At 46.3% G+C, this 115,343-nt stretch carries 95 protein-coding genes, 1 pseudogene, 1 riboswitch and 1 other annotated feature (2 of these 98 cut by a window edge); of the genes and pseudogenes, 77 read left to right on the top strand and 19 right to left on the bottom strand.

The window, feature by feature from the left end; genetic code table 11:
* The 6 genes from ileS to MCG98_RS02935 form a co-directional block, all read left to right on the top strand.
* Positions 1 to 1,994: the 3' portion of an isoleucine--tRNA ligase gene (gene ileS / locus MCG98_RS02960; protein WP_240300364.1), read on the top strand. 1,162 nt of this gene lie to the left of the window's left edge; 1,994 of the gene's 3,156 nt are visible here — the last part of the coding sequence; the start codon falls outside the window, past its left edge; its stop codon occupies positions 1,992 to 1,994.
* Between the two features lie 37 nt (positions 1,995 to 2,031).
* Positions 2,032 to 4,488: a glycogen/starch/alpha-glucan phosphorylase gene (locus tag MCG98_RS02955; RefSeq protein WP_240300363.1), complete on the top strand. Its 2,457-nt coding sequence runs from the start codon at positions 2,032 to 2,034 to the stop codon at positions 4,486 to 4,488.
* 184 nt (positions 4,489 to 4,672) lie between these two features.
* On the top strand, positions 4,673 to 7,090 hold the full coding sequence (locus MCG98_RS02950) for an ATP-binding protein (RefSeq protein ID WP_240300362.1): 2,418 nt from the start codon (positions 4,673 to 4,675) through the stop codon (positions 7,088 to 7,090).
* A gap of 65 nt (positions 7,091 to 7,155) precedes the next feature.
* A complete protein-coding gene (rsmA, locus tag MCG98_RS02945; protein ID WP_240300361.1) occupies positions 7,156 to 8,040 on the top strand; it encodes a 16S rRNA (adenine(1518)-N(6)/adenine(1519)-N(6))-dimethyltransferase RsmA in 885 nt (294 codons plus the stop codon).
* Between the two features lie 335 nt (positions 8,041 to 8,375).
* Positions 8,376 to 9,305 (top strand): DUF1002 domain-containing protein, encoded by a 930-nt coding sequence (locus MCG98_RS02940; RefSeq protein ID WP_240300360.1) that lies wholly within the window; start codon positions 8,376 to 8,378, stop codon positions 9,303 to 9,305.
* 344 nt (positions 9,306 to 9,649) lie between these two features.
* Positions 9,650 to 9,796, top strand: a complete 147-nt coding sequence (locus tag MCG98_RS02935) for a hypothetical protein (RefSeq protein ID WP_240300359.1) — start codon at positions 9,650 to 9,652, stop codon at positions 9,794 to 9,796.
* 71 nt (positions 9,797 to 9,867) lie between these two features.
* Here MCG98_RS02935 and MCG98_RS02930 read toward each other — a convergent pair whose 3' ends face one another.
* Positions 9,868 to 10,536 carry a hemolysin III family protein gene (locus MCG98_RS02930; protein ID WP_240300358.1) on the bottom strand — a complete coding sequence of 223 codons (669 nt, stop codon included), beginning with the start codon at positions 10,534 to 10,536 and terminating at the stop codon, positions 9,868 to 9,870.
* 240 nt (positions 10,537 to 10,776) lie between these two features.
* Positions 10,777 to 11,697 (bottom strand): S1 RNA-binding domain-containing protein, encoded by a 921-nt coding sequence (locus MCG98_RS02925; protein ID WP_240300357.1) that lies wholly within the window; start codon positions 11,695 to 11,697, stop codon positions 10,777 to 10,779.
* A gap of 206 nt (positions 11,698 to 11,903) precedes the next feature.
* On the opposite strand from MCG98_RS02925, the gene MCG98_RS02920 reads away from it, so the two are divergent.
* From MCG98_RS02920 to gdhA, 3 genes are all read left to right on the top strand, one after another.
* Entirely contained in the window at positions 11,904 to 13,562 is a 1,659-nt protein-coding gene (locus tag MCG98_RS02920; RefSeq protein WP_345891706.1) for a putative manganese-dependent inorganic diphosphatase, read from the top strand.
* A gap of 37 nt (positions 13,563 to 13,599) precedes the next feature.
* Entirely contained in the window at positions 13,600 to 14,163 is a 564-nt protein-coding gene (locus tag MCG98_RS02915) for a flavin reductase family protein (protein ID WP_240300355.1), read from the top strand.
* Between the two features lie 231 nt (positions 14,164 to 14,394).
* Positions 14,395 to 15,729 (top strand): NADP-specific glutamate dehydrogenase, encoded by a 1,335-nt coding sequence (gene gdhA, locus MCG98_RS02910; protein ID WP_240300354.1) that lies wholly within the window; start codon positions 14,395 to 14,397, stop codon positions 15,727 to 15,729.
* A gap of 98 nt (positions 15,730 to 15,827) precedes the next feature.
* Here gdhA and MCG98_RS02905 read toward each other — a convergent pair whose 3' ends face one another.
* Positions 15,828 to 16,772: a carbohydrate kinase gene (locus MCG98_RS02905; RefSeq protein ID WP_240300353.1), complete on the bottom strand. Its 945-nt coding sequence runs from the start codon at positions 16,770 to 16,772 to the stop codon at positions 15,828 to 15,830.
* A 12-nt stretch (positions 16,773 to 16,784) separates the two neighbouring features.
* On the bottom strand, positions 16,785 to 17,927 hold the full coding sequence (locus MCG98_RS02900) for an ROK family transcriptional regulator (protein WP_240300352.1): 1,143 nt from the start codon (positions 17,925 to 17,927) through the stop codon (positions 16,785 to 16,787).
* A gap of 287 nt (positions 17,928 to 18,214) precedes the next feature.
* On the opposite strand from MCG98_RS02900, the gene MCG98_RS02895 reads away from it, so the two are divergent.
* The 15 genes from MCG98_RS02895 (at position 18,215) to MCG98_RS02825 (ending at position 34,716) form a co-directional block, all read left to right on the top strand.
* A complete protein-coding gene (locus tag MCG98_RS02895; protein ID WP_240300351.1) occupies positions 18,215 to 19,486 on the top strand; it encodes a uroporphyrinogen decarboxylase family protein in 1,272 nt (423 codons plus the stop codon).
* Positions 19,487 to 19,504: 18 nt separating this feature from the next.
* Positions 19,505 to 20,518, top strand: a complete 1,014-nt coding sequence (locus MCG98_RS02890; protein ID WP_240300350.1) for a zinc-dependent alcohol dehydrogenase family protein — start codon at positions 19,505 to 19,507, stop codon at positions 20,516 to 20,518.
* A 117-nt stretch (positions 20,519 to 20,635) separates the two neighbouring features.
* Positions 20,636 to 21,754 carry a uroporphyrinogen decarboxylase family protein gene (locus tag MCG98_RS02885; protein ID WP_240300349.1) on the top strand — a complete coding sequence of 373 codons (1,119 nt, stop codon included), beginning with the start codon at positions 20,636 to 20,638 and terminating at the stop codon, positions 21,752 to 21,754.
* 91 nt (positions 21,755 to 21,845) lie between these two features.
* The gene (locus MCG98_RS02880) at positions 21,846 to 22,868 is read left to right on the top strand and encodes a sugar ABC transporter substrate-binding protein (protein ID WP_240300348.1); all 1,023 of its coding nucleotides are present in this window, start codon (positions 21,846 to 21,848) and stop codon (positions 22,866 to 22,868) included.
* Between the two features lie 122 nt (positions 22,869 to 22,990).
* Positions 22,991 to 24,484 (top strand): sugar ABC transporter ATP-binding protein, encoded by a 1,494-nt coding sequence (locus MCG98_RS02875; protein WP_240300347.1) that lies wholly within the window; start codon positions 22,991 to 22,993, stop codon positions 24,482 to 24,484.
* A gap of 17 nt (positions 24,485 to 24,501) precedes the next feature.
* On the top strand, positions 24,502 to 25,464 hold the full coding sequence (locus MCG98_RS02870) for an ABC transporter permease (RefSeq protein ID WP_240300346.1): 963 nt from the start codon (positions 24,502 to 24,504) through the stop codon (positions 25,462 to 25,464).
* Between the two features lie 39 nt (positions 25,465 to 25,503).
* Positions 25,504 to 26,331, top strand: a complete 828-nt coding sequence (locus tag MCG98_RS02865; RefSeq protein WP_240300345.1) for an alpha/beta hydrolase-fold protein — start codon at positions 25,504 to 25,506, stop codon at positions 26,329 to 26,331.
* A gap of 181 nt (positions 26,332 to 26,512) precedes the next feature.
* Positions 26,513 to 27,622, top strand: coding sequence for an ROK family transcriptional regulator (locus MCG98_RS02860; protein ID WP_240300344.1), 1,110 nt, complete (start codon positions 26,513 to 26,515; stop codon positions 27,620 to 27,622).
* Positions 27,623 to 27,742: 120 nt separating this feature from the next.
* On the top strand, positions 27,743 to 28,777 hold the full coding sequence (locus MCG98_RS02855) for an alcohol dehydrogenase catalytic domain-containing protein (protein ID WP_240303370.1): 1,035 nt from the start codon (positions 27,743 to 27,745) through the stop codon (positions 28,775 to 28,777).
* Positions 28,778 to 29,029: 252 nt separating this feature from the next.
* On the top strand, positions 29,030 to 30,025 hold the full coding sequence (locus tag MCG98_RS02850; protein WP_240300343.1) for a LacI family DNA-binding transcriptional regulator: 996 nt from the start codon (positions 29,030 to 29,032) through the stop codon (positions 30,023 to 30,025).
* Entirely contained in the window at positions 30,022 to 30,912 is an 891-nt protein-coding gene (gene rbsK / locus MCG98_RS02845) for a ribokinase (protein ID WP_240300342.1), read from the top strand. Before MCG98_RS02850 ends, rbsK begins: the two co-directional genes overlap by 4 nt.
* 3 nt (positions 30,913 to 30,915) lie before the next feature.
* Positions 30,916 to 31,323 carry a D-ribose pyranase gene (gene rbsD, locus MCG98_RS02840; RefSeq protein ID WP_240300341.1) on the top strand — a complete coding sequence of 136 codons (408 nt, stop codon included), beginning with the start codon at positions 30,916 to 30,918 and terminating at the stop codon, positions 31,321 to 31,323.
* Positions 31,324 to 31,346: 23 nt separating this feature from the next.
* Positions 31,347 to 32,834: a sugar ABC transporter ATP-binding protein gene (locus MCG98_RS02835; RefSeq protein ID WP_240300340.1), complete on the top strand. Its 1,488-nt coding sequence runs from the start codon at positions 31,347 to 31,349 to the stop codon at positions 32,832 to 32,834.
* On the top strand, positions 32,831 to 33,772 hold the full coding sequence (gene rbsC, locus MCG98_RS02830; RefSeq protein WP_240300339.1) for a ribose ABC transporter permease: 942 nt from the start codon (positions 32,831 to 32,833) through the stop codon (positions 33,770 to 33,772). Before MCG98_RS02835 ends, rbsC begins: the two co-directional genes overlap by 4 nt.
* Before the next feature lie 20 nt (positions 33,773 to 33,792).
* Entirely contained in the window at positions 33,793 to 34,716 is a 924-nt protein-coding gene (locus MCG98_RS02825; protein ID WP_240300338.1) for a substrate-binding domain-containing protein, read from the top strand.
* A gap of 77 nt (positions 34,717 to 34,793) precedes the next feature.
* On the opposite strand, the gene MCG98_RS02820 is transcribed toward MCG98_RS02825, so the two are convergent.
* The gene (locus MCG98_RS02820) at positions 34,794 to 35,855 is read right to left on the bottom strand and encodes a sugar ABC transporter substrate-binding protein (RefSeq protein ID WP_240300337.1); all 1,062 of its coding nucleotides are present in this window, start codon (positions 35,853 to 35,855) and stop codon (positions 34,794 to 34,796) included.
* A 221-nt stretch (positions 35,856 to 36,076) separates the two neighbouring features.
* Positions 36,077 to 37,380: pseudogene (locus tag MCG98_RS02815) on the bottom strand (MATE family efflux transporter).
* A gap of 350 nt (positions 37,381 to 37,730) precedes the next feature.
* Here MCG98_RS02815 and MCG98_RS02810 point away from each other — a divergent pair.
* Positions 37,731 to 39,764 carry a right-handed parallel beta-helix repeat-containing protein gene (locus MCG98_RS02810; protein ID WP_240288962.1) on the top strand — a complete coding sequence of 678 codons (2,034 nt, stop codon included), beginning with the start codon at positions 37,731 to 37,733 and terminating at the stop codon, positions 39,762 to 39,764.
* Here the strand turns inward: MCG98_RS02810 and MCG98_RS02805 are convergent.
* Complete coding sequence (locus tag MCG98_RS02805; RefSeq protein WP_240288961.1) at positions 39,739 to 40,590, bottom strand: AraC family transcriptional regulator; 852 nt, start codon at positions 40,588 to 40,590, stop codon at positions 39,739 to 39,741. The genes MCG98_RS02810 and MCG98_RS02805 overlap by 26 nt on opposite strands.
* 242 nt (positions 40,591 to 40,832) lie before the next feature.
* Here MCG98_RS02805 and MCG98_RS02800 point away from each other — a divergent pair, with 242 nt between their 5' ends.
* The 5 genes from MCG98_RS02800 (at position 40,833) to MCG98_RS02780 (ending at position 46,783) form a co-directional block, all read left to right on the top strand.
* Positions 40,833 to 41,888, top strand: coding sequence for a sugar ABC transporter substrate-binding protein (locus tag MCG98_RS02800; protein ID WP_240300336.1), 1,056 nt, complete (start codon positions 40,833 to 40,835; stop codon positions 41,886 to 41,888).
* Between the two features lie 40 nt (positions 41,889 to 41,928).
* Positions 41,929 to 43,191 carry a uroporphyrinogen decarboxylase family protein gene (locus MCG98_RS02795; RefSeq protein WP_240288959.1) on the top strand — a complete coding sequence of 421 codons (1,263 nt, stop codon included), beginning with the start codon at positions 41,929 to 41,931 and terminating at the stop codon, positions 43,189 to 43,191.
* A 107-nt stretch (positions 43,192 to 43,298) separates the two neighbouring features.
* Positions 43,299 to 44,258, top strand: a complete 960-nt coding sequence (locus MCG98_RS02790; protein ID WP_240288958.1) for an ABC transporter permease — start codon at positions 43,299 to 43,301, stop codon at positions 44,256 to 44,258.
* On the top strand, positions 44,259 to 45,233 hold the full coding sequence (locus tag MCG98_RS02785) for an ABC transporter permease (RefSeq protein WP_240288957.1): 975 nt from the start codon (positions 44,259 to 44,261) through the stop codon (positions 45,231 to 45,233).
* Between the two features lie 35 nt (positions 45,234 to 45,268).
* Entirely contained in the window at positions 45,269 to 46,783 is a 1,515-nt protein-coding gene (locus MCG98_RS02780) for a sugar ABC transporter ATP-binding protein (RefSeq protein WP_240288956.1), read from the top strand.
* 62 nt (positions 46,784 to 46,845) lie between these two features.
* Here the strand turns inward: MCG98_RS02780 and MCG98_RS02775 are convergent, their stop codons facing one another.
* Positions 46,846 to 47,475 carry a VanZ family protein gene (locus tag MCG98_RS02775; protein ID WP_240288955.1) on the bottom strand — a complete coding sequence of 210 codons (630 nt, stop codon included), beginning with the start codon at positions 47,473 to 47,475 and terminating at the stop codon, positions 46,846 to 46,848.
* 194 nt (positions 47,476 to 47,669) lie between these two features.
* Between MCG98_RS02775 and MCG98_RS02770 the strand changes: the two genes are divergently transcribed.
* On the top strand, positions 47,670 to 48,179 hold the full coding sequence (locus tag MCG98_RS02770) for a shikimate kinase (protein WP_240288954.1): 510 nt from the start codon (positions 47,670 to 47,672) through the stop codon (positions 48,177 to 48,179).
* A 125-nt stretch (positions 48,180 to 48,304) separates the two neighbouring features.
* A complete protein-coding gene (locus MCG98_RS02765) occupies positions 48,305 to 49,597 on the top strand; it encodes a UDP-N-acetylglucosamine 1-carboxyvinyltransferase (protein ID WP_240288953.1) in 1,293 nt (430 codons plus the stop codon).
* Between the two features lie 327 nt (positions 49,598 to 49,924).
* Here MCG98_RS02765 and MCG98_RS02760 read toward each other — a convergent pair whose 3' ends face one another.
* Together MCG98_RS02760 and MCG98_RS02755 are read right to left on the bottom strand one after the other, a co-directional pair.
* The gene (locus MCG98_RS02760) at positions 49,925 to 52,516 is read right to left on the bottom strand and encodes a YfhO family protein (RefSeq protein ID WP_240288952.1); all 2,592 of its coding nucleotides are present in this window, start codon (positions 52,514 to 52,516) and stop codon (positions 49,925 to 49,927) included.
* Positions 52,503 to 53,480: a glycosyltransferase family 2 protein gene (locus tag MCG98_RS02755; protein WP_240288951.1), complete on the bottom strand. Its 978-nt coding sequence runs from the start codon at positions 53,478 to 53,480 to the stop codon at positions 52,503 to 52,505. Before MCG98_RS02755 ends, MCG98_RS02760 begins: the two co-directional genes overlap by 14 nt.
* 148 nt (positions 53,481 to 53,628) lie before the next feature.
* Between MCG98_RS02755 and MCG98_RS02750 the strand changes: the two genes are divergently transcribed.
* Entirely contained in the window at positions 53,629 to 54,660 is a 1,032-nt protein-coding gene (locus tag MCG98_RS02750) for a type II CAAX endopeptidase family protein (RefSeq protein ID WP_240300335.1), read from the top strand.
* 43 nt (positions 54,661 to 54,703) lie between these two features.
* Here the strand turns inward: MCG98_RS02750 and MCG98_RS02745 are convergent, their stop codons facing one another.
* Entirely contained in the window at positions 54,704 to 55,576 is an 873-nt protein-coding gene (locus MCG98_RS02745) for an AraC family transcriptional regulator (protein WP_240300334.1), read from the bottom strand.
* Positions 55,577 to 55,887: 311 nt separating this feature from the next.
* Positions 55,888 to 55,987, top strand: a riboswitch (SAM riboswitch).
* A 193-nt stretch (positions 55,988 to 56,180) separates the two neighbouring features.
* On the opposite strand from MCG98_RS02745, the gene metK reads away from it, so the two are divergent.
* From metK to rsmI, 9 genes are all read left to right on the top strand, one after another.
* Positions 56,181 to 57,368 carry a methionine adenosyltransferase gene (gene metK, locus MCG98_RS02740; protein ID WP_240300333.1) on the top strand — a complete coding sequence of 396 codons (1,188 nt, stop codon included), beginning with the start codon at positions 56,181 to 56,183 and terminating at the stop codon, positions 57,366 to 57,368.
* A 184-nt stretch (positions 57,369 to 57,552) separates the two neighbouring features.
* A complete protein-coding gene (locus tag MCG98_RS02735) occupies positions 57,553 to 57,972 on the top strand; it encodes a hypothetical protein (RefSeq protein WP_240300332.1) in 420 nt (139 codons plus the stop codon).
* A gap of 21 nt (positions 57,973 to 57,993) precedes the next feature.
* A complete protein-coding gene (locus MCG98_RS02730) occupies positions 57,994 to 59,484 on the top strand; it encodes a HAMP domain-containing sensor histidine kinase (RefSeq protein WP_240300331.1) in 1,491 nt (496 codons plus the stop codon).
* Complete coding sequence (locus tag MCG98_RS02725; RefSeq protein WP_028529604.1) at positions 59,477 to 60,166, top strand: response regulator transcription factor; 690 nt, start codon at positions 59,477 to 59,479, stop codon at positions 60,164 to 60,166. The genes MCG98_RS02730 and MCG98_RS02725 overlap by 8 nt, the downstream gene beginning before the upstream one ends.
* A gap of 21 nt (positions 60,167 to 60,187) precedes the next feature.
* Complete coding sequence (locus MCG98_RS02720) at positions 60,188 to 60,784, top strand: guanylate kinase (protein WP_240300330.1); 597 nt, start codon at positions 60,188 to 60,190, stop codon at positions 60,782 to 60,784.
* A 14-nt stretch (positions 60,785 to 60,798) separates the two neighbouring features.
* Positions 60,799 to 61,788: a DNA polymerase III subunit delta' gene (holB, locus tag MCG98_RS02715; protein WP_240300329.1), complete on the top strand. Its 990-nt coding sequence runs from the start codon at positions 60,799 to 60,801 to the stop codon at positions 61,786 to 61,788.
* Positions 61,789 to 61,791: 3 nt separating this feature from the next.
* Positions 61,792 to 62,673, top strand: a complete 882-nt coding sequence (locus MCG98_RS02710) for a stage 0 sporulation family protein (protein WP_240300328.1) — start codon at positions 61,792 to 61,794, stop codon at positions 62,671 to 62,673.
* Positions 62,674 to 62,690: 17 nt separating this feature from the next.
* Complete coding sequence (locus MCG98_RS02705) at positions 62,691 to 63,428, top strand: tRNA1(Val) (adenine(37)-N6)-methyltransferase (RefSeq protein WP_240300327.1); 738 nt, start codon at positions 62,691 to 62,693, stop codon at positions 63,426 to 63,428.
* Positions 63,429 to 63,453: 25 nt separating this feature from the next.
* Positions 63,454 to 64,302, top strand: a complete 849-nt coding sequence (rsmI, locus tag MCG98_RS02700) for a 16S rRNA (cytidine(1402)-2'-O)-methyltransferase (protein ID WP_240300326.1) — start codon at positions 63,454 to 63,456, stop codon at positions 64,300 to 64,302.
* A gap of 19 nt (positions 64,303 to 64,321) precedes the next feature.
* Here the strand turns inward: rsmI and MCG98_RS02695 are convergent, their stop codons facing one another.
* From MCG98_RS02695 to MCG98_RS02680, 4 genes are read right to left on the bottom strand one after another with little or no spacing between them, the layout of a single operon-like run.
* Positions 64,322 to 65,020: an amino acid ABC transporter permease gene (locus MCG98_RS02695; RefSeq protein ID WP_345891613.1), complete on the bottom strand. Its 699-nt coding sequence runs from the start codon at positions 65,018 to 65,020 to the stop codon at positions 64,322 to 64,324.
* Positions 65,021 to 65,692 carry an amino acid ABC transporter permease gene (locus tag MCG98_RS02690; protein ID WP_240300325.1) on the bottom strand — a complete coding sequence of 224 codons (672 nt, stop codon included), beginning with the start codon at positions 65,690 to 65,692 and terminating at the stop codon, positions 65,021 to 65,023.
* Positions 65,692 to 66,465, bottom strand: coding sequence for a transporter substrate-binding domain-containing protein (locus MCG98_RS02685; protein ID WP_240300324.1), 774 nt, complete (start codon positions 66,463 to 66,465; stop codon positions 65,692 to 65,694). Before MCG98_RS02685 ends, MCG98_RS02690 begins: the two co-directional genes overlap by 1 nt.
* Before the next feature lie 10 nt (positions 66,466 to 66,475).
* Complete coding sequence (locus MCG98_RS02680; RefSeq protein WP_240288991.1) at positions 66,476 to 67,201, bottom strand: amino acid ABC transporter ATP-binding protein; 726 nt, start codon at positions 67,199 to 67,201, stop codon at positions 66,476 to 66,478.
* Between the two features lie 131 nt (positions 67,202 to 67,332).
* Here MCG98_RS02680 and ytaF point away from each other — a divergent pair, with 131 nt between their 5' ends.
* A complete protein-coding gene (ytaF, locus tag MCG98_RS02675; protein WP_240288992.1) occupies positions 67,333 to 67,977 on the top strand; it encodes a sporulation membrane protein YtaF in 645 nt (214 codons plus the stop codon).
* On the opposite strand, the gene MCG98_RS02670 is transcribed toward ytaF, so the two are convergent.
* Positions 67,915 to 70,584, bottom strand: a complete 2,670-nt coding sequence (locus tag MCG98_RS02670) for a cation-translocating P-type ATPase (RefSeq protein ID WP_240288993.1) — start codon at positions 70,582 to 70,584, stop codon at positions 67,915 to 67,917. The two genes, ytaF and MCG98_RS02670, sit on opposite strands and share 63 nt — an antisense overlap.
* 123 nt (positions 70,585 to 70,707) lie before the next feature.
* Here MCG98_RS02670 and MCG98_RS02665 point away from each other — a divergent pair, with 123 nt between their 5' ends.
* The 5 genes from MCG98_RS02665 to rplL all read left to right on the top strand — a co-directional run bounded on the left by MCG98_RS02665 (position 70,708) and on the right by rplL (position 74,363).
* Positions 70,708 to 71,325, top strand: a complete 618-nt coding sequence (locus tag MCG98_RS02665; RefSeq protein WP_240288994.1) for a nucleoside recognition domain-containing protein — start codon at positions 70,708 to 70,710, stop codon at positions 71,323 to 71,325.
* A 188-nt stretch (positions 71,326 to 71,513) separates the two neighbouring features.
* Complete coding sequence (locus MCG98_RS02660; RefSeq protein ID WP_240288995.1) at positions 71,514 to 72,392, top strand: HipA domain-containing protein; 879 nt, start codon at positions 71,514 to 71,516, stop codon at positions 72,390 to 72,392.
* Between the two features lies 1 nt (position 72,393).
* The gene (locus MCG98_RS02655) at positions 72,394 to 73,086 is read left to right on the top strand and encodes an HIRAN domain-containing protein (protein ID WP_240288996.1); all 693 of its coding nucleotides are present in this window, start codon (positions 72,394 to 72,396) and stop codon (positions 73,084 to 73,086) included.
* Between the two features lie 148 nt (positions 73,087 to 73,234).
* Positions 73,235 to 73,368: a sequence feature (ribosomal protein L10 leader region), on the top strand.
* A gap of 41 nt (positions 73,369 to 73,409) precedes the next feature.
* Positions 73,410 to 73,913: a 50S ribosomal protein L10 gene (rplJ, locus tag MCG98_RS02650; RefSeq protein ID WP_240288997.1), complete on the top strand. Its 504-nt coding sequence runs from the start codon at positions 73,410 to 73,412 to the stop codon at positions 73,911 to 73,913.
* 72 nt (positions 73,914 to 73,985) lie between these two features.
* Positions 73,986 to 74,363: a 50S ribosomal protein L7/L12 gene (gene rplL / locus MCG98_RS02645; protein ID WP_240288998.1), complete on the top strand. Its 378-nt coding sequence runs from the start codon at positions 73,986 to 73,988 to the stop codon at positions 74,361 to 74,363.
* Between the two features lie 94 nt (positions 74,364 to 74,457).
* Here rplL and MCG98_RS02640 read toward each other — a convergent pair whose 3' ends face one another.
* Entirely contained in the window at positions 74,458 to 74,883 is a 426-nt protein-coding gene (locus tag MCG98_RS02640; protein WP_240300323.1) for a hypothetical protein, read from the bottom strand.
* A gap of 329 nt (positions 74,884 to 75,212) precedes the next feature.
* On the opposite strand from MCG98_RS02640, the gene MCG98_RS02635 reads away from it, so the two are divergent.
* The 7 genes from MCG98_RS02635 (at position 75,213) to tuf (ending at position 88,766) form a co-directional block, all read left to right on the top strand.
* A complete protein-coding gene (locus MCG98_RS02635) occupies positions 75,213 to 79,049 on the top strand; it encodes a DNA-directed RNA polymerase subunit beta (RefSeq protein WP_240300322.1) in 3,837 nt (1,278 codons plus the stop codon).
* 12 nt (positions 79,050 to 79,061) lie between these two features.
* Positions 79,062 to 82,763 (top strand): DNA-directed RNA polymerase subunit beta', encoded by a 3,702-nt coding sequence (gene rpoC / locus MCG98_RS02630; protein ID WP_240300321.1) that lies wholly within the window; start codon positions 79,062 to 79,064, stop codon positions 82,761 to 82,763.
* Positions 82,764 to 82,869: 106 nt separating this feature from the next.
* Positions 82,870 to 84,006, top strand: a complete 1,137-nt coding sequence (locus tag MCG98_RS02625) for an N-acetylmuramoyl-L-alanine amidase (protein WP_240300320.1) — start codon at positions 82,870 to 82,872, stop codon at positions 84,004 to 84,006.
* Between the two features lie 213 nt (positions 84,007 to 84,219).
* A complete protein-coding gene (gene rpsL / locus MCG98_RS02620; protein ID WP_028529586.1) occupies positions 84,220 to 84,633 on the top strand; it encodes a 30S ribosomal protein S12 in 414 nt (137 codons plus the stop codon).
* A gap of 222 nt (positions 84,634 to 84,855) precedes the next feature.
* A complete protein-coding gene (rpsG, locus tag MCG98_RS02615; RefSeq protein WP_240300319.1) occupies positions 84,856 to 85,326 on the top strand; it encodes a 30S ribosomal protein S7 in 471 nt (156 codons plus the stop codon).
* A gap of 11 nt (positions 85,327 to 85,337) precedes the next feature.
* Positions 85,338 to 87,455: an elongation factor G gene (fusA, locus tag MCG98_RS02610; RefSeq protein ID WP_240300318.1), complete on the top strand. Its 2,118-nt coding sequence runs from the start codon at positions 85,338 to 85,340 to the stop codon at positions 87,453 to 87,455.
* A 117-nt stretch (positions 87,456 to 87,572) separates the two neighbouring features.
* Positions 87,573 to 88,766 (top strand): elongation factor Tu, encoded by a 1,194-nt coding sequence (tuf, locus tag MCG98_RS02605; protein ID WP_240300317.1) that lies wholly within the window; start codon positions 87,573 to 87,575, stop codon positions 88,764 to 88,766.
* A gap of 186 nt (positions 88,767 to 88,952) precedes the next feature.
* Here tuf and MCG98_RS02600 read toward each other — a convergent pair whose 3' ends face one another.
* Together MCG98_RS02600 and MCG98_RS02595 are read right to left on the bottom strand one after the other, a co-directional pair.
* Entirely contained in the window at positions 88,953 to 90,002 is a 1,050-nt protein-coding gene (locus MCG98_RS02600; protein WP_240300316.1) for a Gfo/Idh/MocA family oxidoreductase, read from the bottom strand.
* Between the two features lie 5 nt (positions 90,003 to 90,007).
* Positions 90,008 to 91,429 carry an aldehyde dehydrogenase family protein gene (locus MCG98_RS02595; protein ID WP_240300315.1) on the bottom strand — a complete coding sequence of 474 codons (1,422 nt, stop codon included), beginning with the start codon at positions 91,427 to 91,429 and terminating at the stop codon, positions 90,008 to 90,010.
* Positions 91,430 to 91,874: 445 nt separating this feature from the next.
* On the opposite strand from MCG98_RS02595, the gene MCG98_RS02590 reads away from it, so the two are divergent.
* The 22 genes from MCG98_RS02590 to MCG98_RS02485 form a co-directional block, all read left to right on the top strand.
* Entirely contained in the window at positions 91,875 to 92,831 is a 957-nt protein-coding gene (locus MCG98_RS02590; protein ID WP_240300314.1) for a glycyl-radical enzyme activating protein, read from the top strand.
* Positions 92,803 to 93,720 carry an AraC family transcriptional regulator gene (locus MCG98_RS02585; protein WP_240300313.1) on the top strand — a complete coding sequence of 306 codons (918 nt, stop codon included), beginning with the start codon at positions 92,803 to 92,805 and terminating at the stop codon, positions 93,718 to 93,720. The genes MCG98_RS02590 and MCG98_RS02585 overlap by 29 nt, the downstream gene beginning before the upstream one ends.
* A gap of 77 nt (positions 93,721 to 93,797) precedes the next feature.
* Entirely contained in the window at positions 93,798 to 94,850 is a 1,053-nt protein-coding gene (locus MCG98_RS02580; protein ID WP_240300312.1) for a substrate-binding domain-containing protein, read from the top strand.
* A 44-nt stretch (positions 94,851 to 94,894) separates the two neighbouring features.
* Positions 94,895 to 96,427, top strand: a complete 1,533-nt coding sequence (locus MCG98_RS02575) for a sugar ABC transporter ATP-binding protein (RefSeq protein WP_240300311.1) — start codon at positions 94,895 to 94,897, stop codon at positions 96,425 to 96,427.
* A complete protein-coding gene (locus MCG98_RS02570; RefSeq protein WP_240300310.1) occupies positions 96,414 to 97,580 on the top strand; it encodes a sugar ABC transporter permease in 1,167 nt (388 codons plus the stop codon). The genes MCG98_RS02575 and MCG98_RS02570 overlap by 14 nt, the downstream gene beginning before the upstream one ends.
* 25 nt (positions 97,581 to 97,605) lie before the next feature.
* A complete protein-coding gene (locus MCG98_RS02565) occupies positions 97,606 to 99,897 on the top strand; it encodes a pyruvate formate lyase family protein (protein WP_240300309.1) in 2,292 nt (763 codons plus the stop codon).
* Between the two features lie 17 nt (positions 99,898 to 99,914).
* A complete protein-coding gene (locus MCG98_RS02560) occupies positions 99,915 to 100,937 on the top strand; it encodes an alcohol dehydrogenase catalytic domain-containing protein (protein WP_240300308.1) in 1,023 nt (340 codons plus the stop codon).
* 36 nt (positions 100,938 to 100,973) lie between these two features.
* Positions 100,974 to 101,879: a sugar phosphate isomerase/epimerase family protein gene (locus MCG98_RS02555; protein WP_240300307.1), complete on the top strand. Its 906-nt coding sequence runs from the start codon at positions 100,974 to 100,976 to the stop codon at positions 101,877 to 101,879.
* Between the two features lie 28 nt (positions 101,880 to 101,907).
* On the top strand, positions 101,908 to 102,747 hold the full coding sequence (locus MCG98_RS02550; protein ID WP_240300306.1) for a transketolase: 840 nt from the start codon (positions 101,908 to 101,910) through the stop codon (positions 102,745 to 102,747).
* The gene (locus MCG98_RS02545; RefSeq protein ID WP_240300305.1) at positions 102,747 to 103,694 is read left to right on the top strand and encodes a transketolase family protein; all 948 of its coding nucleotides are present in this window, start codon (positions 102,747 to 102,749) and stop codon (positions 103,692 to 103,694) included. The genes MCG98_RS02550 and MCG98_RS02545 overlap by 1 nt, the downstream gene beginning before the upstream one ends.
* A gap of 13 nt (positions 103,695 to 103,707) precedes the next feature.
* Positions 103,708 to 104,484: a glucose 1-dehydrogenase gene (locus MCG98_RS02540; protein ID WP_240300304.1), complete on the top strand. Its 777-nt coding sequence runs from the start codon at positions 103,708 to 103,710 to the stop codon at positions 104,482 to 104,484.
* A gap of 222 nt (positions 104,485 to 104,706) precedes the next feature.
* Positions 104,707 to 105,756: a LacI family DNA-binding transcriptional regulator gene (locus MCG98_RS02535; RefSeq protein ID WP_240300303.1), complete on the top strand. Its 1,050-nt coding sequence runs from the start codon at positions 104,707 to 104,709 to the stop codon at positions 105,754 to 105,756.
* Positions 105,757 to 105,951: 195 nt separating this feature from the next.
* Positions 105,952 to 106,992 (top strand): sugar ABC transporter substrate-binding protein, encoded by a 1,041-nt coding sequence (locus MCG98_RS02530; protein ID WP_240300302.1) that lies wholly within the window; start codon positions 105,952 to 105,954, stop codon positions 106,990 to 106,992.
* A gap of 22 nt (positions 106,993 to 107,014) precedes the next feature.
* The gene (locus MCG98_RS02525) at positions 107,015 to 108,052 is read left to right on the top strand and encodes an alcohol dehydrogenase catalytic domain-containing protein (RefSeq protein ID WP_240300301.1); all 1,038 of its coding nucleotides are present in this window, start codon (positions 107,015 to 107,017) and stop codon (positions 108,050 to 108,052) included.
* A gap of 39 nt (positions 108,053 to 108,091) precedes the next feature.
* Positions 108,092 to 109,237, top strand: coding sequence for a Gfo/Idh/MocA family oxidoreductase (locus MCG98_RS02520; RefSeq protein WP_240300300.1), 1,146 nt, complete (start codon positions 108,092 to 108,094; stop codon positions 109,235 to 109,237).
* Between the two features lie 100 nt (positions 109,238 to 109,337).
* Entirely contained in the window at positions 109,338 to 110,840 is a 1,503-nt protein-coding gene (locus tag MCG98_RS02515; protein ID WP_240300299.1) for a sugar ABC transporter ATP-binding protein, read from the top strand.
* Positions 110,837 to 111,829 (top strand): ABC transporter permease, encoded by a 993-nt coding sequence (locus MCG98_RS02510; protein ID WP_240300298.1) that lies wholly within the window; start codon positions 110,837 to 110,839, stop codon positions 111,827 to 111,829. Before MCG98_RS02515 ends, MCG98_RS02510 begins: the two co-directional genes overlap by 4 nt.
* A gap of 76 nt (positions 111,830 to 111,905) precedes the next feature.
* Positions 111,906 to 112,415, top strand: coding sequence for an ATP-binding cassette domain-containing protein (locus MCG98_RS02505; protein ID WP_345891612.1), 510 nt, complete (start codon positions 111,906 to 111,908; stop codon positions 112,413 to 112,415).
* A gap of 9 nt (positions 112,416 to 112,424) precedes the next feature.
* Complete coding sequence (locus MCG98_RS02500) at positions 112,425 to 112,877, top strand: hypothetical protein (protein WP_240300297.1); 453 nt, start codon at positions 112,425 to 112,427, stop codon at positions 112,875 to 112,877.
* A gap of 46 nt (positions 112,878 to 112,923) precedes the next feature.
* The gene (locus tag MCG98_RS02495; RefSeq protein ID WP_240300296.1) at positions 112,924 to 114,030 is read left to right on the top strand and encodes a DUF2974 domain-containing protein; all 1,107 of its coding nucleotides are present in this window, start codon (positions 112,924 to 112,926) and stop codon (positions 114,028 to 114,030) included.
* 114 nt (positions 114,031 to 114,144) lie between these two features.
* On the top strand, positions 114,145 to 114,594 hold the full coding sequence (locus MCG98_RS02490) for a MarR family transcriptional regulator (RefSeq protein WP_240300295.1): 450 nt from the start codon (positions 114,145 to 114,147) through the stop codon (positions 114,592 to 114,594).
* A 5-nt stretch (positions 114,595 to 114,599) separates the two neighbouring features.
* Positions 114,600 to 115,343 carry the 5' portion of a sulfite exporter TauE/SafE family protein gene (locus tag MCG98_RS02485; protein WP_240300294.1) on the top strand. The gene runs 21 nt beyond the window's last position, so 744 of the gene's 765 nt are visible here — the first part of the coding sequence; its start codon is at positions 114,600 to 114,602; its stop codon lies off the right edge, out of view.

The following is a 115,343-nucleotide window of genomic DNA, read 5'->3' as shown; positions in this document are numbered from 1 at the left end:
TTGCTGCACCGGTGTTTGAGCACAGTTATCCACACTGCTGGCGGTGTGATACGCCGTTGATCTACTATGCCCGGGAATCCTGGTTTATCAGGATGGCAGCTGTCAAAGACGACCTGATCCGCAACAACAACACCATTAACTGGATACCGGAAAGCATCGGAAAAGGACGTTTTGGCGACTGGCTGGAAAATGTCCAGGACTGGGGCATCAGCCGTAACCGCTATTGGGGAACGCCACTGAACATCTGGGAATGTGAATGCGGTCATATGCATTCGATCGGCAGTATCAAAGAGCTGAAAGAAATGTCTGATAACTGTCCGGATGATATCGAGCTGCACCGTCCGTATATTGACAGTGTCACCGTCACATGCCCGGAATGCGGTAAACAGATGCACCGGGTACCGGAGGTGATCGACTGCTGGTTTGACTCCGGTTCCATGCCGTTTGCACAGCACCACTATCCGTTTGAGAATAAGGAAATATTTGAAGCGCAGTATCCTGCACAGTTTATCTCGGAGGCTGTTGACCAGACCAGGGGATGGTTCTATTCTCTGCTGGCGATTTCAACGCTGATCTTTAACAGGGCGCCGTATGAAAATGTAATCGTACTGGGCCATGTACAGGACGAAAACGGTCAGAAGATGAGCAAATCCAAAGGAAATGCAGTCGATCCGTTTGACGCGTTGAATCAGTACGGAGCCGATGCGATTCGCTGGTATTTCTATGTCAACAGCGCACCGTGGCTTCCGAATCGTTTTCACGGAAAAGCGGTTACAGAAGGACAGCGTAAATTCCTTGGAACACTGTGGAACACGTATGCATTCTTTGTTCTGTACGGGGAGATCGACCAGTTTGATGCCACGAAATATACGCTGGAGTATGATAAATTATCTGTAATGGATAAATGGCTGCTCTCCAAACTGAATACACTGATAAAGACTGTAGATGAGAATCTGGAAAATTATAAAATTCCGGAAACTGCAAGGGCGCTGCAGGATTTTGTGGACGACATGAGTAACTGGTATGTCAGAAGAAGCCGCGAACGTTTCTGGGCAAAGGGAATGGAGCAGGATAAGATCAATGCCTATATGACGCTGTACACAGCTCTTGTGACAGTATCAAAAGTAGCGGCACCCATGATTCCGTTCATGACAGAGGACATTTACCAGAATCTTGTCCGCAGCATTGATGATAATGCACCGGAAAGTGTACATCTTTGTGATTTCCCGAAAGCAAACGAGGCATGGATCGATACCAGGCTGGAAGAAGATATGGAAGATCTTCTGAAAATCGTTGTTCTGGGAAGAGCATGCAGAAATGCGGCTAATGTGAAGAACCGTCAGCCGATCGGCAATATGTATGTAAAAGCACCGTTTACCCTCTCTGATTTCTATAAGCAGATCATTGAGGAAGAACTGAATGTCAAGAATATGTCTTTTACAGATGAGCTGGATAACTTTATAACTTACACCTTTAAACCGCAGCTTAAGACGGTGGGTCCAAAATATGGAAAACTCCTGGGCGGCATCAAATCAGCACTTTCAGAGATCGACGGCAGCCAGGCTATGACACAGCTGAAAGAGTGCGGAGAGCTTAAACTTGACATAAATGGTGAGGAAGTTATATTATTAGAGCAGGATTTGCTCATTGATACGGCCCGGATGGAGGGGTATGTATCCGAATCTGACAATGAAGTCACCGTGGTTCTGGACACGAATCTGACACCGGAACTGGTGGAGGAAGGCTTTGTGCGGGAACTGATCAGCAAGATTCAGACGATGCGTAAAGAGGCCGGATTTGAGGTGACGGATAAGATTAAAGTATATGAAGCAGACAATCAGATAATAGAAGGCATCATGAGGGTACACGAATCTGAAATAAAATCAGAAGTACTTGCCCTTGAAATTGTCTATAACAATACAGAGGGATATACAAAAGAATGGAATATCAATTCCGAAAAAGTTACGCTGTCGGTAGAGAAGATAGAGGGATAAGTACGTAACTCCATATTGGTAAAAGAAGGAGGATGTTATGCAAAACAAGCGATTTGACAAAGTTCAATTCAAAAAAGAGGTTAAGGACAACGTAAAGGTTCTGTACAGAAAAACGATTGATGAGGCTACACCTCAGCAGGTATTCCAGGCAGTGGCATATGCTGTGAAAGATGTAATAATTGACAACTGGCTGAACACACAGGAGACATTTAAGAAAGAAGATCCTAAGACTGTTTATTACATGTCCATGGAGTTTCTGATGGGTAGAGCGCTTGGAAATAACCTGATCAATTTAACCGCTTATCAGGAAGTAAAAGAGGCACTGGAGGAGCTGGGATTTGACCTTAATGTGATTGAAGACCAGGAACCGGATGCAGCTCTTGGAAACGGAGGTCTTGGACGTCTTGCTGCTTGTTTTCTGGATTCTCTTGCAACACTGGGTTACAGTGCATATGGCTGCGGAATCCGTTACCGTTACGGTATGTTCAAACAGGAGATCCGTGACGGCTACCAGATAGAGGTGCCGGATAACTGGCTGAAGGACGGCAATCCATTTGAACTGCGCAGACCGGAATACGCAAAAGAGGTAAAATTCGGCGGGTACGTCAAAGTAGAGCATGATCCTGCGACGGGAAGGAATAACTTTATCCAGGAAGGATATCAGTCCGTTATGGCGATCCCGTATGATATGCCGATCGTCGGTTATGGGAACGGTGTCGTAAATACACTTCGTATCTGGGATGCCGAGGCGATTGACACTTTCCAGTTGGATTCCTTCGACAAAGGTGATTACAAGAAAGCGGTTGAACAGGAGAACCTGGCGAAGAACATCGTTGAGGTACTCTACCCGAATGATAATCACTATGCGGGTAAAGAACTGCGTCTGAAACAGCAGTATTTCTTCATCTCTGCAAGCATTCAGGCTGCGGTTGCAAAATACAAAAAAGCGCACAGCGATATTCACAGACTGTATGAAAAAGTGACATTCCAGATGAATGACACACATCCGACAGTCGCAGTGGCAGAGCTTATGCGTATCCTGATGGATGAGGAAGGGCTTACCTGGGAAGAAGCCTGGGAAGTCACAACGAAGACATGTGCTTATACGAATCATACCATCATGGCAGAAGCGCTCGAGAAGTGGCCAATCGAGCTGTTTTCAAGATTGCTGCCGAGAATTTATCAGATCATTGAGGAGATCAACAGAAGATTCCTGATCGAGATCAATGATAAGTATCCTGGAAACCAGGAGAAAGTAAAGAAGATGGCGATCATCTATGACGGGCAGATCAAGATGGCCCATATGGCAATCGTAGGCGGATATTCCGTCAATGGTGTTGCAAGACTCCATACGGAGATCCTGGAAAAACAGGAGCTGAAAGACTTCTATGAGATGATGCCGGAGAAATTTAATAACAAGACGAACGGTATCACCCAGAGAAGATTCCTGCTCCATGGGAACCCGCTGCTCGCAGACTGGGTAACCGCCCATATCGGAAAAGAGTGGATCACTGATCTTTCTCAGATTAAAAAGCTGGAACTCTATGTGGATGATAAGAAGGCTCAGGCAGAGTTCATGAATATCAAGTATCAGAACAAAGTCCGCCTTGCAAAATACATCCTGGAGCATAATAATATCGAAGTTGATCCCCGCTCTATCTTTGATGTACAGGTCAAACGTCTGCACGAGTATAAACGTCAGCTGATGAATATCCTGCATGTGATGTATCTGTATAATAAGATCAAAGAGCATCCGGATATGGAATTCTATCCGAGAACCTTTATCTTCGGTGCAAAAGCGGCAGCAGGATATAAGAGAGCTAAACTGACGATCAAGCTGATCAACTCTGTTGCCGATGTTATCAACAACGATGCATCCATCGGAGGTAAGCTGAAAGTTGTATTTATCGAAGACTACCGTGTGAGCAATGCGGAGTGGATCTTTGCAGCGGCAGATGTATCGGAACAGATCTCAACCGCCAGCAAAGAGGCGTCAGGCACCGGCAACATGAAATTTATGCTGAATGGGGCTCCCACACTGGGAACCATGGACGGTGCAAATGTAGAGATTGTAGAGGAAGTCGGAGAAGAGAATGCATTTATCTTCGGATTGTCTGCGGATGAAGTCATTAACTTCGAGAAAAACGGCGGCTATGATCCGAACTATTATTTCAATACAGATCAGGAGATTCGTCAGGTGCTGATGTCCCTGATCAACGGTACATTCTCAAGCGATACAGAGATGTTCCGGGATATCTATGATTCTCTGCTGAACACAAACAGCAGTGACCGCGCGGATACATACTTTATCCTTGCGGATTTCAAGAGCTATGCGCTGGCACAGGAGAAAGTTGAAGCTGCATACAGAGATGAGGAAAAATGGGCTCGGATGGCAATGCTGAATGTGGCAAGATCCGGCAAGTTTACATCTGACAGAACGATCCAGCAGTATGTGGATGAGATCTGGCATTTGGATCAGGTGAAAGTAAAATAGAATTTTAAGCAGAAGAGTGCCGACATTTGTCGGCGCTCTTTGTCTGTTAAATACGCGGAAGGACTGAGAGGTGAAACCCAACGTTTTACTTTGACATCGCATATGCGGTATGATAAACTTAAAAGGATTAGGCAGGGATAATACCGAGTCCTTATGCGCGGACTTGAAAACAGAGGTGAATACGTTGGACAAGACGGAATATCAAATAAAATTGGACCAGATCAATGAACTGGTTGATAAACAGGATTTTGAGGGGGCACTTGAGATTGTAGACACGATCGACTGGCGCAGAGTAAAAAGCGTCAGAACACTTTGCATGGTGGCTGATATCTATGAAGTGAATGACAGGCTGGATGACGGCAAGAGGATATTACTCCTGGCATATAAGAGGTCATCCATTGGAAAGATCATCCTGTATCGTCTGGTGGAGGTATGTCTGAAGCTGGGAGAGACGGATGAAGCAGTCGATTATTATACGGAATATGAGCAAAATGCACCGGGTGACAGTTCAAAATATATTCTGAAATATAAGATATATAAAGCCAAAAGAGCACCCATTGAAGATCTCATAGCGATTCTGGAAGAATATAAGAGCAAAGAATACACAGAACGCTGGGCATATGAGCTGGCTCGTCTTTACCAGAAGGCCGGAATGAAAGAAAAATGCGTTCAGGAATGCGATGATCTGATCCTCTGGTTCAGCGAGGGAAAATATGTCGTAAAAGCCATGGAACTTAAGATGGACTATGAGTCACTGACTCCATCACAGCAGGCGAAATATGACAGCAGAGATCTTGAAGAAGATAAGGAACCGGAAACGCCTAAACCGGTAAGATCAATAAAAAAGAAACCATCAGAAAAAACGGTGAATCCAGAAATACAACCGGATTTTTCAGAGCCGGAAGGTCTGGCAGAAGCTGAAGCGGCGATTGCGTCGCAGCCTCAGGAGGAATCTGCAGATGAATCCGTGACTTATGCCCAGCCGGGTCCGATAGAACCCGAAAAGCTGCAGGAAAAACTGGCATCCAGTCTGAGAGACGTGTTGTCGGGTATACATAAAACAAAAGAACTGCTGATGCCCAGATATGATGACGAGGAAGAAGAGGAACAGCTTGGGGCGCAGTCCAGTATCGATTATCAGTCAGTGAAAGAGCTGGAACCGGAAAGCTTCGGAAATACGACGGTACTGCCGGCAGAGAAACTTCAGAAAATACGTACTCAGGAACCGGAGAATCCACAGCCTGCAGCTGTATCAGAGGAAGAACCCGCCGAAAAGGACGATGTTCTCCGTCAGCTGCTGGAGGAGACAGCCAGCCAGATGGCACAGCAGATTACTACCGGAGAATTCCAGAAAGAGGAAGAAGCTGCTGCCGTTCAGGAAACTGCAGAGGAGAAGACAGAAGAAGCTGCAGCAGAAGAGGAGTCCTCAGAGGAAGAGGCAGCCGCTCCCGAAGCGGAAATCTTGACGGACACCTTGCAGGAAAAAGAAGAGGCCTCAGAGAATGAACCTCAGGAGCCGGTGAGTGATGATTTGATTCGCGATCTTATGGCAGAGGGATTTGAAGAGGAGGACGAAGAAGAAACCGCGGAGGAAGCTGCGGAAACTGAAGATATCAGACTGGAAGAGAGTATTATTGCTCAGGTGTTTGCGGAAAGTGAAGAACCGCAGGGTGCTGAACAGACGGGAGATACACAGGAGTTTAGTCTGGAGGATGAGTATGCAAAGCAGATGATTTTGCAGAAAGAGCCTTCAAATGAATCTGAACACGGGAAATCGATCGAAGAACGGATTCTGGAAGAAGAGACTCCGGAGGAGAGAAGAACACGTATTCTGAATGATACACGCCCTGACAAACTTTCAGATGAACAGAAGAAACTGTTCTCATATTTTGCAAAAGTTCCGGGCATGGATGATCAGATTCTGAATGCGATGACAGGCGTTTATAATAATGCGGGTGATAAGACGTCAAAGCGGGGCAATATTGCAGTTATGGGAAGGCCGGGAAGCGGAAAGACCAGGCTGACAGACAGTCTGGTGCTTGCAATATGTAAGGACCTGGGGCTGGAAGCTGTGAAGATGGCACGCATTGACGGGGAATCCTTTAATGAAAAAGATCCGGTTCAGGTGGTAGGTAAATTGGCTGGTGGATTTTTGCTGATAGAGCATGCCGGAGGAATGTCGGAAGATACGATCAATCAGTTGTCAAGGGCACTTTCGTTTCGGACAGACAGTCTGGTGCTTATCATTGAAGACGAAAAAACGAGCATGCGCAGCCTGTTGAATCAGCATCCTGAATTTGCGGAGAAGTTTGACGCAGTCATATCCATACCGGTATTTACCAACGATGAGCTTGTAACCTTTGCAAGAACTTATGCCAGAGAGCAGGGATATAAGATCGATGAACTGGGTGTACTGGCACTGTATACCAGAATCGGAGAAAAGCAGACAGAGGAAGAGCCAATGACCGTGGCAAGTGTTAAAGAAATGATCGATTACGCCATTTCAAAAGCTCACAGAGGTAAAATAGGCAGAAAAGTTTCCAGCAGAAGACTGGATCCGGAAGGACGTATTATTCTTTTCGAAAAAGATTTTGATTTTTAATATGATGAAGTGGGAGGCTGTTGTAAAGGTTTTGCAGCAGCTTCCGTTTTTTTTAAAGGAGATTTATGAGTGAACAGAAAACCCCACGTCTGGGAAATCCAAAGGAAACCATTGCGGTACTGCAGAAATATAATTTTACTTTTCAGAAAAAGTTTGGACAGAACTTTTTGATTGATACACATGTTCTGGACAAGATCATCGCTGCTGCGGGAATTACAAAAGAAGACTTTGTGATAGAGGTCGGACCGGGAATCGGTACGATGACACAGTATCTGGCGTGTGCAGCCAGAGAAGTCTGTGCAGTAGAGATTGATAAGGCATTGATTCCGATTCTTGAGGATACTTTGAAGGGTTATGACAATGTAAGTATCATAAATGAAGATATTTTGAAAGTAGATATCAGGAAACTGGCTGAGGAAAAGAATCAGGGAAGACCGGTCAAGGTCGTGGCAAATCTCCCCTATTATATTACGACACCTATCATTATGGGATTGTTTGAGAACCATGTGCCGCTGGCATCTGTCACTGTCATGGTTCAGAAAGAGGTAGCGCTTAGAATGCAGGCAGCTCCGGGAACGAAGGACTACGGTGCACTTTCGCTTGCAGTTCAGTATTACGCAGAACCGTACCTTGTTGCAAATGTGCCCCCTAATTGTTTTATGCCAAGACCCAATGTAGGAAGTGCGGTGATCCGTTTAAAAAGATATGATAGTCCACCTGTCTCTGTTAATGATGAGAGGCTGATGTTCAGGATCATCAGAGCTTCCTTTAACCAGAGAAGAAAAACGCTTGTCAATGGTCTGAAAAATTCAGGAGAATTTGAATATCCGAAAGAAGCCATAGAACAGGCGATAGTGGAATGTGGACTTTCGCGCAATATCAGGGGCGAAGCATTGACACTGGATGAATTTGCCCGGTTAAGCAATGTTCTGGAAAGTATCTCGAAATAAAAAACGTATACAGTATAAAAGCCGTTTCCTGTGGGGAAACGGCTTTTTTTAAAGGAAGGAGAGTCGATTTTCATCGACATATGAAAAAGAAAATCAATAAAATAATATAAGAGTTTGTTTATTATTTTATAGTCCCAGTATACCCGTTAAATGTGTTGAAAGCATGTTGTAGATGTAAAAAAACCATGAATAAATAAATAAAGATTTATGAATATGTTTATGGTTTTTTAAGACACCTGAATCAGTGTCCGTGTTATAATGAGCGCATAAGAAACGAACTCTCAGGAGGTCGGTTTGAAGATGAAATTGGCGAACAGCGAGGAGGTTATTACCTTATGAAAATCAACAGAAAAACCGCCGGTATCATGGCGGTGATAAGTCTGGCATGTGCGGTGCTGGGACCGGTGAACGTCCAGGCAGACAGTAAGGCGGACCTGAACAAACCCTATATTGCATTGGGAGCTGATCTGAACCAGCAGGAGCGGGCGACAGTCCTGGAACTTCTGGATGTTACGGAGGATGAATTAAAAGATTATACGGTTGCAACCGTTACAAATGGAATGGAGCATGAATATCTGGATGCTTATTTATCTGCCAGCGTCATCGGAAGCAGGGCACTTTCTTCTGTAAAAGTCATCGGTAAAAAAGATGGGTACGGGATCAAAGTACAGACAAAAAATATTTCTTACTGCACAACGGGAATGTATCAGAATGCACTTGTAACAGCGGGTATGAAGAATGCAGATGTTACAGTAGCCGGACCGTTTAATATATCGGGAACGGCGGCTCTTGTAGGGGCAATGGAAGCCTATGAGAATATGACGGGGGATGTTATCCAGCCTGATAATGTTGAAGCCGCTACGAATGAACTCGTTGTCACCAGTGAACTGGGCGAAGTGATCGGGGATCAGGATAAGGCAGAAGAACTGATCGGTGCAGTGAAGGATATTATTGTGGCAGAAGAGATTCAGGATCCGGAACTGATTGAGGAGAAAGTGTCAGAGACGGCTGATAAACTGGAAGTATCACTGTCTGAGGAGGATAAGCAGCAGATCGTGGAACTGATGCAGAAGATCGCAGATCTGGACCTGGACATTGATTCCCTGAAGCAGCAGGCAAAGGAACTTTATGATAAACTTGGCAGCCTGGGCGTGGACCTGAATATCAGTAAGACTGACGTAGATGGATTCTTTGCTAAGATGGGCACATCAGCAAAAGAGCTTTGGGACAGCATAAAAGATTTTTTCGCCGGATTGTTTAATTAAGACAGTATTTTACGGTATGTTACAGCATAATACACAGTACGAGTTATAATCTCGTGGTATTAATATACAAAAACCAAAGAAAAACAAGAAGAAAATTGTGTACTTTAACAACATATTTACCGTTTGTTCATAATATGTTCATAATTGATTGCTATTATAATTATAGTCCAACAAGGACGATGGTTTGTATATTGTAATGATTCATTACACATATAAAATTTTTTCATAATAATTGCCCCGGCATTGGTGTCGGGGCACTCCTCATTTTGTGGGGATTTTTTTATGAACTACTCAGGTGGGAATAATTTATCCCATGCTGCTCATACTATTCACGAGGTGATGATATGGACAAGGACAGGCAGGAAGAGTTCAGCCGCAGGAAGAGCAACGAAAAATTTAACAGTATAACACAGAAGGTGAAACCGGAAAATCAGAACCAGACGCATAACGTCAGGTCAGAAGCGGTAGAACCAAAGAACAGACAAGTATAAGCAGCCCTGGGGGCTGCTTTTATTTAGGCACCCCCGGGAACTGAAAAGACAGTATTTTTATACGGCTTACTTCAGACAGGCATAGGAGCTACAAAGAAGTACATCAGAATAAAATGACAGATACTGCCGCCCATCACAAACAGATGGAAGATCTCATGTGAGCCGAAGTTCTTGTGTTTAGAGTTAAAAAGCGGCACTTTCAGCGCATAGATGATACCACCTATGGTGTAAATGATACCGCCCGCCAACAGCCATCCGAAGGCCGGTCTGGAAAGAGTCTGCAGGATCTGTGAAAAAGCAAGGACGCACAGCCATCCCATTCCGATGTAAATGATGGAAGAAAACCACTTAGGGCAATTGATCCAGAGACCCTTGATCAGAATGCCAATGAATGCCACAGTCCAAACAAGGGCGCAGAGGAGCGTTCCTGTTTTTCCGTGGAGTACGATCAGACAGATGGGAGTATAGCTTCCGGCAATTAATATGAAGATCATCATATGATCCATTTTTTTCAGGCGTTTATTAACTTGTTCATTGACATTGAGCGTATGATATATGGTGCTTGCAGCGTACAGCAATACCATACTGAGTATGAAGATTGCAAGCGCAATCATATGAAGTATATCAGGCACTCTTGCAGCCTTTATCAACAGTGGTGCGGCACCGAGCAGCGCCAGAATCATTCCGATAAAATGTGTGACAGCGCTACCGGGATCTTTTGGTTTCCATCTTTCTTTCATAATAATCGCCTCCAACAAATGTAGTAATAAAAACTATGTGTTAATATATTATATACTACAACAAAGGTTTTTAAAAATCAAGGTTATATTAATAAAAAATTGGTAAATGAAAAGTATGTTATTATTACATCCGACGGAAAAAAAAATAAACTGCCGTAAACTGAAAAAATCAGGTTTACGGCAGTCTTTTCTACTTTGTGTATGATGATACTGCATTTTCTGGATATAATAAAAACAATATCAGTCTAACTTAATATTTGAAAACAGGGACCCCAGGCTTGTGGTAGCAGATTCAGACTCCGGAAGCTCATATGATTCTTCAACGATATCTGTTGCTGTGGCATCGTTTAAAGCTTTCATGCTGAGGCTGATCTTACCGTCTTTGACAGCTGTAATTTTTACTTTCACAACGTCGCCCACATTTAACACGGCATCAGGGGATTTGATTCTTTTTTCACTGATCTGTGATATGTGGACGAGGCCGGAGAGTCCGTTGCCGAGATTGACAAAAGCACCATAAGGTTTGATCGTCTCAACAGTACCCTCTGTGACAAGACCAATTTCCACATTGGAGATTTTTCTTCTGCGCTCTTCCCCCGCTTTCTCGCGAAGCAGTTCTTTGGCGGAGAGGATCAGTTTCCTGTTGTTTTCATCTACTTCAAAAACCTGTACCTGGAGTGGCTGATTCAGATATGGCGTGGTGTCTTCGATATATTCCAGAGACAGCTTGGAGATGGGAATAAATCCGCGGATACCTTCCACATATGCGACCACACCGCTTTTTACGATACCTTTTACGATGACATCCAGAACGGTTTTGTCCTCTTTCATCTGTTTGAGTTTCTGCCATGCCAGAACATCATTCGCTTCTACTTTTGAAAGGAGGATACTTCCATGACCATTGTCCGTTTTAATAACGGTTGCAGTGACAGTGTCTCCCACCTGAACTTCATCTTTGACCATGAAGCCTGGTTCACGGCTGAAATCTTCCGTGCGGATAATGCCTTCTGTGTAGGACTGCAGATCCAGAGTGACTTCTTCTTCTGAGACTGCAATGACGGTGCCTGTAAGAATATCGCCTTCTTCGACTTTCTTAAAAGAAGCGTCAAGCTCATTCTCGAAATCGGCCATGGTGGGGGTGTTGTTGTTTTCTTTGTCCATATAAATCCTCCTTTGTGTACGTCTGCTGTTTACTGTATACATTGAATCAGGCAGGAAAAGCCGTGTTCGCCGCATATACGTACATTATAACACGATTTAAGGGATTCGCAAGTTTTGACAAAAATGAAGGAGAATATTTGTTCCGTGTGTATAGATTTGACCATAGAATTATGGTACTATGATGATAAGAATGAAGGGAGTGAGAGATTGCATTGGAGAAGAAACAGGAGATATACATTTTAGGACATAAAAATCCGGATACAGACTCAATTTGTTCAGCGATTGCATATGCTGATATGAAGAACCGTACAGAAGACGGTACATTTATACCAATGAGAGCGGGAGTCATCAACGAGGAAACGGAATATGTGCTGACGAGATTTCAGGTACCTGCACCGGCATATCTGGCGGATGTTGGGACTCAGGTACGGGATATGGATATTCACAAGACGCAGGGAACCAGAAGCAACGTATCTGTAAAAAATGCATTTAATCTGATGAAAGACAATGGGGCCGTGACACTTCCGATAACAGATGATGAGGGTTATCTGGAAGGGCTGATCACGATCGGAGATATTGCAAGATCCTACATGGATGCCTATGATAATACCGTTATAGCTGCTGCCAGAACCCAGTATAGAAATATTGCAGAGACATTAAATGGAGAGATTCTGGTAGGTGATGCAGATGCCTATTTCGATAAAGGAAAAGCCGTGATCGGTGCATCAAATCCCGACAAGATGGAAGAGTTTATCAATGATGGGGACCTCGTAATTCTTGGAAACCGTTCGGAGGACCATCTCTGTGCGGTGGAGCAGAACGCAAGCTGTATCATTATCGCTCTTGGAGCTAAAGTTTCCGCAGTGATCCAGAAGTTTGCACGGGAGAATAACTGTGTGATCATTACAACACCTTACGATACACTTACAATAGCGAAGCTGATCAACCAGAGTATACCGGTACGGCATCTGATGAAGACAAAGAACCTCATTACATTTCGGACAGATGATTTCACAGATGATATCCGGGATATCATGGGAAAGAACAGACACAGAGATTTCCCCGTACTTGACAGGCAGGGGAAATACGTGGGTACAGTTTCCAGACGAAATCTTTTGAATATTAATAAAAAGCAGGTTATTTTAGTGGACCACAATGAGAAATCACAGGCGGTCGATAATATTCAGGAAGCGGAAATCATTGAGATCATAGATCATCACCGCATCGGTTCACTTCAGACGATACAGCCTGTTGTATTCCGCAATCAGCCGGTCGGATGTACGGCGACGATCATTTATCAGCTCTATGATGAAAAGAATCTGGAAATCTTACCGGATATTGCAGGTTTGCTGTGTGCTGCAATCATTTCAGATACATTGATGTTCCGCTCGCCGACTTGTACGGCATTTGATAAGATGGCGGCAAAAGAACTGGCAAGTATAGCCGGAATCCAGATTGAAGAATTTGCCGCTGAGATGTTCAAGGCAGGCAGCAATCTGGAGAACAAGTCTCCTGAAGAAATTTTCTATCAGGACTTTAAGAAGTTTATCGTGGATGATGCTACTTTTGGGGTTGGACAGATTAATTCTATGTCAGCTGAGGAGCTGCAGCATATCAAGGACAGGCTGCAGCCGAATATTGAGCGTGAGTGCGGACGTAACGGACTGCAGATGGTATTTTTTATGCTGACAAATATCATGGATGAGTCTACAGAGCTGCTGCTAAACGGTGAGGGAGCGGCGCATCTGGTAACTCAGGCGTTTGAGGACGCTGAGATTACAGAGGGGTTTTGCAAACTTCCGGGTGTTGTATCCAGGAAAAAGCAACTGATCCCGGCATTTATGAGAGCCCTTCAGGAGTCATAGACGGAGGGCAGTACGGATTTTGGAATCGGAGGTTTAAATGGGAAAACAGGAATGGAAGCCCGGAAATATGCTCTATCCGCTTCCGGCTGTCATGGTGAGTGTGACAGACGGAAAGGGCAGAGACAATATTATAACCGTGGCATGGACGGGGACTGTGTGCACAAATCCGCCAATGGTATCAATATCAGTGAGACCCGAACGTTTTTCTTACCATATGATCAGAGAGACGGGAGAGTTTGTGATTAATCTCACGACAGAGGACCTTGTATACGCAACAGATTACTGCGGTGTGCGTTCAGGGAAAGATGAAGATAAATTTGAAAAAATGAAACTGCACAAGGAGAAAGCATCCAAAGTCAGTGCGCCTATGATACAGGAATCTCCGGTCAATCTGGAATGCAGGGTGAAAAAAGTGGAGGAACTTGGCTCGCACCATATGTTTCTGGCTGAGGTGGTTGCAGTTCATGCCGATGAAGCCTATATAAATAGTAAGAATAAATTTCAGCTTTTCAAAGCGAAGCCTATGGTATATTCGCATGGCTCTTACTATGGTCTCGGAAAGATGCTGGGAACATTCGGGTACAGCGTGAAGAAAAAATGAAAATATGAAGGATTGGAGTCTGAAAACTTCATTTCAGGCAGGAAACACCCCGTTTTTTAAAGCAAAATGAAATTTTTTGATGAAACGCCGTCTATTTTTTTAATTTTTTCTTGTTTTGACGGGAATGCCATGGTATAATCCCATTGAGCAAAGGGAAACTCACAGGAGTGCGCTTTTGCGCACTTTTTTGTGTGGTACGAAAAATAGAAGGAAAATACAGGAGGTATACACATGTCGTATGTTGATGAAGTCTACGCATCGGTCGTAGCAAAAAACCCAAGTGAACCGGAATTCCATCAGGCAGTAAAAGAAGTATTGGATTCACTGCGTCCGGTTATCGATGCAAATGAAGATCTTTACAGAAGAGAAGCTCTGCTGGAGAGACTGGTCGAGCCGGAACGCCAGATTAAATTCAGAGTTCCGTGGGTTGATGATAAAGGTCAGGTTCAGGTTAACGTAGGTTACCGTGTACAGTTCAACAGTGCAATCGGACCGTACAAGGGAGGTCTTCGTCTTCATCCGTCTGTTAATATCGGTATCATTAAATTCCTTGGTTTTGAACAGATTTTTAAGAACTCACTGACAAGTCTGCCGATCGGCGGTGGTAAAGGCGGATCGGATTTTGATCCCAAGGGAAAATCTGACCGCGAAGTTATGGCATTCTGCCAGAGCTTTATGACAGAGCTCTCCAAATATATCGGACCGAACACAGATGTTCCGGCTGGTGACATCGGAACAGGTGCCAGAGAGATTGGATATATGTACGGACAGTATAAAAAAATCCGTACGGCGAATGACGGAATCCTGACCGGAAAAGGTCTTTCCTATGGAGGGTCTCTGGCAAGGACAGAGGCTACAGGATATGGTCTTCTGTATCTGACAGAAGAGCTGCTGAAGATCAACGGTATCGATATTGCAGGCAAGACATGCGTGGTATCCGGTTCCGGTAACGTTGCCACCTATGCAATCGAGAAAGCACATCAGCTGGGCGCTAAATGTGTAACATGTTCTGACTCTACAGGATGGGTATACGATCCGGAGGGTATCGATGTGGCTGCGCTCAAAGAGATCAAAGAAGTAAAACGTGCAAGGCTGACAGAGTACAAAAAATACCGTCCGAACTCCGAATATCATGAAGGAAGAGGCGTATGGTCTGTTAAGGCTGACATTGCACTCCCATGTGCAACGCAGAATGAACTGCTGCTGGATGATGCAAAACAGCTCGTAGCAAACGGTTGTCTGGCAGTATGTGAAGGTGCTAATATGCCTACAACCCTGGAAGCTACAGAGTACCTGCAGAACAATAAGGTAATCTTCGCTCCTGGCAAAGCGGCAAATGCGGGCGGTGTAGCAACTTCTGCGCTGGAAATGTCACAGAACAGCGAACGTCTGAGCTGGAGTTTCGAGGAAGTAGATGCAAAACTGAAACAGATCATGGTAAACATCACACACAACATGGATGATGCTGCAAAGCGTTACGGTTTTGAAGGCAACTATGTAGTGGGTGCAAATATTGCAGGGTTTGAGAAGGTTGCAGATGCTATGCTGGCACAGGGTATCGTTTAAAATTAAACAGAATTTTTCAGATAAAATGGCACTGGGCGGTTATCTCTCAGTGCCATTTTGGCGACGCTAAATTTAATTTTTGTATATAAAGTTTGGCTCTAAAGTTCGGCCAGTACCTCATCCAGACTGGGCATAGCCGGAATGGCGCCTCTTTTTTCCACACATAAGCCAGCCACTGTGTTTGCAAATTTCAGGAATTCCAGACCCTGGTCTTCTGTTAAATCATCAGGATGGATGCCGGTGGAGGCAAATCTGGACAGGATACCTCCCCAGAAAGAGTCTCCGGCCCCGGTGGTGTCTGCTACTTTCCTGTGTGATCCCTTTGCATGTACGACAAAATCCTTTGTACGCATCAGTGCACCGTCTTTCCCCAGGGTGACAACAGCACAGGAAACCCCCTGTTCGATCAGCCGTCCGGCTGCGTTTTCTGGATCTTGGACGCCTGTCAGGAGCGCTGTTTCCTCATCAGAAATCTTCATGATGTCTACCGAAGAAATGGGTCTTCGCATCTGCTCCATTGCAGCTTCGGGACTTTTCCACAGAAGGGCACGGTAATTGGGATCATAGGATATCAGTGCCGTGCACTCTTTCGCTTTTTCAATCGCATACATCGTTGCGCTTCTGCTCGGTTCGTCGGTGAGAGACAGAGAGCCACAGTGGAAGATTCTGGTCTGTTTCAAAAGATCTTCCGATACTTCTTCCTTATGAAGCTTAGTGTCGGCTCCGGGTTTTCTTGCGAAAGAAAAACTGCGCTCACCGTTTTCTAAAGCCACGAAGGCTAACGTGGTGAAGTAATCCGGATCAAAAATCAGGCCGGAGGTATCGATCCCGCATTCCTCCAGGGTATCTTTTAATAAATGGCCGTGCATATCCTCCCCCACTTTTCCAATGAACGCGGTTTTCTGACCCAGGCGCGACAAAGCTGCCAGCACATTTGCCGGAGCACCGCCCGGATTCTGCTCAAACAGAGCGCGCCCGTCCTGGCTGGTACCGTACGGTGTGAAGTCAATCAACAATTCTCCCAGGGCAATTACATCAAACATATCGTTATCCTCCTATTGAAAAACATTTCCGTTGTCTAAAAAATCTATAATCTGGTATAAAGAAGCTCCGACAACAGCAGCATACTGATCGCTTGCACCCATGCGGAGCCGCGGTTCGTAAAACGGGAAAGAGGAGAGCTCTTTCATGTACTGTTTTAACAGAGCCAGATCGTCCTGAATGAGATAAGGGCGCAGCGCACCGCTGAAAATAAGGTCGCAGTCAATCAGCATCAGGGTATTGTTCAGCGTCATAGCCAGATAATGAAGATACTGATGCCAGATATGGAGACAGTTACCGTCACCGCTTCGAAGTTTTGGGAAGAAGGTTTCCAGAGTTTCTTCTGCGTTTTCTTCCAGTGCATCTACGGAGCAGTAAGCTTCCACACACCCGGACCTTCCGCAATAACATGCTCTGCCATTTGGGACCAGCGTCATATGTTCCAGAGTTCCGCTCAGACTTCCGATTCCCTGGTGAATCTTGCCGTTTATGACCAGAGCAGCTCCAAAATTGTGGTTTAGCCAGAGAAACAGAGAATCGTTTAAGTCTGAGCTAAGCCAGATTTCCGCAAAACCAGCGGCTTCTGAATCGTGGATGAAGATACAGGGCCACTTTATAAAGCGTGCAAATTCTTCCAGGTAGAGTCCGGTGCAGTTCATCAGCTCACCGAAGAGAATGGTAGAACGGTCTGGTGAGATAAGCCCCTGAATGGCGATACCAACACCTAAAATATTCTCTTTATCATAAGGCAGGGAGGCAATAAAACTGTTGATCCAGTTGCCCAGCGCACAGTAGTAGAGCTCATTATTTTGAAAAGGCAGTGTTAAAGTATCCTGCTTTAGAGGTGTACCATAGAGATCGACTGCTATGATGTAGGCTTTCTTTTTCAGGACTTCTACACCCACGGATATGCGGGCAGTTTCATTACAACGTATGATCTGCGCTTTTCGGCCGCCTGAAGCGGAGGATTCGTAAAAACCATCTTTTCGGATTAAGTTCAATGATTCCAGCTCTTTCAGGTTTTGTGTGATGGTGGGCATGCTCAGCTGAAGGGTTTTTGCCAGCTGCTGCTTTGAAGTCTGCCGTGCATGATAGATCGCAGTGAAGACATTGTTACGGTTTGTCCGTTTGATCTCATTGTTGGTTATTTTGTTCATATTTAAATTCCTTTGTTTATAATCTGAATAAAACAATTATACAAAATGGGTTTATGAAATATGTTGTTCCATATATTTAATGATAAAACAAATTATCAAAAGAAACTATTGGTAAAAATAAACAAAAAAATCGGATTATTTTTTATGAAACAGTGCTAATTGACAATGTATAGTATTGGGGGTATGATAGGCTCATAAGTTTAGAAAAGGCGTTTTGCATAACCTGTTTTACTAACTGGAATTATTTGGATAATAAAAAATTATATTCAGGAAAGGAAATATGAAAAATGACATCTAGAGAACGAGTGAGAAAGGCGTTAAATCATGAAGTGTCAGACCGTGTTCCGATCGATCTGGGGTCCACACCGGTGACGACCATACATGCACTGGCGTTGAAAAATCTGCGAAAGCAGCTGGGGCTGGAAGACCATATTATAACATTGACGGATCCGTTGCTGCAGTGCGGCGCTGTAGAGCAGGATGTTATAGATGCACTGCAGATTGACTGTGTAGGAGTCTGGGGGATTACAAATACGGCAGGTGTGCCGAATAAGGATTTTAAAAGATGGACGCTTCCGGATGGAACGCAGGTTCTCGTGAGCGGAGAGTTTGCATACACGGTAGGAGATGACGGCGCACTCTATGCATATGCGGGCGGAGATATGAACTATCCTCCGAGTGCAAAGATGCCTGGGGGCGGGTTTTATTTTGATCCCATTGTACGCCAGGAGGACCTGGATACAAAGACCGAGTGGAATGCCAGAAAAGACTATGAGGGTATGTATCGCCTGTTCACTGATGAGGAACTGAAAGCCTGTGAGGATCAGTCTGAAGATCTGTTCAATAATACGCAGTGTTCCCTGGTTGGACGCTATGACTGGGGTGGTCTGGGGGACGCGTTCCATGTACCGGGCCCGTGGCAGAAGGAAACTCCGGGTGTGCGCAATATGCCGGACTGGCTGATGACCATGTGCGAAGAGCCGGATTATATGAAAGATCTGTTTGATATGCAGTCAGAAATCGCAATTGAGAATCTGAAGCTTTACAAAGAAGCGGTTGGCGACCGTATCGATGTGATCGAACTTTCCGCAACAGATTTTGCACATCAGACCAGTCTGATGGTGTCCAAAGAAATCTTTCAGGAAATTTTTAAGCCGTATTATAAACGGATGAATGACTGGATACATGCAAATACCAACTGGAAAATATTCATTCATTCCTGCGGTGCGATCACGTCCATTCTGCCGGACTTTATAGAAGCCGGATTTGATATCCTCAATCCGATCCAGGTATCTGCCAGGGGTATGGATGCGGAGACGCTAAAGAGTACATTTGGAAAAGATATCGTATTCTGGGGTGGCGGCTGTAATCCGCAGAAGACGATGCCCACGGCTAAGCCGGAGGAAGTGTATGACCAGACCCGTGCGGCAGCAAAAATCCTGTCCAGAGGCGGCGGTTTCATCGGCGGAAATATCCACAATGTTCAGCCGGATGTTCCGGCAGAAAACCTGCTGGCTGAACTGCAGGCATTGAAAGATACGGTACCGCAGGAAGAATAAGGGGAGAAGGGATTAGAGATGAGAGCAGCAGTTTTTTATGGTAACAAAGAAATACGCGTGGAGGATCGGTCGGTACGCCCGATTAAACCGGATGAGATACTGATCGATGTGAAGGCCGCGGGTATCTGTGGAACCGATATTCATTTGTACAATGGATTCGGGGGAGCCACTGACTGTGAGCCGCCGATTGTTCTGGGCCATGAATTAGCAGGAGTAGTTGTCCGGACAGGCAGCGCAGTGAAGAATTTCAAGGCGGGTGACCGGGTATGCGTAGACCCAAACGTAATGTGCGGCGGTTGTGAAATGTGTCGAAAAGGGGATGTTCAGTTCTGCGACAGCATGTACGCGACAGGGGTAAACTTTGATGGCGGTTTTGAGGAACAGTGTATTGTGTTGGAGAAACAGGCGTTTTTGCTGGCTGACAGTGTTTCCTTTGAAGCGGGTGCGATGTGCGAGCCTCTCGCCTGTGCGCTTCACGGCTTCGATATATCAAATGTAAAGCTGGGCAGCCAGGTACTCATCATCGGAGGCGGTACGATCGGAATGATCATGCTGCAGCTGTGTAAAAACGCAGGGGCAGCAAAAATCGCCGTATCAGAACCGGATGTAGTAAAACATAATCTGGCACTGGAACTGGGGGCTGACTGTGTCATCGATCCGGTCCATCAGGATGTGGAACGGGAATTAAAGGACGCAGGTGTCACTCATCTGGATGTGGTGATTGAATGCGTAGGAAGACCTGCTACCATGGAAGATGCAGTGCGGTATGCGGGAAGAGGTGCCACAGTTATGCTATTTGGTCTGGGAACGTCTGAAGATGTGATGAAACTGGCACCTTTTGAACTGTTTCGAAAGGAGCTGACGATCAGGACTTCTTATGTCAATCCGCTGACTCAGGGACGTTCTGTTGCATTGCTGAATGCAGGCATGATCAATCTGGACAAACTTGTGGCGGAGATCATCCCGCTGGAGAAGCTGGGAACAGCCCTGCAGGCGCCCAGTCAGGCAGGAAAAGTAATTGTAAGGCCGTAATACTGGTTACGCATCATGTGTCTCTCTCTGAATAATATAAAATCTTTTATAAAACGATTGATAAAATGAAATAAAAATGTTATAATTCAATAAACAAATGAATTGGAGGGACATTGCATGACACCACGTGAACGAGTATTGGCTACCATAAACCATAAGACCCCTGACAGGATCGTAACGGAACTGGGTTCAACGAACTGTACATCCATTGCGCGGAAAACGTATGATAAAGTCAAAAAAATACTGGGGGTTCATACGGAAGACAGATTAATGATGGAAGATTTTCAGATTAGTTTGGTAGATGAACCTGTTCTTGAATTTCTTGAGACGGATACAAGAGGAGTGCCCGCGCATCCATGTTTTCCAAAACAGGTGATAAACAAAAGAGAGTTTATTGATCATTTCGGAATACATTTTAAAATGCCCGATAATGAATTGTATTACGATATGGTATATCATCCGCTGCAGGATATGACTGAGCTGGCAGAGATTAAAGAGTATGAATGGCCTGACCCGGTGGTCCCGGCTGCAGTCAAAGGCTGCAGGGAGCGGGCACGGAAGTTAAAAGAAGAAAACCGTTATGCTATTGTGGGTGACATTGTGGATTCCGGCATTTTTGAACCGGCACATTATATTCGCGGATTTCAAAACTTTCTGACAGATCTGCTTGCAGATGAGGATATTATACACTATCTGATGGAACACATGCTTCGGTTTCAATGTGCGAGACAGGAACAGTATTTACAGGAAGTGGGTGAATATCTGGATATTATTTTTGTCGGAGATGACCTGGCAGCGGCAAGGTCTCCGCTTATGTCTCCGGCCGTGTATCGGGAAATGATCAAACCATATCAGAAGAGGTATTTTGATTTTATCAAGAGCCGTACGAACGCAAAACTGATGTATCATTCCTGCGGCAGCGTTGTTCCGCTGATTCCGGATCTGATTGAAATAGGGGTGGACATACTAAATCCTGTTCAGGTAAATGCAGCAGGTATGGATCCGAGACAGCTTAAGAAGGAATATGGTGACCAACTCTGTTTCTGTGGAGCGGTTGACACAAGCCAGGTTATGCCAAATGGTACGATCGATGATGTACGCGATGAGGTGGCAAGAAGAATCGATGAGCTGGGGCCGGAAGGCTATATCTTAACTGCAGTCCATGATATACAGGCTGATGTTCCGGCTCAGAATGTACTGGCAATGTATAAAGCAGCTAAAGAGAAGCAGATATAACATCGTAACAGAAATCAGCAAAAGAGCTGGTTTTAGTTAAGGGAGAATTAGAAGGATTCTTCCTCAAAATATAATGTATGGAGGGAAATACATGAAAAACAAAAGAATCAAAAAACTAATGGCTCTGGTAATCGCTTCCACGATCGGATTGGCAGCATTGGCGGGGTGCGGATCATCCGCAGACAGCAAGCCCGAAGAAGAAAAATCAACGTCTTCTGAAGAAAAGGCACCATCTTCGGATGTAAAAGTAAAAATCGGTGTCTCCATGAGTACAACACAGAATCTTTTCTATTCAAAGATGGCCCAGATCATCGAGGATTACTGTGATGAAAAAGGTGTAGAGTGTATGGTGACCGACGAAAATAACGACGTCAACAAGCAGATTTCTTCTTTTGAAAACTTTATTTCATCCGGATGTACAGCTATTATGGCGGTCGCTTTTGACCCCGACGGCATCTCGGATATGGCAAAGAAAGCCACAGAAAAAGGAATCTATGTCATGACTTATGATGGCATTGTTGACGGTGCAGAAGGGTCACTGAACCTGGATAATTATGTATATGGATATCAAACAGGAAAGATGGCTGCGGACTGGATCAATTCAAACCCGGATTTAAAAGCACAGGAAGTGATAGAGGTTGGTGTGTTTGATTATCCGGATATCCCGCTCATTATCGACAGAGCAAAAGGTATCGTTGATGCACTCACTGAACTTGCACCTAATGCTAAAGTAGTTGCACAGCAGAAAGCCGGCGTGGGCGATGAAGGCAATATTCAGGCGGAAAACTTCCTCGCTGCACATCCGGATATCCAGGTTATCTGCGGTATCAATGATACAGGTGTTCTCGGGGCTTATGAAGTATTTAAGGCACAGGGAAAGGAGGGCGATAATTACGGATTCTTTGGCGCAGACGGCGACCCGCAGGCACTGCAGCTGATCAGCGATGGTACCATGTACAGGGGAACCGTAATGTCAGGAGCTTATGATGCTCTGCCCGGGGCAATTGATATCCTGATAGCTGCCAGCCAGGGTGAAGAAGTGGATGGAACGATTATTTATGAAACAACACCGGTAACGATTGACAATGTAGGTGATTATCTGGACGAAGAATAATTAACCCCACCCGCTGAATAAAACATGTGATTAATAGTGGTAAAGGGGTGTCTTTGGAGGAAACCGTAAAAGATGCCCCTTTTGTAAAAGCTGCATTATTAATGTGAAGAGAGAGTGATAATATGGAAAAAGAACTTGTATTATCTGTACATAATATAAAGAAACGGTATGGCGGCATTCAGGCGCTTGATAATGTGTCGATAGATTTTGAGAGGGGAGAGACCCACGCATTGATGGGAGAGAATGGTGCAGGCAAATCTACATTGATCAAGATGATATCTGGTGCAGAGGTGCCGGATTCAGGTGAACTTGTCTTCTGGGGGAAGAGCTATGCGAGGATGACACCTCAGCTTTCCAGGAGTGTGGGTGTGTCTACCATATATCAGGAGTTTAACCTGTTTCCATCGCTGACTGTTGCGGAGAATATTTATATGGGTGATGAACTTCAGTCAGATCAGAAAAGCAGATTTTATGATAAGAAGAAATATATAGCAAAAGCAAAAAAAGTTTTGGACAGCATGAAAGTAAATATCAGTCCGACAGACATCATCGGAAATATGACGACCGCTCAGATGCAGCTGGTAGAAATTGCAAAGGCGGTTGCAAAAGATGCAAAGATACTCATTATGGATGAACCTACAGCTCCGTTATCTACCAATGAGACAGAAGATCTTTTTGAACTGATCGGGAGACTGAAGGAACAGGGAGTTACGATTATTTACATATCGCATCGGCTGGAAGAGATATACAGGATCGCAGACCGCCTGACGGTTATGCGGGATGGAAAATACATATTAACATCTGCGACACAGGACATTACACGGCAGGAATTAATCTATCAGATGGCAAACCGCAAGGTGGAAGAGATCGAGTTTCATCCTACCTGGGAAAAAGGCGATGTTGTACTGGAAGCCAGGAATATCGGAGGAAACGGGCTTAAAGATATTTCGTTTACCCTGCGTGCAGGTGAAATACTGGGGCTTGGCGGCCTGCTGGGATCCGGAAGGACTGAATTGGCACGGCTTTTGTTTGGTGCGGAGAGAATCGACAGTGGGGAGTTAATCCTGAACGGGGAGAAGATCACGGTCAAATCACCAAAACAGGCATTGGAGAAAGGAATTGCCTATGTACCGGAGGACAGAAAGAACCATGGGGCAATTCTGTCTTTGCCGATCAGCTGGAATATAACCATGCCCATTTTAAAGAGGATCTCTAAAAATATTTTTATACAAAAAGACAGGGAAAAAGAAATCGTTGAAAAACAGAGAGTGGCTTTCCGTATCAAGGTGGGAAGTGTCAAAGACAATGTCTCAAGCCTTAGCGGCGGCAATCAGCAGAAGGTAGTTTTAGCAAAATGGATTGCCAGCAATCCCAGGGTCCTGATACTGGATGAGCCGACCAGAGGCGTAGATGTAGGAGCCAAGCAGGAGATTTATAATCTGATCGCGGAATTTGCAAAACAGGGAATGGCAATATTGCTGATCTCCTCAGATATGGTTGAATTGCTGAATATTTCTGACAGACTCGTTGTTCTAAACGAAAAAAGAATCGCGGGTCTCCTTGAGAAAAATGAGTTCTCACAGGATCACGTTTTGGCAATGGCATCAGGAATATGATAGGAGGTAACTTAACTATGAAACATAAATTATCCAGTGGCTTTAAACAGTACATGATTTTTCTTATTTTTATTGCATTAATTATTGTTTTCTCAATTATTTCTCCTGCTTTTTTTGCAGTGGGAAATGCGATGAACATTATCCGCCAGATTTCCATGATGGGGATTGTTACCGTCGGTTTTACCTTCGTCCTGATCGGCGGGGGGCTTGACCTGTCAGTCGGATCACAGATAGCGATCATGAATATTATTATTTGTTATCTGATCCTCAATGCGGGAGTAAATCCGATCCTTGCGCTGATTATCGGTATTGCGTTTACTACTCTGATCGGAACTTTTAACGGTTTTGTGATCAGCAGAACAGGGATACCGCCCCTCATTGCCACACTGGCAATGCAGACGGCTCTTCGCGGAGCAGCTTTTGTTATTTCCAACGGATATCCGATGTATGGTATCCCGGACTATTTAAAAACAATAGGACAGGGAAATCTGTTTGGGTTCTTTCCGATTCCCGGCCTGATCATGATCGCGGTTATTGTGTTTGGCATTGTGTTATTGAACAAGACTTATATCGGACGGCATTTCTATGCACTCGGAAGTAACGAAGAAGCTTTAAGGCTGACGGGAGTCAATACTCATTTTACGCGTATCTTAACGTATGCATTGCTTGGATTTCTGACAGGTATAGCAGGAATCGTTATGCTCTGCCGGACTGGTTCAGGACAGCCTAACATTGCAAACAGTTTTGAGATGGATGTTCTTACAGCGGCTGTATTGGGCGGAGTCAGTGTAAATGGGGGAAAAGGAAGTATTGCGGGAGCAATTATAGGTGCTGCCATCATAGGTGTCTTAAATAATGGGATGTCAATTATGGGTGCAAATGATTACTGGCAGCAGATTATCAAAGGCATCGTACTCCTGGCGGTTGTAGTCTTTGACAGCTTTGGGCGGTCAGGCAAAAAGGCACCAAAGGCGGCGTAATGAACCGTACAGCAGAGGTTCTCAGGGAGGATTTACAAAATGGCGCTTTTCCAGGGGAATATATTTCCGAAAACATTAGGGTTTGAGACACAGGTCTATGTCAGCCTGCCATATGATGGTCACCGTTACCAGAAGGATGGTCCTTCGAGAACATTGATATTACTACATGGCATTTCAGATAATGCGTCCGGCTGGATCAGGCACGGACTGGCAGACGAACTGGCAGCACAATATAATATTGCAGTCATTGTACCGGAGGGGCACAAAAGTTTTTGGCTGGATATGAAACATGGAGGACATTACACAGAATACCTGACCGGTGAACTTCCGGAGCTGATGGAAAAAATGTTTCATATACCCGCCGACTCTGACCATCTGATGATCGCAGGGCTGTCAATGGGCGGTTTCGGCGCTCTTCATGCGGCTTTGTCCGAGCCCGGTGTGTTTGCAGCGGTTGGCTCTTTCAGCGGGGTTACAGATATCAGTGCTTTTTTCCATCAGGCAGAAATTTTGGGCAAAACCAGTGACTGTGGCGCAAACTTTATAAATGAAATTGTAGCTGTGGTGGGTGAGGGAGGAATACCCCGGGAAAAAGATCAGCTTTGCTATCTGGCTAAAAATCTTAGCACAGCTGAGGCTCCGGATATTTATCTGGCATGTGGGACAGAAGATCTCCTGGTGTATCGACAGAATACAGCGTTTTATGATTTGCTGTGCAAGTGTCATCTGGATGTGGTATATGAGACATGGGAAGGCATTCATGACTGGGTCTTCTGGCGCAGTGCATTAAACAGGTTTTTAGAGCACGTTGCAGGCAAACCGGAAGATGACGATGTATTTGGCGGAATCATCCCGTATAAAAAGTAGTTTGATTGACGGAAAACCGTGTTTGTGCTAAGCTAAAATTAAAAATTTTTGATACTGAGGTCAAATGGTTGTGTGTGCCATGCCTGTATGGCAATACATGATTTTGGACCCGAAAAACACGAAGTGCAGAGCAATTCGTGGTATCAGGAGATAAATCAGGGGATAAAACAGGGAATAAAACATGGCAAAACAATTTCGTGAGGATACTACCAAGGCTATAAAAAGTACCATTATTGAATATATATCAGACAGAGGAGAAGTTACCCGAAATGATATTATTCAGGAATGCGGTTTCAGTCTGCCAACCGTACTGCAAAAAATCAAAGAATTAAAAGAAAGTGGTTTGATTGCCGAAATCGGGCAGTCAGAGTCGAGCGGAGGGCGTAAAGCGAAGATTATTTCCATCGTAAGGGATTCCAGGCTGGCGATTGGTCTTAACATAACGAATCATCATCTGGAAATGGTTCTGGTAGGATTAGATGGAGTTCTTCTTAACAAAGAGCGTATAAGGTTTAACTTTGAGCCGACGTATACATATTATAGACTGTTTGGCAAGAAGGTCGAAGAGTTTGTTTCAAGGAATGTAATCGACAGGGAAAAAATACTTGGAATCGGGATTTCTCTGCCAGGGGTGTTGGATAACGGCAATCGGATCATTCGAAAATCCCATGCGTTCCAACTGGAAAATTACAGTCTGATGGACCTGGAAAATGCACTGCCTTATCCGGTAATCTTTGAAAACGATGGAAATGCAGCGGCCTTATCTGAAAAACGTTTTAGAACCGGTACAGCCTTTTATTTATCATTGAATGCTACTGTCGGAGGTGCTTTCAGTGTAAATGGCAAACCATACGGCGGTATCAATAACAAGAGTTCAGAGATTGGTCATATGATTTTTATTCCGGATGGCAAGACCTGCTATTGTGGAAAAAAAGGGTGTGTTGACAGCTACTGCTCTGCCAAGGTATTGGGAGATGGAAACCTTCAGGAATTCTTTTCGCTGCTTGAGAGCGGGAATGAAGAGAATCAACGGATATGGGATCATTACCTGAAAAATCTTTCCATTGTCATCTCTAATATACGAATGCTGAATGACTGCGAAATCATTGTGGGCGGTCATGTAGGAGGATATATGGAAAAATACCTTTCCAGTCTGCGGCAGCTTACGATGCAGTATGATTATTTAGATCAGGATGCCCTGTTTATCCACTGCGGCAAGTATCGCTGGGAGGCATCGGCTTACGGTGTGGCATTTAAACTGATTCACCAGTTTTTCTCAACTGTCGTGTAGCTGTATGTGAGCGCTCTCTGTTCCTGGAAGGGAATGGGGGACAGAAGGCTGAAAGAAAACTTTCACCTATCCCTGATCAGAGCCGCAGCAAGTGCGGCATGGGAGGTTAATATGAATACTATCATTCAGCAGGTAATGACTGCTCCAAAGACAATAGAATACAAAAGAGTGCCGGTTCCTGAACCCGGAGAGGATCAGATTCTGGTAAAAGTTATGAAGCTGGGTGTATGCGGGAGTGACATTCATGTTTATCATGGCACCCACCCTTTCACCAGCTATCCTGTGACCCAGGGACATGAAATGTCTGCGAAGGTTGTAAAATGTGGTTCGGGGGTTACTGGTTTTACGGAAGGACAGAAGGTGACAATTGAACCTCAGGTATACTGCGGGAAGTGCTACCCCTGTCTGCACGGAAAGTATAATTTATGTGAAGACCTGAAGGTCATGGGTTTTCAGACGACAGGTGTGGCAAGTGAATATTTTGCCGTGGATGCATCAAAGGTAACACCGCTTCCGGATCATATGACTTTTAATGAAGGCGCCATGATTGAACCGCTGGCTGTAACGGTACATGCGGCAAAACGGTTTGGCGATTTAAATGGTAAAGACGTGGCGATCTTAGGTGCGGGGACAATAGGAAATCTTTTAGCACAGACGGTGAAGGCACTTGGTGCATCCAGGGTGCTGATCACGGATGTTTCAGATCATCGTCTCGAACTGGCGAAAATGGCCGGCGCCACGTTTGCCGTAAATACACAGCACAAAGACTTTGGAGAAGCCATGTCGGAATGCTTTGGGCCTGATAAGGCAGATGTGATCTATGACTGCGCAGGAAATGACATTACCATGGGACAGGCCATCAAGTACGCCAGAAAAGGAAGTGTGATTATCCTGGTGGCTGTATTTGGGAAGATGGCAAATGTGGATCTGGCGGTACTGAACGATCATGAACTGGATTTAAATACAACGATGATGTACAGGCATGATGATTATGCAGATGCGATTCGTCTGGTTAGCGAGGGGAAGATCAAACTGAAGCTATTGATGAGTCAGCATTTTCCGTTTGACCGGTATCTGGATGCTTATGAGTATATAGACAGAAATCGTGAGACATCAATGAAGGTCCTTATTGATATCGATCCATCCGAGGAGTAACAAATTAGAAGAATATGTATTGAAGGTAAGGCCCCCCAGAGACCAGGTTAAGAATGTCTCTGGCGGGTCTTTTTTTAACGGTGTAAAGTAGTTTTGTGGATAATAGACAAAGGAAGGGCGGAAAAAAATAGCAATTCGCTGGAAATTTGTTCACAAGCACGAAAACGCTGATTTTTATTGACATGTTTTTGTAAAATGATTATAATAAAACCAACTTGAAACGGGTTTCAAAAAAAGAAATGAGGTGAAACAATGATAAGTATCAGAGATGTTGCTAAGATGGCGGGGGTTTCTCCTTCAACAGTATCAAGAGTAATGAATGGGACGGCTAATGTTGACGACGAGAAGAAGCAGAGAGTTTTGAAGGTGATAAAAGAAACCGGTTTCAGACCGAACGAGACAGCAAGGACCTTATACAAAAAATCAGCCAGAATTATCGGTGTAATACTCCCGAACATCCAGAATCCATTTTTTAATGAGATGGCACGTGCCATTGAGGAGGAAAGCTATCACAGAGGGTACCGCCTGATGCTCTGTAATTCTAATAATGACCTGGAAAAAGAGAAAACAAATATCGATCTGCTGAGCAGAATGAATGCGGATGGGATCATACTGCTGACGAATCAGGACGGCATCAAGGAAAGCGTGGAACAGTGCCGGGTTCCTGTTGTCATACTCGACCGTGAGGTAAAGGCGAAGAACCAGATCGCGTATATCCAGTCAGATCATTACCAGGGCGGACGTCTCGCCATGGAGCATCTGGTGAAATGTGGCTGCCGTCATATCGTCAATATGAGAGGCGATCAGGCGCTGTCCAGTGCAAGGAAACGTTTTGAAGGCTACCTGGCCATGTGCAGCAGGTATGATGTTGTTCCACGTTTTGTGGACTGTAAGTACAGTTTCCAGGAGGGTATTAATATGACTGAGGAGCTGCTAAAGAGATATCCCGAAGTGGACGGTATTATTGCCGGAAATGATATGGTCGCAATTTCCGTCTACAAGGTTTTGAGAAAAAAGGGTTATCGGGTGCCGGATGATATACAGATTATCGGATACGATAATATTAACCTGAGCGAGCTTATGACGCCGGAGCTTACGACAATCGCGCAGCCGATCTCCAGGATGGGTGAAACTTCGGCGAGGGTATTGATTGATCATATTGAAGGAAAAAAGACGGATATCAGATACCATTTTGAAGTGGAATTGATTGAGCGGGAAACAACGTTGAGAAAGAGAGAAGAAATATGAAAAAAATAGGAGTAGTAGGAAGCATCAACATGGATATGACAGTCAAAGCTGAGAGAATTCCTTTGAAAGGTGAGACACTGAAAGGGGAAGATCTGCAGTACATCCCGGGAGGAAAGGGTGCGAATCAGGCGGTAGCCATGGCCAGATTAGGTGCAGATGTTGAAATGTTCGGTTGTGTGGGCGACGATGCTGCAGGGGAAAACCTTGTCAAAAATCTTGAAAATATGGGCGTCAACACACAGCATATTAAAACCGTGAAAGGGATTCCCACAGGACTTGCGGTCATTACGGTTGGTGAGAATGACAATACGATTATTGTTGTAGCGGGAACAAATGACTGTGTGGACATTGACTATATAAATGAGATAAAAGACTCTCTTCTGGAATGTGAGATTGTACTTCTTCAGCACGAGATACCACAGAATACGGTCGAGTATGTTGCTGAACTTTGTGCGGCAAACAAAGTAAAGGTTGTACTGAACCCGGCACCTGCCAGACCTGTACGGCAGGATATTCTGGAAAAGGTGACTTATCTTACACCTAACGAACATGAGGCTGTGATCCTGTTTGGGGAGGACCGCTCATTTGAGGAGCTTTTAAAGACCTATCCGGAGAAGCTTGTGATCACACAGGGATCCCGCGGAGTGGGAGCCTGTCTGAAAAGCGGGGAGACGATCCTGGTGCCTGCGAGAAAATCAAAAGTTGTAGATACCACAGGGGCGGGAGACACACTGAACGGAGCTTTTACCGTTGCCATAACAGAGGGCAGGAATATGGAAGAGTCATTGCGGTTTGCAAATGCTGCTGCCGGCCTTTCCACTGAAAAATTCGGCGCACAGGGAGGAATGCCGACGTACGAAGAAGTCATCAGAGAATTGGGAGAATAGAGAATGAAGAAAAATGGAATTTTAAACAGTGATATCTCAAGGGTCCTTTCTTACATGGGACACACGGATACCCTGGCAGTGGGAGACTGCGGACTTCCGATACCGGATGAGACAGAAAGGATAGACCTGGCTGTGAAGTTCGGTGTACCGGGGTTCCTGGAAGTATTAAATGAAGTAACGGGTGACATGAAAATTGAAAAAATAATTCTGGCGGAAGAAATAAAAGAACACAGCCCGAACATGTGGAAGGATATACTGAACCTGGTAAAAAGCATGGGAAATTCATGTGAGATAGAGTATGTCAGCCATCAGGAGCTGAAGGAACAGACAAAAATGTGCAGGGCAGTCATCCGCACAGGTGAGACCACGGCTTATGCCAACATCATCCTGCAGTCCGGCTGTTTGTTCTGAGAAAAGAAAGGGAGGCGTAGGACATGCAGATTGAGATGAAAGGAATAGATAAATCTTTCGGAAGCAATCAGGTTCTGAAAGATGCCGGTTTTATTCTGGGCGATGGTGAAGTTCATGCACTGATGGGCGAGAACGGTGCCGGAAAATCAACGCTTATGAAGATCCTAACAGGTGTCTATACAAAGGATGCAGGTACTGTACTGGTAGATGGCAGGGAAGTACATTACAAAAGCCCTCAGGAAGCTGAGAAGGCAGGCATCGTATTTATCCATCAGGAATTAAATGTATTGTTTGACCTGACGGTGGAAGAAAATCTTTTTATGGGAAAAGAGATAAAGACGAGATTCGGACTCTGCGATCAGAAGGCAATGCGCAAAAAAGCAGCCGAGGCCCTGGACCGGCTCGGAGTTCATATATCGCCGTCGGAGGTGATGTCCAATCTGTCCGTGGGGCAACAGCAGATGATAGAAATCTGTAAGGCGCTTATGGTAGACGCCAAAGTCATCATCATGGATGAACCGACAGCGGCGCTTACTCAGAGCGAGACACTGGTGCTGTTTGAAGTGATTCATTCCCTGCGCGAATCGGGAGTATCTATCGTGTATATTTCGCACCGAATGGAGGAAATCTTTGAGCTGTGTGACAGGATCAGTGTGCTGAGAGACGGGACGTACGTGGGGACCAAAAATATACCCGAGACAAATATGAATGAGATCGTAAAAATGATGATCGGACGTGAGATTGGTGAACGGTATCCTGCCAGGCACAGTAAAATTGGTAAGACCGTGCTGAAAGTAAAGGGCCTGACGAAACAGGGAGTATTTCAGGATGTAAATTTTGAAGTGCGTTCAGGTGAGGTCCTGGGGGTATCCGGATTGATGGGTGCCGGAAGGACAGAGATCATGCAGGCTATCTTTGGGAACCTTTCCTATGAACATGGAACCGTTGAGATCCAGGGAAGGGAAGTGCATATTAAATCTCCGATTCAGGCAATGAAGTGCGGAATCGGGTTTATCACAGAGGACAGGAAGGTAGAAGGCCTGATGCTGGAAGAGAGCATACAGAAAAATATAGCGCTTGCCAATCTGTCCAGTGTTTCAAATCACAGGGTAATGCATAAAAAGAAAGAACAGGATCTGGTTGCCAAAGGTATCCGGGAACTTCACATTAAGTGCTTCGGGCCGGACCATGAGTGCAACAACCTGAGTGGAGGAAATCAGCAGAAAGTAGTATTTGCCAAGTGGATCTATACGAATCCCGGCATACTGATTCTGGATGAACCCACCAGAGGCGTGGATATCGGCGCTAAGAAAGAAATCTATACAATTATCAATGAGCTTGCCGCAAAAGGCGTAGCGATTATTATGGTATCCTCTGAGCTTCCGGAGGTTCTCGGAATGAGCGACCGGATCATGGTCGTGAGGGAGGGGGAGGTTCGCGGAATCATCAGCAGGAAAGAGGCGAGCCAGGAGAATATTATGACGTTGGCGACGGGAGGTACAATATCATGAAGTCCAATCAAAAAGGTATTTTTAATCATGCACAGGATCTGGGTGCATTGATCGCACTGATTATCCTGGTTATAGGAATCAGCGTAGTCAGCCCCGAATTCCGCACATGGAGCAACTTTTTGTCACTGCTGAGACAGTCGTCCATAAACGGACTGATCGCCTTCGGTATGACATGTGTGATCCTCACGGATGCAATCGATCTGTCCGTGGGATCTGTACTGGCGCTTAGCACCGCACTCTGTGCGGGAATGATCGCAGCAGGTGTGCCTGCCGGAGCGGCCATGATCGGAGCGCTGGTCATCGGTACAGGGCTCGGTATCGTAAGCGGGATTCTGGTGACAAAAGGAAGACTGCAGCCGTTTATCGCGACGTTGATCACAATGACAGTCTATCGGGGACTGACTATGATCTTCACAAACGGAAAACCAATCTCAAACCTCGGAGACAGCTTTGTGCTGAAACTGATCGGAAAAGGAAATTTTTACCGCATACCAATACCTGTGATACTGCTGGTACTTATTTTTATTGCATTTTTCTTCCTGCTGAATAAAACCACCTTCGGGCGCGCCGTGTATGCTACGGGTAGCAACTGGAAGTGTGCGAAGCTGGCAGGTATCAATATTCACAGGACCAAGATCATCGCATATGCGATCTCCGGCTTCATGGCGGCGCTGTCAGGACTGATCCTTCTGTCAAGACTGGGGTCTGCACAGCCGACACTGGGTGACGGTTATGAGCTGGATGCCATCGCTGCGGTAGCGCTCGGCGGAACAAGTATGAGCGGCGGACGCGGAAAAATCTACGGTACCTTTATCGGTGTACTGATCATCGCGGTGCTGAACAATGGTCTGAACATTCTGGGGGTATCTTCTTACTATCAGGATGTCATCAAAGGCCTGGTCATCCTGGTTGCGGTATTGTCTGACCGAAAACGTTGAGAAGAAAAAGGAGAAGAGTCATGAAAATAAAGAAAATAGCAGGGCTTGTCGCAGGAGTCTGCATGCTGCTCGGAGTGGCGGGCTGTAATGCCATCACAATTGACGGAGAGGGCGACGCGGCGCAGAGTGGCGGCGGAAGCGGTGCAGTTGGATTTTCGGTATCAACACTTAACAATCCGTTTTTTGTTTCACTGGCAGACGGCGCAAAGGCGAAAGCGGAGGATGCAGGTGTGAAACTGGTCGTGGTAGATGCGAGTGATGATGCGGCAAAACAGACGAGCGATATCGAAGATCTGATTTCCAGAAACGTTAGTGTACTGATCGTGAATCCGGTAGACTCCGACGCGGTGGCTCCGGCGGTACAGAATGCCGTATCAAAAGGTATCAAAGTCATCTCTGTGGACCGCGTGGTGAACGGAGTGGAGGTGGACTGCCAGATTGCTTCCGACAACGTGGCCGGTGCGAGGATGGCGACAGAATATCTGATCGAGCAGATAGGAGAAGGTTCTAAGGCTGCAGAGATCGAGGGTGTTCCGGGTGCATCCGCAACGATCGACAGAGGTGCGGGTTTCCATGAGGCGGCGGATACGGCACTTGAAGTTGTCACGAGCCAGTCGGCAAACTTTAACCGCGCTGAGGGTCTGACAGTTATGGAGAACATCCTCCAGTCTGATTCTGCCATCAGGGGTGTATTCGCACACAATGACGAGATGGCACTTGGTGCAGTGGAGGCGATCGCAGCGTCCGGAAAAGATATCAGGGTGGTCGGATTTGACGCCACAGATGATGCGGTAGCGGCTGTGAAAGCAGGGAAAATGGCTGCGACTGTGGCACAGAAGCCGGAACTGATGGGTGAGACGGCTGTTGAGACGGCGATGAAGCTCATTGCGGGGGATGAAGTTGAGAAGTCACTCCCGGTAGAAGTTGAACTGATAACGAAATAAATCTTTAATAGGGCAGACACGCAGCGCTGTTTCAAACAAGATGTTTTTGCAGCGCTGCGCGTCTGAAATTGCTGTTTTTATTCCGGAATATACTCGTTTAACAAATCATCACAGTTGTCTGCGGTCATATGGAATAACTCAATGTTTGTTCTATCTTCAATGTCTTCGCCAAGATAAACTTTCTGAGCGATTTCACCGCATAGAGTTCCAATCATCGGCCAGTAACAAAAAACGCCATAGCTTTCGTTTCCGGATTTGATCTGATTGGCATCATCACGGCTGCCTACGACACCACAGGTAATGATATCTGTCATTCCTGCTGCTTTCAGAGCTTCACATACTCCAAGGATAGAGAAATTGTCCGGAGCAACAATACAGTCGATATCATCACCGTATTTCTGAATCCAGTCTTCAGTAACCCGCATGGATTCCTCTGTTGAAAAGTCTCCGCTTTGGCTGGACAGCAGATTCAGGTCCCCGCGCTCTGCGATGGCATCCATAAAGCCCTGTTTACGCATAACGGCAGCTTCACGTCCCGGCGTTCCTTCTACATAGCATATATTTGCGTTTTCAGGCAGGTTTTCAACACACCATTCTCCCTGGAATTTACCAAGTTCCGTCTCATCAAATCCGACAAATTTCCAGTCACCGCCGGAAGCCTCTGTACCGACCATAAATACGGGAATCCCCTCTTTGTTACATGCCTCAACGGAAGTGGTGTTGCCTTCTGTATCAACTCCGATGATAAACATCATATCAAGACCCTTGGTCAAAAGTGTTTCCACGTTGGTGGTCTGTTTTTCGATGTTGAGAGCGGAATCCGCTGTTAAAGCTTCCACCTTATCAGCTCCGACTGCTTTGGCGAACTCGTCACTTTCCACGTATGCCTTGAAGTTCATCATTGCGGGATAACAGTTCGTGTCGCCATTATCGATGTTTACGAAACCAACGCGGAATACGTTATCAGAAGACGTTTCTTCTCCGGCATTGTCAGATCCGGTATCTGCAGCCGCATCTTCCCCGGCAGCTGCCTGATCTTGGGTTTTCTTATCAGAATCACCGCAGCCGGCAAGACATCCGGTCATCATTAATGCTGCCATTGCAAACGCCAGTACTTTTGTTACCATTTTTTTTCTCATTGTAACTACCCCTTTTTCCTTTTATAAAGTGTGCCGGCAAATCTCTTTGATAGATTTATTCTAGCATCTATTAATGTAGACAGCATTTGCTTATCTTGTCTAAAAATAGTATAATCTTAACTTTTAGAATGAAAATTTTGTAAAAAATTAACAGTATCCGTATAACTTATCTAAGTTAACAGATACTGTTGATTTTCTTCTTTATGGAAATGCCCGCCGGGTTAAGCCGCCTCAGTATTTTCGGACGCTGACAGGACTGTCAATTCTTTTAATTCTCTGCGCATAAAGTATATGACCAGTACGGCGGCCATAAAATCTGCGATCGGTGCCGAGAACATCACCCCGTCGATACCCATGACCATTGGCAGGATCACGATCAGCGGCAGCAAAAAGATAATCTGCCGCGTCAGTGACAGAAAGATACCCTTTCCCGCCTTTCCGATCGATGTAAAGAAATTGGCGGAAACCGGCTGCAGGCCGTTGATAAATGTAAAGAACAGAAAAATTCGGAAGTATTCTTCAGCAAAATGAAAATATTCTTCCGTACCGGAACCAAACAGGCCGATGATCTGCCGCGGAAACAACTGAAAACATAAGAAAGCGATACAGGAGGCGATCGTCGCAGCGGCAGCAGCCTTCATGTAGGCTTCCCGGACACGGCGGTATTTTTTGCGCCGTAATTGAAACTGACAATGGGCTGCAGCCCCTGAGAAATGCCAATGCATAATGAGAAAAAAATCATGTTGACTTTGGTAATGATCCCGGCGCAGGCAAGAGGAATTTCACTGCCGTAGTTTGACTGGGCACCGTAATGCCGCAGAATATTGTTCATCGCAATCTGTACAACCATCATGGCGACCTGGTTAAAACAGGGTGCCATGCCAAGTGTCACGATGTCCCGGCAATGTTTAAGAGATGGGAGCAGTGACTTCAGCGTGAGCTGTACCGTCTTAAAACGGGTCAGATAGACAATGACCATAATTCCGGAGATGATCTGACCGATGATCGTTGCAAGGGCGGCACCAGCCATCCCCATGTTAAATCCGAAGATAAACAATGGATCCAGAACCGTATTGATGACAGCACCAGTCAGGGTGCAGACCATGGAAAATCTGGGGCTTCCATCTGCACGTATCAGATTGGATCCTCCCGTCGTCAGAATCAGGAACGGAAAACCCAGAGAAGTAATGCTGGTATAAGTGACAGAGTAATCCATGATATCTGATGTCGCACCGAACAGAAACATTAATGGCTGTAAGAAAATACGGACTACAATGCAGAGCAGAAGTCCTAAAGAAAACAGCATACAGACCGAATTACCGGCATAACGCCGGGCTTCATCCGGTTCATTACGACCAAGTGATAAGTTGAAGTTTGCTGCTCCGCCGATACCGCACATTAAAGACAGGGCAGTACAGACGATAGTCAGTGGAAAGGCTATATTGGTGGCAGCGTTCCCCAGCGTTCCCACACTGTGGCCGATGAAAAGCTGGTCGACAATATTGTACAGTGCACTGACGAGCATGGCGATGATACTGGGAACGGCAAAACGGGTAAGCAGTTTGTTGATCGGTTCCACGCCGAGCGGATTGGAGCCAGTCCGGGTTGTTGGCATTGATTTAACACCTCTTCCTTCGTAATAGTTGTATTAACAGTGTACTACCTTTTAGGCATGGGAGTCAATGTGTGAAAAAGGTATCACCTCACAAAAGTGTGATTCCGGCAAAGGTAATCCGCAAGATTATGCCGGAAGAATAAACGGACCAAAAGACAAAATATTTAATGAAAGACTGCGAATGAATCAATGGTTTCCGGACGATCTGAAGGTTACAATGATACTGATAAAAATCAGAAGAGACATTGGGAGGAATGACCATGATTTATTACGTATCTGCTGATGCATCCGGTAACGGCTGCGGAACAAAGCAAAAGCCTTTTCAGAAGATCGGCGAGGCTGCGGCGATCGCCTGTGCAGGTGATGAGATTATCGTTGCCCCTGGTATTTACCGGGAGGCAGTAAATCCTGCAAATGGGGGTACAGATGAACAGCACCGCATTGTATATAGATCACAGCAGCCTCTGGGGGCCGTGATCACGGGGGCTGAACGTGTTGACAACTGGGTGCCACATGAGGGAAATGTGTGGAAAGCGCGGATCTCGAACGGCATCTTTGGAGGATATAATCCATACACGACACGGATATCCGGTGACTGGTATTATGCACTGGAACCGGTCCACACAGGAGAGGTCTATCTGAATGGAAAATCCATGTATGAAGTTATGAAGATCGAAGGGGTGCTTAACCCTGTCGTATATGAGTCTTCATGGGATCCGGCGTTCACCGTTTATACCTGGTATACTGAGCAGGATGGTGATTATACGGTAATCTATGCGAATTTCCAGGGGGTGGATCCAAATTTGGAAAATGTTGAGATCAACGTGCGCCGCAATTGTTTTTATCCGGACAGGACAGGAGTAAACTATATCACGTTATCCGGGTTTGCCGTAAAACAGGCGGCGACAACATGGGCACCTCCGACAGCCTGGCAGGAAGGGATGGTCGGACCCCACTGGTCCAAAGGATGGATTATTGAGGACTGTGAAATATCACATTCCCGGTGTTCCGGTATTTCTCTTGGCAAATATCTGCAGCCGGAAAATGACAATAAGTGGTCCAGATTCTGCCTGAAAGACGGGGCGCAGACGGAGCGCGAGATCATCTGTCAGGCGCAGGCGGAAGGCTGGTCAAAGGAAACAGTCGGGTCACATATTATCCGGCGCTGTGATATCCACGACTGCGGCCAGACAGGGATTGTGGGGCATCTGGGCGGTGTATTCTCTATTATAGAAGATAATCATATCCACCATATTAATAACAAGCAGGACCTGGCGGGCGCAGAGATCGGAGGCATCAAAATGCATGCGGCGATCGACGTGATCTTCCGGAGAAATCATATCCACCATTGTACCCGCGGGATCTGGCTGGACTGGCAGGTGCAGGGTACCCGGGTGACACAAAATCTGTTTCATGATAATGTCCCGCCCAGGGGGACCAGGATTGCCGATGGCCTTGCGCTTGCGGAGGATCTGTTTGTGGAAGTGTCTCACGGCCCCACGCTGATCGATCATAATCTGCTGCTATCTGACTGCTCATGCCGCATCAGTGCACAGGGAATAGCACTGGTACATAATCTGATCGGCGGATCTTTTACCTGGGTTGGGGAAGGGACGGATAATGGAAGCCGGACGCTTCCGTCTCCTCGTTATACGCCGTATCATATGCCGCACCGCACGGAGGTGGCCGGCTTTATGACGATACTCCACGGAGATGTGAGAATTTATAATAATATATTTGTACAACAGGGTATCCGTGAAGACCTGGCTGCATTTGCCGAAGAAAGACATGACAGCGGGATCACGAAATGTCATTTTATCTGCGGGACAAAGCCGTATGACGGGTATCCGACGGGGGAGGAATACTTCAGCAGATTTACTCCTGAGACGACCTGCGACGGTAATAATAAAGATTTATATTATCAGCATCTCCCGGTTTACACAGGCGGAAATGTTTACTTCAACGGTGCACAGCCCTGTGACACGGAGGAAAACTACCATACAGACACAGAGCACAGCATTGAGATGGCATTGACTGAGAACAACGGAAACTATACGCTTGAGACAAACCTCTATGACTATCTGCCTCAGCTGGAGATACCGTTTATCAGTACGGAAACGCTGGGTGAGGCATTCGAGCCGGAACAGAAATTTGAGAATCCGGATGGGACGCCCATCATTTTCCGGCAGGATTACTTTGGGAAGTTCCGGGGCGTCACGCCAATTCCAGGTCCCTTCTCAGACGGCAGTGACATCAAAAAACTTTATGTTAACGTGAATTCAGCCGCTTTCTGAGCTGGTGAGGAGTGATTCCGTACTTATGGCGGAATGCGGCGATATAAGAGGAGGCATCCGCAAATCCAACGTAAGAAGCGATCTCGTCCATTGAACAGGTCGTACTGGTCAGGTATTTGCGGGAGGCGTGCAGCCGGGTATTCTTGATATACTGATATGGAGAATACCCGGTTTCTTTTTTGAACAGCGTACAAAACCGGGAAACACTTAAGCCTGTTCTTTTTGCGAGTTTCTCGAGTGAAAGTACTTTGTGATAGTTCCGGTTGATATACAGTGCGAGCTCTCCCATGTTATCCGCATTGCCGCTTGTGGAGTTTACCAGCATCAGACCGAGCAGCTCATACAGTTTAGCAGACATGATGATCTCCGGGTTTTGTTTGTTGAATTCGAAAGTGCTTAACATATCCTGAAGCTTCCAGAGGAATACCGGATTGTTTTTCAGGTTGAATACATGCTGATTGCGGTTCGCCATGATCATATGTTCAAAAAAAGGATGAAAATTCTTTCCGTTAAAATGAATCCAGTAAGATTCGAGTGAACCGAGGGCCCCATAGATATGGGGCTTTTGTGTTTCAATCAGAAAAGCCTCACCGGGTTCCACTTCATATGTCTGCTTATCCGTAGACACTACTGCCTTTCCGCTCTGCACGTACATGAGCAGATAGTGGCAGTAATTTGTCCGTATTACCGAATAATCCTGTGAACAGTACGCATGTCCAATATATTCAATGTACAAAAACAGTTCCCGGGCAGTGTTGGTGGGATTGTATGAATATTCAAGCGACGTCGGCATAACACCGGGCACATTTCTGATGTTTCGAATCATGGGCAATTCTCCTTTTGGTTAAAATCACAATAGTATGGGTGCACCCTTACAGTTGAGTATATTCTAAGAATAGTAAGAATTCAATATTTTTCTGAAAGTATTTCTGATGTATTTCTATCAGTAAAAGGCTACAATGTGAACAAAGAAAAGAAGTGAAAAAAATTGAGGGGGGATTAGAAAAAAATAAGAAAAGCATGTTTTGGAAAGTAAAGGAAAATCATCAGAAAAGACGGAGGAAAAAAATGAGGAAAAAATTATTGGCAATACTTTGTACAGCAGTTATTACAGCTATGGTGATTACCGGATGCGGCGGAGGTTCCAGCGACAAACAGGCAGCAGCTCCGGCAGGAGATACGGCAGCTTCCAAAGAAGAATCACAGGACGGCAGTACCGGTGAACAGCAGCCGGAATCAAACGGATCTTATAAGATAGGCATGGTAGTAAATTATGCAGGACAGGACCCATACCAGACATCTTATTATGACACTATGGTAGCATACGCCAAGGAAAAAGGTGTGGATCTTCAGATTCTCGATCCTAAAGGAGATGCAACTACACAGGCCAACCAGGTGCAGGATCTGATCAACATGAAATGTGACAGTATTATCATCTGGCCGGTCAACAGTGAAGCAGCCGTGGCATCAGCAAGGGCTGCCAACAAAGCAGGTATCCCATGCATGTCAGCGAATACAAGAATTGCAGAATCGGGGGACGAATTTATTAAATGCCATGTTGGCCCTTCCTGTATTGAGGAAAGTAAGCAGACTGCACAGGAAATGGTAAAACAGATTGGTGAAGATGCCAAAATTGTGGAGATAGCAGGGCCTGCAGGGTACTCTGCCGCACTGGAACGTTCTCAGGGGCTGGAAGAGGGCATAGAAGGAACAAACATTCAGATCCTGGACAGCCAGACGGGGGAAGGAAACCGTGAAAAGTGCCAGCAGATTGCAGAAAATTACCTGATTAAATATGGAAAAGGTGAGCTCGATGCCATCTATGTATATGATGATAATGGAGCTTACGGTGCATGGAACGCTGTTGAGGCAGCCGGAAGACAGGATGATGTGAAAGTATATGCAGGAGCCTCCGGAAGCTTTGGAACCCTTGATTATGTAAAAGACGGAAAGATTGCGGCTACCGTTATGCAGTCCCCGTATTTTGATGCAGAGACCGCACTGGATATGGCGATCAGGCTGGCAGACGGTGAGGAACCGGAGAACTTTGATAACAGCATTGAGACACCGTTGGCGACGGCAGATACAGCAGATTCCCTGAAGGGAACAATGGAAGCGTGGTAAAGCTTGCATTCACTATAAAATTTAGCGGAGGATTTAAAATATGATGACACACAGAGAACGGGTACAGACAACTTTAAATCACAGACAGCCGGATAAAGTGGCGGTTGATTTTGGCGGAATCAATGATTCCACAATGCATGTAAGCTGTATTGAAGGACTGAGAGAGTATTATGGACTGGAAAAACGTCCGGTTACCGTTGTGGATGTTTACATTATGGCGGGTATGATTGAAGAGGACCTGGCAGATGTCATGGGGGTTGATACCGCATCTGCATTTCCCAAAGGGACGATGTTTGGATTTCCAAGGGATAAAGTAAAAGAGTGGATTAACCCCGATGGGCAGACGATCCTGGTGCCGGAAGGGTTCAATCCACAGCCGGATGGTAAAGGCGGATATTATATTCATCCTCAGGGCGACTTGAGTATTCCGGCTTCCGGACATATGCCTGCAAAATCAGTCTACTTTGATGCTATTATCCGTCAGGAACCATTTGACGATGATGACCTGGATCCGCAGGACAATCTGGAGGAATGGACATTACTGGATGATGACAACCTGCAGTATATCAAAGAGCAGGCAGAAGCCGGCTGCCGTCAAAACCGATCAGTAATTCTGGCAGCACCGGGTATGGGACTCGGTGATGCGGCAGATATTCCGGGCGTAGGGCTGAAACACCCAAAAGGAATTCGTAATTATACAGACTGGTACATGTCCCCGCTTTTAAGAGAGGACTTTGTAAAAGAGCTGTTTGACAGGCAGATGGATATTGCGATTGAGAACCTGCGCCGGGTGAATGAAGTATGCGGAGATATGATAGATGTGGCATTTACCTGCGCTGCAGATCTTTCCCATCAGCACAGTCTGTTCGTATCCCCGGATGTATTCCGTGAAGTTTATATGCCGTATTATAAAAAGGCGAATAACTGGATACACGAAAATACGAACTGGAAGATCTTAAAACATAATTGTGGTGCTGTACGGCCGCTGATACCGCTGCTTATCGAGGCTGGATTTGACGCTTTGAATCCAGTGCAGACCTCAGCGGACGGAATGGACCCGCAGGAGCTGAAAAATGAGTTCGGCAAAGATATCACGTTCTGGGGAGGTGGTGTGGATACACAGAAAGTACTGCCTTTTGGCACACCGGAAGAGGTTCGCGAACAGGTGCTCAGAAGATGCGAGATTTTTGCAAAAGACGGTGGATTTGTGTTTAATGCTGTACATATCATTCAGGCAAATACGCCGGTGGAAAATATTGTGGCGATGTTAGACGCAGTGAAAGAATTTAACGGAGAGAAATAATTTTATTTTGTTCCAGTGCAGAGAGACCGATTTGAGAGGGCGTCTGGCCCTTGTGTAAACGATCGGTCTTTCTGCTATAAAAAACTATTAGAGGGAGGTTATGTGTAATGGAGTCTCAAAGCAACAAGAATTTTTTGACCACTCTGAAAAAGCAGGGTATAGTGTTTGCGATGATACTGGTCTATGTGGTATTTGCGGTAATATCCAAACAGTTTCGTACGCCAGACAACTTTGTTCTGATTTTCAGGCAGGTGGCCACCATCGCCGTAATGGGTGCAGGTATGACATTCGTCATCATCGGAGGGAACTTCGACCTGTCCGTCGGCTCCCTGCTGTCACTGTGCAGCGTCATCTGTATTGACCTGCATGACAAGATCGGGCCGGTCCCGGCGATCCTTGTGACGCTGGTAGTCGGTATGGCATCCGGTGTGATCAGCGGATATCTGTGCGGGTATCTCAGGCTGAATTCCATGATCGTTACCCTGGGTATGATGAACGTACTGCAGGCGCTGGCGATGATGTATACGAACGGCCAGTTTGTGCAGATGGCAGACAGCAACGCGTGGTTTACGAAGATCGGAAAGGGAAGTATCGGCCCGGTCCCGATTTCCACCATCATCATGGCGCTGTTTATCATCATCATGGGAATCGTGCTGACCAAGACCGTATACGGGCATCATGTGATGTCGGTGGGAGGAAATGATGAAGCGTGCCGTTACAGTGGAATCAACGATAAGCTGGTGATCCTGAAGACGTTTGTACTGTCGGGCCTTGCGACGGCAGTGGGTGCGATCATGCTGTGTTCGCGGGGTGCGGCGGCGCAGGCTACGATCGGTGAAACTTATGAATTTGATGTTATCTCAGGAGTCATCCTTGGAGGTGCATCCTTAAGCGGAGGAAGCGGAAGTGTCTATAAGACTTTCGTGGGAGTGATGATCCTTGGTATCCTGAAAAACGGATTCGTGATCGTGGGTCTGCCTTATTACCTGCAGTGGGTGGCACAGTGTGTAGTAATTCTGATAGCGGTATATATGGATATCATGACAAAAAGAAAGAAGGGTGTGTAAATGAGCTGGGGAAACATTAAAAAATTTCTGTCTAAGAACACGATCATACCAATCTGGATTGTATTTTTCGTATTTGCAGTCATCTTCGTGCCTGGATTCCTGAACGTGAACAACCTGTTCAACGTCTTTAACCAGAACGCCATGAAGGGTATTATGGCGATAGGTATGACATTTGTAATCATCAACAGCTACTTTGATATGTCAACGTGTACGTTGGTAGCATTGGCAGCATCCCTTGCCTGCGGCCTGGAAGGGAGCATCGGAATGATCCCCGGAATCATCGTGGCATTGCTGGTAGGGTGCCTGGTAGGTGCCATCAACGGATTCCTGGTAGCATATGCAAGAATCAACGCATTCGTCGTTACCCTGGCGATGATGCTTGGGTGCCGGGGATTCGGATACATATACCATGCGGAGCAGTCCCTGATCCCGAACCATACGGATGCAGGGTGGGCATTCATTGATTTCGGAGCGGGAAAGATCGGGCCGTTATCGTATATCAGCATTATCTTCATCGTACTGCTGCTTCTGGCGCACTATGTGCTGAAATATACGACACATGGGCGAAATACCTATGCGATAGGAGGAAACGAGAACTCTGCGTTTAATGCAGGAATCAATTATAAACGGACAACGTTTATCAACTTTGTGATCTGCGGTTTTACAGGAGCACTGGGAGGAATCCTGTATGCAGCGTTTGCAGGATCCTCGACCCCGACGCTGGGATGGCCGGATATGCACATGCTGGTAATTGCGGGCGTTGTACTGGGCGGATGTAAGCTGACAGGGGGAGTAGGAAACATCTGGTATACCTTAGGAGGTATCATGCTGCTGGGAGTGATCAACAATATGATGAACCTTCTGAACGTACAGACATACGTGAACCGTCTGGTGACGGGCCTGATCATGATCGGGGTCCTGTACCTGGATAAGGTCATGATGCATAAGAAAACCAAAAAAGCGAACCTTGAGTAACGTTAAATTTGAATGTAAAACCGGAGGAAATGTAAATGAGCAATGAATATGTTCTTGAAATGAAAGATATCAGTAAAACTTTTCCCGGTGTTAAGGCATTGGATCATGCTCATTTGAATCTGAAATACGGCGAGGTACTGGCACTGTGCGGAGAGAACGGTGCGGGAAAGTCAACACTGATGAAAGTGCTTTCCGGAGTATACCACGCTGATGAGGGTTCGGGTGAGATCATTTACCAGGGGAAACCTGTTCGCTACAATAGTCCTATTGAGGCGAAGAATGATGGTGTTGTCTTAATTTTCCAGGAATTATCCTTAGTAATGGATTTAACCGTAGCAGAGAACCTGTATCTGGGCAGCCTGCCGAAAAAAGGCGGCAGGATTGACTGGAAGAAGATGAATGCGGATGCACAGAAGGTTCTGGATGAACTGGAGTGCCCGGCAAAACCGACGGACACGATCTCAGCACTGCCGATCGCACAGCAGCAGATGGTGGAGATCGCCCGTGGAATCGCCCTGGGTGCAAAGATCCTCGTGCTGGATGAGCCGACGTCTTCCCTGACAGAAAAAGAAAAGAATTCTCTGTTTAAGATTGTCAACAAACTGAAAACCCAGGGTGTTGGTATGGTATATATCAGCCACAAGATGGATGAGATTTTCGAGATCAGCGACCGCGTGCTGGTGATGAGGGATGGAAAACCGACCGGTGAATTTGTGACCAAAGACATCGAGCTGGACGACATCGTAAACAGTATGATCGGCCGTTCCCTTGACAATTACTACTATAAATGTAAGTGGAACCCGAAGGAAGAAGTGCTGCGGGTAGAAAACCTGTCCCTGAAGGGATATTTTAAGGATATTTCCTTTAACGTTCATGCCGGGGAGGTTGTGGGATTCTACGGCCTGGTAGGAGCGGGGCGTACAGAGATCATGGAGACGATCTTCGGTATCCGCAAGGCGGATTCGGGAAAGATCTACCTGGAAGGCAAGGAGCAGAAGATCCGGTCCAGTGTGGATGCGGTAAAGGCAAAGATCGGGTTTGTTACGGAGAACCGTAAGGAACAGGGCCTGGTGCTGGAGCAGTCGTGCCGTGACAACATGGCGCTGGCGAAACTGCCGATGATCTCAAAAGCCGGTTTTGTGGATATGAAGGCGTCGTATGAGATTTATAAGGAATACCATGATAAACTGCAGATCAGTTCTCCGAGTCCTGAGCAGCCGGTTGGAAATCTTTCCGGTGGTAATCAGCAGAAAGTTGTCCTTGGAAAATGGATGACAATCGGACCGAAACTGTTGATTCTGGATGAGCCGACGCGTGGTATTGATGTAGGGTCGAAATCAGAGATATACAGACTGATCGCAGAGCTGGCGGAGAAAGAAGGGCTGGCGGTCATCATCATTTCCTCGGAGATGCCGGAGGTCATGGGAATCAGCAACCGGGTACTGACAATCGCACAGGGTAATCTGACAGGAGAACTCGTGGGTGATGAGATCACAGAGGAAACACTGATGAGAGCAATTCTTATCACGGATTCCACGCAACAGGCATAGGGCAGCTGAGAGAGGGTCTGAATTACAGCCGGTAATCCGGATCCTCTGCATCTGTACTGCCTTTATGCCCATAACAGATTATATACAAAACCATACTGAAGCGGAATAATAAAATAATTCAGCAGAAGACATCCTGCGATGCAGACCAGCCACCCGTGTTTTTCCCAAAATCGGCAGTTTCCACTGCAAAAATGTGACAGGAAGACAGGAAAAATTTTCTGAAGCATCCCCCAGATCAGATATCCAGCCGCTGCACCGAGTGTATTCATCATAAGATCGTCAATATCGACAGCGCGGAAAGTAAAAAGCTGAAGCAGCTCAATAGCCAGAGACAGACTGAGACCGGTCAGCAGCGTCCGTAAAAGGGATTTGAATTTCTGCCATAAAAGCGGCAAAAAGAAACCCACGGGCAGAAAAAGAAGCACATTCATGCCATACTGGAACATACCTTCCGGAAAATCAACAAAGGGCACCAGATTGATTCCTGCATCTCCCCACCGCATGTCATAGAAGCTGGGGAGTCCCGTGATATCGAAAATAAGAATCAGGATGGCAGAAAATAAAGTGACAGTTAAAATATGGACACCTTTTACGGTACACTTAAAAATGCGCATAACAAAATAACATAACATACCTGTTAAGATAATAACAGGTGTCGTACATGATAATTCCATCAGCAGATACGAAAGCATTGTCTGACCTCCTGCGGGTTAAGAATACGTTTATTCTACCGCTGATATCTTAATTTTATATTTGTATTTTCTTAAATCTTAATAAAAATCCCCGGTTCTTTGTTACGAATGTCCAGAACGTACATTCATGTTGAAAGAATTTTTCAATTATGCTAAACTATAGACGTATTTAGCATGCAAAAGGCTAGGGGAACATGAAAAAAGAAAAGAACAATCTTGTATTAATCGGAATGCCGGGTGTTGGAAAAAGCACAATAGGCGTGATTCTGGCAAAGGAAATCGGATATCAGTTTCTGGATGCTGATCTTTTGATCCAGCAGCAGGAAAACCGTCTGCTGAAGGAAATCATCGCAGAAGAAGGGACAGACGGGTTCATTTTGATTGAAAACAGAGTCAATGCGTCCATTGATGCGTATCGCACCGTAATTGCTACAGGAGGGAGTGTAGTATACGGAAAAGAGGCGATGGAACACCTCCGGGAAATCGGAACAATTATTTATTTACGGCTTTCCTATGCATCTTTGAAGAGGCGTCTGCATAACCTAAGAGGTAGAGGGGTAGTGCAGAAAGAAGGACAAACTCTTTGGGATATTTATGAGGAGCGCACGGTGTTGTATGAGCAATATGCAGATTTGATTGTTGATGAAGAAAATAAAGGAATTGAGGAGACGCTGCAGGTGATTCTCGATACATTAATTTTATAAAAATTTTAATTTTTTTTTACAAAACAATTGAATTATTATAACATATGCGGTATGCTAATTAATACATTGATTGGTTGTATGGGCAGTCTCAGGGCTGCAGATACAAGAAAAATCCGAGGTGGAATATGGAACAATATATAATAAGAGGTGGCAATCCGCTGGTTGGAGAGGTAGAAATCGGTGGAGCAAAAAATGCAGCGCTCGCTATTTTGGCTGCGGCAATTATGACGGATGAAACAGTGCGTATCGATAATCTTCCGGATGTCAGAGACATTAATGTTTTGCTGGAAGCGATTGAAAGAATCGGGGCAACAGTTGAACGTGTTGACCGCCATACGGTGACCATCAACGGAGCTACAATTGGCGATATCAGTGTTGATTACGAATATATTAAAAAAATTCGTGCGTCCTACTATCTGTTAGGCGCACTGCTTGGCAAATACAAGAAAGCGGAAGTACCGCTTCCCGGCGGCTGCAATATCGGAAGCCGTCCGATTGACCAGCACTTAAAAGGGTTCCGTGCGCTCGGCGCATCTGTTGATATCCTGCACGGTGCGATCGTGGCGAGAGCCAATGAATTAAACGGAAATCATATCTTCCTGGATATGGTATCGGTAGGCGCAACGATAAATATCATGATGGCTGCTTCCATGGCAAAAGGAAGGACCATAATCGAAAACGCCGCCAGAGAACCGCATGTTGTTGACGTTGCCAATTTCCTGAACAGTATGGGAGCTAATATTAAAGGTGCGGGTACGGATGTCATTCGTATCAAAGGTGTGGACAAACTGCACGCCAGCGATTATTCTATTGTCCCGGATATGATCGAAGCGGGAACCTATATGATGGCAGCGGCGGCTACCAAGGGAGATATTCTGCTTAAAAATGTGATACCGAAGCATCTTGAGGCGACGACAGCGAAGCTGGAGGAGATCGGATGTGAGGTGGAAGAGTTTGACGATACCATTCGTGTGATCGCTTCCCGGCGTCTCAGAAGAACGCATGTGAAAACACTGCCTTATCCTGGATTTCCGACGGATATGCAGCCGCAGATGGCGGTTGTACTTGCGCTCGCAGACGGGACAAGTATTGTAACCGAAAGTATTTTCGAGAACCGATTTAAATATGCTGATGAGCTTGCGCGTATGGGAGCAGATGTCAAAGTGGAAGGAAATACTGCGATTATAGACGGTGTGGACCGCCTTACGGGTGCCAGAGTAAGTGCACCGGATCTTCGTGCGGGAGCAGCACTTGTAATAGCCGGACTGGCGGCTGACGGCATCACAACGGTAGATGATATCATGTATATTCAGCGCGGCTATGAGGATTTTGAAGGAAAACTCAGAGGGCTTGGCGCAGATATTGACCGTGTGTTCAGCGAAAAGGAAATTCAGAAATTCAAACTTCGGATCGGATAAAAAAGAAATAAAAGTACCGGATACATAAGGCCTGCGGCTGCAGGTTTTATGTATCCGGTTTTTTATTAGATTAGTATTGTCCGGCTTTAAATTCCGATGTATCCGAAAGTGCAGTGAGCTTATAATCCCTTACGCCGTAACCGGTTAGCTTTTTAAAAAGGCGCCCCATCCAGTACAGTGCTCTGCACTCGGGATGGATCCGCAGAGACTGAAAGATGAATACGGTAAAGATATTACTTTCTGGGGCGGCGGTTATATATTTAATTCTATTCATATCGTTCAATGCGGTACACCGGTGGAAAATATTGTTGCAATGATTGATGCAGTTCATGAATTTAACGGTGACCGGCGCTGACGCACACAGAAGATGCAGAGCAGAATTCCTGTGAAAGTGCAGAACCAGCCGGCTGTTTTTCCCGGGGCGCGGTAACGGATCTCAATCTGATGTTCACCCTGCGCAAGCGGGAATCCCAGGAATGCAGTGTTGACTTTCTGCGGCTGGACGGTCTGTCCGTCAACAGTGATTTTAAAATTACGGTCATATGGGACAGAGCTGATAAACCAGCCGCTTTGTTCTGCAGTGACAGTACCCGTCATCACATCACCTCCGCTTTGGGCTTCGTCGATTTGAAATGGCTGGCTGTAAAGGCTGTTGTCGTTCAGGACATCTGAGCTGACAGAGCAGGCGTGCATATCAGTGATCCGGTAATCTCCCTTTTTGAATGTGACAGGAAGGGAGGTTTTGCCGTTTCCAATCCCGAGTACATAGGTAAAAGTGGTATTACTGTTATAATAATCGTGATTTACACTTGTAAGCTTGTTGTTGACTGTGCCGATTTTGATGGAGATATCCTTTTCGGGATTCAGGTTTTCTATCTGAAACTGCAGAAACAGCAGATCCCCCGATTTTGTTCCATCCGGAAGCTGGACATCGATCCTGGCTTTCTTAGCGGCGTGAATCTCGTACCCTGAGTCGGTGGCCTGAATATCCAGGACGGAGTCCTTCTGTTTCGGAAGAACGAACTGTGTGGCGCTGACATCAATTTTTTTCTGAGCGGACTTTCCTGACGCCGGGATATTGGAATCCGGGACAACAGATGCCTGAGAAAATATGAGCTGACTGTGAGGAAAGCTTAAATTTTCGTAATCCTGGTCTGAGATCAGACGGTCAGTGACATAACCGATGGGAGCTGTATTTCTATTTTCCCAGACAGATATGCCGTTTTCAGTGCTCCGTTTTTGATAATCGAACTGTGCATCCTCACTCAGGATATATTTTACTCCCATCAGCCGTCGAAACAGGGGATTCTGGGATACGCCCTGCATGAGATAGTTGCGATAAGGCTGTTCCAGATCAAATGTTTCCTCACGGAATGTTCTGTAATACGGGTTGCAGGCTGAAGAATACAGAGAGGAGATCTTCTGACCGTCAGCATGCACCCTGTTAAAGTTTGCAGAATTTTCTGTGTGCGTTCCGCTCTGTTCCAGACGAAATCCGGACAGATCATCGCCGATGGAGGAAATCGTATCAGAAATATCGGAACTGGTAAGTTCCTCATAAAATTCACGTGATACGGCCATATCTGCGGCACCGTGATAGATCATGCAGTAACTGAACAGAAAGCCGCATGACAGGAGTACCGGAAGAGGTGCGGTCAGTTTATTCAGATAGAGACAGGGACAAATCGCTGCAAGCAGAACGGCTGCGTCGATAAGGATAAACTTCCAGTAATTCTGGTATTGCTCCTGATGTCTGCTGATAAACAATAAAAAAATGACGAACAGATATGGCAGCAGGTACAGCATTTTTGCCCGGAAAGAGCCGTTGGCTTTGACCTGATATACCTTCTTCATATAATATGCAATAACATAGCATAGAAGCGGGAGAAAGGGAATAAACACCTTATCCTTTTCATACAGTCCGCCGTTCAGCAGATATCCTGCGGCAGGGATTATGAAAAGGGCGATCAGTCCCCAGATTAAAATCCGCTCGCCTGCCCTCTTCCAGAACGCTCCTGTTATCAGAACTGTCACGACAAGTGAAGTCAGCCCCAGTCCATAGGGGCTGTACAGAAGGCGCATGATTTTCAGTTCCGGTATCAGCAGCTGTGCGGCGGAGACGGTCTGCGAAGACGGTCTGCTGCTCCCGAAAATCGCGGCTGCTGAAGGTATCAGCAAAATGCCGGCCATGCATACTGCGGCTATCAGGGGGCACAGAAGCCTGGTAATACTCTGTATCCACAGGGAAGCAGTGAGCGGTGCTTTGTTTTCCTGAAGAAAGCGGTGCAGTCCATATAAAAATAGAGCACCCATACCGCCTATTGAAAAGTAGAAGCTCGTCATGATCATCAGAAATACAGCCACGATCAGCAATCCGGACCTGCGCCGGTCGACCAAGCGGTCTGTTCCCAGAAAACCAAGACACAGAAATGGCATGTAATTTATGAACATCCACTGATTATAAGAGTGATAAATCATGGGAGCTGCCAGCAGGAACAACAGTGAGCAGCTAAAGCTGATCCAGACCGAAAAACCCCGTTTTACCAGCCAGGTATAAAACAGGTAAACAGAAGCTGCAAGCCCGAGAACACTGACGGCCATGATGTAATCTGCCATCTTCACGAATGGAAGCATATACGACATCAGGATCAGCGGGCTGAACAAACCGTAATAAGAAAAATTATAGATGTTCTGCCCTCCGCCGATGTCCGGAGCAAAATTTGGAAAAAGCTGCCCTGTCTTATAGAACAGCTGCCGGAAATAATCCGGCAGTACGCTGTGCTGGCTGATCCAGTCTACTTTGGAACCGAAAATGCCGTTACTCAGCACGCAGGCACAGCCAAGAATCAGGACGGATGCTAGCAGAACACCGCACATAATGTGCTTGTTTCTGCTAAAAGTATCGTCATGCTGCTTCATAAGGGTTCCCTCCGGCGTTCTGGCATTCAACTGCTTTTTCGCTGGATTCCTTTAAAATAAAAATTGGCCTGTGTTTACATTCCAAATATGTTTTGGCGAGGTATTGTCCCACAATACCTGTACAAAACAGCTGAATCCCGCTGACAAAAAATATCAGGCAGGCAAGTGACGGCCAACCGCCGACCGGGTCGCCGAACAATAGTGTTTTTATTATGATAATGATGATCATCAGGAATGCAAGGCCGCAGAACGCAACACCGGCAAACGATGCCAGCGACAGCGGTGCAACAGAAAAACCGGTGATTCCCTCCAGTGAATAACAGAACAGTTTTTTTAAAGACCACTTGGTCTCGCCTGCTGCCCGTTCGATATTCGGATACTCCAGCCATTTGGTGCGAAACCCAACCCACTCAAAGATTCCCTTGGAAAAACGGTTATATTCGCTCATTGAGACAACGGCTTTTGCCATACCGGACTTCATCAAACGGTAGTCTCTGGCGCCGTTTACGATTTCAGTCCTGGAAATACGGTTGATGAACCGGTAGAATTCCCTGGATAAAAACGAACGGACCACGGGCTCTCCGTCGCGGTTGGAACGCTTCGTAGCGACACTGTCGTAGTCTTCGGTTTTCAAAATCTGATACATTTTCGGCAGCAGCGACGGGGGATCCTGAAGATCTGCGTCCATAACTGCAACATAATCTCCTGAAACATTGGAAAGACCAGCATAGATAGCGGCCTCTTTTCCAAAATTTCTGGAAAATGAAAAGTATTTGCAGCGCTTGTCCTTTTGATTCAGTTCTTTTAAAACCGGAAGAGTACGGTCGCTGGAACCGTCATCGATAAACAGCAGCTCAAAACTGCATGAGTCCATCTGACCCATTACTTTCTCCATTGCCTCGAAATATGCCGGGAGTACCTCCTCCTCATTAAAACATGGTATGACAATTGATATCTTATCCATATACTCACCTCTCTAACGGCAGTATACAGGAAGAATCTTAAGATTTTCTTTTCTTTCCTTAAATAAATGATAAAAATTTACCGGGTATATCGTTCTGCACACGAATGATATGTTATAATAAAACATAATCTGCTTTGATGGGAGGAATATGATGCAGGAGGATTTGGGATTGCGGGAAATGCCGGTTGTGACGAGACAGGACAGGAAATACTTTTCTAAGATTGGAATAGCATTTTTTATAGGGACATTACTGATTGTTGCAATACAGGGAGTGTCTGTCGTGCTGATCAGCTGGTGGAAACCAGAATGGCTGGGGAACAATACGGGTTCCCTGCTGGTGAGTTCGCTGCCGATGTATCTGGTTGCGATGCCTCTGATGATTTTAATCATAACCCGTGTGAAGCCACAAAAAGTGATAACTCAGCGGCAGATGTCGGCGGGGCAGATGACAGTGGCTTTTATCATGTCTTATGCGATTCTATATGTGAGTAATCTGGCGGGGACATTCATAACTGCGATCATCGGTTTTTTAAAAGGGTCCGGGGTGAGCAATGTTATGGCGGATGCCGTGGTCGGTACAAACCGCTGGGTTATTTTTGTGCTAATGGTACTCTGTGCACCTGTTTACGAAGAATTTATATTCCGTAAGCTTTTGATTGACCGGACAGCAGTATACGGGGAAGGCGTGGCTGTTTTGATCTCGGGATTGATGTTCGGACTGTTTCACGGTAATCTGAATCAGTTTGCCTACGCATTCCTGCTGGGAATCTTCTTTGCTTTCATCTATGTAAAAACCGGGAGAATCCGGTATACGGTCATACTGCATATGCTGATTAATTTCCTGGGAAGCGTGGTCGCAACCTGGGTGATGGAAGCCTTTGATGTTGGCGAGATGGAAAAGGCAGTGGAGTTATATCAGAACAGCCCGGCAGAGGGAATGGCCGCAATGCAGTCTGTATTGCCGGGAATTGCCCTGGCAGGGGGATATGTGCTGTTGATATTTGGGATTGTGATAGCCGGAATTGTACTGTTGATCGTTTTTCGCAGAAAATTCAGACTTATGCCCGGAGAAGTGACGATACCGAAAGGAAAACGATTTAAAACGATTGTGGTAAATTTGGGAATGCTGTTGTTCTGTGGCTTCTGGCTGGTGCAGATGATCCTGCAGCTTGTGATGTGAGGATGGGGCGGCAATAATACCGCCCCTGTAAATCAGCCTTTCGCTATTTCCTTTTAACAGGTATCCAGATTTCGCTGTAATAGTTCTCATCCTGTGTACCGTCTGCAAAATCTGTGCAGTCGCTGTACATTTCAATATTATACCCTGCAGCGATTTCATAATCTTTGCAGTTTGGCAGCCATTCTGAAAAGATTTTTTTATTTACATCCTGCAGGGAAACGGGCATTGGTCCTTTACAGGCAAAGACGGCCCATGTGTGCCTGGGAATGATCTTTGTGGCAAGACCCTCAGGTGTCTCTGCCGACGGATCATAGTTATCTGCGATCAGGTATTCGAATTCATTGCCTTCCATGCTTTCGTCAATACTCACCCCATACATACCGCAGATGCCATAATTCCCGCCTATAGTGTCCGCGTCGGCTTGATAGTGCTTAGTCCAAAATTTCGGTATCTCTTCAGCCGCACTGTCGTACTTGAATATTCCCGATACCCCCACAACAGTAAAAGAGTCTTTTTCAACAATCTTGTAATCCATAATATAACCGCCTTCCAGTGAAAATTTAATTTTTAGAGGGGCGAACATTTTAATCATTGCCCCGTCTCTTCGCACAGCAGTAGGTGTAACGCCATGGAAACGTGAGAACGCTTTCGTGAAACTGTCCGGGGAATCGTAACCATATTTAAGCGCAATGTCTATGATTTTTGCATCAGTGGAGACAAGCTCACTGCCGGCAAGGGTAAGCCTGCGCCGTCTGATGTATTCTCCAACCGTAAAATCACAAAGTATGGCAAAACCTTTCTGAAAATAAAACGGTGATACCAATGTCTGCTTCGCGATCTCATCAATGGTAAGTTCAGCAGTGATATTTTTCTCGATATAGCTGACAGCTTTGCCGATGTCCTCTACCCAGCCCATAACTGTTACCTCCCTGTCTGTGATTTCATCTTACAATGTTTATCTTAACTTCACCCGACTTTTTGTGTTATCTTTTGTCCGGGAACAGATTAACGGACCGGGGGCACTGTCTCTGTCCTTTAGCATCTGACAGCTGGGATCATTGCCCTTTCGGTTCTTTAAGTAAGTATAGGATTGTCCATGTGTAAAATCAAGTTTCAGGAGCAAGAAGGTAAAAAATACGTAAATGGGATATTTTGTATGGGCAGAGTACTTGACGCCTTATAAAAAAAGCGTTATAGTACGTAGGTATAAATAAAATATTTGCTTTTCTCTTATTCAGAGTGATGGAGATACAAAGGATCTGTGAAGTCACGGCAACCCCCGCAGTGGAAGGTGCCAACCTGAGCGAGTAATTTCGAACAATAAGGGGATTTGATGAAAATGATTAAGTCCGCCTGAATTAGGTGGACTTTCTTTATGATACAGGCAACTGTGTTTCCTGTATCATAAAAAACGCTCCGCAGGATACACACTTCGCGCCAAGGCAATGTGATTGCTGAAACAACCGCGTTCCGGCATGGGAGCTTTAGCAGAAAAGCAAAACGACAAAGGAGAATGAAGCATGGAAAAATTGTTATTTACATCCGAGTCTGTAACGGAAGGACATCCGGATAAAATGTGTGACCAGATATCAGATGCCATTCTGGACGAACTGTTAAAACAGGATCCGATGAGCCGCGTGGCATGCGAGACATGTACGACTACAGGTATGGTTCTGGTAATGGGTGAGATTACGACGTCTGCGTATGTTGATATTCAGAAAATTGTTCGTGATACAGTCAGAGAGATCGGTTATACACGAGGAAAATTTGGGTTTGATGCCGATACCTGTGGTGTGATCACCGCGATCGATGAGCAGTCGACGGATATTGCCATGGGTGTGGATAAAGCACTGGAGGCAAAAGAAAATACGATGTCTGATGCCGAGATTGAAGCAATCGGAGCCGGAGATCAGGGAATGATGTTTGGCTACGCGACAAATGAGACGGAAGAGTACATGCCGTATCCGATCGCACTCGCCCATAAACTGGCGCTGCAGCTCTCGAAAGTTCGTAAGGACGGAACACTTTCTTATCTGAGACCTGACGGAAAAACACAGGTCAGTGTTGAGTATGATGAAGCCGGAAAGCCAGTCCGTCTGGATGCAGTTGTGTGTTCCACACAGCATGATCCGGATGTGGCTCAGGAGCAGATCCATGAAGATATTAAAAAGTATGTGTTTAATCCGATCATTCCCGCCGATATGGTAGATGAAGATACGAAGTATTTCATCAATCCGACAGGAAGATTTGTAATTGGGGGTCCGCATGGGGACAGCGGACTGACAGGACGTAAGATCATCGTGGATACGTACGGCGGATATGCGCGTCACGGCGGCGGTGCTTTTTCCGGAAAGGACTGTACGAAGGTAGACCGTTCCGCAGCGTACGCAGCAAGATATGTTGCCAAGAACATTGTGGCTGCCGGACTGGCGGATAAATGTGAGATACAGCTCTCCTATGCGATCGGTGTAGCTCATCCTACGTCTGTCATGGTGGACACAGACGGGACAGGCAAAATCTCTGACGGTAAACTGGTGGAGATCATCCGTGAGAACTTTGACCTGAGGCCTGCCGGCATCATTAAAATGCTGGATCTTCGCCGCCCGATCTATAAGCAGACAGCCGCATACGGACATTTCGGGCGCAATGACCTGGATCTTCCGTGGGAGAGACTGGATAAAGTGGACGAGCTGAAAAAATACCTGTAAAATATTCGATAACTGAGATTTAAGCCGCCGCTGCCATGCGGCGGCTGTTTTCATAAAATGTTTAGAAAGGTTTTCTTTTGTTAAACCACAACTGTGTGCTATAATGAACGCATAGCGACGAACGCGCAGACTGACAGGAGAAGACCGTCTGCTTGCAGACGAGTCAGCTCATGGCAGGGTGCATGTGAGTGCAACGAACACCGAGGGAGCGAAAGCTGCCGAGGTTGCGTTCGGAGCGGAAAGGTTGCGCAGACTGACAGGAGAAGACCGTCTGCTTGCAGACGAGTCAGCTCATGGCAGGGTGCATGTGAGTGCAACGAACACCGAGGGAGCGAAAGCTGCCGAGGTTGCGTTCGGAGCGGAAAGGTTGCGCAGACTGACAGGAGAAGACCGTCTGCTTGCAGACGAGTCGGCTCATGGCAGGGTGCATGTGAGTGCAACGAACACCGAGGGAGCGAAAGCTGCCGAGGTTGCGTTCGGAGCGGAAAGGTTGCGCAGACTGACAGGAGGAGACCGTCTGCTTGCAGACGAGTCAGCTCATGGCAGGGTGCATGTGAGTGCAACGAACACCGAGGGAGCGAAAGCTGCCGAGGTTGCGTGCTGACTGTTGGAAAGAGAGAAACAAATGAAACTCAAGACAAGAATTATCATAACCTTTTTTGTTATAGTTCTGGTCCCGCTGACGCTGACCGGAATTTCTTTTTATGGTTTCGCACAGTATCAGATAAAGACGATTCAGGAAGAATATGGAATAGACGTTTCCTATGAGAATCTGTCAAACAGTACCATGATGCTCAGCAAGATCACCCAGGATACGTTTGCGATGGTTCAGGAAAAGACACAGAAGGATCCAGGGGTCTTTGAACAGAGTAATTATCTGAACACGCTGAATTCCCGGCTCGGAAATATGTATTCCTTTCTCCTGGTCAGAAAAGATGATGCCGTTTATTACTGCGGTACAGATGATGATACAGAGGAATTGTTTGAACTGCTTCCGGAGTACGGTGATGCCAGAGCCGGCTCTGACAGCGGTGTTTATATAGGCGGCAATGTGCAGGCGCTGGTTAAGCAGGCAGACTTTTTATTTGCAGACAGGTCTAAGGGAAGTGCATTTATCGTCACGAAGGCAGATTCGTTTATGCCGCAGATGAAGGTTTTGCTCGTCGAGATGGCTGTGGTTATCATGATCGTACTGATCATCACCAGCCTTTGCCTGAGTCTCTGGATATACAGGGGAGTCATTGGCCCCTTAAATCAGCTGAAAAAGGCTGCTGTCAATATCAAAGAAGGAAACCTTGATTTTACCGTTGAGGGAAACGGCGTGGATGAGATCAATGCATTGTGTGAAGATTTTGAAGAGATGCGAAAACGCCTGAAAGATTCGGCAGAGGAAAAGGTTGTATTTGATCAGGAAAATAAAGAACTTATCAGTAATATTTCACATGATCTGAAGACTCCTATTACGGCCATTAAGGGTTATGTGGAGGGCATCATGGATGGTGTTGCAGACACACCTGAAAAAATGGATAAATATATCCGAACCATTTATACGAAGGCAAACGAGATGGACCGCCTGATCAATGAACTGACATTTTACTCGAAAATTGATACGAACAGGATTCCCTATACGTTCAGTAAGATCAACATCAGAGACTACTTCGATGACTGCATTGAGGATATCAGCCTGGAACTGGAATCAGAAAATGTTGAACTGGAATATCAGAATTGTCTGGAACGGGAAGTCGCTGTCATAGCAGATGCTGAACAGATTAAACGCGTGATCAACAATATTATAAGCAATTCACTGAAGTATATGAACAAGGAATACAAAAAAATTTCCTTCCGCCTCAGAGATGTGGGAGACTTTGTGCAGTTCGAGATTGAGGACAACGGAAGGGGAATTTCAACAAAAGATCTGACGAATATTTTTGACAGATTTTACCGGACGGATGCGTCGCGCAATTCGTCCAAAGGAGGAAGCGGAATCGGACTTTCTATTGTGAGAAAGATTCTGGAGGATCACGGGGGCAAAGTGTGGGCAACCAGCCAGCTTGGCACAGGAACAACAATGTATTTTGTACTTAGAAAATTTCAGGAGGTACCGGCAGATGAGTAAAATATTGATTGTGGAAGATGAAGAGGCGATTGCAGATCTGGAGAAAGATTATCTGGAACTCAGCGGATTTGAGGTGGAGATTGAGCACCAGGGAGATATCGGGCTGAAACGTGCGCTGGAGGAGGACTTCGATCTGTTTATCCTGGATCTGATGCTTCCGGAGGTAGACGGCTTTGAGATCTGCCGGAGAATACGGGATAAAAAGAATACGCCTATCATTATGGTATCGGCGAAGAAAGACGATATTGATAAGATACGGGGACTTGGACTCGGAGCCGATGATTATATGACGAAGCCCTTCAGCCCGAGTGAGCTTGTTGCACGTGTCAAGGCACATCTGGCCCGCTATGAGCGTCTGATCGGGAGCGGGGTTCCGGAGAATGATATCATCGAGATCAGAGGAATCAAGATTGACAAGACAGCCCGAAGGGTCTGGGTGAACGGGGAAGAGAAAAATTTTACCACGAAAGAGTTTGACCTGCTGACTTTTCTTGCACAGAATCCAAACCATGTATTTACGAAGGATGAGCTGTTCAGTAAAATCTGGGACATGGAATCTATCGGCGATATTGCCACGGTTACCGTGCATATTAAGAAAATCAGGGAAAAAATAGAATTCAATACCGCTAAGCCTCAGTATATTGAGACCATCTGGGGTGTGGGGTACAGATTTAAAGTGTAAAGACCGATAACGAGGGGGAATATGGGAAAGATATTTTATATCATGGGAAAAAGCGCTTCGGGAAAGGACAGTATCTATGAATATCTGCTTGCCAGGGGAGATCTTGGCCTGAAGCGTATCATCCTGTATACAACGCGGCCCATACGGGATGGAGAGGAGCCGGGCAGGGAATACTACTTTGTAGATGACGGACAATATCAGCAGATTGAACGGGAAGGCAGGATCATCGAATCCCGTTCTTATTATACTGTGCATGGGGTCTGGACATATTTTACTGTGGACGACGGACAGATCGACTTGTCGAGACATCATTATCTTGGAATCGGAACGCTTGAATCATATGAAAGAATAAAGCATTATTACGGGGCGGAGAAAATCTGTCCGATTTATGTGGAAGTGGAGGACGGCGAACGCCTGCAGCGTGCGCTGATTCGGGAACGGAAGCAGAAAGAACCGAAATATGCGGAGATGTGCAGGCGTTTTGTAGCTGACTGCGAAGATTTCAGTGAGGAAAAAATAAAGGCGGCTGGAATTGGCAGAAGGTTTATCAATGATGATCGACAGACATGTCTTGCAGAGATTGAAAAGTACTTGAAAGATATGTTATACTGTTCGTGATAGGAGGTGGAGAAATGTCTGGATTTGACAGTGTGATTGGGCACAAGGATATTATTGCGCATCTGCAGAATGCGATCGAATCCGATAAAGTTTCTCACGCGTATATATTCGAGGGAGAAACGGGATCCGGTAAAAAACTTCTGGCGACGATGTTTGCCATGACACTGCAGTGTGAGGAGAGAGGGGCAGACCCCTGTCTGAAATGCGCCTCCTGCAAAAAAGCGTTGAGTAAGAATCATCCTGATATCATAAACATAACACATGAAAAACCGAACTCTATAGGTATAGAAGAGATTCGCGAACAGCTGACCTCCGATGTGGACATTCGTCCGTACAGCAGCCCTTATAAAATATATATTATCAATGATGCACAGCTTCTGACGCTTCAGGCGCAGAATGCACTGCTGAAGACGATTGAGGAGCCGCCGGCATATGCGGTTATCCTGCTTCTGACGAATAATATTGAGGCGCTGCTCCCGACGATTTCGTCGAGATGTGTGACATTAACGCTGAAGGCAGTTGGTGACGATATGGTCAAGGAATACCTTATGGAGAGACTGCATATTCCTGATTATCAGGCGGAAGTCGATGCATCTCTGGCACAGGGGAATATCGGGAAAGCCGAAAAAATAGCCACAAGCGAGGAGTTTTCAGAGCTCGCAGATACTGCGCTTAAGATTTTGTGCCATTCCGGCGAGACAGAATTATATGAAATGGTGGATGCAGTAAAAGAACTGACACAGGACAGGCAGAATATCAATGATTACCTTGACCTGTTTCTAATGTGGTTCCGGGATGTACTTTTATTCAAGGCGACCAGGGAGGTAGACAGCCTGGTGTTTAAACATGAAATCAATTATATCAAGGAACGGGCAAGAAAAAGTTCTTATGAGGGATTGGAAACGATTATCGAGGCCATTGAAAAGGCAAAGGTAAGACTGCGTGCCAACGTAAATTTTGATCTCACTATGGAGCTGCTGTTCCTGACGATCAGGGAGAACTAGAATATGACAAAAATAATCGGAGTCCGGTTTCGCAACGTGGGCAAGGTATATTACTTTAATCCGAAAAATCTTGATATAAAAAACGGAGATTACGTAATCGTTGAGACAGCAAGAGGAGTGGAATACGGCCACGTTGTGCTGGGACCGAAGGAAGTGGAGTCATCACAGGTTGTACAGCCGCTTAAGGATGTGATTCGGATCGCTACGCCTAAGGACAGTGAGAAAGAAGAAAACAACCGCAGGAAAGAAAAGGAAGCTTTTGAAATCTGTCAGAAAAAGATTAAAAAGCATGATCTGGATATGAAACTGATCGATGCTGAATATACATTTGACAATAATAAAGTACTGTTCTATTTTACTGCTGATGGCAGAATTGATTTCCGGGAACTTGTAAAGGATCTGGCATCGGTATTTAAGACAAGGATCGAACTTCGGCAGATTGGTGTCAGAGATGAGACGAAGATTCTGGGTGGAATCGGTATCTGCGGCAGACCGCTTTGCTGCCATACGTATCTGTCAGAATTTGCACCCGTTTCGATCAAGATGGCCAAGGAGCAGAATCTTTCACTGAATCCCACTAAAATATCGGGTGTATGCGGAAGACTGATGTGCTGCCTGAAAAATGAGCAGGAGACGTATGAATATCTGAACAAAAAGCTTCCGAATAACGGAGATCAGGTGCTCACACCGGAGGGGCTGCGGGGCGAAGTTCAGAGTGTAAGTGTCTTAAGACAGCTTGTCAAGGTGCTGGTGGATGACGGAGAAGAAAAAGAGATCCGTGAATATGAAGTTAAAGAGCTGAAATTCAGGCCGAAACAGAATAAAAAAGACAAGGTAAAGCTTTCTGCTGATGAACTGAAGGCACTTGCGGAGCTGGAAAAGTAAAAGGAGACCGTACGGAGATGGAAGTTCTAATGGCAGAAGAAGAACGTCTGGATGACCTTCAAAATGGATATAAGCTGATACAGGATGTTAATGATTTTTGCTTTGGGATTGATGCGGTGCTTCTGGCGTGGTATGCCAGGATAAAACCTGGAGAAAAGGTGCTGGACATGGGATGCGGTAATGGGATTGTTCCCATTTTGCTGCGTGCCAGGCATGACAAGATCCATATCACCGGGCTGGAGATACAGGAAAAAAGCGCGGCGTTGGCGAAACGGAGTGTAGCGTATAATCATCTGGAAAAGGATATCAGTATCGTTACGGGAGATATAAAAGAGGCCGCTGCCATATTTGGTAAGGCCTCTTTTGATGTCGTTACAGTGAATCCGCCCTATATGACGGGTGGACATGGGCTGAAAAATGAGCATCTTCCCAAGATGATCGCGCGTCACGAGGTACTCTGTTCGCTGGAAGACATCATATCCCAGGCAGCTTCACTGCTGAAAGAGAGAGGCAGGTTTTTTATGGTACACCGCCCATTTCGGCTGGCAGAGATTATGACGGGACTGGTGCGATGCGGTTTGGAGCCAAAACGAATGCAGCTGGTTCATCCATATATGGATAAGGAACCCAATATGGTGCTGATCGAGGCGCTGCGCGGAGGGAATCCCAGGATTACCGTAGAAAAACCGCTGGTTGTGTACCGCGAACCGGGACTTTATACGGATGATATCCTGAGGATCTATGACCGGGTCTGAAGACGGATTAAGAGGAGATCAAGATATGGAAGGCAGGCTTTATCTTTGCGCAACACCAATCGGCAATCTGGAGGACATTACGCTGCGTGTTCTGCGGACTTTGAAAGAAGCAGACCTGATTGCCGCGGAGGATACGAGAAACAGTATCAAACTTTTGAATCACTTTGATATCAAAACTCCGATGACAAGTTATCATGAGTACAATAAGATTGAAAAGGGGAAGCAGCTGGTTGAGAAAATGCTGTCTGGCTCACAGATCGCACTGATCACAGATGCGGGGACACCGGCAATCTCCGACCCCGGTGAAGAACTGGTGGATATGTGTTATGAGAACGGTATTTCTGTGACCTCCCTGCCGGGACCGGCGGCCTGTATCACAGCCCTGACACTCTCCGGACTTTCCACCAGAAGATTTGCATTTGAAGCATTTCTGCCCGCGGATAAAAAAATGCGGCGGATTGTAATGGAGGAGATGAAAGAAGAAACGCGCACGATTATTATGTATGAGGCGCCGCATCGTATGGTAAAAACACTGGAGGAGCTTGAGGAGGTACTTGGAAACAGGAGGATGGCTCTTGTCAGGGAGCTGACCAAACGCCACGAGACGGCATTTCGGACAACGATACCGGAAGCACTGAAGCGCTGCCGGGAAGAAGGTGTCAGAGGGGAATGTGTGCTTGTGATCGAAGGCAAGAGCAGAGCTCTGATCGAGGAGGAGACGAGAGAATCCTGGCTTATGATGCCGCTTGAAGACCATATGGAATATTATGAGAGCCGGGGGATGGACAGAAAGAATGCCATGAAACAGGTGGCGAAGGACCGCGGCGTTGGAAAAAGAGAGATTTATCAACAGCTTTTGGATGAAAAAGAGTAAGAAACCGTCTGGAACCGGGTCAGTACCGGATCTCCAGACGGTTTTTTTTCTGGCTGCGGACAATATATGAGAGGGCAAAATTAATGATGAAGTATACCAGAGCGACGAATCCAAAGATTACAAAAACCCGTAATGTCTGATCGACAGAACTGTCTGCCTGAGCTGACATGATCCATTTGCTGTTGTTGAAAAATTCCTGGATAGCCACCTGTGCCAGAAAAGAAGTGTCTTTGATGACCGTGATCACCTGGGACAGCATGGCCGGGATGATGGCACGGTAACACTGCGGAAGGACGATCAGCCTTAAAGTCTGAGGGAAGTTAAATCCCTGAGAATATCCCCCCTCAAACTGACCGGAGGGAATGGCATTCAGACCGCCACGGATGATTTCTGCCATACCGGCTGTTGTAAACAGGGTAAATGACAGGATTCCGGAGTACACAGGAGCATCAAATGGCGCCGGTATACGTATCAGGAAACGGATCGCGAATACCCAGAGCAGATGAGGGGTATTTCGGAAAATCTCAATGTAAACAGAAGATACCGCGCGAGACAGACGGTTACCGTAAGTCCGCAGCAGGGCAAATACTGTTCCCAGGATCATACTTAAGAATACAGATATAACGGCAACAAACAGCGTGGTGAAAAGTCCCTGCAGCAGGTACAGAACGTTTCCGTGTGTAAAGACAGACTCCATTACATGTAAAAGCGAAGACATTTAACGTACCTCCTTAAATCGCTGTTCCATATAGATGGACAGACGGGTGAGCGGAAAACAGATGATAAAATACAGTATTCCGGCGGTCACATATGCAGGACCATAGCAGAGGGTGGATGCGGCGAAGGAATCAGCCTGGTACATCAGGTCCCCACCTGCTATCACGGCCAGGATCGAAGTGTTTTTAATCAGGTTGGATGAGACATTTGCAAGAGGAGGAAGCATTACCTTAAGTGCCTGCGGAAAAATGATGAACAGCATCATTTCCAGGTGTCCGAATCCCTGGGAGACGGCGGCCTCTGCCTGTCCTGCGGGCACCGCTGTGATACCGGTCCTGACGACTTCGGACATGTAAGCGCCATGATAAAAACCAAGTCCCAGAATTCCGATTAATGTGACTGGCATGACGGTGCCAAGGTATGGAAGTGCGTTGTACAGGAAAAATATTTGCACGAGCAGCGGAGTGTTCTGAAAAAACTCCACATAAATGCGTGCCAAAGCGCGCAGAATCTTCAGACGGCTCACTGAGAGGATACCGAACAGGATGCCAAGTGTCAGTGACAGCAGAAGTCCGAAAAAAACGATAAAAAGAGTCATGCCAAACCCTTCAGCAAAATTTCCCAGATTATCAGCCAGCACCCCCCATTTTTCTGCTGAAAATATACCGCGCATTAAGTAATCCCCCATTTCTCCATAAGTTTTTTAATATCACCGTTGTTTTTCATCTCGGTGAGGGCAGCATCCGCCTTTTCCGCCAGATCACTGTTGTATTTGGCAATGGCAATACCATATTCCTGAGATTCAAATTCATCGGGAAGAATGAGCGCGGATTCGTCCAGGTAGCCGTTCAGTATTGCGCCATCCACAGCAAAACAATCCACACGCCCCGAATCAAGAGCTACTTTAATTTCAGGATATCCACCGTATTCGCTGAAAGACAGAGTCATACCCTGTTCGTCGGCGGCAGTTTCTAATGCCTGGCGGGAGGTGGAGGATTGTGATACACCGATGGTACAGCCGTCCAGATCTGCAAAAGAACGAATGCCGGAGGCTTTCCGGACCATCAGTTTTATGTGGTCCGTATAATAGCTTTGCGTAAAGTTGAAAAATTTACTGCGGGCATCTGTGATTGTGAAAGTAGCTGCAACCATGTCCAGTTCCCCGGTGTCGAGGAGTGGGCCTCTGGTTTTTGCTGTTACGGGCTGCAGGCGTATCTCCACGTCGTCCCCGTATATGATGCGGGCTGCAGCAGATGCAACATCAATTTCAAATCCGGATATCACCCCTGTTGTAGTATCCAGAAGACCGAAACCCGGAACATCGTTTTTGCATCCGATAGTTATGGTAGGGCGATTTTCTGTTTTTTTTATACTGCAGCCTGCCAGAAACAGTATACCTGTTAAAATAACTGTCAACAGTACGGCGGTATGTTTAAGTCTTTTCATACGCAATTCCTCATCTGATAATTTTACTTAAAAATTCTCTTGTGCGCTCATTTTGGGGATGGTCAAAAAAGTGATCGGGGGCGCCCTCCTCGACAATCACCCCGTTCTCAAGAAAAATTACCCGGTCTGCAACCTGACGGGCAAATCCCATCTCATGTGTTACGATTACCATCGTAAAATTATTTTCTTTTGACAGACTGACCATGACGTCCAGTACTTCCTGAACCATTTCAGGGTCCAGCGCAGAAGTGGGCTCATCAAATAAAATGATTTTATTCTGGGTGGCAAGTGCGCGTGCGATTGCGATCCGCTGCTGCTGGCCTCCGGACAGGCTGGGTGGATATGCAGCAGCCTTTTCGGCGAGTCCAACCCTGTCCAGATAATGCATTGCGGCTTCCGCTGCCTCCTTTTTTTTGCGGTGCTTTAGTTTCACAGGGGCTAATGTCAGGTTCTCTAAGACGGTCAGATGCGGATACAGGTTAAACTGCTGGAAAACCATGGAAGAATGTTCCCGGTTGACGGCTGTCCGGTTCTTTTTGGTAAGAACTTCTCCGTCGATCAGAATGCGGCCTGATGTCGGTTCCTCCAGACAGTTCATGCAGCGGATCAAAGTACTTTTACCTGAACCGGAAGGACCGATAATGACCAGTTTTTCGCCTTCTTTAATGTGAAGGTTAATGTCCTTTAGTATCTGGGCGTCGCCAAAATTTTTATATATATTTTCCAGCTGTATCAATGGTGTTCCCTCCTGAGTCTGCATAAATTCCTTATTAGGATAGGATGGTCATTTGGACGGCTGGTTATACGTGTCTGGCACTTTTTCATAATTTACATATGATATTAAGAATAGTACTTTGGATGTGTAATATGAATTTCTTTCTTTCTGGCTTTTTGGAGGCGCTGGTTCTTGTCACCGCACTTTCTGTCGATGCCTTTGTGGCCAGCTTTGCATATGGGACTAACCGTGTGAAGATACCTGTATCTTCCATGGCGGTCATGGATCTGATCTCTGCAAGTATTCTGCTGATATTTCTGCTGATCGGCAGTCTTCTGGTTCCGCTGATCCCATCCGGTTTTGTCCGGATTTTCTGTTTTGCAGTGCTGTTCGGGCTCGGCATGATAAAGATATTCGACAGTTATATCAAAACCCTGATTCGAAAAAACGGGGAACATGCCCCCGAGATTTCGTTTTCATTTCTGGAATTTTGTTTTATTCTGAAGATTTACGCTGATCCTGATAAGGCGGACGCTGATAAAAGCGGCGTTCTGTCGGTAAAGGAGGCGGTATCGCTGGGGACTGCATTGTCTCTGGACAGCGCAGCAGCCGGATTCGGAGCAGGTGTCATGACTCCGAATCCAGTCCTGACGTCCGTTATGTCACTTGTAATAGGAGCCGCGGCGATCCTGGGAGGCAGCCTGCTGGGAAACCGGCTGGCTGAAAAATTGTCTTTAAACCTTTCCTGGATCAGTGGATTTCTGCTTATGGTCCTGGCGTTTATGAAATTTTTGTAAGAGTGTTCCCGGATCAAACAGTAAAAATTCGTGTGCTAACATTGGGGTGGCTGAGAGCAGGATCAGCCCGATCCACTCGCCCAGGCTTAAACGTACCGTTTCGAACATGGAAGTCAGGACAGGAAACTCTGTCACTGCGACCTGCAGGAATATTCCGAGGAGCAGGGCAAGTATCATCAGCGGGTTTGAAAAAGGATTTGTTCGAAACAGTGATTTTTCCACACTGCGCATGCCGATGGCGTGAAACAGTTCTGAGATTCCCAGAACCGTAAAGGCATAAGTCTGAGCCCGCATCAGTACCTGCGGGTCACTCAGCATTATACGCAGATTCTCCAGTGTGACGGGTGTATTGCTTTGACCCAGGCAGCTGAAGGGAACGCTGAAATACGCGGTTAAACTGACTGTCGCGATCAGGCACCCATAGAACAGAGTGCAGAAAAGCCCGCCTCCGGCAAACAGACTTTCTTTGGCGCTTCGAGGAGGTTTTTCCATCAGGATCCGGCGGTCATTTTCATCTACACCAAGCGCAAGCGCCGGCAGTGAGTCGGTGATCAGATTGACCCACAGGATATGACTGGCTTTCAGCGGCGAAGCGAGCCCTGCAATCACAGCCAGAAACATGGTGATGATCTCACCAAAGTTGGAGGAGAGGAGAAAGAGGACGGATTTTTTTATGTTCTCATAGATTCCCCGCCCTTCCTCGATCGCCCGCTCTATTGTGGCAAAGTTATCATCGGTGAGAATAATGTCCGCTGCGTTTTTGGCGACATCGGTTCCGTTCTTGCCCATGGCAATACCGATATCTGCTGCCCGGAGCGCGGGTGCGTCATTGACGCCGTCCCCCGTCATGGCGGTGATGCAGCCCTTACTGCGCAGAGCTTTTACGATACGCACTTTGTGTGCCGGAGAAACTCTGGCAAATACACTGTAATTTTCGATATTTTGTGCGAGTGCCGAATCCGTCAGATTCTCGAGCTCCTGGCCACTTATGCACTCTGTCCTGGAATCTGCGATTGAAAGCTGTTTCGCAATGGAAAAGGCAGTGTCGGCGTGATCCCCTGTTATCATGACAGTCCGGACTCCGGCCTCCCGGAAACGCCTGACTGCCTCAGGAACCTCCGGTCGTGGAGGATCTGACATGCCGACCAGTCCCACGAACGTCAGGTTTTCCTCACGCGGGGAGGATACATCCTCCGCCATCGCCAGGGCGAGAACCCGGAGTGCATCCCGGCTCATTTCCTGCAGTACTGTGCGGATGGCATCTCTGTCACGTGTCTGCATGGGCTCTGGTCCGGTGGCAGTCAGAATACGGTCACAGTGTGCCAGCAGTTCTTCGCAGGACCCCTTGGTATATGAAATTTTCCGGCTGCCCTTCCAATGAACCGTAGTCATCATGCGGCGGCCCGAGTCGAAAGGGATTTCATCGATCCGGCGCCGCTGTTCTTCCAGAGATTCTTTTCTGAAACCTGCCTTCATGCCAAGATCAAGAAGTGCGGTTTCCGTGGGATCGCCGATGGGCCGGCCATTGGAATACATGGCGTCGTTGCACAGAACAAAGCCCTCAAAAAAAGCATGATGCCGGTCAGGATCCATGCTTTCGGGCACATACATGGTACCGCGGGTATAGCATTGTACGACAGTCATCTGGTTCTGGGTCAATGTTCCTGTTTTGTCGGAGCATACGACGTTGACTGAGCCGAGTGTTTCAACTGCCGGAAGCCTGCGGATAATGGTGTTGATTCTGACCATCCTGGAAACACTCAGGGCAAGAACGATGGTGACAACTGCAGGCAGTCCTTCCGGGACGGCGGCGACTGCCAGTGAGATGGCGGTAATCAGCATTTCAAGTATATCTCTTTTCTGCAGAATAGCGATAATAAAAAGCGAGATACACAGGAACACGGCACAGATACTTAAGGCTTTGCCCAGGCTTTCCAGGCGTTTCTGAAGCGGGGTCATTTCTCTGGCCGGTTCCGCGATCATTTTGGCAATGCTGCCGATTTTGGTCTGCATTCCGGTAGCTGCAGTGACACCCTCGCCCCGGCCATAGACCACGCTTGTTGACATATAAACCATATCGGGGACTTCTTTTTCTACCGGGACAGATTCTCCTGTCAGCGCCGACTCTTCAAGCTTAATACTCGAGGCGGAGATCAGTTCAATATCAGCCGGAACCTGGCATCCCGCTTCCAGGCTGACAATATCGCCCACAACAAGGCTGGCAGCCGGTATTTTTCTGTAGATGCCGTCACGTTTTACAATGGCTTCCGGGCTGGTCAGTTTTTTCAGGGCTTCCAGAGATTTCTGTGCCTTGCCTTCCTGTATCATGCCTACCAGTCCGTTTAGCAGGATAACAGCCAGTATGATAAGAGTGTCACCATATTCAGCCAGCATAACGGAGATGATCGCGGCGGCAAACAGGATAAAAATCAGTGGATCGTTCAGCTGCCCGGCGAATCTGGCTGCGGCTGAAGGAGGTTTGGGATGGTAAAGTACATTTTCTCCCTGCTCCCGTTTCCGCCGCCCGGCTTCTTCTTCTGTGAGCCCGCTTTCTGGATCAGTCTGATATTTCCGGCGGATTTCCTGCAAATGATTCTGATAAGACATGGCCCTTCCTTTCGTTTTCTATCCGTTAAATTGTTTCATTATATGTGGAAAAGCTTCAGGAGATACTGATTTTTAAAAGAAAAGCATATAGTGGTAGAAATAGAACGAAATGGCAGATAAGATATGTTAAATGTATTATGGGCGGGAATGATAATTCTGGGAATTGCCTACGGTGCGGCTACCGGCCGTTTTCCGGAAGTTTCGGAGGCTGCGCTTTCTTCGGCAAAGGAGGCGGTGACCCTTGCGATCACCATGCTTGGAATTATGGGATTGTGGTCAGGCATCATGGAGATTGCCACGGGTGCGGGAATCCTGGAACGCATGACGAAGAAAATGGGTCCGATACTGTCTTTTTTGTTTCCGGAGATACCAAAAGACCATCCGGCGCGGGATCATATTTCTACTAATATGATTGCCAACTTTCTGGGGCTGGGCTGGGCTGCCACGCCTGCCGGGCTGAAGGCTATGGAAGAGCTGGCGAATCTTGATGAGGACAGAAGAGGAGGGAAGATATCGGGACCAGTACAGTCAAAGGGGATAGCGAGTAATGAAATGTGTACGTTTTTAATCATCAATATTTCTTCTCTGCAGCTGATCCCGGTGAACATCATCGCATACAGGAGCCAGTATGGAAGCGTGAATCCCACGGCGATCGTTGGCCCCGCAATTGTGGCGACACTGATCAGCACGGTGGTGGGAGTTGTATTCTGTAAGATTATGGATAGGGGACGGAGAACATAAAGTTCTCCATTTTCCTATTATATAAAAAATTTCGCTAACGTAAAAGTAGATGCTGCGATACAACGCTGCAGGATCGGATCTTCAAAAAATCTTAAATCGAATAAAAATGGTATTGTAATACCAGAAAATACGTGCTACCATATAAGAACAAATGTTCTTGATTGGTCAAGGTAAAGGAGGAGTTGCTAATGAAAGATTTTTCTTTTTGGAAAGAATATGAAGGGGCTTCAGAGGGGAGTGGCAGAAGTGAAAAATTATGGTTAATGAATCCTGATACAAACCAGATAGGGCTATTTAAATACAAGAAAGATATAACAACGACAGATCATATCTCGGAGTGTGTTGCATATGAATTGGCACAATTAATAGGGATTCCCTGCGCCAAATTTGAGGTTGGTACCTATAAAGGCAGAGAAGGTTCCATGAGTTATAATATTATTGACCATGAAGGGATGGTACTTATTGAAGGTATTTACTGTATTAGTTTAGAATATAACAATTTTGACGCGGACACGTTATCAGATATGAAGACGGGGGATAAGTATTCAATAGAAATGATACAACGGGTGTTACAACCATTAAAACTTTTTGACGATTTCTTGCCTGTTCTCGTTTTTGATTTTCTGATCGGCAATACAGATCGCCATCAAAGCAATTGGGCATTAATAATGGAAAATAAAGTACTTAGGTTAAGCCCATTATATGATAATAGTTCATCTCTTTGTGCATATGTTAAGGATTCAAAAATAGATCAGTACTTAGGAAATGACCAACTTTTGTGGAAGTCTCTTGTGGATACAAAGTCAAGGTCTTTAATACGTATTGGGAATAAGGAGAAGAAACAACCGACTCAGTTAGATGTACTAAAGTTTCTGCGAGAAAAATATTACAAAGAAACAATTGATATTGTAGAAAAGATTGAGACGTGTGTGACAGAAGAAGCTATCTGTGCTATATTAGACAAATACAAGGAAATACTCCCAAAGAAAAAAAGAGATCTAATATTAAGATTTTTATTATCAAAAGTACAATTAATGACTGGAATTTATGGAAAAAGGGAGGGGTAATATGTCAGTTAAAGGCGGAAAAGATTATCTGTACTTGATTTGGAAATCAGAGAAGTCCAGAAAACAGTACATTGTTGGACAGTTAACTAAAAATAGTCAATATGAATTTCGATATTGCGAGGAAGTGGGATCTGCAATCGCTGATGGGTTTATTCCCTTGCTTTGTTTTCCTGATTTAAATAAGGTTTATAAAGATGATAAACTTTTCTCGATTTTTGTAAGTCGGTTGCCCGACAAAAGAAGAAAGAATATTCGTGATATTTTGAACAAATACGGACTCGAAGAATATGATGAGTATTTATTGTTAAAGAGAAGTGGTGCAAGGCTTCCGATTGACAGTCTTGAATTTATTGACCCGATTTTAGACATGGAAAATGATTTGACACGGATTTTTTACATGGCGGGTGTCAGGCATTATCTGGATTGTGATGGGAAGGATTGCTCCGGAGCCGTGGAGATTACCAGAGGAGATGAAGTTTATCTAAAAAGAGAACCAGATAATCAATATGATCAGAATGCAGTACAGTTGTTAGATTTCACAGGAAAAGTATTGGGGTACGTTCCGAGATATTACAGTGCTGGGGTAGCAGAACTGTTGGCAAAAAGCAAAAAAATTATATGCCATATTTATAATGTGGATAAAAGAAAAAATTGTAATGAGTGTGTTAAGGTTATAATGGAAATTAAACATTAAAATTTCCATTATATTTAAAATGTTTAATCTTACCTTGATACCAGCCAATCTACTGAAGCCGTAGCAGGTAGCAGCCCCAGCAGGAGCGAAAGTTATGGAGGCGTAAAATTTTGTAAATAATCTTGACAATCTGTCTTACGGATGCTATAGTATTTCAAGTATCACGCCGAAGACAGCGGGTGCCTCATGGCATAAAGAGACATTCACCCGCCGAGGAGAGATCATTCTTACCTTAAGAATCTTTCACCCTCACTGTCGAAGTGAGGGTCTTTTTATATCTTGAAGCGTGTACAACAAAATAATATAAGGAGGTGCACCGTTTTATGGCAAAAGTAGAACTGAAACAACCGATCGTAGAAGAAATTGCAAATAGCATTAAAGACGCTCAGGCAGTCGTACTGGTGAATTACAGCGGACTTACTGTTGAGCAGGATACAATTCTTCGTAAGGAATTAAGGGAAGCCGGTATTCAGTACAAAGTGTACAAGAATACAATGATGAACTTTGCATTCAAGGGAACAGCCTGTGAAAGTCTTTCAGAACATCTGCATGGAACTAACGCAATCGCGATTTCCAGTGAAGATGCGACAGCTCCGGCAAGAATCCTGGCTAAATACGCAAAAATGTACCCGGCTCTGGAAATGGTTGCAGGCGTAATCGAAGGAAATTACAATGATCAGGCTGGCATGCAGGCTCTTGCAAGCGTTCCTTCAAGAGAAGAACTGCTTGGAAAACTGCTTGGAAGCATTCAGTCTCCAATCACAAACTTCGCTCGTGTGCTTAATCAGATTGCTGAAGCAGGACAACCTGCAGCTGCAGAAGAGTAGAAGTGTATATTCCGGTTAAAGTACCGGGGAGAAATAATCAAACAAAAATAAAATTATATGGAGGAAAATAAAATGGCAAAATTAACAACAGCTGAATTTATTGAAGCTATTAAAGAGTTAACTGTATTAGAGTTAAACGATCTGGTAAAAGCATGTGAAGAAGAATTTGGTGTATCTGCAGCAGCAGGTGTAGTAGTGGCAGCAGCAGGTGCAGGTGATGCAGCAGCAGTTGAAGAAAAAGATGAGTTTGATGTAGAACTTGCAGAAGTAGGACCAAACAAAGTTAAAGTTATCAAAGTAGTTCGTGAAGCTACAGGACTTGGTCTGAAAGAAGCGAAAGAGATCGTTGACGGAGCTCCGAAAGTGATCAAAGAAGCAGCAGCAAAAGCTGAGGCTGAAGAACTCAAAGCAAAACTGGAAGCTGAAGGTGCTAAAGTTAACCTGAAATAATTCCGGTCATACAGCGAAAGCAAAAGAGCAGGTAGTCCTTATGGATACCTGCTCTTGTTAGTTCGGCTTTTGCACACCCAAAACGCGTTTTCAGTTAAAGTGAATCAATGACATAGCTGGATTCCAGTGTGGAGTCGCCGATAGGGACCCAGGCAGAGGAAAGTTCCAGGATAAATGATTCGGAGGGTGTCTGTTCAGGATGTTCCAGGAATTGGATGATCAACTTACAGATTGTCTTTTCGTTGGTGTCACAGAGACATGTCAGCAGTTTTTTCTGCCGTTTTATCATGTAAGAGGCAGTGACGGCTTTTTCATTGATCATGAATTCCACAAGGTCTTTGAACTCATTATAGTGTTCCTGGTCAAGTGCGGCCATGAATGCGTACTTGCATACACCCTTGTTAAAAAAAGGCCGGTCTTTCAGCATGTGAAAAGCCTCCTCAAAACGGGAAAAGTGCTGCGGCGATAAAAAGACGTGGGCTGCAATCAATGCAGGGATACATTTTTCTCTCCATGTCATAATAATCCCTCCTCGGAATATGATTGTCTCCGAACGCCACCTCGTAAAGCAAAAGCTTCCTCGGTGTTCGTTGCACTCACATGCATTTTGCTGTGAGCTGATGCGTCTGCGGAGCAGCCGATCATCTCTCATCAAACTGCGCGTTCGTAGCTTATGCGTTCATTGTAGCACAGTTGGGCGAAAATCACAATTTGAAATGTAATTTATTGTTGACATTGTATGTTAAATATGATACAGTAAAAAATGCACTATTATGGCAAGATATGCCTACTTCTGGGTGAGAGGCATGTGCGGTAATAAATTTTATATACACAAGGGGTGAAACGTCAATGGAGAAAAACAGAATACGTCCAATTACGACCGGAAAAAGTATGCGGATGAGTTACCAGAGACAAAAGGAAGTTCTGGAAATGCCCAACCTGATCGAGGTTCAGAAAGATTCATATAATTGGTTCCTGAATGAAGGGTTAAAGGAAGTTTTTAATGATATCTCTCCGATTACCGATTACAGCGACAAGTTGAGCCTGGAGTTTGTTGATTTTACATTGTGCGAAGATGATGTGAAATATTCCATCGAAGAATGCAAAGAAAGAGATGCTACGTACGCCGCACCTTTAAAAGTAAAAGTTCGCTTATATAATAAAGAAAATGACGAGATTAATGAACACGAGATATTCATGGGCGATCTGCCTTTGATGACGCAGACAGGTACTTTTGTTATCAATGGTGCAGAACGTGTTATCGTCAGCCAGTTAGTACGTTCCCCTGGTATATACTATGCCATCGCACATGACAAAGTTGGTAAGACCTTATATTCATCTACTGTTATTCCGAACAGGGGTGCGTGGCTTGAGTATGAGACGGATTCCAACGATATTTTCTATGTACGTGTAGACAGGACCAGAAAGGTTCCGATTACAGTACTGATTCGTGCACTGGGAGTGAGCACCAATGCCGAGATTATAGAATTATTTGGTGAGGAACCGAAGATTCTGGCAAGCTTTACAAAGGACACCTCCGAAAATTATCAGGAGGGCCTGCTTGAGTTATACAAAAAGATCCGACCGGGCGAACCGCTCGCTGTAGAGAGCGCAGAGAGCCTGATCATGAGTATGTTCTTCGATCCCAGAAGATATGATCTGGCGAAAGTTGGACGATATAAATTTAATAAAAAACTGATGCTCAAAAATCGTATTACCGGTCATATTCTTGCTGAGGATGTCATTGATACGATGACCGGCGAGATTATCGCGGAAAAGGGCACAGAAGTGACAAGAGAAATGGCGGATTCCATCCAGAATGCAGCCGTTCCTTTTGTGTGGATTCAGACAGAAGAGCGTAATGTCAAAGTGCTGTCCAGCATGATGGTTGATATTACGAATTTTGTCGATGTCGATCCTAAGGAAGTAGGGGTTACCGAACTCGTGTATTATCCGGTGCTGTCCCGCATCCTGGAAGAAAACGACAGTCTTGACGATATAAAAGAAGCCATTAAGAGAGAGATTCATGATCTTATTCCGAAGCATATCACCAAGGAAGATATTCTGGCTTCTATCAATTATAATATTCATCTGGAATACGGTCTGGGAAATGATGATGATATCGACCACCTCGGAAACAGAAGAATCCGTGCAGTCGGTGAACTGCTTCAAAACCAGTACAGGATCGGTCTGTCCAGGCTGGAAAGAGTCGTCCGTGAAAGAATGACAACACAGGACATTGAGGGGATTTCCCCGCAGTCCCTGATCAATATTAAACCGGTCACTGCGGCAGTGAAGGAGTTCTTCGGCTCTTCACAGCTGTCACAGTTTATGGATCAGAATAATCCTCTGGGTGAGCTGACTCATAAACGGCGTCTGTCCGCACTGGGTCCTGGCGGTCTGTCACGAGACAGGGCAGGTTTTGAGGTTCGAGATGTGCACTACTCTCATTATGGAAGAATGTGTCCGATTGAGACGCCTGAAGGTCCGAACATCGGTCTGATCAACTCACTGGCATCCTATGCCCGCATCAATGAGTACGGTTTTGTAGAGGCGCCATACAGAAAGATCGATAAAACCGATCCGAAGAATCCGCGCGTCACAGATGAAGTAATCTACATGACAGCGGACGAGGAAGACGATTATCATGTTGCACAGGCGAATGAGCCGCTGGATGAGAATGGATACTTTATCCACAAAAACGTATCCGGCCGTTACAGAGAAGAGACGCAGGAGTATGAAAAACAGATGTTTGATTACATGGACGTATCTCCTAAGATGGTATTCTCCGTGGCAACTGCACTGATTCCGTTTCTTCAGAATGATGATGCCAATCGTGCGCTGATGGGATCCAACATGCAGCGTCAGGCAGTTCCGCTGATGATCACGGAGGCGCCTGTAGTTGGAACTGGTATGGAGACAAAGACGGCGGTTGACTCCGGTGTCTGCATGACGGCCAAAAGAGCAGGAACGATCCTGCGCTCAACGTCCAAAGAGATCGTGATTCGTTACGATGATGATGCCAGCACAGAGACGTACCATCTGACAAAATTCTTACGAAGCAATCAGAGCAACTGTTATAATCAGAAACCGATCGTGTTTAAAGGGGAACATGTAGAGGCAGGCCAGGTTGTCGCAGACGGTCCGTCCACCTCTCAGGGAGAGCTTGCACTCGGCAAGAACCCGCTGATCGGTTTTATGACATGGGAAGGTTATAACTACGAGGATGCTGTACTGCTCAGCGAACGGCTCGTACAGGAAGATGTCTACACGTCTATTCATATAGAAGAATACGAAGCAGAGTCCAGAGACACGAAGCTTGGACCGGAAGAGATCACGAGAGACGTTCCGGGTGTCGGTGACGATGCGCTGAAAGATCTGGACGAACGCGGAATTATCCGTATAGGTGCGGAGGTCCGTGCAGGTGATATCCTTGTTGGAAAGGTGACTCCGAAAGGGGAAACTGAACTGACAGCTGAGGAACGTCTGCTGCGCGCAATTTTTGGTGAGAAAGCGCGCGAGGTGCGTGATACCTCCCTGAAGGTTCCGCACGGAGAATACGGTATCGTTGTGGATGCCAAAGTGTTTACAAGAGAAAACGGGGATGAGCTCTCTCCTGGTGTTAATCAGGCTGTCCGCATTTATATTGCGCAGAAGAGAAAGATTTCCGTCGGTGATAAAATGGCCGGCCGACACGGTAACAAGGGTGTTGTTTCCCGTGTGCTTCCGGTAGAAGATATGCCGTTTCTGCCAAACGGACGCCCTCTGGATATCGTACTGAATCCGCTGGGTGTACCATCACGTATGAATATCGGGCAGGTACTGGAGATTCACCTGAGCCTTGCAGCTAAGGCCCTGGGATTCAACATTGCGACTCCGGTATTTGACGGAGCAAACGAAGACGACATCATGGATACGCTCGATCTGGCGAACGATTATGTTAACTTAAGCTGGGATGAGTTCTCAGATAAGCACAAAGACGAGCTGCTTCCGGAGGTTTATGAGTATCTGAATGAGAACCAAGCCCACAGAGAGCTGTGGAAAGGAGTTCCGATTTCCAGAGATGGAAAAGTCAGACTTCGTGATGGAAGAACCGGAGAATATTTTGACAGTCCGGTAACGATCGGACATATGCATTATCTGAAGCTCCATCATCTGGTAGATGACAAGATCCATGCACGTTCTACAGGACCGTATTCTCTCGTAACACAGCAGCCGCTGGGTGGAAAAGCTCAGTTCGGCGGTCAGCGTTTTGGAGAGATGGAGGTTTGGGCCCTGGAGGCATACGGTGCATCATACACACTGCAGGAAATCCTGACGGTGAAATCTGATGATGTCATCGGACGTGTGAAGACGTATGAGGCGATCATAAAAGGCGATAACATTCCTGAACCGGGAATTCCGGAATCATTTAAGGTTCTGTTAAAAGAGCTGCAGTCCCTGGGACTGGATGTCAAAGTGCTCAAGGAAGATCAGACGGAAGTTGAAATCATGGAGACCGTTGACTACGGTGAGACTGACCTGCGTTCCATTATCGAAGGAGACAGAGGATATTCTTCCGACGAATCTTACGGAGAGTATGGATTTTCCAAGCAGGAATTCGCAGGAGAAGAGTTGATCGATGTTGAAGAACCTGAGGAAGAAGAGGAAATGATTGACCTGGAAGAAACTCTTGACGAAGAGTAGGAGGGTAACCAAATGGCAGAAACAACAAATAAAGAATCATACCAACCGATGACTTTTGATGCCATCAAAATCGGGCTGGCATCTCCGGAGAAGATTCGTGACTGGTCCCGCGGTGAAGTAAAAAAGCCGGAGACCATCAACTACAGGACTTTAAAACCGGAAAAAGACGGTTTGTTCTGCGAACGTATCTTCGGACCGAGCAAAGACTGGGAATGTCACTGCGGTAAATATAAAAAAATTCGTTATAAAGGCGTTGTCTGCGATCGCTGTGGTGTCGAGGTGACAAAGGCCAGCGTTCGAAGAGAACGTATGGGCCACATTGAACTGGCTGCGCCGGTATCTCATATCTGGTACTTCAAGGGGATCCCGTCCCGTATGGGTCTGATCCTGGACCTGTCTCCGAGAACACTGGAGAAAGTACTGTATTTTGCGAACTATATTGTCCTGGATAAAGGGACATCAGAGCTGATGTATAAACAGGTGCTTACTGAGAAAGAATTTCAGGAGGCGCGTGAAACTTATGGCAACACGTTCCGTGCGGGCATGGGTGCAGAGTCCATAAAAGAACTGCTGCAGGCGATCGACCTTGAAAAGGAATCCAAAGAACTGAAAGCAGGGCTGAAGGAATCCACAGGCCAGAAGCGTGCCCGTATTATCAAGAGACTGGAAGTCATTGAAGCGTTCCGGGAGTCCGGAAATCATCCGGAATGGATGATCATGGATGTGGTTCCGGTTATTCCTCCGGACCTTCGTCCGATGGTGCAGCTGGACGGCGGACGTTTTGCGACCTCCGATTTAAATGATCTGTACAGAAGGATCATTAACAGAAACAACCGCCTGAAACGACTCCTGGAGCTGGGCGCTCCTGACATCATCGTACGAAATGAGAAGCGAATGCTGCAGGAAGCTGTGGATGCGCTGATCGATAACGGCCGCCGCGGACGTCCTGTGACAGGCCCGGGTAACCGTGCATTAAAATCTCTGTCCGATATGTTAAAAGGTAAATCCGGACGTTTCCGTCAGAACCTGCTCGGAAAACGAGTGGATTATTCCGGACGTTCTGTTATCGTCGTAGGACCGGAGCTGAAGATTTATCAGTGCGGTCTGCCGAAAGAGATGGCAATCGAGCTGTTCAAACCATTCGTTATGAAGGAACTGGTTGCAAACGGGACGGCTCACAATATTAAAAATGCAAAAAAAATGGTGGAAAAGCTCCAGACGGAAGTCTGGGATGTTCTGGAAGAAGTCATCAAAGAGCATCCGGTTATGCTGAACCGTGCTCCTACGCTTCACAGACTTGGAATCCAGGCATTTGAACCGATTCTGGTCGAGGGTAAAGCAATCAAGCTTCATCCCCTCGTGTGTACGGCATTCAATGCCGACTTTGACGGTGACCAGATGGCAGTGCATCTTCCGCTTTCTGTGGAAGCGCAGGCAGAGTGCCGTTTCCTTCTGTTGTCCCCGAATAACCTTCTGAAACCATCAGACGGTGGTCCGGTGGCTGTTCCTTCACAGGATATGGTCCTCGGTATCTACTACCTGACGCAGGAGAGACCGGGTGCCAGGGGTGAGGGAAAATCTTTCAAGAGTGTAAATGAAGCCATCCTTGCGTATGAAAATGGGGCGATCACGCTGCAGTCCATTATCAATGTGCGCTGCGAGAAGACTTTGCCGAACGGTGAGATGATTCATGACAATGTAGAGTCTACGCTGGGACGTTTCCTGTTTAATGAAATCCTTCCGCAGGATCTTGGATTTATCGACAGGAGCATTCCGGGAAATGAACTTCTTCTGGAAGTGGATTTCCATGTTGGGAAAAAAGGTCTGAAACAGATTCTGGAGAAGGTTATCAATACACACGGCGCTACGAAAACCGCTGAGGTTCTGGATGATATCAAGGCGATGGGATACAAGTATTCCACACGGGCCGCTATGACAGTATCCATTTCTGACATGACAGTGCCGGCTGAGAAGCCTGAACTGATCCAGAATGCGCAGGATACCGTTGATAAGATCACAAGAAACTTTAAGCGTGGTCTGATCACGGAAGAAGAGCGTTACAAAGAGGTTGTTGAGACATGGAAAGAAACAGATGATACGCTGACCAAAGCACTGCTTGGCGGTCTGGATAAATATAACAACATCTTCATGATGGCAGACTCCGGAGCCCGTGGTTCTGATAAGCAGATTAAACAGCTGGCCGGCATGCGCGGGTTGATGGCTGATACAACCGGTCATACGATCGAGCTGCCGATTAAATCAAACTTCCGTGAGGGTCTGGACGTACTGGAATACTTTATGTCTGCGCACGGTGCACGTAAAGGTCTGTCTGATACCGCACTGCGTACAGCCGATTCCGGTTACCTGACGAGACGTCTTGTCGATGTTTCTCAGGATCTGATCATCCGTGAAGTTGATTGCTGTGAGGACAAAGGTGAAATCCCGGGAATGTATGTAAAGGGATTCATGGATGGCAAGGAAGAGATCGAGAGTCTTCAGGAACGTATCACAGGACGTTTCTCATGTGAGACGATTAAAGATAAGGAAGGCAATGTGATCGTTAAGGCAAACCATATGATCACACCGAAACGCGCTGCCCGTATTATGAAGGACGGCGTGGACGAAAATGGAAAACAATTTGACAAGATTAAAATCCGTACAATCTTAAGCTGTAAGTCACATATCGGCGTATGTGCAAAATGTTACGGTGCCAACATGGCAACGGGTGAAACTGTTCAGGTGGGTGAGTCCGTAGGGATTATTGCGGCGCAGTCTATCGGTGAGCCCGGTACACAGCTTACGATGCGTACGTTCCACACCGGCGGTGTTGCGGGCGGTGATATTACACAGGGTCTTCCGCGTGTCGAGGAGCTTTTTGAGGCCAGAAAGCCTAAGGGACTTGCGATCATCACAGAGATCAAAGGTATTGCAGCCATTAAAGATACGAAGAAGAAACGTGAGATCATCGTAACCGATGACGAAGAAGGTGTTTCCAAGACATATCTGATTCCATATGGGTCCAGGATCAAAGTTCAGGACGGTGCAATGCTTGAAGCCGGAGATGAACTGACAGAAGGTAGTGTCAATCCGCATGATATTCTGAAGATCAAGGGCGTACGTGCGGTTCAGGATTATATGATCCGTGAAGTACAGAGGGTATACCGTCTGCAGGGTGTTGAGATCAATGATAAACATATCGAAGTCATTGTTCGGCAGATGCTGAAAAAGATCCGTGTAGAAAACAACGGTGATACGGAACTTCTTCCGGGAACACTTGCAGATGTTCTGGAATTTGAAGAACTGAATGACCAGATGATTGCTGACGGCAAAGAGCCGGCAGAAGGGAAGCAGGTTATGCTGGGTATTACAAAGGCATCTCTTGCAACGAACTCCTTCCTGTCCGCTGCTTCTTTCCAGGAGACGACAAAAGTCCTCACGGAAGCGGCTATCAAAGGAAAAGCAGATAATCTGATTGGTCTGAAAGAAAATGTTATCATCGGTAAACTGATTCCTGCCGGTACAGGTATGAAGAGATATAGTAATATCAAGCTTGATACAGACCTGGCAGTGGATGATGAGATTGATCTGGATGACGATTTTACTTTTGATATTGAAGAGCTTCCTGATGATCTGGACGACGGATCTATGGAAATGGAGACGGATGAACCTGATGAAGAGCTGATCGAAGTATCAGAGTCAGGCGATGAAGAATAATAGGTAGCTTTGTCCAAAACAGATAAAGGAGTCCAAAAACAGGTGAAGACACCAGGTTGGACTCCTTTGTTTCTTTTGAAAGGCTGTCGGAGGAGATATATTTCATATGAAAAATAAAAAATTAGTCATTATCCTTATGGTATGTGTGGGGATTCTTGCGGCGGTGCTGGCAGTATTTTCGTTTCTGATCATGAAAAAAGCAGCGGCGAAAGAACAGAAGGCAAAAGCAGCAGTAGAAGAAGTGCTGCAGGAGAAAACGGTAAGCGGTAAAGACCGTTCGCAAGAGATAGCGACACCGGAACCGACAGTGGAACCGGGAAGTGAAGAGCAGATCAACCAGGTCGTATTTGACGAGACGGATGATCAGGTATTCGTGACGGTTCAAACAGCAAATCTGCGCAGGGAACCGTCAACGGATGCTGAGATACTGGCGACTGCCCCGATGAGCCGGCTGTTTGTACGCACAGGAGTCTCGGCTGAGTGGAGCCGGATAAAAGAAGGCGGAAAAACTTATTATATCTCAAATGAAGTGATTTCCACAGAACGTCCGGAAGCTGCGGGAGAGGGAGCCGCGCTGCCTAAGACAGGGGGGACAGCGGCAGCTTTTGCATCCGGAGGGAAAACAGTTATCATTGATCCGGGGCATCAGGGAAGCGGCGACAGTTCACAGGAACCGATCGGACCCGGTGCATCATCGACAAAGGCGCGCGTGACGTCCGGAACTTCCGGCTGTGTTTCCGGGCAGGATGAATATGAATTGAATCTGACAGTTTCTCTGAAGCTGCGGGATGAACTGGTAAATCGTGGGTATACTGTTTATATGACCAGGGAGACCCACGACGTCAATATCAGCAATAAGGAGCGTGCGGAATTAGCAACGGAGCACGGAGGGGATATCCTGGTGAGGATCCATGCCAACGGATCAGAGAACAGTTCTGTCAGCGGGGCACTGACCATGGCGCCATCGGATGGGAACCCATTTCTGCAAGCGGACCTGATTTCGAAAAGCCAGTCTCTGTCACAAAATATTATTGATACTTATACAGCTTCCACGGGATTTGCAAGTCAGGGCGTCTACATCACTGACGAGATGAGTGGAATTAACTGGAGCACCATGCCTGTTACGATCGTAGAAATGGGCTATATGTCAAATCCTTCGGATGATGCGTCCATGGCTGATCCTGCCATGCAGACAAAGATGGTAAGCGGAATCGCCGACGGGATCGACAAGTATTTCAGTTAACAGTTTAGACGGCGGGAAGATGCCGTCTAAACCGCTAATATTTACCCTGATTTTACGTGAATTTTTCCGGTTTTCCTTGACATCGGGCGAACTGCGGGATATAATATTCAAGCGTGCATGAAAAAGCAGTTGTTTTCGTGTGCATTATTACGTTAATAAAGCAGCCGCAGAAAACCCGCAATATGCGGAGGAATCTACAGGAGGTGAAATGGAATGCCAACATTTAATCAGTTAGTAAGAAAAGGCCGTCAGACATCAGTAAAGAAGTCTACTGCACCGGCACTTCAGAAAAGTTTTAACTCTCTGAAGAAAAAGACAAGCGATATGTCCTCACCGCAGAAGAGAGGTGTGTGTACAGCTGTAAAAACAGCTACACCGAAAAAGCCTAACTCAGCGCTTAGAAAAATCGCCAGAGTACGTCTTTCCAACGGAATTGAAGTAACAAGCTATATCCCTGGAGAAGGTCACAATTTACAGGAACATAGTGTAGTTCTGATTCGTGGTGGTAGAGTAAAAGACTTACCAGGTACCAGATATCATATCGTCAGAGGTACACTTGATACAGCAGGTGTTGCTAACAGAAGACAGGCTCGTTCCAAATACGGAGCTAAGAGACCTAAAAAGTAAATATATTATATTATAGAAGTATCACAAGGACACTATATTTTGTACGGTCATTCCTAAGCCCTGTCGGCTGCGGGGAAATAGATGGAATTTACCAGTGCGAACACATAGTCGATATCGGAACGTAACTGCAGCCTGATATCATGTGAGTACCTATGATTTAATCGAAGTCGATCAGCCCGCTGTGGAATACAGCAGGCGGTAATGATTAAGGAGGGAAGTAACGTGCCACGTAAAGGACATACTCAAAAAAGAGACGTCTTGGCAGATCCGCTGTACAACAACAAGGTAGTTACAAAACTTATCAACAACATCATGTTAGATGGTAAGAAGGGTGTAGCTCAGAAGATTGTATACGGCGCATTTACAAGAATTGAAGAAAAAGCTGGGAAACCGGCGGTAGAAGTATTTGAGGAAGCAATGAACAATATCATGCCTGTACTGGAAGTAAAGGCTAGACGTATCGGTGGTGCTACGTACCAGGTACCGATCGAAGTAAGACCGGACAGACGTCAGGCACTGGCTCTTCGCTGGCTGACAATGTATTCACGCAAAAGAGGCGAGAAGACAATGGAAGAAAGACTGGCAAATGAGCTTATGGATGCAATGAACAATACAGGAGCATCCGTTAAGAAGAAAGAAGACATGCATAAGATGGCAGAAGCTAATAAAGCATTTGCTCATTACAGATTCTAGGAGGAAATCCAATGGCTGGAAGAGAATATCCATTAGAGAGAACCAGAAACATTGGTATTATGGCTCATATTGATGCTGGTAAGACAACAACAACTGAGCGTATCTTATATTATACCGGTGTTAACTATAAAATTGGAGATACCCACGAAGGAACTGCTACCATGGACTGGATGGCTCAGGAGCAGGAGCGTGGTATCACAATTACTTCAGCCGCTACAACCTGTCACTGGACTTTGCAGGAAAACTGCAAGGAAAAGCCGGGTGCTCTGGAACATCGTATCAATATTATTGATACACCAGGCCACGTAGACTTTACAGTAGAGGTTGAGCGTTCACTCCGTGTACTGGACGGCGCTGTTGGTGTGTTCTGTGCAAAGGGTGGTGTTGAGCCTCAGTCAGAAAACGTATGGCGTCAGGCTGACACATACAACGTACCTAGAATGGCATTTATCAACAAAATGGATATTCTGGGTGCAGACTTCTACAATGCAGTAGAACAGATCAAAACCAGATTGGGCAAGAATGCGATCTGCCTTCAGCTTCCGATCGGTAAAGAAGATGACTTCAAAGGAATCATCGATCTGTTTGAGATGAAAGCCTATATTTACAATGATGACAAGGGTGATGATATCTCCATCGTAGATATTCCGGAAGATATGAAGGATGACGCAGAGCTGTATCATACAGAACTGGTAGAGAAGATCTGTGAGCTTGATGACGATCTGATGATGGAATATCTGGAAGGTGATGAACCTTCTGTTGACGCGCTGAAAGCAGCACTGAGAAAAGGGACCTGCGAGTGTGCAGCTGTTCCTGTCTGCTGTGGTACTGCTTACAGAAATAAAGGTGTTCAGAAACTTCTGGATGCAGTTATTGAATTTATGCCGTCTCCGCTTGATATCCCGTCTATCAAAGGTGTGGATATGGATGGCAATGAGACTGAGAGACATTCTTCTGACGACGAACCGTTTTCAGCTCTGGCATTTAAAATTATGACAGACCCGTTTGTTGGTAAACTGGCATACTTCAGAGTTTACTCAGGAAGTATCAATTCCGGTTCCTATGTATATAACTCAACAAAAGATAAAAAAGAACGTGTTGGACGTATCCTGCAGATGCATGCGAACAAGAGAGAAGAGCTTGAGAAAGTTTACTCCGGTGATATTGCAGCTGCGATCGGATTCAAAGTAACGGGTACAGGTGATACGATCTGTGATGAACAGCATCCGGTTATTCTTGAGTCCATGGAATTCCCGGAACCTGTTATCGAGCTGGCGATTGAGCCTAAGACGAAAGCAGGACAGGGTAAACTTGGTGAATCTCTGGCAAAACTTGCTGAAGAAGATCCGACATTCCGTGCTCACACAAATCAGGAAACAGGACAGACAATCATCGCGGGTATGGGTGAGCTCCATCTGGAGATCATTGTTGACAGACTTCTGCGTGAATTTAAGGTAGAGGCGAATGTCGGTGCTCCGCAGGTTGCTTATAAAGAGACATTTACAAAAGCAGTAGATGTTGACAGTAAGTATGCGAAACAGTCCGGTGGTCGTGGACAGTACGGTCACTGTAAAGTTAAATTTGAGCCAATGGATGCAAATGCAGAAGAAACCTTCAAGTTTGAAACTTCCGTTGTCGGCGGTGCTATTCCGAAGGAATATATCCCTGCTGTAGGCGAAGGTATTGAAGAAGCTATGAAGGCTGGTATCCTTGGTGGATTCCCGGTAGTCGGTGTACACGCAAATGTATACGACGGATCTTACCATGAAGTCGATTCATCCGAAATGGCATTCCATATCGCAGGTTCTCTTGCATTTAAAGATGCGATGGCTAAATCCGCACCGACTCTGCTTGAGCCGATCATGCGAGTGGAAGTAACAACTCCGGAGGATTACATGGGAGACGTTATCGGTGATATCAATTCACGTCGAGGACGTATCGAAGGTATGGATGATATCGGTGGCGGAAAGATGATCCGTGGGTTTGTTCCGCTGGCAGAAATGTTCGGCTACTCCACAGACCTTCGTTCCAGAACGCAGGGTCGTGGTAACTATTCCATGTTCTTTGACAGATATGAGCCGGTACCGAAATCCGTTCAGGAAAAAGTACTTTCTGCGAAAAGTAAATAATAAAATTAGACTTGCAAATAGTTCTGATTTGCAATATAATCAAGAATAGTAGGTCTCGTTTGAAACGAAAAAAGAAAAGGCCCACAGGGCGCATGTTTTATAAGGAGGACATTCAAAATGGCTAAAGCTAAATTTGAAAGAACAAAACCGCATTGTAACATTGGTACCATCGGACACGTTGACCATGGTAAAACAACTCTGACAGCTGCTATTACTAAAACTCTTGCAGCAAGAGTAGAAGGTAACACAGCAACAGATTTCGAAAATATTGATAAAGCTCCGGAAGAGAGAGAGCGTGGTATCACAATCTCAACAGCTCACGTTGAGTATGAAACTGAAAATCGTCATTACGCACATGTTGACTGCCCAGGTCATGCTGACTACGTTAAGAACATGATCACAGGTGCAGCTCAGATGGACGGCGCTATCCTTGTAGTAGCTGCAACAGATGGTGTTATGGCTCAGACAAAAGAGCATATCCTTCTGTCCCGTCAGGTAGGCGTTCCTTATATCGTTGTATTCATGAATAAATGTGATATGGTAGACGATGAAGAACTTCTGGAACTGGTAGACATGGAGATCCGTGAACTGCTCAGCGAGTATGAGTTCCCGGGCGATGATACTCCGATTATCCAGGGTTCCGCTCTGAAAGCTCTTGAAGATCCGAATGGAGAATGGGGCGACAAGGTTATGGAACTGATGGCTGCTGTTGACAGCTGGATTCCGGATCCTCAGCGTGACACAGACAAACCGTTTATCATGCCTGTAGAGGATGTTTTCTCTATCACTGGCCGTGGTACAGTTGCAACTGGTAGAGTTGAGGCTGGTGTTCTTCACGTATCTGAAGAAGTTGAAATCGTTGGTATCAAAGAAGAAACACGTAAAGTTGTTGTAACTGGAATCGAAATGTTCCGTAAACTGTTAGATGAGGCTCAGGCTGGTGATAACATCGGTGCTCTTCTGCGTGGTGTTCAGAGAACTGAAATCGAAAGAGGACAGGTTCTTGCTAAACCGGGTTCCATCAAATGCCATACAAAATTTACAGCTCAGGTTTACGTTCTGACAAAAGATGAAGGTGGACGTCATACTCCATTCTTCAACAACTACAGACCTCAGTTCTACTTCCGTACAACTGATGTTACTGGAGTTATCTCTCTGCCGGAAGGTACAGAAATGTGCATGCCTGGTGATAACGTAGAAATGACAATCGAACTGATTCACCCGATCGCTATGGATCAGGGTCTTACATTCGCTATCCGTGAGGGTGGACGTACTGTAGGTTCAGGTCGTGTTGCTTCAATCATCGAGTAGGCATTGAACACTTAATAAGTGCATAGCACGAATTTAGTGAGAAAGCCGTTCTTTGAGCAAAGCGAAAAGAACTACCTTATATAAATATAGAGTACCGAAAGGTACATTGTGTCCAAGCGTAAGATGCCCCGGAACCGTAAGGTTTCCGGGGTTTTTCTGTTGTGTAAAGGAGACGGAGAGAATTGATTAAGTATTGGTTTTCAGGAGAGATGCTTCAGACTGAGTATTTTTGATTGCATCAATTACTTCCATAACATGAACTGCGGTTTTGGCATTTTCGTAGGAATAGCTGCCGGATAAAATATTTTCTGACATGACAGATATCCCAAGCCCTCTGCAGTTTCCGTTATTTTTAAACAGTAAGGGCAGTTCGATACCGGGAGCTCCGTCTCTGTATAAAAGAACAGGCCCGCCGAACGTATCTGGATCCGGAAGAAATAATGTTCCGGTTGTACCGTAGACTTCGATATGAGAAGAGTGTGAGGAATGTACATCGAAGGAAGTCAGGAGCATTCCGAGTATATGGCTTTTAAATTCCAGTAATGCAGTGATATAAGTAGGAGTTTCAACAGAGATCACCTGTCCCTGCAGGGGACCTCTGGAGATTGTCTTTGCAGGCATGGGTGTAAGACTCATGCCTGCTGCTTTATGTACGGGACCAAAGAGTTTGATAAGCGATGACAGATAATATGGTCCCATATCCATTAACGGTCCGCCGCCATCTTTAAAAAGAAAGCGGGGGTTGGGATGCCAGTTTTCTACTCCTCTTTTGGCAAGGTGGGCGCGGAAGCCAAATACTGTTCCGATGATTCCCTCTTCAATATACCGGGCACCGCTTTTGGCACCCTCACCTAATACAGTATCGGGGGCACAGTAAAGAAGTACCTGCTTTTTGACTGCGAGATTTAACAGCTCAAGTGACTGACTGTGCGAAAGCGCCAATGGTTTTTCGCTATAGACATGCTTTCTTCTTTCCAGTGCCTGTCTCGTATACTCATAATGAGCAGCGGGTGCAGTCAGATTTAGTACAATATCAACATGCTTATCATTTAATAAAGCGTCATACGTGTTGTATACGTGAGGGATAGAGAAGTCCCTGGCAAATTTAAGCGCTTTGTCATGCTGACGTCCAAATACGCCCCAAATATTTAATGTATGAAAATATTGACGTATGTTTTGGATGTAAAGAGGAGCGATATTGCCATAGCCAATGATTGCAATATTGAGACTGTTCATATCCGTTATTTCTGTATCCCTTTAAATACGATTGATTTTGTCCGCATCATTTCTTTTAAAGTCTCTAAAAGTCCCTCTGTCCCGATTCCGCTCATCTTATGACCGCCGAAAGGCATATGAATGGTCCGGAACATACCGGTTCCGTTGATCACAGCTCCGCCTGCATTCATTTGTTTTGCAACCCGGAGCGCGCGTGTCATATCCTTAGTAATCACGCCGCTTGACAGTCCGTATGAGGACTGATTTAAAATATCGAGCGCCTCCATTTCGGTATCAAATCCAATCACCGGAAATACCGGTCCAAAGATTTCCATATCTTTTGCCACATCCATATCCCTGGTTACTCCGGTTAAAATAGTCGGGGGATAAAAGGTACTGTCAAAACGTTTTCCTCCGCAGATACAGGAAGCACCTGCAGCAATAATTTCATCTACCTGGGCTTCCACATCCTTAGCGGCTTTTTCGCTGATGAGGCAGCTGAGGTCAGAGGCGGGATCGCAGGGATCACCAATGTTCAGCCTGGAGACCCGAAGGGACAGCTTTTCCACAAATTCGTCATAGATACTGTTCTGTACAATATAGCGTTTTGGAGCACAGCAGACCTGTCCGCAGTTGTAGATACGCCCGGCGACGGCTTCTTCCACGGCAAGATCCAGATCGGCGTCCTCGAAAATAATGACGCCGTCATTGCCGCCCAGTTCCATAAAAGTACGGGTCATGTTTTTCGCGGCGTGCTCCATAATATCAATCCCAACGGCGGTGCTGCCTGTGAGGCTGATCGCATTGACACGGGGAGAATCCGCGATTGCCCGTCCTACAGTCCCGCCGCTTCCGGTAATAACCTGCAGTGCACCGGAGGGTATTCCGCTTCCCAGAAGCACTTCTGTCATATATATGGTGGCAAGCGGTGTGTCAGACGCCGGTTTGACGAGGACGGCATTTCCGGCTGCCAGGGCAGGGCCTGCCTTATGCCCGTACATTTCAATGGGAAAGTTAAACGGATTAATGCATGCGACCACACCCAGCGGCTCATAATTGACCGTTATGAAATCCTCCGTTCCGGGCAGCACATGACCGTACATGTATTTTGCCTGTTCTGCATATCCGCGAAATAACTGAGATGCCAGGTCCACGCAGCCCAGAGACTGCTGATACGGTTTGCCTGTTTCGGCCGTGAGTAATTTAGCGATGTTCGCCTGTTCTTCCATCAAAGCATCGGCAGCTTTAAATAAAACAGCAGCACGTTCTTCGGCTGTTTTCGATCCCCAGATGACGGCGCCCTCCTGAGCGTAAGCCAACGCCCGGTCAACATCCTCGCTGGTTGCGCTGGGAACGGTGTCGATGACTTCATGTGTCACAGGGTTTAATACGTCGATGGTTCTGCCGCTTGCTGCATCCGTTTTCTGTCCGCAAACAATCATTTTCATAGTTTTGCTACCTCCGTTTTTATTATTCATAATTTATTGATATCTCTATCATGTAGAAAATGCCGTATCAGCACAAGGCATAAATTAGCTTTGTATAGTACAAAATTATCCTGATGAAAAATAAGCAAAAAAGATAATTTTTAATTTGAAAAGAGCAATGACAAAAACAGAAAAGGCAACGGAAACAAATTCAGAATATAAAAATACGGGGTATTAATAGAAAATATCCCCAAAAATCAGGAAAAATGAGGTGTAAATTATGCATAAATACAGTAAAGACGTTGGACCTGAAAAAGTACAATGATAATTTTGTAAAGATAAAAAGCTAATATTGTATTATTGGAAGCTAATATAAGCACTATCCAGTGGGAAAAGAAGTGTATTATAATTGACTCAACAAAAGATAGAATTGTTTTAAAATAAAACGGGACAAGGAAATATGATTATGAACGAAATAAGAACATACAATCAAAAAGACATGGCCTGTATCACAGATATTCAGAAATTTTCTGTTCATGACGGTCCGGGGATTCGCAGCATTGTATTTTTTAAAGGATGTCCTATGCGCTGTAAATGGTGTCAGAATCCGGAGACGCAGAGCCCGAATCCGGAGCTTATGATTTCATCTGATGTCTGCCAGGGGTGCGGGAAATGTATCGGGATATGCCCGAAAGGCGCAATCAAACTGACGGAACGAGGTCTGATATATGACAGGGATCAATGTATTGCCTGTGGAAAATGTGCAGATCTGTGCGGACCGGAAGCCAGAAAACTGGTGGGAAAGATGATGCTGTTTGATGAGGTTTTGGAGATGGTGCTGGCAGACCGGGTGTTTTACAAGAATACCGGCGGGGGCCTTACGGTAAGCGGCGGAGAACCAACCATGCAGCCTGAATTTGTTGCCCGGCTGCTGAAAGCGGTGAAGGCAGAGGGCATCAATACCGCGATGGAAACCTGCGGCATGTGCAGTCCGGAAATTTTTAAGAAGGTCATAAAGGATTGTGACTTACTGCTGTATGATGTAAAGCACACAGATGCTCAGATACATAAAAAGTATACCGGATTTGAAAATAAGGTGATATTGGATAATCTGCAAAGTGCTGCTGATCAGGGAAAGAATATTATCATCCGCATTGCACTGATTCCGGGAGTGAACGACACGGAGGAAAATATAAAGGAAACCGTCAGACTGGCCCTCTGGCACAGGGCAAAAGAAATACATGTGCTCCCATTTCACCAGATGGGGCAGAGCAAATGGCACAGTCTTGATAAAACATATGAGTATGAAGAGGCTGTACTTCCCACACAGGACGTCATTGATAAGGCCGTAAATATACTGGAATGTTCCGGGATTCCTGTAAATGTAGGAGGTCATGGTGAATATAAATGGTTATCGGTTTGAGGCCGTACACGGGCGGGCAGCCTTTGCAAAAAACGAGCCTATTACAGAAGAAGGAAAATTTGAAACCCTGCAGTTTCCGGTCCGGATGTTTCTGGATGAGCGGGTGGATGGAGATGATATTCTGCCTCATATGCATAAAGCGATTGAGATCTTGTGTATTATTTCCGGGGAAATACAGGTTGTCGTAAATGGTGATAGTCATCAGATGAAAGAAAACAGTATTGTGGTTCTGAATTCTTATGATGTTCATGCGTTTAGTGGAAAAGAAGCGTACTATTATGTGATACAGGCAGAGCCGACGCTGTTGAACAGTTTTGATGTGAACCTGCAGCAGTATATGCCGGCAGATGGAGACAAATTCCTAAAGGCGGAAGACGGGGAAACAATGGAACTGAGAAAGACGATCAGCAGTGCTTTTGAGTATGGAAAAAACGGTGAAAAAGCAGCGCAGATCGGAATGATCGCTGAAATCTTCAGTGTGTTTGCACAGATTATGGCGTACACAGAGGCGCGGGGGGATTATCTGGAACAGCCGGGGCATGAACAGAATCTGGCAAAACGGCTGCAGGACGTATTTGCCTATGTGGAAGTACATAGCGCCAATGATATCCCGGTGGATGAGATTTCCAGACATGTGAACCTGACAAAAAATTATTTTTGCAGATTTTTTAAGCGGATGACGGGCATGACATTTGTGGAGTACCTGAATCAGTACCGCTGCAAAAGAGCTGAGGAGCTGATGGTGGATATGGATATCTCCATCACGGAGATCGCGCTGCAGGTGGGATTCAAAAGCCTGTCATATTTTAACAAAACGTACAAAAAGCTTCGTGGGGAGACACCCAGCGAAAAGCGCAGCCGGATTCTGCGCAGCCGCTTTGAGCGGTAGTGATGCGGTGCAACAATGGTATTAGGTGGGACGTCACATAAAATACAAACAAAAACTATAGAAAGCGAGGAAAGAAAATGAAAAGAAGGTTGAAAAAATTAACAGCGCTGGTGTTGGGGGTCAGTGTATGTGCCATGCTGATGAGCGGGTGTGGAAAAAGTACGGCATCAGTTGACGCATCGTCGGAGAACGGGGGATCAGAAAAAACAGGCGGTATTACCATTGGGCTGGCACTTCCCACCGCCCAGGAAGAAATCTGGGTGACCCATGCCGAGAATCTGCAGAAAGCTGCCGAAGATCTGGGTTATGAAACGATTTTACAGGTGGCTAACGGTGATACGGACAAACAATTTTCTCAGGTTGAAAATCTTCTGACAACGGGCATCGATGTACTCGTGCTTGCGGCATGCGATCCGGGTTCCACGGGTAATATCGTACAGAGAGCGGCAGCTGAGGGTGTAAAGGTGATTGGTTACGACCGTGTATGGGCCGGTGATCCTTACGACCTGTATGTAACTTTTGATAATGTAGCCGTCGGAAGATCCATGGCAGAGTATGCGGTGGAGATGGCTCCAAAAGGTAATTACACACTTCTCGGAGGGGACGTGGTAAATCAGCCGGCAACCAATGAGATCCATCAGGGCTGGATGGAAGTGCTTCAAAGCTATGTGGATTCGGGGGATATCACCATTGTTTCCGATCAGAACTGCAAGAACTGGGCATCCGACGAAGGGCTTGCCCATGCAGAAAATGCACTGACAGCCAACCATAATGAGATGGCAGCCGTACTCTGTGCCAATGACGGTATCGCAGGCGGTGCAGTGCAGGCGCTGGAATCTGCAGGCCTTGCGGGAAGTACACTTGTGACGGGACAGGATTCCGAACTGGCAGCAGCTCAGAGAATTGTCGCAGGAACACAGACCATCACCTTGTACAAAGCATCTGATGAACTTGCCAAAGCCACCATTGAAGCGGCGGGGCTGCTTGCGAAGGGTGAAGAGGTTAAGGCAAGCGGTGACTATGAAGGTATTCCGATGCTGTCCCTGCCTCCGACGGTTGTTGATAAAGAACATCTGGATGAAATTTTAATTGACAGCGGATATATGAGCAAAGACGAAGTCTATGAATAGCTGAGGTTGAAGGGCCGGTACGTGAAGGGAAAGGGGTGAAATGTTTGCCAGAATATATTCTTGAGATGCAGGAGATTACAAAAAGTTTTCCGGGGGTGCTTGCGCTGGATCGGGTATCCTTTCGGGTGGCAGCAGGAGAAGTCCATGCATTAGTAGGGGAAAACGGTGCTGGTAAATCTACGCTTATGAAGGTTCTGAGCGGAGTTTATCAGAAAGATTCTGGGAAATTGCTTTTGGAGGGAACAGAATGTATATTTCGCGGGGTAAAAGAAAGTGAAGAAGCTGGTGTTGCCATTGTTCATCAGGAGCTTAACATTGTAAAAAATCTGACAGTATGTGAAAATATTTTCCTCGGTAATGAGATGAAGAGGAATGGCATCATTGACTGGGAGCATCAGTATTTGAAGGCAAAAGAACTTCTCGATATGGTAGGGCTGCAGGTCAGTCCCGCCACTTTGGCAAACGAACTCAGTCCAGGGCAGCAGCAGATGCTGGAAATCGTGAGGGCCATCAACAAAAACGTAAAGGCATTGATTTTTGATGAGCCGACGTCGTCCCTGACGGATCAGGAAACCGAGGTACTTCTGACATTGATCCTGAAGCTTCAGAGGCAGGGAGTGTCCATCATCTATATCTCCCATAAGCTGAGCGAAGTTTTTCAGATTGCGAATACCGTTACCGTTCTGCGGGATGGAAAAACAATTGTGACGAAATCAATCCGTGACATTGACGAAGGGGAACTGATTGCATATATGGTTGGGCGGGAGCTGACGAACCTGTATCCGGAGTCCACGCATCAGGTACTTAAAGAGACTGCGTTGGAGGTGCAGGACTGGTCCGTTATAAATGAGAGTATACCAGGCAAAATGCTGCTGAACAAAATCAGTATTCACGCAAACCGGGGAGAAATTCTTGGGATTGCTGGATTAATGGGAGCAGGAAGGACGGAACTGGCCTTAAGCCTGTTCGGGGCAGCCTGTAAGCCGGTTTCCGGCACCTTGAAAATAAACGGACAGGAGAAGAAAATACATAGTCCGAAAGAGGCGATTGAAAACGGTATCAGCTATGTTACCGAGGACCGAAAGAAGCTGGGACTGGTGCTGAACAATTCCATACGTGCCAATATTGCACTGCCCAACTTTAACAAGCTGGCCAGGTTTGGGATCATCAATAACAATAAGGAAATTCAGGAGGTCGCCAGATTTTCAAAGGAACTTCAGGTGAAGACGCCGTCCATCATGCAGCTGACCAGGAACTTAAGCGGGGGGAACCAGCAGAAGGTGATTCTGGCAAAGTGGCTGATGACAGATCCGGACATTCTGATTGTGGATGAGCCCACCCGCGGCATCGATGTGGGGGCAAAGTATGAGATCTATACGATTATGGACAAACTGGCGGCACAGGGAAAATGTGTGATTGTCATTTCTTCCGAGATGCCTGAGATTATTGGAATCTGCGACCGGGTGTATGTGATGAACGAGGGCAGAATCGTAGGCGAGCTGAATAAGCAGGAATGTATTTCACAGACGGAAATCATGAGGTGTATACAGGGAGGGACGACGGATGCAAATTCATGAGTTTTTAAGTTCTAAAGTAAAAAATAATATTACGCAGGTGATGCTGCTGATAGAAACCATTATTATCTTCGGTGTGTTTCAGATCCTGACACATGGGACGTTCCTGACATCAAGGAATCTGACCAATATCATGATGCAGGGCTGTGTCTATTCCATTATGGGTATCGGAATTGTGTTTGTGATGGTATCCGGCAACATGGATCTGTCGGGAGGCTCGGTGCTGGGTCTTCTGGCAGCGCTGGGAGCTGTAATGCAGGTGAACGGCTGCGGGACCATCGTGACGATACTGGCGATGCTTGCCGGGGGCGTTGTGATTGGAGCATGGCAGGGGTATTGGGTCTCCTACCGAAATCTGCCCTCCTTCATTGTAACTCTCGCGGGAATGCTGATGTTCCGGGGGTTATGCCTCTGGGTGGGCGGCGGCGCCACGGTTGGGCCGGTCAGCAAATCCTTCGGAATGATCGGTGCGGCTTATCTGCCCACCATCTTTTCCGATTCCATTCACGACACGACATTGATTCTGATTCTGCTGGCGGCTTTGCTGATTGTGATCCTGATGGTTCGCTCCAGAAAAAATGCCAGAAAGTTCTCGCTTCCCATGGAAAGCAACGGGAAATTTATCGCAAAGGTTGTTGCCATCATCGCCGCGCTGCTGCTGGTCTATCTGATCCTGAATTCCTACCAGGGACTGCCCTATGCGCTGCTGCTTCTGGCGGTGCTGGGCTGTGTCTTCAGCTATGTGGCAAAGAATACCGTATTCGGCCGGTACATATTTTCCATCGGTGGCAACAGCGAGGCGACGCGGCTTGCAGGCATCAATGTAAAAAAAGTGGTGTTCCAGGTCTATATCCTGATGGGTTTTCTGGTGGCAATCGCCAGTATCGTTTATCTCGGGCGTGTGGGACAGGCGACTGCTTCTGCGGGAAAGGATTTTGAGTTCAGTGCGATTACGGGATGTATCGTGGGCGGTGTCAGTACCCTGGGCGGTATCGGTTCGATACCCTACGCTATTCTCGGAACGATCCTGATGACGGGTCTCGACAACGGGATGAGCCTGATGAATCTGGGTTCCATGCATCAATATATTGTACGCGGTCTTGTTCTGCTGTTTGCGGTAGCCATCGATGTGGCCTCCAAGAGCAAGAATTCATAGATATAAAATCAAGGAGGAATATAAGTTGACAAGAATTGAAAAAATTAAGAAACGATTGTTTGAAGTGGAGTATTACACCAAAAAAGAGTGGTGGGGATCTGACAAGACAATCCTGACAAACGATGACATCAAAAAAGAATCTGTGATGATCCGCAAAGCGGTAGCGACGGCTTATGTGTGTGAAAACATGCCTGTTGAAGTGAAACCGGATGAGCTGATTGTGGGGATTGCAGCCATGGCGTCCATCGGTTTCGGAAAAGAATTTCCGGACTATGCACTGCCGGAAGAAAAGGAAAAGGCATCTGCAAGCTGCTTTACGACAAAAGCTCCATGGGGCCATCATCCGCCGGATTATGGCATGGTTTTAAACAGAGGACTGCGGGGCATCCAGTCGGACATCTATGCCAGGATCGATGAAGAATGCAGCAAAGAACAGCCGGATCAGGAGAGAATGGATTTCTTTCGAGCCATGCTCATTACTCTGGACGGGGTGGCGGCACTTGCCGGCCGCTACGCGGATCTGACTATCAAATGTGCGAATGAAGAAACAGATCCCGTCCGCCGCAGAGAACTGATGGAAATCTCAAGAATTTGCAGAAAAGTGCCGATGGAACCGGCAGAAACGCTGCAGGAAGCACTGCAGAGCTTCTGGTTTGTGTTTATCGCGAATCACAGCACCATGGAATATATTCCCACAGGACGATCCGATCAGTATCTGTACCCATTCTATCAGCATGACGTGGAACAGGGGATCCTGACAGCGGAACAGGCAGACGAACTGGTGGGAAGCTGGCTGGCGAAATTCAGTGAACGTGTACAGCTCAACCAGGATCACTGGGAAGTGCATATGACGGAGGAAGAGCAGGGAGACGGCGGAGATCCGGAGGATATGGCAGTATCGTTCGTGATGGAAAATGACGAAAGCTACAATTATGGAACTTCGGCAAACCATTGGCTGATCAATATGATTCTCGGCGGGGTAACGCCTTCCGGTGAAGACGCAACCAATGATATGACGTATTCCATTCTGAAAATGTGGGGCTATCTGGAACCGGTGGTACCGGTATTGTCGGTCAGGCTCCATGAGGATGCACCGAAGAAACTCTATGAAGAATGTGCGAAAATTCTGCGCAAAGGCTCCGGGGAACCGGCATTATATAATGATGCAACTGTGATTAAAGGCCTGACGGAGATGGGAATTCCACTTGAGGATGCAAGGGATTATTCCAATGACGGCTGCTGGGAAGTACTGATTCCCGGTAAATCCTATTTCTCCTATGCCCATGTAGAACTGCTTCAGATGCTGGAATACGTGCTGCAGCACGGCATGAGCCTGGCGAGAAACAAAAAAGAGAACGAGGATCTGGGGGAGTTAAGCCAGTACAAGAGCTTTGATGATTTCTATGCTGCGGTGATGCAGCTGGTGGATATCCAAATCGGGCGCATCCTGAGAAATAAAGTAGAGTATTATCATGACCGCTATAAGATTGCTCCTTCACCGCTTTTGTCTTCCATGATGCATGACTGTGTGGAGCGAGGAATGGACCTCTCCCTGGACGGAACAAAGTACAACCTGTACTCCTTTATCATTACCGGTATCGCCAACTTTACGGACTCCATGCTGGCGATCAAAAAGCTGGTCTATGAGTCGGGTGAACTGACCCTGGAACAGGTGGCAGAGCTCTGCCGCAGCAATTTCAAAGGGGAAGAGGCGCTCCGTCAGAGAATTATCAATAAGATACCGAAGGTCGGAAATGACAACGACGAGGTGGATGAGCTGATGGTACGGACGCTGAACGACTGTTATGAGCTGGTGATCAAGAAGCAGGAAGAAGGAAAATCCGGTAACCTTAAGCTGTGCTGCGGCATCGGAACCTTTGAAAATTATGCAAGGTTCGGTCACAATGTAGGGGCCTCCCCCGATGGCAGAATGAGTCAGGAATCCATCAGCAGCAATTATTCTCCGGCGCTGGGCCTTGATCTGAAGGGACCGACAGCGGCGATCAAATCTGCAACCAAGGAGCAGCTGTATAAATTCGTTACCGGATGCCCGCTGGATATGCAGATCAACTCCAACGAGGTGGAGGGTGATGAAGGAATCGCCAGAATGGTCGGGCTGATGAAATCCTTCTGTGATCTGGGCGGCCATATCATGACGCTCACCGGCGTCAGCAGCGAGATGCTGGAGGATGCACAGAAGAATCCGATGAAACATCAGGGACTTCGCGTGCGTATGGGCGGCTTATCGGCTTACTTTATCCAGCTTTCCAGGGAAATGCAGGACACCATGATTAAACGAATCAAGCATACAGCGTGATCAGACAGGAGTAAAAGATGAAAGCAGCAGTGTTAACCGATTGGAACCATCTGGAAATAAAAGAGGTTCCCGACCTATCGTTGGGGGACCAGGAAGTATTGATTCGTGTGGCTTACACGGGAATCTGTGGTTCCGATATTCATTCTTTTGTGGGCAGGCATCCGTTGGCCCATAAGGGCATGATCCTGGGGCACGAATTTTCCGGTACTGTGGAAAAGACCGGCCCGAGGTGTGAAGAGATCCCAGCAGGTGCCAAGGTATGTGCCCATATCATCCAGCCCTGTGGGCACTGTGATGCCTGTAAAAAAGGGAATTTTAATCTCTGCCGTTCGTTGAAGGTTCTGGGGACCCAGGTGGAAGGAACCTTCGCAGAATATGTGAAAGTGAGAAAAGAACGTGTACTTCTTTTGCCGGAGACAGCGGACTTAAAAGCCTGCGCCATGGCAGAACCCCTGGCGGTAGGTGTCTACGCCGCAGGCAGATTTGATGTCAAGATTTCAGACCGGGTACTGGTGCTGGGCGCCGGACCAATCGGGTTATGCTGTGCACTGGCGGCTCAAAAAGCGGGAGCCTGCCAGGTGGTATTAAGCGAAGTGGCTGAGAAAAGGATCCAGTTCGCTAAAGACATGGGTTTTGAAGTCATCGATTCCAGGAAGAAAAATCTGGAGGAAGAGGCGGAGCGCATCACAGAGGGAGCTGGTTTTGACTATCTGTTTGAGACATCGGGGGTTCCGGTCTCCACGGAACTGCTGACGAAGGTGGGCGCCGTCCGGGGATCTGCCGTGATGGTTGCTTATGCTAAAGAGCCGCGTCCGATTGACACCTGGAATCTGATGCGCAAAGAAATTCAGATCAGTTCCATCCGGGTCCACACACAGCCCGCCTATGAGGCGGCGGTCCGAATGATCTTGTCGGATGAAAAGCTGAGTGGTCAGCTGCTCCACATGATCACCGGAGAGTTTGCATTTGCTGAAATACAAAAAGCTTTTACCGAATGTGTAAACGGACAGGAGCATTGTAAAATTATCGTTAAGATGTAAAACCGTAGACGAGGGAAGAAGAAAGAAGTGACTCATATGAATAAAATTGGACTGCACATCGGCTACTGGTGGGGAACCGGTGAGGAGCATGATATTTTTAATATGTTGGAGTTGACCCATCATGCGGGGCTGGATGTGATTGAGATTAATCCGGACTGGCTGATGCGGATGACCGAAAGTGAATGCAGAGAATTTACAGAAAAGCTGGACGCATATCACATGTCAGCCACGTTAAACGGTGGGCTGACAGCGGAAAACGATATTGCATCCGATTCCGCAAGTGCGAGAAGTGCGGGGATTGAGTTCTGTAAACGAGTTTTGGATAAAATGCCCAAGCTGGGGCTTACAGTATGGTCGGGCTGCAATTATTCCGAATGGCTGCGCTGCCCGGATGCATCACAGGATGCACAGGAAGAGAAGAAACGTGCACTTGGTTACTGCAGGGACAGCATGAGAGAGATTATAAAGACTGCGGAGGCAGTGGGGGTGGATTACTGCTTCGAGGTGCTGAACCGGTTTGAACAGTTCCTGTTCAACACATCGTCGGAGGCCGTGGCCTTTGCAGAGAGCGTGGGGAGCGACAGGGCAAAGATTTTGCTGGATTCCTACCATATGAATATTGAGGAGGACGTATCCTCCGCGGCAATTGCTTACGCATGTGCAAAGAGAAGGCTGGGACATTTTCACGTGGGCAGTTCCAACCGGAGGATTCCGGGGCTGGTTGCCGATGACATCAACTGGAATAATCTTGCCAGAGCCTTAAACAGCTCCGGCTATGAGGGAGCCATCGTGATGGAACCGTTTGTGCTGACATCCGCCCATAATGCGAAGCGGACAAGGGTATGGAGAAGCTTAAGCAGCGAGGCCGACCCGTCCAGACTTGTGGCGGATGCCTTTGCGGGCGGCCAATTTCTGAGAAAGGTACTGGCGGATAACCAGTGACGATAGTTGAAAAAGAAAGGAACGTTTTATGAAAAACAGACATTTGGCGCTGACCGCTGCAAAGGCGCGTCTTGGCGCACTTTCGATGATTTACCGCGCGGCGTCCGGACATCCAGGAGGTTCCTTATCCTGTCTGGATCTGATCACGGCACTGTATTTCGAGGAGATGAAGATTGACCCGGAAAATCCCGGGAAAGAGGATCGGGACCGGTTTGTAATGTCAAAAGGGCACTGTTCCCCGGCACTGTATTCCATCCTGGCACTCCGCGGATTTTTTCCGGAGCAGGAGCTTGAAATGTTCCGGAGAGTGGACGGCCATCTGTCCGGCCATGTGGAAATGCACCATGTAAAAGGTGTGGATATGTCCACCGGATCACTGGGACAGGGGATCTCGGCGGCGGTGGGGATGGCCATGGCCGGAAAAAAGAAAAACAGTGATTACCGCGTCTATACCATGTTAGGCGATGGAGAGCTGGATGAGGGTCAGGTCTGGGAGGCGCTGATGGCAGCCCATAAGTACAAGCTTTCCAATCTGTGTGTGATCGTAGACAGCAATGGACTTCAGATAGACGGCACCACGGAGGAGGTGATGCCCACGGAACCGCTGGATAAAAAAATGGAGGCCTTCGGCGCCCATGCCATTGTGATCGACGGGCATAACTTTTCTGAGATAACAGCGGCATTTGCCGAAGCCAGGGAGACACAGGATCAGCCCACCGTCATCATAGCAAGGACGGTGAAGGGAAAAGGGGTCTCCTTTATGGAACATCAGGTCGGCTGGCATGGAAAAGCCCCCGATGAGCAGCAGTATCAAAAAGCCTGCGCGGAACTGGAAGCGCAGATTGCAGAACTAAAGGAGGATTCGTGATGGCAGAAATAATGGCGACCAGAAATGCCTACGGGCAGACACTGGCCAAAATGGGAGACAAGTATCCGGAGCTTATCTGTTTTGACGCTGATCTTGCAGGAGCGACCATGACGAAATTCTTTAAAGAGGCGCACCCGGAACAGTTCTATGACATGGGCATTGCGGAATCCAATATGCAGGGGGCAGCGGCCGGAATGGCGGCGTGCGGCATGAAACCTTTTACGAATTCCTTCGCCATGTTTGCAGCAGGGCGCTCCTTTGAGCAAGTCAGAAATTCTATCGCATATCCGAAGTTAAACGTGAAGATCGTGGGCTCTCACGGAGGACTGTCGGTGGGCGAGGATGGTGCAACCCATCAATGTATTGAAGACTTTGCCTTGATGCGTGCCATACCGGGAATGACGGTGCTCTGTCCCTGCGACTGCAATGAGATGAGACTGGCAGTGGAAGCTCTGGTGGAATACGAGGGACCGGCCTATATGCGGTCTGGGCGGAATCCGGTGGAGACGGTCACGGATACCATCGAAGGATATCGGTTTGAAATTGGAAAAGGCGCGGTGCTGCGGGACGGTACCGACGTCACCATCATAGCCAATGGGATCATGGTACAGATGGCACTCGCAGCAGCGGAGCAGCTGCAGATGAAAGATCTATCTGTCCGTGTCATTGATATGCATACCATAAAACCACTGGATCAGGAGCTCGTGGTAAAAGCGGCGCGGGACACAGGCGCGATTGTGACGACGGAAGAACATACCGTTCTGGGCGGGCTTGGCAGTGCGGTGGCAGAATGCTGTTCGCAGAACTGTCCCATTCCGGTGATCAGGCACGGTGTGAATGATGAATTCGGGCGCAGCGGCAAAGCGGAGGAGGTCCTGAAATGCTATGGACTTACGCCGGAGGTTCTGATGGAGAAAGTTAAGAAGGCTGTCTCCATGAAAAAGTAAAGGAGAAAACCGTATGAGCATTTTGGATTTATTTTCTTTAACGGGAAAAGTGAGCATTATCACAGGCGGGGAACGGGGAATCGGACTTGCCATTGCAAAAGGCCTGGCGGAAGCCGGAAGTGATATTGTGATCGCCGGCATCGATGAACAGAACCTGGAGACAGCGGCAGAGGAGATTCAGGCTCTGGGCGTAACCTGTATGGCCGTAAAGACGGACGTTACCGATGAGGGTCAGGTCAGGGATATGGTAAACGCGGTGTGTGACACCTATGGACATATCGACGTACTAGTCAACAATGCGGGAAGCGGGCGTGGCAAAGCGGCGGAAGAAATGTCAGAAGAAGATTTTAAGTGGGTGATGGATATCAATCTGACCAGCCAGTTCCTGGTCTCAAAGGCGGTTGGAAACGTGATGCTGAGACAGCAGAAGGGCAGCATTGTAAATATTGCGTCCATGTCAGGCGTTATTGCCAACAATCCCCAGCCCCAGTGTAATTACAATACCTCAAAGGCGGGTTCCATCATGCTCACCAAGAGCCTGGCCTGCGAATGGGCCGGGCGCGGAGTGCGAGTCAATGCGATCAATCCCGGTTACACAAAAACCGCATTGATTGAGAAACGGCTCAGCAACGAAGATCCCATTCTGGAAGACTGGCTGCGGTTTACACCGATGCACCGTTTTGGCGTTCCGGAGGAGCTGGTGGGTGCTGCACTGTATCTGGTGTCAGATGCGTCTTCATTTACTACAGGTACGACGATTACGGTGGATGGAGGGTATACCTGCTGGTAACTGTAAAATTCATGATTGAAAACCAAAATTCCATCTGTATGGCGGCTATTTGAAGATGCATCCTAAAGTTCCCTGGCAACCATATATATTTTGTCTTCACTCGAAAGGTACTTCTTTGAGAAGTACCTTTTTTAAATAGAATTTGCATTGCATGAAAAATGGTGAAATGCTATAATCGAATTTAATTAAGTGTGGACAAGCAAGAGTGGAGAGTTATTGAAAATGAGAGAAACAATTACAACAATTGCTGAAAAATCAGGAGTGTCCAAATCAACAGTCGACCGGGCACTGAAGAACCAGCCAGGAGTAAGTCCAGAGACGCGGGAACTTGTTTTGCGTGTGGCCAGTGAATGTGGTTACCGGAAAAATATCGCGGGGAGCGCACTCCGCAGGCAAAATTCACCGGTTGTAATAGCGGTTTTATTCCGGTGGCAGTTATTTGATGAGCAGATAAAAGAAGGTTTGTTTGCGGCTCAGGAAGAATATTACGATTTAGGTGTGCGGCTTCGTTTCTTTGATATGAAACAAGGGGATTACCAGGAGCAATATCAGATTCTGGAATCATTAAAAGAGCAGGATATAAAAGGGATCATATTAAAACCTGTTGATCATCCCGAAATAGTGAAAGTAGTTAATGAATTAGAGTCATTGAATGTTCCGGTTGTCGCGGTCAGTTCGGACCTGCCTTCATCAAAACGTTTTCAGCTTATCGGACAGAATTATTACCGTGCCGGGCGCGTAGCAGGGGAACTGATGGCAACGGCTCTTCACAGTAAAGGGCGCGTTGTTATCTTTCATGAGAGCACTCAATACCACGCATATACAGAACGAGAACGGGGGTTTCAAGCGTTTCTGCAGGAGAATGCAAAGGAAATTCAGGTAAAAGAAATTATCTGTGCTGACGAAGGAAGTTCCGACAATTACCAGCTGGCGCTTAAGTTTCTGCAGGAGAATGCAGAGGTAGAGGGCATCTTATGTACAGGGATCAGTTACCCATTTATAGCCAGAGCAGTACTGGACAGTGGTAATGAAGATGTAACTCTGATTGGATATGATATTTTTGAAGATACGCAGGAATTATTTGAAAAGAGAGCAATCAAATTTGTAATCACTCAGAATCCCTTTCGGGAAGGCTATGAGGCGGTGCGTACGCTGTTTCAATATGTTACAACAGATAATAAGGGCAATGGATCCTCTTATTTTACGACATTGAATATTGTAAATCGGGAAAGTATTGTGGATATTCACAAACAGGAGCTGTTCAAAATTTAAAAAGTTGTATTTTTTTATAAATTTTTCTTGAAATGGGAACGTTCCCGTGGTATACTGACATACAGTTGCTGAAGTTTTATTTTTTTACAGAAAAATGGGAACGTTCCCAATGACGAATCTTATCTTTGCGGAAAAGGACGAGTTTACTTCTGCAAAGTAAGAAATAAAAACAAATGTATAACAGGAGGTAGCAACATGAAAACGAAGGTATTGGCAGTAGTACTGACAGGTGCAATGCTGGCAGGGTGTATGGCTGGATGTGCCAGCTCCACAAATGAGAAAGCTTCAGAAGCATCGGAGTCGGCAGTGGCAGCAGAAGTAGAGACGGCAGGTGAAAAAGACGGGGCGGCTTCAGGAAAAAAGATCAGTGTCATCCTCAAAACAACGGCCGCAGAATACTGGCAGTATGTACAGGCAGGCTGTGAGGCATATGCAGAAAAAGCAGGTGTAACAGTAGAGATAAAAGGAGCAAGTTCCGAAACTGCATACGATGAGCAGCTGAATATGATTGAGACGGATGTGAACTCCGGTGCATATGACGCAATTGTCATTGCACCGCTGCAGTCAGACCAGGTTATCACTCAGATTAATGGGACGAAGTTACCGATCATCGCGCTGGACACTGATATTGATGCGCCGGAGGTCCTTTCTTTTGTCGGAACAGGAAATGAAGCTGCGGCACAACTTGGAGCGGAAGCGGCTGTTGAAGCGGCAAAAGCGGCTGGCTGGGATGAAATTAAGGCGATTGATATTGCCGGTGTACAGGGAGATTCTACAAATACAGCTCGTATGACTGGTTATCAGAAGGGTATTGAGGCTGCAGGCGGAGAATTTTTGGCTGACGAGACGCAGTATGCAGATGCTGTGGCAGATAAAGCTGTCAACAGTATGGAAGCGATCATGCAGAATCATCCTGAAGGGATTGCCATTATCTGTGCCAATAATGATGATATGGTTATGGCTGCAGCCCGCACCGCAAAAGATAACCCGGCATATGAAAATACAATCTGGCTGGGATTCAACGGTGACCGTGCGGCGTGTGAAGCAATTCTGGCAGGGGAAGAGACAATGTCTGTCGTGCAGGATGCCTATGGAATGGGATACAAAGCAGTTGAGGCAGCAGTTCAGGCATTAGGCGGACAGAAGCTGGATGAGTTTATCGATTCGGGTTCCTGGGTAATCGATAAGTCCAATGCGCAGGAGAGACTGGATGATTTGAAGGGTCTGTTAGATTAATTAATAAAATGAGGAGCTTATTATGGATCGTAAAATAATGAAGGCGGCAGTCTTTGAGGGGAACGGAGTGTTGTCACTGAAAGAAGTTCCGGTTCCGGAAATTATAAAAGAGGATGATGTGCTGCTGCAGGTGGAAGCAGTGAGTATATGTGGAAGTGATCTGCATATTTTGAATGTACCTCCGGGACAGTACGGCAGGCCTGGCACAATTATGGGTCATGAGTTTGTGGCCTATGTACGGGAGGTCGGCGAAGCGGTTTCCACAGTTCAGGCAGGTGACCGGGTTGTCGTTGAACCAAATATTCAATGCGGGGTATGCCCGGAATGTAAAAGTGGTCATGGAAATCTGTGCAGAAATGCACAGAATACGGGACAGTGGCGTGATGGAGGCTTTGCCGGATATTGTGTGCTGCCGGAAAAACAACTGCATCTTGTTCCAAAAGAATTACCTGCAAAGGCAGCCGCACTGGCTGAACCGCTTGCGTGTGTCATGAATGGCATTATGAAGCTTGCGCCGATGCCTCATGAAAAGATTGTGTTATTTGGCGCAGGGGCGATCGGACTGATTTTTCTTCGGGTATTGAAACGGTTTGGCATACGTCACATTGCAGTCGGTGAGATGGATCCTGTTCGCCGTCAGGAGGCAGAAAATCTTGGAGCATCTTATGTGTTTAATCCCGGAGAACAAAATTGGATGCAAAAACTGGAAGAGCAGTGGGGAACTCTTGCGGATGCAGTAATTGATGCGGTAGGGGCAGGAACAGTACTTGAGCATGCAGTAGATATCGTAAAATGTGGCGGCAGGATTCTGATCTTTGGCCAGAATATGACCCAGCATTCCACGATACAGCCCGGAAATATTAATAGAAAAGAGATTACAGTTATGGCGAGTCTAAGCACAAAATTCAGCTTTCCTCCGGCGATTGAGCTGCTGAACGATCCAGTGCTTGGATTGGAACAGATTGTAACACATGAACTTTCGCTGAGCGAAATTGAAAAGGGATTGCAGCTGATGCGGAACAAACAGGCGCAAAAAGTGGTTCTGTATCCCCAGGAATAACAAACTAAAAAGATACAGCCAATAAATGAGGTGACAGATATGGAAAAAAAATTGCGTTTTGGAATGGTTGGCGGAGGTAACGGCGGTAATATAGGTAATAGTCACCGCCGCGGAGCTGCGATGGATAATCTGGCAGTTCTGTCTGCAGGGTGCTTTACAAGAAATGCAAAATGTAATCAGGAAGACGGTGTATTTTGGGGAGTTGAGCCGGAGCGGATTTACGGAAGTTATCAGGAAATGGCGGAAAAGGAAGCAGCCAGGACGGATGGTATCGATTTTGTCAGTGTCGTGACGCCAAATGCGACCCATTACGAGATTACTAAATGTTTTTTAGAGCATGGCATCAATGTAGTGTGCGAAAAACCGTTCACCCTGGAGGTAAGTCAGGCTGAGGAACTGCAGGCTTTGGCAGTCAAAAAAGGGCTGGAAGTGTGTGTGACTTATACATATGCCCACTATCCGATTATGCGGGAGTGCAGGAAGCTGATTGAGACCGGTGTAATAGGCCGTGTCATTGATGTGGTCGCGGAATATCCGCAGGACTGGATGATCTTGGGATTAAACAGTGAAGAAGATAATTTTACCGCATGGATTGGTGATCCAAAGAAGTCGGGGAATTCCAATGTTACGGCAGCAATGGGGGTCCATTTGTATTATCTGATCCATGCGATGACAGGTCTTAAAATAAAACAGGTATTGTCTGATTTCGGTTATTATCCACAGGATGCACCCCTGGAAACGACTGCACGCATTTTAATGGATTTTAATAACGGAGTTCATGGGCTGTGCTGGACAAGCAATGTAGCAATTGGTCATGATTGCACCATAGAGCTGAAAATCTACGGGGAGAAAGGAGCCATCCAGTGGTCTCATGAAGATCCTACTCATCTTCGGGTATCCATGTTAGGGGGACCGGTGCAGATCTATGCCGCAAATCGTGAATACTTATGTGAGGAGAGCCGTGAAATGTCGAGAATACCGGCAGGGCACCCTGAAGGATTTTACGAAGCTTTTGCCAATATTTATCATGAATTCTGCCGACATCTGCTGGATAAAAAGAATCAGTGTGCTGCTTCTCGTGCCTCTTATTTCTATCCACATGCAGAAGACGGGGTGGAGGGGGTTCGATTTGTACAGGCCTGTGTAAAAAGTCAAAAAGAAGGAAATATCTGGATCAGCATGTAATAAACAGAAGATATACGGCAGAAACGTGTTAAATGTGTAAAGTATCCTAATTGGCGTTATGCTGTTGTTAAGGATGCTTTTTTGAAAAGGGTGGGTGTCTATGAGTGAATATGTAGTAGAATTGAAGAATTGCCGAAAGACATTTCCAGGTGTCGTAGCGCTCGATAAGATGCAGTTGGCTGTTAAACCTGGAGAGATTTTGGGGTTGATTGGAGAAAACGGTGCAGGAAAATCCACGCTGATTAAGGTTTTGACAGGTGTACATTGTCCCGATGCAGGTGAGATTTATGTAGAGGGCCGGTTAAAGAGCTTTAAGAATCCGAACGACTCGGCAGCAGCAGGCATTGCCTGTGTGTATCAGGAGCTGAATATTGAGAAATTACTGAGTATTACAGATAATATTTTTATCAACAAATGGATCAAAGGTCCTACAGGGCTGCTGGATTATAAAACCATGCATAAAAAAACAAGAGAGGTTATGGCGTCCCTTGGACAGGATGTAGATCCGGAAAAGGCCGCAGGCACACTTGGTATGGGGGTACAGCAGATGATCGAGATTGCGAAGGCAATTCTGATTGATGCAAAAATGATTATTATGGATGAGCCAACCTCCTCTCTCGGCGAAAATGAAGTGAAACAGTTAATGGAAACCTGCCGTAATTTAAAAGCCAGAGGTATTGGCATTGTCTTTGTATCGCACAAACTGGAAGAACTGTTTGAGCTGTGCGACCGTGTAACGGTTATCCGTGACGGGCAGTATGTGGATACCAGAGATATCAAAGACTGGACCAGTGATTCGCTGATTGCTGCCATGGTGGGACGGACACTGGATAATTTGTTTCCCAAGGAATTTGGGAAAAAGGGTGAAGTTATGCTGGAGGTTCAGCATCTGAAAGAGGGGGGCATTCTGGATGATGTCAGTTTTAAAGCATACGGCGGGGAGATTCTTGGATTTGCCGGTTTGGTAGGAGCTGGCCGGACGGAGACCATGCGTGCTATATTTGGAGCGGATCCACTGGATGACGGAAAGATATTTGTCCACGGCAAAGAAGTGAATATCAAGAGTCCGGGGCATGCGATCAAAGCAGGAATTGCGTTCCTCACGGAAGATCGAAAAGGCCAGGGGCTGGTATTACAGGAGTCTATCCGTACGAACGTGTTTTTGGCAAACGTCAAAGGTTTCAGCAAAGGGGTGTTTCTGGACGACAAAAAAATCGATGAGATATGTGCAGAGAATATCGAGTCGCTTCGTATCAAGACACCGTCCCCGGATGAGCGGGTTGGACAACTGTCCGGCGGCAATCAGCAGAAGGTCGTTCTTGGAAAATGGATTAATGCTGACTGTGATATCTATATCTTTGATGAGCCAACCCGTGGGATTGACGTAGGCGCCAAAATTGAAGTATACAAGGTGATGAACAGTCTGGTAAAGGAAGGAAAATGTGTGATCATGATTTCCTCCGAGCTTCCGGAAATCCTTGGCATGAGTGACCGTGTGGTCGTCATGCGCGGAGGAAGAGTTATGGGAGAGGTGGAAAGAGATACGGATCATTTTAATCAGGAAAGTCTGATGAAGGCTGCCTGGGGAGGTAAGTTATCATGAACAAAACAAAAAAAGCGAGCGGCTTAATGTCTTATGCAGGTACCTTTGGAGCATTTATTATTCTCTGTGTTATCCTGGCAGTAGCAAGCAATAATTTTTTGAGCTACAGTAACTTTATGTCAATTTTGAAACAGACATCCTTTAATGCACTATTATCCACGGGGATGCTGTTCTGCCTGATTACCGCGGGTATCGATCTTTCGGTTGGTGCAAATGCAACCTTCTGTGCCTGTTTCATGGGCATGCTGGTAAAAATGGGAATGACAAATTCTTTTATTATGATCGTTGTTGGACTTCTGGCAGGTACGCTGATTGGATTCATCAACGGCACCCTTCTTACCAGGCTGCATCTGCCGCATCCCTTTGTTTCGACCCTGGGAATGAAAAATTTTCTGTGGGGATTTGCCCTTCTGGTAACAGGATCTCAAATGATTGGAAATTTTCCAAAAGGAGTACAGGCACTGGGGGCAAATACTATCAGTGGATTTCCGATAAGTTTTCTTGTAGTTGTAGTGATCTATATAATCCTGCATATTTTACTTACGAGAACTGCGCTTGGCCGTTCCGTTTACTGTGCAGGAGGAAACATGGAGGCAACCAGACTTTCCGGTATTAATTCTGCAAATGTACTGACTTTCTGTTATGCGCTCTCTGGATTCATGGCAGCTCTCGCAGGTATCATATCTATTGGGCGTTCCGGTATTTGTAATGGAGCCAATGCCATACAACCTTATGATACAGATGCCATCGCAGCCTGTGTTATCGGCGGTGCTTCATTTATGGGCGGTAAAGGCACCATGCTGGGTACCATGATTGGCGCACTGATTATTGCAACTCTGAGGAATGGGTTCACCCTTCTGTCTATTGATTCTGCGGTACAGAATATGGTGCTTGGTCTGGTAATTATTCTGGCAGTATTGCTTGATGTAATTCGCGAGCAGATGGAAACAAAACGCCGCCGTTTAGAAGCTGCAAGACAGCAGGCTTAATTAAGATTGAACAAAAATGCGGGTTTATCACAGGGTACTTCTTCAGGAAGTACCCTTTTTTATTGGAAAGATTTGGATGTTGTATACCTTACTGAAGCCGACAGCGGGCAGGATTACGTATGATGGGGAAGATCTTTTTGCAGATTATTTACAATACATTGCCCTGATTAAAGGACCTTATCCTGCTGTAGCCAGGAGATGGGTGCAGGAGCTGCTGAGTCAGGTCGGGCTTTTAAAAGTACAGCATAAAAAAATAAAGAAACTTTCAGGCGGGATGAAGCGTAGTGCGGGAATCGCACAGGCGATACTGAATGATCCCCGTATCTTGATTCTGGACGAACCGACAGCCGGGCTTGACCCCAATGAAAGGATTCGTTTCCAAAATCTCATCAGCGAGTTGTCGGAGGAGCGACTGGTACTGCTGTCCACCCATATTGTGTCCGACGTGGAGTATATTGTCAATGAAGTTTTGTTGATGCAAGACGGCCAGATCGCCCATTCGGGAACACAGGAAGAGATTCTAAGAGATGTTCCTGTACGAGTGTGGACATGTACCGTTTCCAGGGTGGAAGCCGACGCGGTTTGAGATAAAAAAGTGCTTGCCAGGACAAGCAGTAAAATTGCCGTATTGCTGTTGCTTCTTCTGACAGGTAGTGTCTGCCGTTTTGCTACAGGCAAAGTTGAATATGTAAATGAACAAGGGGATACCGAGACGGGGCTTTCGGCGGAAAGAATACGTCAGGTAATTGAAGAAAATGACAGGATTAACCTTTCAGAGGAATATCAGTCGGAGGATGAACAAAAGAACAATATCGCTTACTGTAAAATGCAGGGATTTTACGACATTCGTCAGCTTCTTGTCCGTGCGTACTGTGATTTTAGAGAGTATGATTATTACCGGCCGGATTCCCTGCGCCCTGAGGATGCCGAAAGTTTTTATGGCAGGCGCACAGAACAGCTGAAAACCCTCTTGACATATGGGTATGCGGACGGATGGAAACAATTGTTTGAGTTTACTCCTATGCTTCTGCTTCCCCTGTCTCTGTGATACAATAGAGCTGTCGGGATAAGTATCATTTAATAAGGGGGATGTTATGGGAAATATCATAGACTATATTAACTGGAGGGGAGATCTGACTTTTGGACAGTCAAAATTTAATGAGGTAGATAATCTTATTCTCGCCTGTCTCTCCTATGTGAACCTGGATGGGATTGACAGAATACTACCGGGAAAAAGGGCTTCTCTGCAGGATGTTTCGGAGTTGTTTTTCTCCATGCATACGGAAAATGAGCTGAAAAAGGATAAATCATTTCTCCGTTTAATGCCTTATATGATGCGGGAGATGGCCAAAAGTGCGAGATTTCAAAATGCTGAGATTGGAAATTATGTAAATGAGGTTGTGACAGAGAAGGAACAGCAATTTTCGGCACTGGAAATCCGGTTAGATGACGGGACCACCTATATTTCTTATCGGGGAACAGACGGAACAATCATTGGCTGGAAAGAAGATTTTAATCTGAGCAATGGGATTGTCCCTGCACAGAGGAGAGCGGCGGAATATCTGGACGAGTGCGCCGGCGGAAGCGAACGAGCACTACGCATTGGCGGTCATTCCAAAGGCGGCAATCTGGCTGTATATGCTACTTCGAAATGCAGGACGGAGATACAGGAGAATATCATCGCGGTGTACGACAATGACGGACCGGGATTTACCAGGGAACTGACAGTGGACCAGGGGTTTCAAAAAATAAAGTCCAGGGTATGCCGTATCATTCCGGAGTGTTCGATTATCGGCATGCTGCTTTGTCAGGAAAAAGAACCGGTTATCGTCAACAGTTCACAGAGAGGAATCCTGCAGCATGATGGCCTGTCCTGGGAGGTTATGGGACCTTCGTTTGTGCGGTGTGCGGCACTGAACAAAAGGGCAGTGATCTTTAACGATACCCTGCAGAAATGGATTGAGAATATGGATACGAAGCAGAAAGACAAGTTCATAGACGATTTGTTTTCTGTATTTGAAGTTACGGGGGCACAGACCTTTTCACAGCTGCAAAACGGCGGAATTAAAAATGTAAAAGCAATGCTGAGGCGTATCGATGAACTGGAACCGAACAGTAAAAAGATCGTGCAGGAACTCATATATCAACTGTTCTCGCACTGGTCAGAATTTATCTTTGTAAAAGAGGGAGAGGACCGCTGAGGCGGTCCTTTTATGATGTCGTTTCTGACAAAATCGTAGTTTTTAATTGACATATAAAAAGCAGAAGGATATAATTATAACGGTTATAAATATAACTAAAAGGAGAAACCGATTATGAGATGGAATATCATAATGTATGCCAATCGCTTTAAACGGATGTACAGTCTGGCCTTTCAGCCGCTGTCTGAAAAATATAGGCTGAATCAGCTGGAAATTGATATTCTGCTGTTCCTGCATAATAATCCTGAGTACAATACGGCCCGGGATATCGTGGAAAAACGTGGTTTCGCAAAATCCAATGTGTCAAATGCCATAGAGGCATTACGTAAAAAGGGATATCTTGTGTCAGAGCTGGATACCAAAATCCGTAAGATACACAGACTTTATCTGAAGCAGGAGGTACTTGCACGGATTGAAGAACTTGCGGAATGGCAGGAGTATCTATTTGCAGAGATGATGAAAGGCTTTACAAAAAAAGAGTATGAGCAACTGCGTTCTTTTATGGAACGCATTGACGGCAATGTCGAGAAATTGCTGGAACAGTTTGAAAGGAGAAGAGAATAGGGCTTATGTATCAGTTTATGATTTGCTTTATCGCCGGCATCGGTGCAGGTCTCGGAACCGGATTTGCCGGAATGAGTGCGGCGGCGGTCATCAGTCCGATGCTGATCACCTTCCTGGGAATGGAGCCGTATCTGGCGGTGGGAGTAGCACTGGCAAGCGATGTCTGTGCCAGCGCTGTATCTGCTTACACTTACGGAAAACATAAAAATCTGGATATCAGAAATGGTCTTGTGATGATGGTCACCGTCCTTTGCTTTACGCTGGTCGGAAGCTATGCCTCCAGCCTGGTGCCGAGCACGGCGATGGGAGGATTCTCAACGGTTATGACACTTTTGCTGGGAATCAAATTCATCGTACGGCCCGTCATGACAACCAGAAGCAGTATGGAACAGACAACGAAAAAGAAGCGCTTTATCCAGTCCGTGTTGTGCGGTGCCGTCGTGGGATTTATCTGCGGTTTTGTAGGGGCAGGAGGCGGTATGATGATGCTTCTGCTTCTGACCAGCGTCCTGGGATACGAGCTGAAGACGGCTGTGGGAACCAGTGTATTTATCATGACATTTACAGCGTTTACCGGAGCGGCGGGTCATTTTGCCATAGGCGGCGCACCGGATATGAAGAGTCTGGTTTTCTGTGTGCTGAGCACACTGTTATGGGCAAGGATCGCCGCCAAGTTTGCGAACAAGGCGTCACCGGTTGTTCTGAACCGGGTAACGGGAGTTGTACTTACTGTGCTGGGAATAGCCATT

The organism is Ruminococcus sp. OA3 (genome assembly GCF_022440845.1).
Lineage (GTDB): Bacteria > Bacillota > Clostridia > Lachnospirales > Lachnospiraceae > Ruminococcus_G.
The sequence above is the reverse complement of the archived record's forward strand: the minus strand, read 5'-3'. Positions and strand labels throughout refer to the sequence as shown.

Excerpts from the sequence above, each read along its gene's own strand:
- MCG98_RS02955 (WP_240300363.1), top strand. The coding sequence starts at position 2,032 with ATGCAAAACAAGCGATTTGACAAAGTTCAATTCAAAAAAGAGGTTAAG.
- rsmA (WP_240300361.1), top strand. The coding sequence starts at position 7,156 with ATGAGTGAACAGAAAACCCCACGTCTGGGAAATCCAAAGGAAACCATT.
- MCG98_RS02940 (WP_240300360.1), top strand. The coding sequence starts at position 8,376 with ATGAAAATCAACAGAAAAACCGCCGGTATCATGGCGGTGATAAGTCTG.
- MCG98_RS02935 (WP_240300359.1), top strand. The coding sequence starts at position 9,650 with ATGGACAAGGACAGGCAGGAAGAGTTCAGCCGCAGGAAGAGCAACGAA.
- MCG98_RS02930 (WP_240300358.1), bottom strand. The coding sequence starts at position 10,536 with ATGAAAGAAAGATGGAAACCAAAAGATCCCGGTAGCGCTGTCACACAT.
- MCG98_RS02925 (WP_240300357.1), bottom strand. The coding sequence starts at position 11,697 with ATGGACAAAGAAAACAACAACACCCCCACCATGGCCGATTTCGAGAAT.
- MCG98_RS02915 (WP_240300355.1), top strand. The coding sequence starts at position 13,600 with ATGGGAAAACAGGAATGGAAGCCCGGAAATATGCTCTATCCGCTTCCG.
- gdhA (WP_240300354.1), top strand. The coding sequence starts at position 14,395 with ATGTCGTATGTTGATGAAGTCTACGCATCGGTCGTAGCAAAAAACCCA.
- MCG98_RS02905 (WP_240300353.1), bottom strand. The coding sequence starts at position 16,772 with ATGTTTGATGTAATTGCCCTGGGAGAATTGTTGATTGACTTCACACCG.
- MCG98_RS02900 (WP_240300352.1), bottom strand. The coding sequence starts at position 17,927 with ATGAACAAAATAACCAACAATGAGATCAAACGGACAAACCGTAACAAT.
- MCG98_RS02895 (WP_240300351.1), top strand. The coding sequence starts at position 18,215 with ATGACATCTAGAGAACGAGTGAGAAAGGCGTTAAATCATGAAGTGTCA.
- MCG98_RS02890 (WP_240300350.1), top strand. The coding sequence starts at position 19,505 with ATGAGAGCAGCAGTTTTTTATGGTAACAAAGAAATACGCGTGGAGGAT.
- MCG98_RS02885 (WP_240300349.1), top strand. The coding sequence starts at position 20,636 with ATGACACCACGTGAACGAGTATTGGCTACCATAAACCATAAGACCCCT.
- MCG98_RS02880 (WP_240300348.1), top strand. The coding sequence starts at position 21,846 with ATGAAAAACAAAAGAATCAAAAAACTAATGGCTCTGGTAATCGCTTCC.
- MCG98_RS02875 (WP_240300347.1), top strand. The coding sequence starts at position 22,991 with ATGGAAAAAGAACTTGTATTATCTGTACATAATATAAAGAAACGGTAT.
- MCG98_RS02870 (WP_240300346.1), top strand. The coding sequence starts at position 24,502 with ATGAAACATAAATTATCCAGTGGCTTTAAACAGTACATGATTTTTCTT.
- MCG98_RS02865 (WP_240300345.1), top strand. The coding sequence starts at position 25,504 with ATGGCGCTTTTCCAGGGGAATATATTTCCGAAAACATTAGGGTTTGAG.
- MCG98_RS02860 (WP_240300344.1), top strand. The coding sequence starts at position 26,513 with ATGGCAAAACAATTTCGTGAGGATACTACCAAGGCTATAAAAAGTACC.
- MCG98_RS02850 (WP_240300343.1), top strand. The coding sequence starts at position 29,030 with ATGATAAGTATCAGAGATGTTGCTAAGATGGCGGGGGTTTCTCCTTCA.
- rbsK (WP_240300342.1), top strand. The coding sequence starts at position 30,022 with ATGAAAAAAATAGGAGTAGTAGGAAGCATCAACATGGATATGACAGTC.
- rbsD (WP_240300341.1), top strand. The coding sequence starts at position 30,916 with ATGAAGAAAAATGGAATTTTAAACAGTGATATCTCAAGGGTCCTTTCT.
- MCG98_RS02835 (WP_240300340.1), top strand. The coding sequence starts at position 31,347 with ATGCAGATTGAGATGAAAGGAATAGATAAATCTTTCGGAAGCAATCAG.
- rbsC (WP_240300339.1), top strand. The coding sequence starts at position 32,831 with ATGAAGTCCAATCAAAAAGGTATTTTTAATCATGCACAGGATCTGGGT.
- MCG98_RS02825 (WP_240300338.1), top strand. The coding sequence starts at position 33,793 with ATGAAAATAAAGAAAATAGCAGGGCTTGTCGCAGGAGTCTGCATGCTG.
- MCG98_RS02820 (WP_240300337.1), bottom strand. The coding sequence starts at position 35,855 with ATGAGAAAAAAAATGGTAACAAAAGTACTGGCGTTTGCAATGGCAGCA.
- MCG98_RS02810 (WP_240288962.1), top strand. The coding sequence starts at position 37,731 with ATGATTTATTACGTATCTGCTGATGCATCCGGTAACGGCTGCGGAACA.
- MCG98_RS02805 (WP_240288961.1), bottom strand. The coding sequence starts at position 40,590 with ATGATTCGAAACATCAGAAATGTGCCCGGTGTTATGCCGACGTCGCTT.
- MCG98_RS02800 (WP_240300336.1), top strand. The coding sequence starts at position 40,833 with ATGAGGAAAAAATTATTGGCAATACTTTGTACAGCAGTTATTACAGCT.
- MCG98_RS02795 (WP_240288959.1), top strand. The coding sequence starts at position 41,929 with ATGATGACACACAGAGAACGGGTACAGACAACTTTAAATCACAGACAG.
- MCG98_RS02790 (WP_240288958.1), top strand. The coding sequence starts at position 43,299 with ATGGAGTCTCAAAGCAACAAGAATTTTTTGACCACTCTGAAAAAGCAG.
- MCG98_RS02785 (WP_240288957.1), top strand. The coding sequence starts at position 44,259 with ATGAGCTGGGGAAACATTAAAAAATTTCTGTCTAAGAACACGATCATA.
- MCG98_RS02780 (WP_240288956.1), top strand. The coding sequence starts at position 45,269 with ATGAGCAATGAATATGTTCTTGAAATGAAAGATATCAGTAAAACTTTT.
- MCG98_RS02775 (WP_240288955.1), bottom strand. The coding sequence starts at position 47,475 with ATGCTTTCGTATCTGCTGATGGAATTATCATGTACGACACCTGTTATT.
- MCG98_RS02770 (WP_240288954.1), top strand. The coding sequence starts at position 47,670 with ATGAAAAAAGAAAAGAACAATCTTGTATTAATCGGAATGCCGGGTGTT.
- MCG98_RS02765 (WP_240288953.1), top strand. The coding sequence starts at position 48,305 with ATGGAACAATATATAATAAGAGGTGGCAATCCGCTGGTTGGAGAGGTA.
- MCG98_RS02760 (WP_240288952.1), bottom strand. The coding sequence starts at position 52,516 with ATGAAGCAGCATGACGATACTTTTAGCAGAAACAAGCACATTATGTGC.
- MCG98_RS02755 (WP_240288951.1), bottom strand. The coding sequence starts at position 53,480 with ATGGATAAGATATCAATTGTCATACCATGTTTTAATGAGGAGGAGGTA.
- MCG98_RS02750 (WP_240300335.1), top strand. The coding sequence starts at position 53,629 with ATGATGCAGGAGGATTTGGGATTGCGGGAAATGCCGGTTGTGACGAGA.
- MCG98_RS02745 (WP_240300334.1), bottom strand. The coding sequence starts at position 55,576 with ATGGGCTGGGTAGAGGACATCGGCAAAGCTGTCAGCTATATCGAGAAA.
- metK (WP_240300333.1), top strand. The coding sequence starts at position 56,181 with ATGGAAAAATTGTTATTTACATCCGAGTCTGTAACGGAAGGACATCCG.
- MCG98_RS02730 (WP_240300331.1), top strand. The coding sequence starts at position 57,994 with ATGAAACTCAAGACAAGAATTATCATAACCTTTTTTGTTATAGTTCTG.
- MCG98_RS02725 (WP_028529604.1), top strand. The coding sequence starts at position 59,477 with ATGAGTAAAATATTGATTGTGGAAGATGAAGAGGCGATTGCAGATCTG.
- MCG98_RS02720 (WP_240300330.1), top strand. The coding sequence starts at position 60,188 with ATGGGAAAGATATTTTATATCATGGGAAAAAGCGCTTCGGGAAAGGAC.
- holB (WP_240300329.1), top strand. The coding sequence starts at position 60,799 with ATGTCTGGATTTGACAGTGTGATTGGGCACAAGGATATTATTGCGCAT.
- MCG98_RS02710 (WP_240300328.1), top strand. The coding sequence starts at position 61,792 with ATGACAAAAATAATCGGAGTCCGGTTTCGCAACGTGGGCAAGGTATAT.
- MCG98_RS02705 (WP_240300327.1), top strand. The coding sequence starts at position 62,691 with ATGGAAGTTCTAATGGCAGAAGAAGAACGTCTGGATGACCTTCAAAAT.
- rsmI (WP_240300326.1), top strand. The coding sequence starts at position 63,454 with ATGGAAGGCAGGCTTTATCTTTGCGCAACACCAATCGGCAATCTGGAG.
- MCG98_RS02695 (WP_345891613.1), bottom strand. The coding sequence starts at position 65,020 with ATGTCTTCGCTTTTACATGTAATGGAGTCTGTCTTTACACACGGAAAC.
- MCG98_RS02690 (WP_240300325.1), bottom strand. The coding sequence starts at position 65,692 with ATGCGCGGTATATTTTCAGCAGAAAAATGGGGGGTGCTGGCTGATAAT.
- MCG98_RS02685 (WP_240300324.1), bottom strand. The coding sequence starts at position 66,465 with ATGAAAAGACTTAAACATACCGCCGTACTGTTGACAGTTATTTTAACA.
- ytaF (WP_240288992.1), top strand. The coding sequence starts at position 67,333 with ATGAATTTCTTTCTTTCTGGCTTTTTGGAGGCGCTGGTTCTTGTCACC.
- MCG98_RS02670 (WP_240288993.1), bottom strand. The coding sequence starts at position 70,584 with ATGTCTTATCAGAATCATTTGCAGGAAATCCGCCGGAAATATCAGACT.
- MCG98_RS02665 (WP_240288994.1), top strand. The coding sequence starts at position 70,708 with ATGTTAAATGTATTATGGGCGGGAATGATAATTCTGGGAATTGCCTAC.
- MCG98_RS02660 (WP_240288995.1), top strand. The coding sequence starts at position 71,514 with ATGAAAGATTTTTCTTTTTGGAAAGAATATGAAGGGGCTTCAGAGGGG.
- MCG98_RS02655 (WP_240288996.1), top strand. The coding sequence starts at position 72,394 with ATGTCAGTTAAAGGCGGAAAAGATTATCTGTACTTGATTTGGAAATCA.
- rplJ (WP_240288997.1), top strand. The coding sequence starts at position 73,410 with ATGGCAAAAGTAGAACTGAAACAACCGATCGTAGAAGAAATTGCAAAT.
- rplL (WP_240288998.1), top strand. The coding sequence starts at position 73,986 with ATGGCAAAATTAACAACAGCTGAATTTATTGAAGCTATTAAAGAGTTA.
- MCG98_RS02640 (WP_240300323.1), bottom strand. The coding sequence starts at position 74,883 with ATGACATGGAGAGAAAAATGTATCCCTGCATTGATTGCAGCCCACGTC.
- MCG98_RS02635 (WP_240300322.1), top strand. The coding sequence starts at position 75,213 with ATGGAGAAAAACAGAATACGTCCAATTACGACCGGAAAAAGTATGCGG.
- rpoC (WP_240300321.1), top strand. The coding sequence starts at position 79,062 with ATGGCAGAAACAACAAATAAAGAATCATACCAACCGATGACTTTTGAT.
- MCG98_RS02625 (WP_240300320.1), top strand. The coding sequence starts at position 82,870 with ATGAAAAATAAAAAATTAGTCATTATCCTTATGGTATGTGTGGGGATT.
- rpsL (WP_028529586.1), top strand. The coding sequence starts at position 84,220 with ATGCCAACATTTAATCAGTTAGTAAGAAAAGGCCGTCAGACATCAGTA.
- fusA (WP_240300318.1), top strand. The coding sequence starts at position 85,338 with ATGGCTGGAAGAGAATATCCATTAGAGAGAACCAGAAACATTGGTATT.
- tuf (WP_240300317.1), top strand. The coding sequence starts at position 87,573 with ATGGCTAAAGCTAAATTTGAAAGAACAAAACCGCATTGTAACATTGGT.
- MCG98_RS02600 (WP_240300316.1), bottom strand. The coding sequence starts at position 90,002 with ATGAACAGTCTCAATATTGCAATCATTGGCTATGGCAATATCGCTCCT.
- MCG98_RS02595 (WP_240300315.1), bottom strand. The coding sequence starts at position 91,429 with ATGAAAATGATTGTTTGCGGACAGAAAACGGATGCAGCAAGCGGCAGA.
- MCG98_RS02590 (WP_240300314.1), top strand. The coding sequence starts at position 91,875 with ATGAACGAAATAAGAACATACAATCAAAAAGACATGGCCTGTATCACA.
- MCG98_RS02585 (WP_240300313.1), top strand. The coding sequence starts at position 92,803 with ATGGTGAATATAAATGGTTATCGGTTTGAGGCCGTACACGGGCGGGCA.
- MCG98_RS02580 (WP_240300312.1), top strand. The coding sequence starts at position 93,798 with ATGAAAAGAAGGTTGAAAAAATTAACAGCGCTGGTGTTGGGGGTCAGT.
- MCG98_RS02570 (WP_240300310.1), top strand. The coding sequence starts at position 96,414 with ATGCAAATTCATGAGTTTTTAAGTTCTAAAGTAAAAAATAATATTACG.
- MCG98_RS02560 (WP_240300308.1), top strand. The coding sequence starts at position 99,915 with ATGAAAGCAGCAGTGTTAACCGATTGGAACCATCTGGAAATAAAAGAG.
- MCG98_RS02555 (WP_240300307.1), top strand. The coding sequence starts at position 100,974 with ATGAATAAAATTGGACTGCACATCGGCTACTGGTGGGGAACCGGTGAG.
- MCG98_RS02550 (WP_240300306.1), top strand. The coding sequence starts at position 101,908 with ATGAAAAACAGACATTTGGCGCTGACCGCTGCAAAGGCGCGTCTTGGC.
- MCG98_RS02545 (WP_240300305.1), top strand. The coding sequence starts at position 102,747 with ATGGCAGAAATAATGGCGACCAGAAATGCCTACGGGCAGACACTGGCC.
- MCG98_RS02540 (WP_240300304.1), top strand. The coding sequence starts at position 103,708 with ATGAGCATTTTGGATTTATTTTCTTTAACGGGAAAAGTGAGCATTATC.
- MCG98_RS02535 (WP_240300303.1), top strand. The coding sequence starts at position 104,707 with ATGAGAGAAACAATTACAACAATTGCTGAAAAATCAGGAGTGTCCAAA.
- MCG98_RS02530 (WP_240300302.1), top strand. The coding sequence starts at position 105,952 with ATGAAAACGAAGGTATTGGCAGTAGTACTGACAGGTGCAATGCTGGCA.
- MCG98_RS02525 (WP_240300301.1), top strand. The coding sequence starts at position 107,015 with ATGGATCGTAAAATAATGAAGGCGGCAGTCTTTGAGGGGAACGGAGTG.
- MCG98_RS02520 (WP_240300300.1), top strand. The coding sequence starts at position 108,092 with ATGGAAAAAAAATTGCGTTTTGGAATGGTTGGCGGAGGTAACGGCGGT.
- MCG98_RS02515 (WP_240300299.1), top strand. The coding sequence starts at position 109,338 with ATGAGTGAATATGTAGTAGAATTGAAGAATTGCCGAAAGACATTTCCA.
- MCG98_RS02510 (WP_240300298.1), top strand. The coding sequence starts at position 110,837 with ATGAACAAAACAAAAAAAGCGAGCGGCTTAATGTCTTATGCAGGTACC.
- MCG98_RS02505 (WP_345891612.1), top strand. The coding sequence starts at position 111,906 with ATGTTGTATACCTTACTGAAGCCGACAGCGGGCAGGATTACGTATGAT.
- MCG98_RS02495 (WP_240300296.1), top strand. The coding sequence starts at position 112,924 with ATGGGAAATATCATAGACTATATTAACTGGAGGGGAGATCTGACTTTT.
- MCG98_RS02490 (WP_240300295.1), top strand. The coding sequence starts at position 114,145 with ATGAGATGGAATATCATAATGTATGCCAATCGCTTTAAACGGATGTAC.